This window comes from Arenimonas terrae, assembly GCF_006265115.1.
In the GTDB taxonomy this organism is placed as follows: Bacteria; Pseudomonadota; Gammaproteobacteria; order Xanthomonadales; family Xanthomonadaceae; genus Arenimonas; species Arenimonas terrae.
In genome coordinates this window covers 452,873-565,998 of record NZ_SMDR01000001.1, presented here as the reverse complement: position 1 = coordinate 565,998, position 113,126 = coordinate 452,873, and the positions used below count along the sequence as shown (strand labels likewise).

At 69.5% G+C, this 113,126-nt stretch carries 102 protein-coding genes, 6 tRNA genes and 3 pseudogenes (2 of these 111 running past the window's edge); 66 read left to right on the top strand and 45 right to left on the bottom strand.

Annotation, left to right across the window (positions count from 1 at the left end; genetic code table 11):
• The 7 genes from pgsA to E1B00_RS02615 all read left to right on the top strand — a co-directional run.
• A protein-coding gene (pgsA, locus tag E1B00_RS02645; protein ID WP_139445328.1) for a CDP-diacylglycerol--glycerol-3-phosphate 3-phosphatidyltransferase crosses the window boundary here: on the top strand, positions 1-537 show its 3' portion. Its footprint begins 24 nt before the window's first position; only the last 537 of its 561 coding nucleotides appear in the window; the start codon falls outside the window, past its left edge; its stop codon occupies positions 535-537.
• A gap of 74 nt (positions 538-611) precedes the next feature.
• A tRNA-Gly gene (locus E1B00_RS02640) sits at positions 612-687 on the top strand.
• Positions 688-777: 90 nt separating this feature from the next.
• Positions 778-851 (top strand) — tRNA-Cys (locus E1B00_RS02635).
• 73 nt (positions 852-924) lie between these two features.
• A tRNA-Leu gene (locus E1B00_RS02630) sits at positions 925-1,011 on the top strand.
• A 28-nt stretch (positions 1,012-1,039) separates the two neighbouring features.
• Entirely contained in the window at positions 1,040-1,354 is a 315-nt protein-coding gene (locus E1B00_RS02625; protein ID WP_139445326.1) for a hypothetical protein, read from the top strand.
• A gap of 11 nt (positions 1,355-1,365) precedes the next feature.
• Positions 1,366-2,994, top strand: coding sequence for an FMN-binding glutamate synthase family protein (locus E1B00_RS02620; RefSeq protein ID WP_139445323.1), 1,629 nt, complete (start codon positions 1,366-1,368; stop codon positions 2,992-2,994).
• 53 nt (positions 2,995-3,047) lie between these two features.
• Positions 3,048-3,122, top strand: a tRNA-Val gene (locus E1B00_RS02615).
• Positions 3,123-3,180: 58 nt separating this feature from the next.
• Here E1B00_RS02615 and E1B00_RS02610 read toward each other — a convergent pair.
• Positions 3,181-4,038: a tetratricopeptide repeat protein gene (locus tag E1B00_RS02610; RefSeq protein ID WP_139445321.1), complete on the bottom strand. Its 858-nt coding sequence runs from the start codon at positions 4,036-4,038 to the stop codon at positions 3,181-3,183.
• Between the two features lie 142 nt (positions 4,039-4,180).
• On the opposite strand from E1B00_RS02610, the gene E1B00_RS02605 reads away from it, so the two are divergent.
• A complete protein-coding gene (locus E1B00_RS02605) occupies positions 4,181-4,591 on the top strand; it encodes a hypothetical protein (protein WP_139445319.1) in 411 nt (136 codons plus the stop codon).
• Positions 4,592-4,664: 73 nt separating this feature from the next.
• Here E1B00_RS02605 and E1B00_RS02600 read toward each other — a convergent pair whose 3' ends face one another.
• Positions 4,665-4,961 carry a DUF1244 domain-containing protein gene (locus tag E1B00_RS02600; RefSeq protein ID WP_139445316.1) on the bottom strand — a complete coding sequence of 99 codons (297 nt, stop codon included), beginning with the start codon at positions 4,959-4,961 and terminating at the stop codon, positions 4,665-4,667.
• An 87-nt stretch (positions 4,962-5,048) separates the two neighbouring features.
• Between E1B00_RS02600 and folD the strand changes: the two genes are divergently transcribed.
• From folD to tadA, 9 genes and pseudogenes are all read left to right on the top strand, one after another.
• Positions 5,049-5,924: a bifunctional methylenetetrahydrofolate dehydrogenase/methenyltetrahydrofolate cyclohydrolase FolD gene (gene folD, locus E1B00_RS02595; RefSeq protein WP_139445313.1), complete on the top strand. Its 876-nt coding sequence runs from the start codon at positions 5,049-5,051 to the stop codon at positions 5,922-5,924.
• 24 nt (positions 5,925-5,948) lie between these two features.
• Positions 5,949-6,833 (top strand): TRAP transporter TatT component family protein, encoded by an 885-nt coding sequence (locus E1B00_RS02590; RefSeq protein ID WP_246048452.1) that lies wholly within the window; start codon positions 5,949-5,951, stop codon positions 6,831-6,833.
• A 25-nt stretch (positions 6,834-6,858) separates the two neighbouring features.
• Positions 6,859-7,848 (top strand): TRAP transporter substrate-binding protein DctP, encoded by a 990-nt coding sequence (dctP, locus tag E1B00_RS02585; RefSeq protein WP_139445311.1) that lies wholly within the window; start codon positions 6,859-6,861, stop codon positions 7,846-7,848.
• Positions 7,848-8,342 (top strand): TRAP transporter small permease, encoded by a 495-nt coding sequence (locus tag E1B00_RS02580; RefSeq protein WP_139445309.1) that lies wholly within the window; start codon positions 7,848-7,850, stop codon positions 8,340-8,342. The genes dctP and E1B00_RS02580 overlap by 1 nt, the downstream gene beginning before the upstream one ends.
• Entirely contained in the window at positions 8,339-9,619 is a 1,281-nt protein-coding gene (locus E1B00_RS02575; protein WP_139445307.1) for a TRAP transporter large permease, read from the top strand. The genes E1B00_RS02580 and E1B00_RS02575 overlap by 4 nt, the downstream gene beginning before the upstream one ends.
• Positions 9,620-9,710: 91 nt before the next feature.
• The gene (gene guaB / locus E1B00_RS02570; RefSeq protein WP_139445305.1) at positions 9,711-11,168 is read left to right on the top strand and encodes an IMP dehydrogenase; all 1,458 of its coding nucleotides are present in this window, start codon (positions 9,711-9,713) and stop codon (positions 11,166-11,168) included.
• 54 nt (positions 11,169-11,222) lie between these two features.
• Entirely contained in the window at positions 11,223-12,791 is a 1,569-nt protein-coding gene (gene guaA, locus E1B00_RS02565) for a glutamine-hydrolyzing GMP synthase (protein WP_139445303.1), read from the top strand.
• An 8-nt stretch (positions 12,792-12,799) separates the two neighbouring features.
• Positions 12,800-13,309, top strand: a pseudogene (locus E1B00_RS15740) (2'-5' RNA ligase family protein); the annotation flags it as partial.
• Positions 13,310-13,363: 54 nt separating this feature from the next.
• Positions 13,364-13,906, top strand: a complete 543-nt coding sequence (tadA, locus tag E1B00_RS15735) for a tRNA adenosine(34) deaminase TadA (protein WP_425456466.1) — start codon at positions 13,364-13,366, stop codon at positions 13,904-13,906.
• Here tadA and E1B00_RS02555 read toward each other — a convergent pair whose 3' ends face one another.
• Positions 13,907-14,368 (bottom strand): DUF2721 domain-containing protein, encoded by a 462-nt coding sequence (locus E1B00_RS02555; protein WP_176693095.1) that lies wholly within the window; start codon positions 14,366-14,368, stop codon positions 13,907-13,909.
• 64 nt (positions 14,369-14,432) lie between these two features.
• Between E1B00_RS02555 and orn the strand changes: the two genes are divergently transcribed.
• Genes orn through E1B00_RS02540 form a run of 3 tightly spaced genes read left to right on the top strand, consistent with a single transcriptional unit; the run spans position 14,433 to position 19,539 of the window.
• On the top strand, positions 14,433-14,987 hold the full coding sequence (orn, locus tag E1B00_RS02550; RefSeq protein ID WP_139445297.1) for an oligoribonuclease: 555 nt from the start codon (positions 14,433-14,435) through the stop codon (positions 14,985-14,987).
• Between the two features lie 19 nt (positions 14,988-15,006).
• Positions 15,007-17,946: a ligand-binding sensor domain-containing diguanylate cyclase gene (locus E1B00_RS02545; RefSeq protein WP_139445295.1), complete on the top strand. Its 2,940-nt coding sequence runs from the start codon at positions 15,007-15,009 to the stop codon at positions 17,944-17,946.
• Positions 17,947-17,970: 24 nt separating this feature from the next.
• Positions 17,971-19,539, top strand: coding sequence for an SIR2 family protein (locus E1B00_RS02540; RefSeq protein WP_220396224.1), 1,569 nt, complete (start codon positions 17,971-17,973; stop codon positions 19,537-19,539).
• 24 nt (positions 19,540-19,563) lie between these two features.
• Here E1B00_RS02540 and E1B00_RS02535 read toward each other — a convergent pair whose 3' ends face one another.
• Complete coding sequence (locus E1B00_RS02535) at positions 19,564-20,460, bottom strand: mechanosensitive ion channel family protein (protein WP_139445292.1); 897 nt, start codon at positions 20,458-20,460, stop codon at positions 19,564-19,566.
• Positions 20,460-22,832, bottom strand: coding sequence for a phosphoenolpyruvate synthase (gene ppsA, locus E1B00_RS02530; RefSeq protein ID WP_139445290.1), 2,373 nt, complete (start codon positions 22,830-22,832; stop codon positions 20,460-20,462). The genes E1B00_RS02535 and ppsA overlap by 1 nt, the downstream gene beginning before the upstream one ends.
• Before the next feature lie 164 nt (positions 22,833-22,996).
• Here ppsA and ppsR point away from each other — a divergent pair, with 164 nt between their 5' ends.
• The 24 genes from ppsR to E1B00_RS02410 all read left to right on the top strand — a co-directional run bounded on the left by ppsR (position 22,997) and on the right by E1B00_RS02410 (position 42,055).
• On the top strand, positions 22,997-23,818 hold the full coding sequence (gene ppsR / locus E1B00_RS02525) for a posphoenolpyruvate synthetase regulatory kinase/phosphorylase PpsR (protein ID WP_139445288.1): 822 nt from the start codon (positions 22,997-22,999) through the stop codon (positions 23,816-23,818).
• 38 nt (positions 23,819-23,856) lie between these two features.
• Positions 23,857-24,357 carry a DUF1249 domain-containing protein gene (locus E1B00_RS02520; protein WP_139445287.1) on the top strand — a complete coding sequence of 167 codons (501 nt, stop codon included), beginning with the start codon at positions 23,857-23,859 and terminating at the stop codon, positions 24,355-24,357.
• A 43-nt stretch (positions 24,358-24,400) separates the two neighbouring features.
• Positions 24,401-24,476 (top strand) — tRNA-Ala (locus E1B00_RS02515).
• A 23-nt stretch (positions 24,477-24,499) separates the two neighbouring features.
• Positions 24,500-24,575 (top strand) — tRNA-Glu (locus tag E1B00_RS02510).
• A gap of 63 nt (positions 24,576-24,638) precedes the next feature.
• The gene (locus E1B00_RS02505) at positions 24,639-25,415 is read left to right on the top strand and encodes a beta-ketoacyl synthase chain length factor (RefSeq protein ID WP_220396223.1); all 777 of its coding nucleotides are present in this window, start codon (positions 24,639-24,641) and stop codon (positions 25,413-25,415) included.
• Positions 25,408-26,184 carry a lysophospholipid acyltransferase family protein gene (locus E1B00_RS02500; protein ID WP_139445285.1) on the top strand — a complete coding sequence of 259 codons (777 nt, stop codon included), beginning with the start codon at positions 25,408-25,410 and terminating at the stop codon, positions 26,182-26,184. The genes E1B00_RS02505 and E1B00_RS02500 overlap by 8 nt, the downstream gene beginning before the upstream one ends.
• 25 nt (positions 26,185-26,209) lie before the next feature.
• On the top strand, positions 26,210-26,425 hold the full coding sequence (locus tag E1B00_RS02495; RefSeq protein WP_246048548.1) for a phosphopantetheine-binding protein: 216 nt from the start codon (positions 26,210-26,212) through the stop codon (positions 26,423-26,425).
• 34 nt (positions 26,426-26,459) lie between these two features.
• Positions 26,460-26,729: an acyl carrier protein gene (locus E1B00_RS02490; protein ID WP_139445281.1), complete on the top strand. Its 270-nt coding sequence runs from the start codon at positions 26,460-26,462 to the stop codon at positions 26,727-26,729.
• Positions 26,730-27,263, top strand: coding sequence for a COG4648 family protein (locus tag E1B00_RS02485; RefSeq protein ID WP_139445279.1), 534 nt, complete (start codon positions 26,730-26,732; stop codon positions 27,261-27,263).
• The gene (locus E1B00_RS02480; RefSeq protein WP_139445276.1) at positions 27,253-28,941 is read left to right on the top strand and encodes an ApeI family dehydratase; all 1,689 of its coding nucleotides are present in this window, start codon (positions 27,253-27,255) and stop codon (positions 28,939-28,941) included. Before E1B00_RS02485 ends, E1B00_RS02480 begins: the two co-directional genes overlap by 11 nt.
• On the top strand, positions 28,938-29,690 hold the full coding sequence (locus tag E1B00_RS02475; protein ID WP_139445274.1) for a glycosyltransferase family 2 protein: 753 nt from the start codon (positions 28,938-28,940) through the stop codon (positions 29,688-29,690). The genes E1B00_RS02480 and E1B00_RS02475 overlap by 4 nt, the downstream gene beginning before the upstream one ends.
• Positions 29,687-30,628 (top strand): lysophospholipid acyltransferase family protein, encoded by a 942-nt coding sequence (locus E1B00_RS02470; protein WP_139445272.1) that lies wholly within the window; start codon positions 29,687-29,689, stop codon positions 30,626-30,628. Before E1B00_RS02475 ends, E1B00_RS02470 begins: the two co-directional genes overlap by 4 nt.
• Positions 30,612-32,162 carry an HAL/PAL/TAL family ammonia-lyase gene (locus tag E1B00_RS02465; RefSeq protein ID WP_139445270.1) on the top strand — a complete coding sequence of 517 codons (1,551 nt, stop codon included), beginning with the start codon at positions 30,612-30,614 and terminating at the stop codon, positions 32,160-32,162. The genes E1B00_RS02470 and E1B00_RS02465 overlap by 17 nt, the downstream gene beginning before the upstream one ends.
• Entirely contained in the window at positions 32,152-32,568 is a 417-nt protein-coding gene (locus tag E1B00_RS02460; protein WP_139445268.1) for an acyl-CoA thioesterase, read from the top strand. The genes E1B00_RS02465 and E1B00_RS02460 overlap by 11 nt, the downstream gene beginning before the upstream one ends.
• Entirely contained in the window at positions 32,565-33,215 is a 651-nt protein-coding gene (locus tag E1B00_RS02455) for a LolA family protein (protein ID WP_176693094.1), read from the top strand. Before E1B00_RS02460 ends, E1B00_RS02455 begins: the two co-directional genes overlap by 4 nt.
• Complete coding sequence (locus E1B00_RS02450) at positions 33,208-35,538, top strand: MMPL family transporter (RefSeq protein ID WP_139445264.1); 2,331 nt, start codon at positions 33,208-33,210, stop codon at positions 35,536-35,538. The genes E1B00_RS02455 and E1B00_RS02450 overlap by 8 nt, the downstream gene beginning before the upstream one ends.
• 19 nt (positions 35,539-35,557) lie before the next feature.
• Positions 35,558-36,799 (top strand): NAD(P)/FAD-dependent oxidoreductase, encoded by a 1,242-nt coding sequence (locus E1B00_RS02445; RefSeq protein ID WP_139445262.1) that lies wholly within the window; start codon positions 35,558-35,560, stop codon positions 36,797-36,799.
• A complete protein-coding gene (locus E1B00_RS15515) occupies positions 36,787-37,326 on the top strand; it encodes a DUF3261 domain-containing protein (protein WP_176693093.1) in 540 nt (179 codons plus the stop codon). Before E1B00_RS02445 ends, E1B00_RS15515 begins: the two co-directional genes overlap by 13 nt.
• Positions 37,323-38,507, top strand: a complete 1,185-nt coding sequence (locus E1B00_RS02435; RefSeq protein ID WP_139445258.1) for a beta-ketoacyl-[acyl-carrier-protein] synthase family protein — start codon at positions 37,323-37,325, stop codon at positions 38,505-38,507. Before E1B00_RS15515 ends, E1B00_RS02435 begins: the two co-directional genes overlap by 4 nt.
• Positions 38,504-38,965: a hotdog family protein gene (locus E1B00_RS02430; protein WP_139445256.1), complete on the top strand. Its 462-nt coding sequence runs from the start codon at positions 38,504-38,506 to the stop codon at positions 38,963-38,965. Before E1B00_RS02435 ends, E1B00_RS02430 begins: the two co-directional genes overlap by 4 nt.
• Entirely contained in the window at positions 38,962-39,690 is a 729-nt protein-coding gene (locus E1B00_RS02425) for a 3-ketoacyl-ACP reductase FabG2 (RefSeq protein ID WP_139445254.1), read from the top strand. The genes E1B00_RS02430 and E1B00_RS02425 overlap by 4 nt, the downstream gene beginning before the upstream one ends.
• Positions 39,690-40,919, top strand: coding sequence for a beta-ketoacyl-ACP synthase (locus E1B00_RS02420; protein WP_139445252.1), 1,230 nt, complete (start codon positions 39,690-39,692; stop codon positions 40,917-40,919). Before E1B00_RS02425 ends, E1B00_RS02420 begins: the two co-directional genes overlap by 1 nt.
• 28 nt (positions 40,920-40,947) lie before the next feature.
• A complete protein-coding gene (locus E1B00_RS02415; RefSeq protein ID WP_139445249.1) occupies positions 40,948-41,358 on the top strand; it encodes a hypothetical protein in 411 nt (136 codons plus the stop codon).
• 13 nt (positions 41,359-41,371) lie between these two features.
• Positions 41,372-42,055 (top strand): 4'-phosphopantetheinyl transferase family protein, encoded by a 684-nt coding sequence (locus E1B00_RS02410; protein WP_139445247.1) that lies wholly within the window; start codon positions 41,372-41,374, stop codon positions 42,053-42,055.
• Here E1B00_RS02410 and E1B00_RS02405 read toward each other — a convergent pair.
• The 6 genes from E1B00_RS02405 to E1B00_RS15510 all read right to left on the bottom strand — a co-directional run bounded on the left by E1B00_RS02405 (position 42,037) and on the right by E1B00_RS15510 (position 49,863).
• Positions 42,037-43,395: a cation:proton antiporter gene (locus E1B00_RS02405; RefSeq protein WP_139445245.1), complete on the bottom strand. Its 1,359-nt coding sequence runs from the start codon at positions 43,393-43,395 to the stop codon at positions 42,037-42,039. The genes E1B00_RS02410 and E1B00_RS02405 overlap by 19 nt on opposite strands.
• Before the next feature lie 121 nt (positions 43,396-43,516).
• A complete protein-coding gene (locus E1B00_RS02400) occupies positions 43,517-45,769 on the bottom strand; it encodes a heavy metal translocating P-type ATPase (protein ID WP_246048544.1) in 2,253 nt (750 codons plus the stop codon).
• A gap of 140 nt (positions 45,770-45,909) precedes the next feature.
• Positions 45,910-46,314: a heavy metal-responsive transcriptional regulator gene (locus tag E1B00_RS02395; protein WP_139445241.1), complete on the bottom strand. Its 405-nt coding sequence runs from the start codon at positions 46,312-46,314 to the stop codon at positions 45,910-45,912.
• A gap of 74 nt (positions 46,315-46,388) precedes the next feature.
• A complete protein-coding gene (locus E1B00_RS02390; RefSeq protein WP_139445239.1) occupies positions 46,389-47,699 on the bottom strand; it encodes a multicopper oxidase family protein in 1,311 nt (436 codons plus the stop codon).
• Positions 47,696-49,408: a TolC family protein gene (locus tag E1B00_RS02385; protein WP_176693092.1), complete on the bottom strand. Its 1,713-nt coding sequence runs from the start codon at positions 49,406-49,408 to the stop codon at positions 47,696-47,698. Before E1B00_RS02385 ends, E1B00_RS02390 begins: the two co-directional genes overlap by 4 nt.
• A 98-nt stretch (positions 49,409-49,506) precedes the next feature.
• Positions 49,507-49,863 carry a CopL family metal-binding regulatory protein gene (locus E1B00_RS15510; protein ID WP_176693091.1) on the bottom strand — a complete coding sequence of 119 codons (357 nt, stop codon included), beginning with the start codon at positions 49,861-49,863 and terminating at the stop codon, positions 49,507-49,509.
• 118 nt (positions 49,864-49,981) lie between these two features.
• Here E1B00_RS15510 and E1B00_RS02375 point away from each other — a divergent pair, with 118 nt between their 5' ends.
• The gene (locus tag E1B00_RS02375; protein WP_176693090.1) at positions 49,982-52,426 is read left to right on the top strand and encodes a B12-binding domain-containing radical SAM protein; all 2,445 of its coding nucleotides are present in this window, start codon (positions 49,982-49,984) and stop codon (positions 52,424-52,426) included.
• Between the two features lie 12 nt (positions 52,427-52,438).
• Here E1B00_RS02375 and pdxR read toward each other — a convergent pair whose 3' ends face one another.
• Positions 52,439-53,929, bottom strand: coding sequence for a MocR-like pyridoxine biosynthesis transcription factor PdxR (pdxR, locus tag E1B00_RS02370; RefSeq protein ID WP_176693089.1), 1,491 nt, complete (start codon positions 53,927-53,929; stop codon positions 52,439-52,441).
• Positions 53,930-54,233: 304 nt separating this feature from the next.
• Between pdxR and E1B00_RS02365 the strand changes: the two genes are divergently transcribed.
• Entirely contained in the window at positions 54,234-56,729 is a 2,496-nt protein-coding gene (locus E1B00_RS02365) for a TonB-dependent receptor plug domain-containing protein (protein ID WP_176693088.1), read from the top strand.
• A 346-nt stretch (positions 56,730-57,075) separates the two neighbouring features.
• On the opposite strand, the gene E1B00_RS02360 is transcribed toward E1B00_RS02365, so the two are convergent.
• Complete coding sequence (locus tag E1B00_RS02360) at positions 57,076-57,948, bottom strand: helix-turn-helix domain-containing protein (RefSeq protein ID WP_139445228.1); 873 nt, start codon at positions 57,946-57,948, stop codon at positions 57,076-57,078.
• A 217-nt stretch (positions 57,949-58,165) separates the two neighbouring features.
• Between E1B00_RS02360 and E1B00_RS02355 the strand changes: the two genes are divergently transcribed.
• From E1B00_RS02355 to E1B00_RS02350, 3 genes and pseudogenes are all read left to right on the top strand, one after another.
• Entirely contained in the window at positions 58,166-58,642 is a 477-nt protein-coding gene (locus E1B00_RS02355) for a hypothetical protein (RefSeq protein ID WP_139445226.1), read from the top strand.
• Positions 58,643-58,814: 172 nt separating this feature from the next.
• Positions 58,815-59,048 (top strand): annotated as a pseudogene (locus tag E1B00_RS15920) (efflux transporter periplasmic adaptor subunit); the annotation flags it as partial.
• 54 nt (positions 59,049-59,102) lie between these two features.
• Positions 59,103-59,822, top strand: a pseudogene (locus E1B00_RS02350) (efflux RND transporter permease subunit); the annotation flags it as partial.
• Between the two features lie 45 nt (positions 59,823-59,867).
• Here E1B00_RS02350 and E1B00_RS02345 read toward each other — a convergent pair.
• Positions 59,868-60,761, bottom strand: coding sequence for an AraC family transcriptional regulator (locus E1B00_RS02345; RefSeq protein ID WP_139445222.1), 894 nt, complete (start codon positions 60,759-60,761; stop codon positions 59,868-59,870).
• Positions 60,762-60,999: 238 nt separating this feature from the next.
• On the opposite strand from E1B00_RS02345, the gene E1B00_RS02340 reads away from it, so the two are divergent.
• On the top strand, positions 61,000-61,755 hold the full coding sequence (locus E1B00_RS02340; RefSeq protein ID WP_139445220.1) for an SDR family NAD(P)-dependent oxidoreductase: 756 nt from the start codon (positions 61,000-61,002) through the stop codon (positions 61,753-61,755).
• A gap of 148 nt (positions 61,756-61,903) precedes the next feature.
• Here the strand turns inward: E1B00_RS02340 and E1B00_RS02335 are convergent, their stop codons facing one another.
• The 12 genes from E1B00_RS02335 to ndk form a co-directional block, all read right to left on the bottom strand.
• On the bottom strand, positions 61,904-62,104 hold the full coding sequence (locus E1B00_RS02335) for a hypothetical protein (protein ID WP_139445219.1): 201 nt from the start codon (positions 62,102-62,104) through the stop codon (positions 61,904-61,906).
• Positions 62,105-62,111: 7 nt separating this feature from the next.
• Positions 62,112-62,525, bottom strand: coding sequence for a CBS domain-containing protein (locus E1B00_RS02330; protein ID WP_139445218.1), 414 nt, complete (start codon positions 62,523-62,525; stop codon positions 62,112-62,114).
• 159 nt (positions 62,526-62,684) lie between these two features.
• Positions 62,685-63,821: a molybdopterin-synthase adenylyltransferase MoeB gene (gene moeB, locus E1B00_RS02325; RefSeq protein WP_139445216.1), complete on the bottom strand. Its 1,137-nt coding sequence runs from the start codon at positions 63,819-63,821 to the stop codon at positions 62,685-62,687.
• A gap of 9 nt (positions 63,822-63,830) precedes the next feature.
• Positions 63,831-65,060, bottom strand: coding sequence for a molybdopterin molybdotransferase MoeA (locus E1B00_RS02320; protein ID WP_139445214.1), 1,230 nt, complete (start codon positions 65,058-65,060; stop codon positions 63,831-63,833).
• Positions 65,057-65,632 carry an NTP transferase domain-containing protein gene (locus tag E1B00_RS02315; protein ID WP_139445212.1) on the bottom strand — a complete coding sequence of 192 codons (576 nt, stop codon included), beginning with the start codon at positions 65,630-65,632 and terminating at the stop codon, positions 65,057-65,059. Before E1B00_RS02315 ends, E1B00_RS02320 begins: the two co-directional genes overlap by 4 nt.
• Positions 65,629-67,026 carry a ribosome biogenesis GTPase Der gene (der, locus tag E1B00_RS02310; protein WP_139445211.1) on the bottom strand — a complete coding sequence of 466 codons (1,398 nt, stop codon included), beginning with the start codon at positions 67,024-67,026 and terminating at the stop codon, positions 65,629-65,631. Before der ends, E1B00_RS02315 begins: the two co-directional genes overlap by 4 nt.
• Positions 67,027-67,157: 131 nt before the next feature.
• Entirely contained in the window at positions 67,158-68,378 is a 1,221-nt protein-coding gene (bamB, locus tag E1B00_RS02305) for an outer membrane protein assembly factor BamB (protein ID WP_139445208.1), read from the bottom strand.
• A gap of 4 nt (positions 68,379-68,382) precedes the next feature.
• Positions 68,383-69,033 carry a YfgM family protein gene (locus tag E1B00_RS02300; protein WP_139445207.1) on the bottom strand — a complete coding sequence of 217 codons (651 nt, stop codon included), beginning with the start codon at positions 69,031-69,033 and terminating at the stop codon, positions 68,383-68,385.
• 71 nt (positions 69,034-69,104) lie between these two features.
• Complete coding sequence (locus tag E1B00_RS02295; RefSeq protein ID WP_139445205.1) at positions 69,105-69,965, bottom strand: RodZ domain-containing protein; 861 nt, start codon at positions 69,963-69,965, stop codon at positions 69,105-69,107.
• Positions 69,962-70,735: a type IV pilus biogenesis/stability protein PilW gene (gene pilW, locus E1B00_RS02290; protein ID WP_176693087.1), complete on the bottom strand. Its 774-nt coding sequence runs from the start codon at positions 70,733-70,735 to the stop codon at positions 69,962-69,964. Before pilW ends, E1B00_RS02295 begins: the two co-directional genes overlap by 4 nt.
• A gap of 4 nt (positions 70,736-70,739) precedes the next feature.
• Positions 70,740-71,915 (bottom strand): dual-specificity RNA methyltransferase RlmN, encoded by a 1,176-nt coding sequence (gene rlmN, locus E1B00_RS02285; protein WP_483964199.1) that lies wholly within the window; start codon positions 71,913-71,915, stop codon positions 70,740-70,742.
• A 45-nt stretch (positions 71,916-71,960) separates the two neighbouring features.
• Positions 71,961-72,386: a nucleoside-diphosphate kinase gene (gene ndk / locus E1B00_RS02280; RefSeq protein WP_139445200.1), complete on the bottom strand. Its 426-nt coding sequence runs from the start codon at positions 72,384-72,386 to the stop codon at positions 71,961-71,963.
• A 230-nt stretch (positions 72,387-72,616) separates the two neighbouring features.
• Between ndk and E1B00_RS02275 the strand changes: the two genes are divergently transcribed.
• Genes E1B00_RS02275 through E1B00_RS02265 form a run of 3 tightly spaced genes read left to right on the top strand, consistent with a single transcriptional unit; the run spans position 72,617 to position 76,865 of the window.
• The gene (locus E1B00_RS02275) at positions 72,617-73,240 is read left to right on the top strand and encodes a TetR/AcrR family transcriptional regulator (protein WP_139445198.1); all 624 of its coding nucleotides are present in this window, start codon (positions 72,617-72,619) and stop codon (positions 73,238-73,240) included.
• A 33-nt stretch (positions 73,241-73,273) separates the two neighbouring features.
• Positions 73,274-75,643 (top strand): 3-hydroxyacyl-CoA dehydrogenase/enoyl-CoA hydratase family protein, encoded by a 2,370-nt coding sequence (locus E1B00_RS02270; RefSeq protein ID WP_139445197.1) that lies wholly within the window; start codon positions 73,274-73,276, stop codon positions 75,641-75,643.
• A gap of 22 nt (positions 75,644-75,665) precedes the next feature.
• Positions 75,666-76,865, top strand: coding sequence for an acetyl-CoA C-acyltransferase (locus E1B00_RS02265; protein ID WP_139445194.1), 1,200 nt, complete (start codon positions 75,666-75,668; stop codon positions 76,863-76,865).
• A gap of 77 nt (positions 76,866-76,942) precedes the next feature.
• Here E1B00_RS02265 and E1B00_RS02260 read toward each other — a convergent pair whose 3' ends face one another.
• From E1B00_RS02260 to E1B00_RS02195, 14 genes are all read right to left on the bottom strand, one after another.
• The gene (locus E1B00_RS02260; RefSeq protein ID WP_139445192.1) at positions 76,943-77,290 is read right to left on the bottom strand and encodes a tRNA-binding protein; all 348 of its coding nucleotides are present in this window, start codon (positions 77,288-77,290) and stop codon (positions 76,943-76,945) included.
• A complete protein-coding gene (locus tag E1B00_RS02255) occupies positions 77,287-78,576 on the bottom strand; it encodes an NAD(P)/FAD-dependent oxidoreductase (RefSeq protein ID WP_342774251.1) in 1,290 nt (429 codons plus the stop codon). Before E1B00_RS02255 ends, E1B00_RS02260 begins: the two co-directional genes overlap by 4 nt.
• A 65-nt stretch (positions 78,577-78,641) precedes the next feature.
• Positions 78,642-80,516 carry a nucleoside-diphosphate sugar epimerase/dehydratase gene (locus E1B00_RS02250; protein WP_139445188.1) on the bottom strand — a complete coding sequence of 625 codons (1,875 nt, stop codon included), beginning with the start codon at positions 80,514-80,516 and terminating at the stop codon, positions 78,642-78,644.
• Positions 80,513-81,520, bottom strand: coding sequence for a glycosyltransferase family 4 protein (locus E1B00_RS02245; RefSeq protein ID WP_139445186.1), 1,008 nt, complete (start codon positions 81,518-81,520; stop codon positions 80,513-80,515). The genes E1B00_RS02250 and E1B00_RS02245 overlap by 4 nt, the downstream gene beginning before the upstream one ends.
• On the bottom strand, positions 81,517-82,689 hold the full coding sequence (lapB, locus tag E1B00_RS02240) for a lipopolysaccharide assembly protein LapB (protein ID WP_139445184.1): 1,173 nt from the start codon (positions 82,687-82,689) through the stop codon (positions 81,517-81,519). Before lapB ends, E1B00_RS02245 begins: the two co-directional genes overlap by 4 nt.
• Positions 82,682-82,948, bottom strand: a complete 267-nt coding sequence (locus E1B00_RS02235; RefSeq protein WP_139445182.1) for a lipopolysaccharide assembly protein LapA domain-containing protein — start codon at positions 82,946-82,948, stop codon at positions 82,682-82,684. The genes lapB and E1B00_RS02235 overlap by 8 nt, the downstream gene beginning before the upstream one ends.
• 55 nt (positions 82,949-83,003) lie before the next feature.
• Positions 83,004-83,303: an integration host factor subunit beta gene (locus E1B00_RS02230; protein ID WP_139445180.1), complete on the bottom strand. Its 300-nt coding sequence runs from the start codon at positions 83,301-83,303 to the stop codon at positions 83,004-83,006.
• Positions 83,304-83,381: 78 nt separating this feature from the next.
• A complete protein-coding gene (gene rpsA, locus E1B00_RS02225; RefSeq protein WP_139445178.1) occupies positions 83,382-85,064 on the bottom strand; it encodes a 30S ribosomal protein S1 in 1,683 nt (560 codons plus the stop codon).
• A 160-nt stretch (positions 85,065-85,224) separates the two neighbouring features.
• Positions 85,225-85,917, bottom strand: a complete 693-nt coding sequence (gene cmk, locus E1B00_RS02220) for a (d)CMP kinase (protein ID WP_139445176.1) — start codon at positions 85,915-85,917, stop codon at positions 85,225-85,227.
• Positions 85,918-85,928: 11 nt separating this feature from the next.
• Positions 85,929-87,251 (bottom strand): 3-phosphoshikimate 1-carboxyvinyltransferase, encoded by a 1,323-nt coding sequence (aroA, locus tag E1B00_RS02215; RefSeq protein ID WP_139445174.1) that lies wholly within the window; start codon positions 87,249-87,251, stop codon positions 85,929-85,931.
• Complete coding sequence (hisC, locus tag E1B00_RS02210; RefSeq protein ID WP_139445171.1) at positions 87,248-88,369, bottom strand: histidinol-phosphate transaminase; 1,122 nt, start codon at positions 88,367-88,369, stop codon at positions 87,248-87,250. The genes aroA and hisC overlap by 4 nt, the downstream gene beginning before the upstream one ends.
• 1 nt (position 88,370) lies before the next feature.
• Positions 88,371-89,561 carry a prephenate dehydratase gene (gene pheA / locus E1B00_RS02205; protein WP_139445169.1) on the bottom strand — a complete coding sequence of 397 codons (1,191 nt, stop codon included), beginning with the start codon at positions 89,559-89,561 and terminating at the stop codon, positions 88,371-88,373.
• A gap of 3 nt (positions 89,562-89,564) precedes the next feature.
• On the bottom strand, positions 89,565-90,650 hold the full coding sequence (serC, locus tag E1B00_RS02200; RefSeq protein ID WP_139445167.1) for a 3-phosphoserine/phosphohydroxythreonine transaminase: 1,086 nt from the start codon (positions 90,648-90,650) through the stop codon (positions 89,565-89,567).
• A gap of 65 nt (positions 90,651-90,715) precedes the next feature.
• Positions 90,716-93,907, bottom strand: a complete 3,192-nt coding sequence (locus E1B00_RS02195; RefSeq protein ID WP_176693085.1) for a PAS domain S-box protein — start codon at positions 93,905-93,907, stop codon at positions 90,716-90,718.
• Positions 93,908-93,981: 74 nt separating this feature from the next.
• Here E1B00_RS02195 and msrP point away from each other — a divergent pair, with 74 nt between their 5' ends.
• Complete coding sequence (msrP, locus tag E1B00_RS02190; protein ID WP_139445163.1) at positions 93,982-94,956, top strand: protein-methionine-sulfoxide reductase catalytic subunit MsrP; 975 nt, start codon at positions 93,982-93,984, stop codon at positions 94,954-94,956.
• 8 nt (positions 94,957-94,964) lie between these two features.
• Positions 94,965-95,582 carry a protein-methionine-sulfoxide reductase heme-binding subunit MsrQ gene (locus E1B00_RS02185; protein WP_139445161.1) on the top strand — a complete coding sequence of 206 codons (618 nt, stop codon included), beginning with the start codon at positions 94,965-94,967 and terminating at the stop codon, positions 95,580-95,582.
• Here E1B00_RS02185 and E1B00_RS02180 read toward each other — a convergent pair.
• Positions 95,558-96,433, bottom strand: a complete 876-nt coding sequence (locus E1B00_RS02180) for an FHA domain-containing protein (protein ID WP_139445159.1) — start codon at positions 96,431-96,433, stop codon at positions 95,558-95,560. The genes E1B00_RS02185 and E1B00_RS02180 overlap by 25 nt on opposite strands.
• Before the next feature lie 98 nt (positions 96,434-96,531).
• Here E1B00_RS02180 and E1B00_RS02175 point away from each other — a divergent pair, with 98 nt between their 5' ends.
• Positions 96,532-96,807 (top strand): polyhydroxyalkanoic acid system family protein, encoded by a 276-nt coding sequence (locus E1B00_RS02175; protein WP_139445157.1) that lies wholly within the window; start codon positions 96,532-96,534, stop codon positions 96,805-96,807.
• Here E1B00_RS02175 and E1B00_RS02170 read toward each other — a convergent pair.
• The gene (locus tag E1B00_RS02170) at positions 96,752-97,522 is read right to left on the bottom strand and encodes a DUF8198 family protein (RefSeq protein ID WP_246048451.1); all 771 of its coding nucleotides are present in this window, start codon (positions 97,520-97,522) and stop codon (positions 96,752-96,754) included. The genes E1B00_RS02175 and E1B00_RS02170 overlap by 56 nt on opposite strands.
• A gap of 112 nt (positions 97,523-97,634) precedes the next feature.
• Here E1B00_RS02170 and E1B00_RS02165 point away from each other — a divergent pair, with 112 nt between their 5' ends.
• From E1B00_RS02165 to E1B00_RS02155, 3 genes are all read left to right on the top strand, one after another.
• Positions 97,635-98,897: a patatin-like phospholipase family protein gene (locus tag E1B00_RS02165; RefSeq protein WP_139445156.1), complete on the top strand. Its 1,263-nt coding sequence runs from the start codon at positions 97,635-97,637 to the stop codon at positions 98,895-98,897.
• A 106-nt stretch (positions 98,898-99,003) separates the two neighbouring features.
• Positions 99,004-99,588 carry a phasin family protein gene (locus tag E1B00_RS02160; RefSeq protein WP_139445154.1) on the top strand — a complete coding sequence of 195 codons (585 nt, stop codon included), beginning with the start codon at positions 99,004-99,006 and terminating at the stop codon, positions 99,586-99,588.
• A gap of 184 nt (positions 99,589-99,772) precedes the next feature.
• Positions 99,773-100,855 carry a restriction endonuclease gene (locus E1B00_RS02155; protein ID WP_139445152.1) on the top strand — a complete coding sequence of 361 codons (1,083 nt, stop codon included), beginning with the start codon at positions 99,773-99,775 and terminating at the stop codon, positions 100,853-100,855.
• 75 nt (positions 100,856-100,930) lie between these two features.
• Here E1B00_RS02155 and E1B00_RS02150 read toward each other — a convergent pair whose 3' ends face one another.
• A complete protein-coding gene (locus tag E1B00_RS02150; RefSeq protein ID WP_139445150.1) occupies positions 100,931-102,919 on the bottom strand; it encodes an SDR family oxidoreductase in 1,989 nt (662 codons plus the stop codon).
• A gap of 150 nt (positions 102,920-103,069) precedes the next feature.
• Here E1B00_RS02150 and E1B00_RS02145 point away from each other — a divergent pair, with 150 nt between their 5' ends.
• The 7 genes from E1B00_RS02145 (at position 103,070) to E1B00_RS02115 (ending at position 107,832) form a co-directional block, all read left to right on the top strand.
• Positions 103,070-103,327: an acyl-CoA-binding protein gene (locus tag E1B00_RS02145; protein ID WP_139445148.1), complete on the top strand. Its 258-nt coding sequence runs from the start codon at positions 103,070-103,072 to the stop codon at positions 103,325-103,327.
• A gap of 13 nt (positions 103,328-103,340) precedes the next feature.
• Positions 103,341-103,967, top strand: a complete 627-nt coding sequence (locus E1B00_RS02140) for a TetR/AcrR family transcriptional regulator (RefSeq protein ID WP_139445145.1) — start codon at positions 103,341-103,343, stop codon at positions 103,965-103,967.
• Between the two features lie 120 nt (positions 103,968-104,087).
• Positions 104,088-104,213, top strand: coding sequence for a type B 50S ribosomal protein L36 (ykgO, locus tag E1B00_RS02135; protein WP_005913193.1), 126 nt, complete (start codon positions 104,088-104,090; stop codon positions 104,211-104,213).
• A gap of 159 nt (positions 104,214-104,372) precedes the next feature.
• A complete protein-coding gene (locus E1B00_RS02130; protein ID WP_139445143.1) occupies positions 104,373-104,705 on the top strand; it encodes a hypothetical protein in 333 nt (110 codons plus the stop codon).
• Positions 104,706-104,708: 3 nt separating this feature from the next.
• Positions 104,709-105,740: an agmatine deiminase family protein gene (locus E1B00_RS02125; protein WP_139445141.1), complete on the top strand. Its 1,032-nt coding sequence runs from the start codon at positions 104,709-104,711 to the stop codon at positions 105,738-105,740.
• Complete coding sequence (locus E1B00_RS02120; protein WP_139445139.1) at positions 105,737-106,624, top strand: carbon-nitrogen hydrolase; 888 nt, start codon at positions 105,737-105,739, stop codon at positions 106,622-106,624. The genes E1B00_RS02125 and E1B00_RS02120 overlap by 4 nt, the downstream gene beginning before the upstream one ends.
• Positions 106,621-107,832, top strand: coding sequence for a TraB/GumN family protein (locus tag E1B00_RS02115; protein ID WP_139445138.1), 1,212 nt, complete (start codon positions 106,621-106,623; stop codon positions 107,830-107,832). Before E1B00_RS02120 ends, E1B00_RS02115 begins: the two co-directional genes overlap by 4 nt.
• 51 nt (positions 107,833-107,883) lie before the next feature.
• Here the strand turns inward: E1B00_RS02115 and E1B00_RS02110 are convergent, their stop codons facing one another.
• Positions 107,884-110,982, bottom strand: a complete 3,099-nt coding sequence (locus E1B00_RS02110) for an efflux RND transporter permease subunit (protein WP_139445136.1) — start codon at positions 110,980-110,982, stop codon at positions 107,884-107,886.
• Positions 110,979-113,126 carry the 3' portion of an efflux RND transporter permease subunit gene (locus tag E1B00_RS02105; protein WP_139445134.1) on the bottom strand. The gene runs 1,290 nt beyond the window's last position, so 2,148 of the gene's 3,438 nt are visible here — the last part of the coding sequence; its start codon lies off the right edge, out of view; its stop codon occupies positions 110,979-110,981. Before E1B00_RS02105 ends, E1B00_RS02110 begins: the two co-directional genes overlap by 4 nt.

Here is a 113,126-nt window from a genome sequence, read left to right as displayed (position 1 = left end):
CTGACCCTGTTCCGGATCGTGCTGATCCCGGTCCTGGTCGTCGTGTTCTACCTGCCTTACGGCTGGACCAACATCGCCGCCGCGGCGATCTTCATTTTCGGCGCGATGACCGACTGGCTCGACGGCTGGATCGCGCGGCGCTACGGGATGTACTCCGCGTTCGGCGCCTTCCTCGACCCGGTGGCCGACAAGCTCACCGTCGCCTTCGCGCTGCTGCTGGTGGTCGAACGCCACGATACGCCGTGGATGGCGCTGCTGAGCGCGGTGATCATCGGCCGCGAGATCACCATCTCGGCGCTGCGCGAATGGATGGCGCAGATGGGCGCGCACGGCCTGGTGAAGGTCGCCGGCCTGGGCAAGCTCAAGACCATCGTGCAGATGACCGCGATCAGCTGCCTGCTGTTCGAGGAAAACCTGCTGGGCCTGCCCGTTTTCAGGATCGGCGAATGGCTGCTGGCGATCGCCGCGGCGCTGACCCTGTGGTCGGGTTTCGACTACCTGCATGCGGCCTGGCCGACCATGCGGCGCAAGGGCTGAGACCCGCCGCCTGAATTTTTGCGTGACGGGGTGTTGACACCCCGGGGGCCGTTCCCCCAAAATGCGCGTCTCTTGCGGGAATAGCTCAGTTGGTAGAGCACGACCTTGCCAAGGTCGGGGTCGCGAGTTCGAGTCTCGTTTCCCGCTCCAGTTCCAGACAAAACCCCGCCCGCCGGGGTTTTGTTTTTTCAGGCGGTGGCAACCGCCGCCGGACGCGATAAGCTTCCGGCAACGCTTCCCGGCCGGGTGGCAGAGTGGTCATGCAGCGGACTGCAAATCCGCGTACGCCGGTTCAATTCCGACCTCGGCCTCCAGTTCGAAAGCCCCGCTCCGGCGGGGCTTTTGTTTTCTGGCGGCCGGCGCCGCGATCCGGCACCATGCCCGCAGGCCCGGGTGGCGAAACTGGTAGACGCATGGGACTTAAAATCCTCCGGCCGCAAGGCCATGTGGGTTCGACCCCCACCCCGGGCACCAACCGAACGCGGCACCAGGGGAAAACACGATGGATCTGCTGACGGGCTTCCTGTATTTCGCCTTCGACGCCGCGGCGATCCTGCTGCTGCTCGCGACCTGGCAGCACACGCGCATCAACGGCTTCCTGATCCTGGCCGCGAGCTATGCGCTGGGCATCCTGAGCCGCTGGCTGCTGCCCCTGCTGTCGCAGCTGATCGCCAGCGGCGGACCCGACGCGATCGGCGACATGACCCTGGTCTACCAGGCGACCTTCCTGCTGGTGTCCTTGGTCGGGCTGTACGGCCTCTGGGACGTGTACCAGCAGCTCAAGCGCCGGCCGGCGGTCGCGCCGTCGCTGGACTGACCGGGCCCGCCGTGCTGCCGTCCCGCTACTGGCCGTTCGCGGGCTGCGTCCTGCTGGCGATCGCCTGTGCCGCCGCGCTGCCCTGGTGGCCGCTGGCGGGCTGGGGCCTGGCCGTGTTCGGCACGCTGACCGGAGTGGGCATCTGGGATCTGCTGCAGCGCCGCCAGGCACTGCGGCGCAACTTTCCGGTGACCGCGCATTTCCGCTACGGCCTGGAGTCGATCGGCCCGGAGATCCGCCAGTACTTCATCGAATCGGACACCGTCGAACTGCCGTTCTCGCGCCAGCAGCGTGCCATCGTCTACCAGCGCGCCAAGAACGTGCTCGACAAGCGGCCGTTCGGCACCCAGCGCGACCTCTACAGCGACAAGTACGAGTGGATGAACCATTCGCTGCGGCCGTCCCGGATCGATTCGCACGACTTCCGGGTCGTCATCGGCGAGGGCAGGGCGCAGCCGTATTCGGCCAGCGTCTTCAACATCTCGGCGATGAGCTTCGGCTCGCTGTCGGCCAATGCCATCCGTGCGCTCAACCTGGGCGCGAAACGCGGCGGCTTCTATCACGACACCGGCGAAGGCTCGATCTCGCGCTACCACCGCGAACACGGTGGCGACCTGGTCTGGGAGATCGGCTCGGGCTACTTCGGCTGCCGCGCCGACGACGGCGGCTTCGATGCGGACAAGTTCGCGGCCAACGCCGGCGATCCGCAGGTGAAGATGATCGAGGTGAAGCTGAGCCAGGGCGCCAAGCCGGGGCAGGGCGGCATCCTGCCCGGCGCCAAGGTCAGCGCCGAGATCGCCGAGGCGCGCGGGGTGCCGCAGGGTGTGGAATGCCATTCGCCGGCCGCGCATTCGGCCTTCTCCACGCCGATCGGGCTGCTGCAGTTCGTCGACCGGCTGCGCGAACTTTCCGGCGGCAAGCCCACGGGCTTCAAGCTGGCGATAGGCCATCCCTGGGAATGGTTCGCCATCGCCAAGGCCATGCATCAAACCGGGATCCTGCCGGACTTCATCGTGGTGGACGGCGGCGAGGGTGGCACCGGCGCCGCGCCGCTGGAATTCACCGACCACGTCGGCGCGCCCATGCGCGAGGCGCTGATGCTGGTGCACAACACCCTGGTCGGGCTGGAGCTGCGGTCGAAGGTGCGGATCGGGGCCGCCGGCAAGATCGTCACCGCCTTCGACATCGCCCGCACCCTGGCGCTGGGCGCCGACTGGGTGAACGCCGCGCGCGGCTTCATGTTCTCGCTGGGCTGCATCCAGTCGCAGAGCTGCCACACCGACCGCTGCCCGACCGGCGTCGCCACCCAGGATCCTGGCCGCCAGGCCGCGCTGGATCCGCAGGACAAGGCGACACGGGTCTTCAATTTCCACCGCAACACGCTGGTGGCGCTCAAGGAACTGCTCGCCGCCGCGGGCCTGGAGCACCCCAACCAGCTCGGGCCCGAGCACATCATCCGCCGCGTCTCGTCCACCGAAGTGCGCGCGCTGGCCAAGCTCCATCATTTCGTGCGCCCGGGCGAGCTGCTGGAAACGATCCCGGACCACGCGGTGTTCAAGGTGTTCTGGGAACAGGCGCGCGCCGACACCTTCGCGCCCCCGGCCAAGGCGGGGGAAATGCAGGCCAGCAAGCTGCAGTAGGCCCTGTCCTTGACCGGCCCCGGGGGCTCCGCGTAACATTCGCGTCCTCTTCCGGGCGGTTAGCTCAGCGGTAGAGCATCGCTTTCACACGGCGAGGGTCACAGGTTCAAGCCCTGTACCGCCCACCAGTCACAAAGAAAAAGCCGGGCATTGCCCGGCTTTTTCTTTTCCGGACTCCGGCGCGCCTCACTCGAGCTGCGACTTGGCGAACTCCGCGTCCAGCTTTTCCATCGCGTCCCGGGGTTTGAGCTTGCCGGCCTTCTCGAAGGCCGACGCGGCCGCGTCCTCCTTCTTCTCCCCATGCAGCAGCAGGAGCAGGTTGCCGTGCTCGATGTGGGCGATCGGCGAGTCGGGGGTCAGCTTCAGGGCCGTGGCCAGGTGCTTTTCGGCCTCGGAGGCTTTCGCGCCGTAGGTCATGCCGCCGACCAGGGCGCCGATCTTGCCGATGATCTCGGCGTGGTAGAGGCCCAGCGCGGTATGCGCCTCGGCGTGTTTGGGCGATCGCTCCAGCGTCGCTTCCAGCGCCTTGCGCACCTTGCCCGCTAGGCCCATCTTCAGCGCCTTGGCGATGCTGATGCCCTGGCTGTAGCGCCCCATGCCAAAGGCGAAGCGATAGTGGCTGTTGGCCTCGTCGGGCAGGGCGGCGATGGCGGCTTCGGCGAGTTTGCCGACCTGTTCGTAGCGCTTGAGCTGTTCGGCCTCGTCGTCCACCAGGTAGGTGGCGTGGATGCCGAGAGCCTTGCAGGCCACGGAGGCGCCGACCGGCCCCAGGGCCTCGCCGGCCTGATAGGCCTGCTGGAAATCGCCGCGATGGAAGGCGCGCCAGGCGTCCTGCAGGGCTTCGGCCAGGCCGGCCGCGTCCAGCCCCCTGGGGGCAGCCTTGCCGGCGGCCTTGATCAGGGCCGCGGCGCGCTTGTCGTCGGGGAAGGGTTCGGTGTCGCCGGCGTGCAGGGCCGGCCAGGCCTTCTTGAGCTTGTCGCCGGCGTAATCGAAGGCCTTGGCATCGTGGGGAAACTTGGCCCAGCTGGAATTCTTGGCGGCCATCGCAGCGCTCCTGGAAAGGACGGCCAGAATGTCCCGGCGACACGCGCGCCGCAAGCCTCGGACTTAGTGTGAATGCTCAAGGTGCCGCGCACAGACTCGCTGGCGAGACCGGCCAACCTGGCCACCCGTCACGAGGCTTGCCATGACCCGTACCCGCACCACCCGTCGCAGCGTCCGCAAGACCAAGACCGAACTCACCCCGCGTGCCGTGCTGCTGGCCGGCATCGGCGCCGCTTCGCTCTGCCGCAAGCAGGCCCTGAAGTCCGTCGATGGCCTGGCCTCCGGCGCCGATACGCTGCGCAGCCGCGCCCAGACCGCGGCCCGCGACGCCGGCAGCACCGTCGCCAAGCTCCGCAAGCAGGCCAAGGCCCGCCTGGCCCCGGTGCAGAAGCAGGCGGCCCAGTTCGCCCAGCTCGCCCAGGCCGAGTTCGAGGCGCGCTTCGCGCCGGTGCTGGTCAAGCTCGGCGCCAAGGCCCCGGCGAAAAAGCGCCCGGCCCGCACCGCCAAGCGCGTCGCCCGCCCGGCCGCCAAGCGCAGCCGCAAGCGCGCCTGATCACGATCTCTCTTCCCGTCAGTGGGATTTCAACGCCCCGGCAGCCCCGGGGCGTTTTTTTGTCCGCGTCCGGTCAGGGGGCGTGCCGGCGCTGCGCGGCGTCGAAGGCGGCCAGCTGCTCCGGCGTGGCGTCGGTCTGGTGCAGGCGCTTCCATTGCTCGAAGGGCATGCCGTAGACGATTTCCCGGGCCTGGTCCTTGCCCACCGGCGTGCCGGCGGCCTCGGCGGCCTCCTGGTACCAGTTCGAGAGGCAGTTGCGGCAGAAGCCGGCGAGGATCATCAGGTCGATGTTCTGCACGTCGCTGCGCTGCTGCAGGTGCTGGACCAGGCGGCGGAAAGCGGCGGCTTCGAGGGCAGTGTGATCGGTCATGTGGCGGGGCGGGGAAGGCTTCGGGGATAATCGCGGTTCGCGACCGGCGCATTGTGCGCCAATCCGCCCCCCGCAGCCCGGAGCCCCATGAGCGCCCGCATCCTCGACGGCAAAGGCATCGCCGAAGCCCTGCTCGACGACCTCGCCAAGCGCGTGCAGGCGCGCCTGGCCGCCGGCAAACCGGCCCCCGGGCTGGCCGTGGTGCTGGTCGGCCAGGACCCCGCGTCCACCGTCTACGTGCGCAACAAGCGCCGGGCCGCGAAGAAGGTGGGCATCCGCGCCATCGACTACGACCTGCCGGCCGATACCAGCGACGACGAACTGGCCGCCCTCATCGACCGCCTGAATGCCGACCCGGCCATCCACGGCATCCTGGTGCAGCTGCCGCTGCCCGGGAACCGCGACGCCAACTGGCTGATCCACCGCATCGACCCGCGCAAGGACGTCGACGGCTTCCATCCCGAAAACGTCGGCCACCTGGCCCTGCGCCAGTTCGGCCTGCGGCCCTGCACGCCCCGCGGCGTCACCACGCTGCTGGCCTACACCGACCGCCCCGTACGCGGCGCCAGCGCGACCGTGGTCGGCGTCAGCAACCACGTCGGCCGGCCGATGGTGCTGGAGCTGCTGATCGCGGGCTGCACCACCACCTGCTGCCACAAGTTCACCCCGCGCGAGGTGCTCGAGCGCCACGTGCGCGAGGCCGACATCCTGGTCGTGGCCGTGGGCCGGCCGGGCCTGGTGCCGGGCGAGTGGGTCAAGCCCGGCGCGGTGGTGATCGACGTGGGCATCAACCGCCTGGACGACGGCCGCCTGGTCGGCGACGTCGGCTTCGAGGCTGCGGCGGAGCGCGCGTCCTGGATCACGCCGGTGCCCGGCGGCGTCGGCCCGATGACCGTGGCCACGCTGATGCAGAACACCCTGGAAGCCGCCGACGCCTTCGACACACTCCAGGCGTCACACTGAAACGCGACACTGGAGACTGACGCCATGCCGATGCTCCGACGCCCGATGTCCCGATTCGCCGCCGCGACCCTGCTGGCCCTGGGCCTGACGGGCTGCGCCTCCGTGGTCAGCAGTGCCGGTGACCGCCTGGCTTCGCAGCTGGGCAGTGCCGTACTCAACAGCGACGACCCGGCCACCGTGCGCGACGGCCTGCCGGCCTACCTGCTGCTGATCGACGGCCTGGTCGCCGACGACGGCCAGGGCGACAGGGGCAAGGCCTCGCTGCTGTTCGCCGCCGCCGAACTCAACGGCGCCTATGCCGGCAACTTCACCGGCAGCGACCGCGACCGCGCGCGCCGCCTGGCCGCCAAGGCCCTGGCCTACGCCAAGCGCGGCACCTGCGCCCAGGATGCGGCGCTGTGCCGCGCCCTGGACCAGGACATCGGCGGTTTCGAAGCGGCCGTCGCGGCCGCCCCCGCCAAGGACGTCGCCGGCCTTTACGCGCTGGCCGCCGCCTGGGCCGGCTTCCTGCAGGCCAACAGCGAGGACTGGGGCGCGATCGCCGACCTGCCCAAGGTCGAGGCCCTGCTGGTGCGCGTGACCGCCATCGATCCGGGCCATGCCCGCGGCATGGCCCGCGTGTACCTGGGCGTGCTCAATTCGCTGCGCCCCGAAGCGATCGGCGGCAAGCCCGAACTCGGGCGCCGGCACTTCGAAGCGGCGATCGCCCAGAGCGGCGGCCGCAACCTCTACGCCAAGACCCTGCTCGCCGAGTATTACGCGCGCCTGGTGTTCGACCAGGAACTGCACGACCGCCTGCTGGTCGAAGTGCTGGCCGCCGACCCGCGCGAACCCGGTTTTACGTTGATGAACGTGCTGGCCCAGGAGCGCGCGAAAGCGCTGGTGGAATCCGGCAAGGACTATTTCTGAGGCTGCTCCCGTGAAGGAACACGCGATGAACCGCTGGCTTTCGATGCTGCTGCTCTGCCTTGCGCTGGCCACGCCGGCCGCCGCGCAGACCCTGAAGATCGCCACCCTGGCGCCGGACGGTTCGGCCTGGATGCGCGAACTGCGCGCCGCTTCCGCCGAAGTGAAACAGGGCACCGCCGGCCGGGTCGACGTGAAGTTCTATCCCGGCGGCGTGATGGGCAACGACGCCGTCGTGCTGCGCAAGATGCGCCTGGGCCAGCTGCAGGGCGGCGTGCTGACGGCGAGCGAGCTGTCCCTGGTCTATCCGGACGCGCCGGTCTACAGCCTGCCGTTCCTGTTCGAGGACTGGGCGCAGGTCGACCAGGTGCGGCGCGAGGTGGATCCGCTGCTGGCCAAGGGCTTCGAAGAGCGCGGCCTGCGCATGCTGGGCGTGTCCGGCGTCGGTTTTGCCTACCTGATGGGCAACAAACCGCTGCGCAGCCAGGCCGACATGACCGGCATCAAGCTCTGGGTGCCGCAGAACGACACCATCGCCATCCGCACCTTCAAACTCGGCGGCGTCAGCCCGATCCCGCTGCCGCTGGGCGACGTGTTCACCAGCCTGCAGACCGGCATGGTCGACACCGTCGCCAACACGCCCAGCGGCGCGATCGCGCTGCAGTGGCACGGCAAGCTCAAGGCCATGGTCGACCTGCCCCTGACCTTCGTGGTCGGGTACCTGGTGGTGGACGACAAGGCCTGGAAGCGGCTGTCGCCGGCCGACCAGGCCGTCCTGGCCAAGGCCTTCGCCGACGCCGCCCGGCGCATGGATGCCAACGTCCGCCGCGACGACGTAGCAGCGCTGGCGGCGATGAAGAAGCAGGGCCTGGTGGTCACCACGCTCGACGCCGCCGAAGCCGCCCGCTGGCGCGCGCTGGGCACCCAGGTCACCGCGCAGCTCGAGGCCGAGAAGGCGATCTCGCCCGGCATGCTCGCGGCGGTGCGCCAGGCATTGGCGAACGGCAAGACGCCCTGATGCTCGAACGCTGGCTGCAGCGGCTGCACCGCGCCGAGGACGCGCTGCTGGCGGGCCTGCTGGTCGCGCTGCTGCTGCTGGCGGTGGCCCAGATCCTGCTGCGCCTGCTGTTCGACGGCGGCCTGGACTGGGCCGAACCGGTGAGCCGCACCGGGGTGCTGTGGCTGGCCATGCTCGGCGCGCTGGGCGCCACCCGCAGCCACAAGCACATCGCCATCGACGCGCTGCCGCGGCTGCTGCGCGGGGGCGCGCGACGCGCGGCCTGGTCGGTATCGCAGCTGGCGGCCGCGGGAATCTGTGGGGCGATGGCCTGGTTCGGGGCCGGCATGATCGCGCTTGAACGCGAGGCGCCGGTGCCCTTCGTCGCCGGCGTGCCCAGCTGGGTGCCGATGCTGGTGATCCCGGTGGGCTTCGGACTGATGGCCCTGCGTTTCGTGCTGGCCAGTCTGGTAGCCCCGCCCGCCGATGCCGAGACAGGCGAGGGCATGGCATGAGCCTGACGCTGGGCCTGCTGGCGGTGCTGGCGCTGGCGGCGCTGGGCATGCCGCTGTTCGCGGTGATCCTGGCCGTGGCCCTGCTGGGCTTCCAGCTCGCGGGTTACGACCTGATCGCGGTCGCGGTCGAGTTCTATCGCCTGGCCGATCTGCCGGGACTGATCGCCATTCCGTTCTTCACCCTGGCCGGCTACCTGCTCGGCGAGAGCGGTGCGCCGCGGCGGCTGGTGCGGCTGTCGAACGCGCTGCTGGGGTGGCTGCCCGGCGGCCTGGCGATCGTCGCGCTGGTCGCCTGCGCCTTCTTCACCGCCTTCACCGGCGCGTCGGGCATGACCATCGTGGCGATCGGCGCGCTGCTGTACCCGGCGCTGCGCGAGGCGGGTTACCCGCGCAGCTACAGCCTGGGCCTGGTCACGTCCTCGGGCAGCCTGGGCCTGCTGTTCGCGCCGTCGCTGCCGCTGATCCTTTACGGCTTCGTCGCCGGCCAGCTCGGCACCGACCCGGCGGTGACGATGGAGGCGCTGTTCCTGGCCGGCATCCTGCCGGGCCTGATGATGGTGGGTCTGCTGTCCGTGCATGCCGTGTGGGTCGGGCGGGGCCTGCCGCGGCCGCAGACCCGCCCCGACCTGCGCGAGGTCGGCGCGGCCCTGCGCGAGGCGGGTTGGGAGCTTCCGCTGCCGGTCTTCGTGCTGGGCGGAATCTATTCCGGCCTGTTCACGGCCGGCGAATCGGCAGCTATCACAGCACTTTATGTTCTTGTCGTAAGTGTATTGATTAAAAAAGAAATAAAGTGGTCTAAGCTGCCTGCGGTGATCGCTGAATCGGGCCGCATGGTGGGCGCGGTGCTGGTCATCCTGGGCGCCGCGACAGCGATGTCGAACTGGCTGGTGGACCAGGAGGTGCCCAACCGCCTGTTCGAATACACCCGCGAACACGTGCATTCGGCCTGGGCTTTCCTGCTGATGCTCAACGCGCTGCTGCTGTTTGCCGGCATGCTGATGGACATCTTCTCGGCGATCGTCATCCTGACGCCGCTGCTGCTGCCGGTGGCCGTGGGCTACGGCATCCATCCGGTGCATTTCGGCATCGTGATGCTGGCCAACCTGCAGATCGGTTACTTCACGCCGCCGGTGGGCATGGACCTGTTCATCGCCGCCTACCGGTTCAAGACCGGCATCCTGACCCTGGCCAAGGCCTGCATCCCGTTCTTCCTGCTGGTCGGGCTGGCGGTGGCGATCATCACCTGGTGGCCCGGGCTGTCCCTGGCCCTGCTGTAGCCGGCCCGGCCGCCACAGCGTTGCGTCCGCGGCGACATCGGCCCCCCTTAGACGGCTATAATGTCGCGCTTCCTACACCCGGAGCCGCTCCATGCTGCGTATCCAGGCCGAAGCGCTGACGTTCGACGACGTCTCCCTCGTTCCCGCCCACTCCATCGTCCTGCCCAAGGACGTCAGCCTGAGCACCCAGCTCACGCGCGGCATCACGCTGAACCTTCCGATCGTGTCCGCCGCCATGGACACCGTCACCGAAGCGCGCCTGGCCATCGCCATGGCCCAGCTCGGCGGCATCGGCATCCTGCACAAGAACATGTCGGTGGCACAGCAGGCCGCGCACGTGGCGCAGGTGAAGAACTTCGAGGCCGGCGTCATCCGCGAGCCCTTCACGGTCAGCCCCGACACCACCATCGGCGAGGTGATCAAGCTCACCCGCGCCCGCAACATCTCCGGCGTGCCGGTGGTGGACGGTGGCCAGCTCGTCGGCCTGGTGACCAGCCGCGACATGCGCTTCGAGAAGAAGCTCGACGACCCGGTCCGCAACATCATGACCCGCAAGGACAAGCTGGTCACCGTGCGCGAAGGCGCCAGCGACGACGAAGTGCTGCAGCTGATGCACAAGCACCGCATCGAGAAGGTGCTGGTCGTGGACGACGGCTTCGCGCTCCGCGGCCTGATCACCGTCAAGGACATCCAGAAGGCGCGCGACAACCCCAACGCCGCCAAGGACGCCGACGAGCAGCTGCTGGTCGGCGCCGCGGTCGGCGTCGGCGGCGACACCGAGGCGCGCATCGCGGCCCTGGCCGCGGCCGGCGTGGACGTGGTGGTGGTGGACACCGCCCACGGCCACAGCCAGGGCGTGATCGACCGCGTCGCCTGGGTGAAGAAGCACTTCCCGAACCTGCAGGTGATCGGCGGCAACATCGTCACCGGCGAAGCCGCCCTGGCCCTGATGGACGCGGGCGCGGACGCGGTGAAGGTCGGCGTCGGCCCCGGTTCGATCTGCACCACCCGCATCGTTGCCGGCGTCGGCGTGCCGCAGATCACCGCGGTGGGCATGGTGGCCGAGGCGCTGAAGGGCCGCATCCCGCTGATCGCCGACGGCGGCATCCGCTACTCGGGCGACATCGCCAAGGCGCTGGTCGCCGGCGCCAGCACGATCATGATCGGCGGCCTGTTCGCCGGCACCGAAGAGGCCCCGGGCGAGGTCGAACTGTTCCAGGGCCGCAGCTACAAGAGCTACCGCGGCATGGGCTCGCTGGGCGCGATGGAGCAGGGCAGCAAGGACCGCTATTTCCAGGACGCCTCGGATGCCGACAAGCTGGTGCCGGAAGGCATCGAGGGCCGCGTGCCGTACCGCGGCCTGCTGCGCAACATCGTGCACCAGCTGGCCGGCGGCGTGCGCGCCTCCATGGGTTACGTCGGCTGCTCGACCATCGAGGAGATGCGGACGCGGCCCAAGTTCGTGCGCGTCACCAATGCCGGCACCCGCGAGGCGCATGTGCACGACGTGCAGATCACGAAAGAGCCGCCGAACTATCGGGCAGGCTGAAGCAAACCGAGGGAGGCCACGCGCCTCCCTCTTCACATGGCGAACCGGAACACCATGACCGACATCCACAGCGACAAGATCCTGATCCTCGACTTCGGCGCGCAGTACACGCAGCTGATCGCCCGCCGCATCCGCGAGTTCGGCGTCTACTGCGAGATCTGGGCCTGGGACCACGACCCGGCGGAAATCGCCGCGTATGGCGCCAAGGGCATCATCCTGTCGGGTGGGCCGGAGTCGACCACCGAAGCCGGTTCGCCGCGGGCGCCGCAGCAGGTGTTCGACGCCGGCGTGCCGATCCTGGGCATCTGCTACGGCATGCAGACGATGGCGATGCAGCTTGGCGGCAATGTCGAGGGCGGCCACCACCGCGAGTTCGGCTACGCCGAGGTGGAAGTCACGGCCGAATGCGCCCTGCTCGATGGCCTCAAGGACCACGCCGGCAGCCCGCCGCGCCTGGACGTGTGGATGAGCCACGGCGACCGCGTCACCGACATCCCGGAAGGCTTCGACATCGTCGCCCGCACCGAGTCGGTCGACATCATCGCCATGGCCGACGAGCGCCGGCGCTGGTACGGCGTGCAGTTCCACCCCGAAGTGACCCACACCACCTCGGGCGAGCAGATGCTGCGCCGCTTCGCGGTGGACATCTGCGGCTGCAGCACGCTGTGGACCGCGGCCAACATCATCGACGACCAGATCGCCCGCGTGCGCGCCCAGGTCGGCGAGGACGAGGTGCTGCTGGGCCTGTCGGGCGGCGTGGATTCCTCGGTGGTCGCGGCCCTGCTGCACAAGGCCATCGGCGAGCGCCTGACCTGCGTGTTCGTCGACACCGGCCTGCTGCGCTGGCAGGAAGGCGACCAGGTGATGGCGATGTTCGCGGAGCACATGGGCGTCAAGGTCATCCGCGTGAACGCCGCCGACCGCTATTTCGCCGCGCTCGAGGGCGTGGCCGACCCCGAGGCCAAGCGCAAGATCATCGGCCGCCTGTTCGTCGAGATCTTCGAGGAGGAGTCGGCCAAGCTGCGCAACGTGAAGTGGCTGGCGCAGGGCACGATCTACCCCGACGTGATCGAGTCGGCCGGCAGCAAGACCGGCAAGGCCCACGTCATCAAGAGCCACCACAACGTCGGCGGCCTGCCCGAGCACATGAAGCTGGGCCTGGTGGAGCCGCTGCGCGAGCTGTTCAAGGACGAAGTCCGCCGCATCGGCGTCGAGCTCGGCCTGCCGCACGGCATGGTCTACCGGCATCCCTTCCCGGGCCCGGGCCTGGGCGTGCGCATCCTGGGCGAGGTCAGGCGCGAGTACGCCGAGCTGCTGGCCAGGGCCGACGCCATCTTCATCGACGAACTGCGCAAGAGCGGCTGGTACGACAAGACCTCGCAGGCGTTCGCGGTGTTCCTGCCGGTGAAGTCGGTGGGCGTGGTCGGTGATGCCCGCGCCTACGAGTGGGTGATCGCCCTGCGTGCGGTCGAGACCGTCGACTTCATGACGGCGCACTGGGCGCACCTGCCCTATGACCTTCTCGACGACTGTTCCCGCCGAATTATCAATGAGTTGCGCGGCGTTTCTCGCGTGGTTTATGACATCAGCGGCAAGCCGCCCGCGACCATCGAGTGGGAGTGAGGGGCGGCATGTCGGACCTGTTCGGCCAGACGCCTGACGAGGGCCCGGCGACAGACCGGCTGTTCCTGGCGGTGCTGCCCGACGAGGCGACCGCCCGGGAGATGGAGGCGCTCGCGCACGACCTGCAGCGACGCCATGGACTCAATGGCCGGCCGCAAACGTGGGACCGCCTGCACATCACGCTGCACCACCTGGGCGATTTCCGGACCATTCCACAGAACGTCGTCGACGCCGCGAGCCGTGCCGTGTCGTCGCTGGTCGCGACGCCGACGTTCGACGTCACGCTCGACCGGGTCCTGAGTTTCCGCGGTGGTGAGCACAAGCCACTGGTGCTGGTCGGAGAAGGCAAGGGAACGGCCCCGATCGAAGCCTTCCAGCGGCAGCTCCAGAGGGCGCTGGTGCGCTATTCCATCAAGCCGGACCCGCGCTTCAAGCCCCATGTGACGCTGCTGCGGGACCGAAAGAGCATCGCCGGTGAAGCCGTAGCGCCATTCCGATGGACGGTAGGCGAGGTCGTGCTGGTACACAGCCTGCTTGGCCATACGCGCCACACCCCCTTGGCACGCTGGTCCCTGGGCGTCTCCGTCGGGCCTCCGGAAGCCGCCGATCCCGCCGAGTTCACCGATACCGATGGCCGTTGGATGCAGCGCGCGCTTGCGCTGGCCGCACAGGCCGGAGAGGAACTGGACGAGGTGCCCGTTGGCGCCGTGGTCGTTGGTCCGGATGGCGCCTTGCTGGCGGAAACCAGCAATCTGGCAGGCGACCGCCACGATCCTAGCGCCCACGCCGAACTGCTGGCCGTCGCTGCGGCCGGCAAGGCACTGGGAAACAAGCGCCTGACCGGATGCACGATGTACGTCAGCCTGGAGCCATGCCCCATGTGCGCTTCGGCGCTGGTCCACGCACGCGTGTCCAGGCTGGTGTTCGCTGCGGCCTCGCCGAAGACCGGCGCCGCCGGGAGCCTGTTCGGCGTGCTGGGCGACTACGGTGGCGCCGATCTGGCCGACGACCATCGCCACAACCACCGCGTCGTCGTGAAGGGCGGCCTGATGGCCGACGAGGCCGGCCGGCTGCTCAGCGACTGGTTCCGCCGCAAGCGCGACGCAGCCCGCTGATCAGCGCCGGCGGCGCGCCAGCTCCTGGTCCAGCTCGCGGTCGAAGCTGCGCACCGACAGGCTGACCTCGCGGCCCAGGTACAGGCTGGCGCCCAGCAGGCCCAGCACGCCGACCACGGCCAGGCCGGTCGGCAGGTAGGGCAGGCGGAAGCCGGCCAGGGCATCCACCGCCAGCGCCAGACTGGTGCCGACGAAGGCCGCCAGGCCCAGGTAGAGCATCAGGCAGGCGCGCAGCACCAGATGGGCGCGGCGGCGGTGGCTGACGATCTGCGCCTCGATCTCGGCGCGGCTCTCGGCGTCGCCGGTCTCGAGCTGGTTGATGATGGCCCGAAGCCGGTCCACGACCCGCGCCAGCCGCGCATTGGCCGACACCAGCAGGGAGCCGGTGGCCGCCATCAGCAGGGCGGGGGCCAGCATCGAGGTGAGGATGCGGTAGTGGTCCAGGGCTTCCTGCGGGTTCACGGCGGGCCTCGGCGGGGGCGACGCTGAAGTATGATGCGGCCATCCCCACCGCCGCCAGCCGCGCATGCCCGCCAACGAGCAGAACCTGATCTGGATCGACCTGGAGATGACCGGCCTGGATCCGGACACCGACTCGGTGCTGGAGATCGCGACCCTGGTCACCGACAGCCAGCTCAATGTGCTGGCCGAGGGCCCCGAACTCGCCATCCACCATCCCGTCGAGCGCCTGCATGCGATGGACGAATGGAACCGCGGCACCCACAGCCGCTCCGGCCTGTGGCAGCGCGTGCTCGACAGCCAGGTGAGCATGGCCCAGGCCGAGGCGCTGACCGTGGAGTTCCTCAGCCACTGGGTGCCGGCCGGCAAGTCGCCGATCTGCGGCAATTCGATCTGCCAGGACCGGCGTTTCCTGGTGCGGCACATGCCGCGGCTGGAGCGCTATTTCCACTACCGCAACCTCGACGTCTCCACGCTCAAGGAACTGGCCCGGCGCTGGTCGCCGTCCGTGCTCGAGGGCGTGGCCAAGGTGGGTGCACACACCGCGTTGTCGGACATCCGCGAGTCGGTCAAGGAGCTGGCGCACTATCGCCAGCACATGGGAAAACTGGGCGGCCTCTGAGCCCCAACGAGTCCTCGGCATGAATCTGACGCTCCGCCTGATCCTCGCCCTCGTGACGCTGGCGGCCGCGCTGCCCATGCCTGCGGCGGCGCTGGAGGAAAAGTCGCTGGCCACCTATTCGCGCGAGGTCTGGACCACGCGCGACGGCCTGCCGCACAACCAGGTCAACGGCATCGCCCAGACGCCCGAAGGCTACCTCTGGTTCGCGACCTGGGAAGGCGTGGTGCGCTACAACGGCCAGGAGTTCCGCAGCTTCGGCCGGCAGAACGTGCCGCAGATCCGCGACAACGGCATCCGCTCGGTGCGCGTGGGCCACAGCGGCGCGCTGGTGGTGGCGACGTCGCGCGGCGGCGTCAGTGTGCTGCGCGGCGAGGAATGGACCACTTACGGCATCGCCGAGGGCCTGGGCCAGGACGAACTGGCCGCGGCGCTCGAAGACCACGCCGGCCGGCTCTGGGTGGCCACCGAAAGCCGCGGCGTGACACGCCTGGACAACGGCCAGGCGACCCATTTCCGCACCGAACAGGGCCTGCCCTCCGACGACACCTTCGCGCTGCTGGAAGACGGCGCGGGCGCCGTATGGGTCGCGACCGGCGACGGCGTGGCGCGCATCGAGGGCGACCGCGTGCAGGCGTTCTCGGTGGACGCCGGCCTGCCCACCGGCTCGGCCTTCAGCCTGGCCCTGGCTGATGACGGCGACCTCTACGTCGGCACCGAGAAGGGCGTCTACGTCGGCAAGAGTGGGCGCTTCAACCTGGTGACGCCGGACTTCCCGGCCGAGGCCATCCCCAGCCTGCAGATCGACGCCCAGGGCAGCCTGTGGATCGGCACCGTCAACCGCGGCCTGCTGCGCCTGGGCGAACGCGGCCTGGAGTCCTTCGACGCCGCCGCCGGCCTGCCCAACAACCGCGTGGCCTCGCTCTTCGCCGACCGCGAGGGCAGCGTCTGGGTCGGCACCAATGCCGGCCTGCTGCGCTTCGCCGACACGCCCTTCATCACGCTCGACAGCCACCACGGCCTGTCCGACGACTATGTGCGGGCCCTGCTGCAGGGCAAGGACGGCAGCATCTGGATCGGCACCAGCCGCGGCCTGGACCGCTGGCAGGACGAAAAGGTCGAGCAGACCGAAGCCCTGTCCGGAGACGCCATCCTCAGCCTGGCCGAAGACGGCGACAGCGTCTGGGTCGGCACCTATTCCACCGGCCTGGCGCGCTGGCAGGGCGGGGCGGTGCGCGAACGCCTGAACAGCGAGAGTGGGCTGCCCTCGAACCAGGTGCGGGCCGTGGTTGCCGGCCGCGACGGCACGCTGTGGGTAGGCACCTCGCGCGGCTTGATGCGGCGCAAGGACGGCCAGACCGACGTGCTGCGCGAGGAACACGGCCTGCCACGCAATTTCATCCTGAGCCTGTTCGAGACCCGGCGCGGCGACCTCTGGGTCGGCACCACCAATGGCGCCGCCCGCATCACCAACGGCAAGGCCACGCCCTACGACCTGAGCGCGCTCGAACAGGCGCAGGACGTCTTCGGCATGCACGAGGACGAGGACGGCACCGTCTGGTTCGCCACCGACCGCGGCGTGGTGCGCCTGCGCGGCGAGGAGCTGCGCATCGTCGGTTCGGTGCACGGCCTGCCGGTGGACACCATCTTCCAGGTCGTGGTCGACAGCTACGGCAACTTCTGGCTCAGCTCCAACGCCGGCGTGGTCTACGTGCGCCGCGACGAGATGGAGGCCGTGGCCGACGGCCGCCAGCCGCGCCTGGACTACCAGCAGTTCGCCGAACCCGACGGCATGGGCAGCGCCCAGTGCAACGGCGGCGCCGGTCCCGCCGCGCTGCGCGCTGCGGACGGCAGCATCTGGGTCGCCACCGCCAAGGGCGTGTCCGTGGTCCAGCCCGACCAGCTGCCGCGTTACCAGCTGGCGCCGCCACCGGTGGTGATCGAAGGCCTGCGCGTGGACGACCGCAACGCCAGCGCCAACGGCAACCTGGTGCTGCCGCCGGGCACGCGCAAGCTCGAGCTCGACTACGTCAGCCTGAGCTACCGCACGCCCGAGCAGATCCGCTACCGCTACCGCCTCGAAGGTTTCGACAACGGCTGGGTCGAGCGCAACCAGCGCCGCAACGCCCAGTACACGAACCTCCCGCCGGGCCGCTATCGCTTCCAGGTCAGCGCCGCCCAGCGCGGCAGCGGCTGGAGCCCGGAAACTGCTTCGGTCAACTTCGAGATCCAGCCGCGCCTGTACCAGCGCGCCTGGTTCCTGCCGGTGGCCGGCGCGACGCTGGCATTGTTCCTGTACGGCCTGTACCGGGCCCGGGTCAGCCAGCTCAAATCGCGCGAAGCCCAGCTCAGCCGCGTGGTGGAGGACCGTACGCGGGCGCTGAGCGAGAAGAACACCGAGCTCGAACAGAAGAACGAGACCATCCGCAAACAGAGCGAGATCTTCGAACAGCTCTCGCGCACCGACGCGCTGACCGGCCTGCCGAACCGCCGCAGCATGGACGAGACCCTGGCGGCCGCCTACCAGGACGCCGTGCTCAACGACCAGGCGCTGTGCTTCGGCCTACTCGACATCGACCACTTCAAGCGCATCAACGACGGCTTCTCGCACGACGTCGGCGACGAGGCGCTGCGCCGGGTCGCCAAGGTCATGCAGGCCGAGATGGGCCGCGAGAACGTCGGCCGCTGGCGCGGCGACGAGCGCGTGGCGCGCTGGGGCGGCGAGGAGTTCGCGCTGCTGTTCCCGTTGGCCGGCATGGCCGAGGCGATGGCGCAGGCCGAACGCCTGCGCAAGGCGATCGAGGCGATCGACTGCAGCGACTTCGCGCCGGGCCTCAACATCACCGCCAGCATCGGCCTGGCCGAACGCACCGGCCTGTCGCACCACGAGCGGCTGGTGTCTCGCGCCGACCAGCGCCTGTACGAAGCCAAGAACAACGGACGAAATCGAGTCTCCGGCTAACAGAAGATAAGGATGGATCCTTTGATGAAGGACGATCTTGTCAAGCTCTTAAACAGCCGTCAGGCAGGTCCGTTTCTATTCGTTGGATCTGGCTTTTCGAGGCGTTATGTTGAGCTCGAGGACTGGCATGGCCTCCTTTCACGATTCTGCGTTGGCGGAAAACCATTCGAGTACTACTTGGCTGCTGCAGATGGGAGTTTTCCTGTAGCGGCCGGCCTCCTTGCAAAAGATTTCAACGAGCATTGGTGGTCAAGCCCTGACTACAAAGATTCGGTGGAAAAAGAAAAAGCGCGAATCAAGGACAGCACTTCAGCGTTGCGAATAGAAATTTCGCGCTACCTCTTAACCTTGGATCAAGCGAAAGCAAAGAAGTCGAAGTATTACCAAGAATTTGAGATGCTCGCTGGTCTAAATGTTGATGGAGTCATTACGACCAACTGGGATCAGTTACTGGAGCAGATATTTACCGGTTACAAGGTATTTATTGGTCAGAAGGAACTTCTGTTCTCAAATCCTCAACAAATTGGCGAGATCTACAAGATCCATGGCTGCTCAACCAGACCATCGTCCTTGGTTCTGACCGCAGATGACTATCGGGAATTTAATGATAGGAACGCCTACCTCGCCGCAAAGCTGATTACGATATTTGTCGAGCACCCGATAATTTTTATCGGATACTCCCTGGCAGATGAAAACATCGCATCTTTGCTTCGAGCAATCGCGCTATGCATTGGGCGAGAACAAGTTGAACAACTTCGACGAAACCTGATATTCGTCCAACGCCCGCGGGCAGACGCCCCTGAGGGAGTGTCCGACACATACTTGACGATCGACGGAGTTCAGATTCCGCTGGTACTGGTGAGTACTGACGATTTGCGCCCACTTTTTGAGGCGCTCAGTGAAGTTAAGAGAAAGATTCCAGCTCGTGTCCTTCGGTACTGCAAAGAGCAGCTTTACGCCCTCGTCGCATCTTCTGAGCCTGAAAGCAAGCTTTGCGTCGTCGACTACGATGAAATCGACAACCATGAGGATGTTGAATTTTTAGTTGGAGTAGGCGTCGCCAATCAAACAAACCATAAGTCTGGACCGGATGATCACCACGACGGGGTCGGTGACGTCGGCTATGCAGCAATTGAAGCGAACGACCTCTTCCGCGACGTCCTGCACGAAGAAGGGAACTTTAGGCCAGACCAGATTCTTAAGCACGTCATCAAGCGAGCTGGAAAGAACAGCCGAAATATCCCCGTCTTCAAGTACCTTCATGAGGCTGGCATACGTAATGAAGAAGACTACAAGAAGTCCGGGCTAGACCTAGGGAAATGGGTTAGTCGTGACTACAGGGACTTTCGCGTCAAGGCATACCAGCAGGTTTTCTTCAAGCACAGACATCTGTCTATGAAGGATCTCCTTCAAGTCGCCACAGTTGAGAATGCCTCGGGATTCATCCCGTGCATGACAAAAGAGAAAGTTGATCTTGAGCTTCTTCGAGGGTTTCTCAAGGATAACGAGGAGAAGCTGTACTCCAAAGGCCCGTACGCGAGCAATTTCAGGAAGCTCGCGACGCTCTATGACAAATTGAAGTGGGGCTGGTAAAGATCGAGAAAACCGCGCGGCTGATCAGCCCCGGTCGGGATCCTCGACCGCGGCGGTGAGCTGGGCCAGCGGCCGGCCCTCGGCGTCGTGGTGGTACACGTGCAGGCTGCGCTGCGGGTAGGGAATGGAGACGCCGGCACGGGCGAATTCCCGGGTGACCGCTTCGGTCAGCTCGCTGCGGACCGCCGCGTAGTCCGGGGTGTCCACCCAGGCCCGCAGCACCAGGTCCACGCTGCTTTCGCCAAGGTTGTTCACCAGCACGTCGGCGGCCGGCTCGCGCAGCACCTTCGGATTCGCCTCGGCGAGCCCCAGCAGCACGCGGCGGGCGGTGGCCAGGTCGTCGTCGTAGCCGATGCCGACCGGCAGGTCGATGCGGCGCTGGGGGCGCGCGGTGTAGTTGACGATCGGTGCGGCGGTGATCTGGCTGTTGGGCAGGATCACGTCGTGGTTCTGGTAGGTGCGCAGCACGGTCTGGAAGATCCGCACCTGCTCGACCACGCCTTCCTGGCCCGCCAGCACCACGGCGTCGCCGGCGCGGAACGGGCGCAGCACGATCAGCATCACGCCGGACGCGATATTGGACAGCGAATCCTTCAGCGCCAGGCCGATGGCCAGGCCGGCGGCACCCAGCACCGCCAGCAGCGAGGTGGTCGGCACGCCGAGCGCGTCGAGCGCCGCGACGAACACCACGATCAGGCCGATCGCGTAGGCCAGGTTGCGCAGGAAGTCGCGCAGGATCTGCTCGACGCCGAAGCGGCCCATCACCCGGTCCAGGCCGCGCGACAGCTTGCGCGCCAGCCACATGCCCAGCCCGGCGATCAGCAGGGCCAGGCCGATGCGCAGCAGCCAGTCCGAGGCCATGGCCTGCGACAGCAGGCCCGTGGCGGTGGCGCCGAATTCGTCCGCCGCCGCCGGCCGCATCACGGCGCCTTGAGCTTGGCCAGGCGCAGCCAGGTGTCGACGACGGTGTCGGGGTTGAGCGACACCGACTCGATGCCCTGCTGGAACAGCCACTCGGCCAGGTCCGGGTGGTCGGACGGGCCCTGGCCGCAGATGCCGACGTACTTGCCGGCCTTCTTCGCGGCCGTGATCGCCATCGACAGCATCTTCTTGACCGCCGGGTTCCGCTCGTCGAACAGGTGGGCGACGATGCCGCTGTCGCGATCCAGGCCCAGGGTGAGCTGGGTGAGGTCGTTGGAGCCGATCGAGAAGCCGTCGAAGATCTGCAGGAACTCGTCGGCCAGCAGCGCGTTCGACGGCAGCTCGCACATCATGATGACCTTCAGGCCGTTGACGCCGCGCACCAGGCCGTTGGCCTCGAGCGTGTTGATGACCGCCTGGCCTTCCTCGAGCGTGCGCACGAACGGGATCATGATCCAGCAGTTGGTCAGGCCCATCTCGTCGCGGACCTTGCGCACCGCGCGGCATTCCAGCGCGAAGCAGTCCTTGAACTCCGGGTGCACGTAGCGCGAGGCGCCGCGGAACCCGATCATCGGGTTCTCCTCGTGCGGCTCGTACTCCTTGCCGCCGACCAGGTTGGCGTATTCGTTGGACTTGAAGTCCGACAGGCGCACGATGACCGGGTGCGGCGCGAAGGCCGCGGTCAGCGTGGCGATGCCCTCCGCCAGGCGCTCGACGTAGAAGCTCACCGGGTCGGAGTAGCCGGCGGTGATCTGGTCGATCTGCTTCTTCAGCTCCGGCGACTGCTTCTCGTACTCGAGCAGGGCGCGCGGGTGCACGCCGATCTGGCGGGCGATGATGAACTCCAGGCGCGCCAGGCCGATGCCCTGGTGCGGCAGCTGCGCGAAGTCGAACGCACGCTCCGGGTTGCCCACGTTCATCATGATCTTGAGCGGGGCAGGGGGCATGTTGCCCAGGTCGGTGGTGGTGACCTCGAAGCCGAGCTGGCCTTCGTAGATGTAGCCGGTGTCGCCCTCGGCGCAGCTCACCGTCACCGGCGTGCCGTCCTTGATCACCTGCATCGCGTCGCCGGTGCCGACCACGGCCGGCACGCCCAGCTCGCGGGCGATGATGGCCGCATGGCAGGTGCGGCCGCCGCGGTTGGTGACGATGGCCGCGGCGCGTTTCATGATCGGCTCCCAGTCGGGGTCGGTCATGTCGGCCACCAGCACGTCGCCGGCCTGGAACTTGCTCATCTCGGCCAGGTTGCGCACCACGCGGGCGACGCCGCTGCCGATCTTCTGGCCGATGGCGCGGCCTTCCGACAGCACCGGGCCGCGGGCGGTAAGGTTGTAGCGCTCGATCTGGGTGGTGCGGGCGCGCGACTTCACGGTTTCCGGGCGCGCCTGCACGATGTAGAGCTTGCCGGTGTTGCCGTCCTTGGCCCACTCGATGTCCATCGGTCGGCCGTAGTGTTTTTCGATCGTCAGCGCCTGGCGCGACAGCTCCTCGACGTCGGCGTCGGTGACAGAGAATCGGTTGCGCAGCGCGGCCGGCGTGTCCTCGATCTTCACGCGCTCGCCGGGCGTGGCCGAATAGACCATGCGGATCAGCTTCGAGCCGATGGTCCGGCGCAGGATCGCGGGCTTGCCCTGCTGCAGCGTCGGCTTGTAGACGTAGAACTCGTCCGGGTTCACCGCGCCCTGGACCACCATCTCGCCCAGGCCGTAGCTCGAGGTCACAAACACCACGTCGCGGAAACCGGACTCGGTGTCGAGCGTGAACAGCACGCCCGAGGCGCCGATGTCCGAGCGCACCATCAGCTGCACGCCGGCCGACAGGAACACGTCCTCGTGCTTGAATCCATGGTGCACGCGGTAGGCAATGGCGCGGTCGTTGTAGAGGCTGGCAAAGACCTCCTTCACCTTGCGCACCACGTCGTCCTCGCCGGTGACGTTGAGGAAGGTCTCCTGCTGGCCGGCGAAGCTGGCGTCCGGAAGGTCCTCGGCGGTCGCGGAGGAACGCACGGCCACCGCGATGTCCTGGGCGCCGGCCTCGCTGCACATGCGGCGGTAGCCGTCGCGGATGGCCTGGTCCAGATCCGGCTGCAGCGGCGCCTCGATCACCCAGCCGCGGATCTCGCCACCGGCCTTGACCAGCGCGTCCACATCCTCGACGTCGAGGCCGGCCAGGCGGTCGAAGATGCGCTGGCTGAGGTTGTTGTGCGCGATGAAGCGACGGAAGGCATCCGCCGTGGTCGCGAAGCCGCCGGGCACCGAGACGCCGAGCTGGGCCAGGTTGCCGATCATTTCACCCAGCGAGGAGTTCTTGCCGCCGACCTGGGCCAGGTCGGAAAGTCGCAGTTCATGCAGCCAGAGGACATCGGCGTTCAAGGCAGGCTCCGTTACGCTCGGGGGAGGGGCGCGGCCGGCCGGCGGGCGCCCCCACAAGAGGGGTTTGAAGCTGCGTATGATGCGACCCCGGGGCTACCCCATACAAGCTTGAATTAGCTAGGGAATCATGCGTCGCGGTGCGGCGTGGTCAGGGAGGGCGGGGCATGGCGGGCGCGAGACCGGTTTTTTATGTTTCCGACGGCACCGGCATCACCGCCGAAACCATCGGCCACAGCCTGCTGACCCAGTTCACCGGCGTCGAATTCGACACCCGCCGCATCGCCTTCGTAGACAGTGTCGAGAAAGCCGAAGCGGCCGTGGCCGAGATCCGCCGGGCCGGCCAGGCCGCGGGGTGCCGGCCGGTGGTCGTCAATACCGTGGTCGACCCGGACCTGAACTGGCTGCTGGCCGAGAGCGGAGCCCTGATGCTGGACCTGTTCGCCCCCTTCATCGCGCCGCTCGAGCAGGAGCTGGGGGTGCGCCGGGAGGCCCGGGTCGGCCACGCCCATGGCCTGGTCGACTTCGCCGCCTACGAGCAGCGCATCAACGCCACCAACTACGCGCTGACCCACGACGACGGCATGGACATCCACTACGACGACGCGGACGTGATCCTGGTCGGCGTGTCGCGCTCGGGCAAGACCCCGACCTGCCTCTACATGGCCCTGCACTACGGCGTGAAGGCCGCGAACTACCCGCTGACCGAAGAAGACCTGGAGGGCACCGAGCTGCCCAAGCGCCTGGTCCGGCACCGGCGCAAGCTGTTCGGCCTGACCATCGATCCGGTGCGGCTCCAGCAGATCCGCAGCGAGCGCAAGCCCAACTCCCGCTACGCCACCCTGGAAACCTGCCGCCGGGAGGTCGCCGCGGCCGAGGCGCTGTTCCGCCAGGAAGGCGTGCCGGCGCTGAGCACCACCCACACCTCGATCGAGGAAATCGCCGGCAAGGTGCTGGCCCAGCAGGGCATCCACCGGCACATGTTCTAGCCGCGGGAAGGCCCGAAACGCTGTGCTAGCATCGGGCCATGCCGGCCACCGACACCCACCGCCGAGCCTTGCCCCCGCTGAGCCGGTTCGCCTGGCTCATGGGCCTGTACGGCGAGAACTTCCAGCGCCTGAGCCGCATGTTCCAGCCGCAGTCGCTGCCTGCCGGCGCCTACGTGTCCAGCGTGCCCGGTGGCCTGGACCTGCTGGTCGAGGTGCTCGACCAGCATCCCTATACCGTCGAGCTGCGCCTGAGCTACCGGATGCGCGACGCGGTCACCGGCCAGCCCGACCCCTCCGCCTACGTGCGCCTGTACCGCGACGCGCGCCAGGCCGAGGTCACCCACTGCTACATCGGCCGCCACTGGCAGGACGTGCTGGGCCTGCGCCCCAGCGTGCAGGCGATGCTCAGCCATCGCCTGCGCATGAACAGCTTCCTCAACAAGTGGCTGGACTATCTGGACGGGCAGGGACACGGTCCGCACACCCTGTCGGCGATCGAGCCGGCACCCGCCGATGAAAAAAATGTGGCGTGTGCTTGACGAGTCCGGGGCGCATGTCTAAACTTCCGCTTCTTCCTTCGGTGGGGCTATAGCTCAGCTGGGAGAGCGCTACAATGGCATTGTAGAGGTCATCGGTTCGATCCCGATTAGCTCCACCACCGATTCAAGACACGCTGTCCAAGTCCCCATCGTCTAGAGGCCTAGGACATTACCCTTTCACGGTAGCGACCGGGGTTCGAATCCCCGTGGGGACGCCAGCGCAGTGTGTCCAAGAAGCCCGGCAACGCCGGGCTTTTTCTTTTTCCGGCCACTGGGGGAAGATGGCCACCCGCACCGCGGCGGGCATCGTGATGCAGCAGGGGATGACCGCGATCGTGAACAACCAGTTCAGTGTGCGCGCCTGGTCGGCCTTCGCGCCCGGCCTCGAATCCGCGGAGGACTGGCGGGCCTGGGCCGCCCATCCGCGGCTGCCGCAGGGCGACGACGCGCCCGCGCTGGTCGAGATGCCGGCGATGCAGCGCCGGCGCCTGGAACGACTGGGGCGCATGGCCTTGCAGGTCGCCTGGCGCTGCCAGCCGGACACGGCTGCGGCGCTGCCCCTGGTGTTCGCCTCCCGTCACGGCGACATCTCCCGCACCTTCGAGATGCTTACCGGCCTGGCCCGGGGCGAACCGCTGTCACCGACCCACTTCGGCCTCTCTACCCACAACGCGATCGCCGCGCAGTACTCGATCGCGCGCGGCCTGACCGGCAACTACCTGGCCGTGTCCGCCAGCCCCGAGGCGGCCGAAGCGGCGGTGGTCGAGGCGCTGGCCCTGATCGCGGACGGCGCGCCCGAGGTCCTGGTGGTGGTCTACGACGGCCCGGTTCCGGCCGACTACGCCGAGTACCGCGACGAGCCGGAAGCCTTTTATGCCTGGGCGTGGCGCATCGGTCCGCCGCGCGCGGACCTGCCGACCTATTCGCTGGAACCGGGCGATGGCGTGGCGGCGCCTTCCGGGCTGCCGCATGGCCTGGACGTGCTGCGCTTCTTCCTGTCGGACGAAACGCGGCTGCGCGCGCCGCAGAGCGGACGCTGCTGGCGCCGGCATGCTTGACCGGGCCTGGAGGATCTTCGGCACGGCGATGTCGTTCGCGGCCTTCGGGCTGGGCGGGGTGCTGCTGGGGCTGCTGGTCTTCCCGCTGCTGCGCCTGCTGGTGCGCGATCCGGTGCGGCAGGGGCGCCTGGCGCGCGCGTTGATCCGGCGCATGTTCGCCGGCCACATCGGCCTGATGCACCGGCTGGGCGTGCTGAGCTACGAGATCCTCAACGTCGAGCGGCTGCACCGGCGCGGCCAGCTGGTGCTGGCCAACCATCCGACCCTGATCGACGTCGTGTTCCTGGTATCGCTGATTCCCGAGGCCGACTGCGTCGTGAAGGGCCGGCTCGCGACCAATCCGTTCACGCGCGGACCGGTGAAGGCGACCGGCTACATCTTCAACGACAACGGCGCCGGCCTGATCGAGGACTGCATCGCCTCGGTGCGCGGCGGCAAGAACCTGCTGATCTTCCCCGAAGGCACCCGCACGCCGCGCGGGCAGGCCCTGGGGCCGCTGCAGCGCGGGGCCGCGAACATCGCGGTCCGGGGTGCGCTGGATGTGACGCCCGTCCTGATTACCTGCCGCCCGCGCACGCTGGGGAAAGGGGAGAAATGGTATCTTGTGCCTTCACGGCGATTTCACGTCCGGATCGAGGTCCTGCCCGATATCCCGGTCGCGCCGTACCTGGCCGGGGGAGCGGCCGAAGCCCTGGCGGCGCGTCGTTTGACCGAAGACCTCGGCGAAACCTTCAAGACGGAGTTGGCACGTGTTGGCGCTGGAACCTGAAATCAAGGAACTGATCATCACCACGATGTCGCTCGAGGACATCACCGTGGACGACATCGACTCCGAAGCCCCGCTGTTCAACGAAGGCCTGGGGCTGGACTCGATCGACGCCCTGGAACTCGGCCTGGCGCTGCAGAAGCGCTACGGCGTCACCCTGGCCGCGGACTCGGAAGAAACCCGCCAGCACTTCGCCAGCGTGCGCGCCCTGAGCGCGTTCGTGGCGGCCAACCGCAAGCAGTAAGGCCCCCCGGCCGTCGCAACGCACGAGCAAGACCATGACCAAGGACCAGCTTTTCCAGCGCATCGTCGCCATCCTCCAGGAGACCTTCGGCATCGACCCGGCCAAGGTCAGCCTGGAATCGAAACTCGGCGAGGACCTGGACATCGACAGCATCGACGCCGTGGACCTGATCGTGCAGCTCAAGCCGCTGCTCGGCGGCAACCTCAAGCCGGAGGCTTTTCGCTCCGTGCGCACCGTGCAGGACGTGGTGGACGCACTGCACGGCATGATGCACGCGGGCGCCGAATCGCACGCGGGCGACTGAATGCGCGCCGCAGCAGCGCTGGCCTGGCTGGCGACCCTGCTTTATCCGCTGGCGGTCTGGTTCGGACTGACGCGCTTCGAGCCGCGCTGGGTCGCGCTGTTCCTGCTGTCCCTGGCGCTGTTGCGTGCCATCGCCTCGCGCGAGAAGGTCTGGCTGGTTGCTGCGGCCGGTGCCTGCGGCCTGGTGCTGGCGAGCTGGTTCAGCAACGACGGCCTGCCGCTCAAGCTCTATCCGGTGCTGGTGAACCTGGCCCTGCTGACCGTGTTCGCGGTCAGCCTGCGGCATCCGCCGACCGTCATCGAACGCCTGGCCCGCCTGCAGACGCCGGACCTGCCGGCCGCCGCGATTCCCTACGTGACCCGGGTGACGCGCGCCTGGTGCCTGTTCTTCGTGCTCAACGGCGGCATCGCGCTGTGGACGGCGCTGGCCGCATCCGACGCCACCTGGGCGCTTTACAACGGTCTGATCGCCTATGTGCTGATCGGCGCGATGTTCCTGGGCGAACGCCTGCTGCGGCCGCGCCATGGTTCCTGAAGCGCGCATCCCGCTCGGCGACCTCACGCGCGTCGACGCGACCCCTCCGACGCTGGCCGTCACGCCGGAGCATGATCGTTCGCAGTTCCTGGCCCGCGTCGCCGCATGGCGGCAGGCCTTCGCGGGTCACTCGGGCCGCAACCATGCCCTGCACCTGGACGACAGCTTCGAGTTCGCGGCGGCGCTGTTCGGCGGCTGGCTCGCCGGCAAGGTCCTCTGGTTGCCGGGCGATACGCTGCCGGCCACGCTGGACCGGCTGCGCTCCGAAGTCGATGGCTGGGCGGGCGACCTGCCGGGCGCGCTGAAGGCGCCGGAGGTCCCGGCCGATCCGACGACCGCCGGCGCGCTCGATCCGGACGCTTGCCGGCTGGTGCTGTTCACCTCGGGATCCACCGGAGAACCCGGTGCGATCGGCAAGACGCTGCGCCAGCTCGACCACGAAGTCGGCGCGCTGGAGGCGCAGTTCGGCGCCACGATGGGCGACGCGCTGGTGCAGGGCACGGTATCGCACCAGCACATCTACGGACTGCTGTTCCGCGTGCTCTGGCCGCTGTCGGCGCGGCGCCGGTTCGCACCGCGACGCCTGGCCTACAACGAGGAGCTGACGGTGCTGGGGCCGGCGCCGCTGGTCCTGGTCGCCAGCCCCGCCCACCTCAAGCGGCTTCCGGAAAACCAGGATTGGCGATCGCTGGCCGCCGGCCTGCGGGCGGTGTTTTCGTCCGGAGGTCCGCTGCCGGCCGACGCCGCGCACGACGTGCGGCGGCTCTGGGGCCAGGCGGCGATCGAAGTCTTCGGCAGCACCGAAACCGGCGGCATCGCGTGGCGCCGGTCAGGCGGCGCGGCGCCGCCCTGGCTGCCGCTGCCGGGCGTGTCGTGGCGCCTGGCCGATGGTCTGCTCGAGCTGCAGTCGCCGCACCTGGCCGAGGCCGGCTGGTTCCGCACCCAGGACCGGGCGATCGCCGCAACCGGCGGCGGCTTCGAACTGCGCGGGCGCGCCGACCGCATCGTCAAGCTGGAGGAGCGACGCATTTCGCTGAGCGCGATCGAACGCCGTCTGCAGGCTTCGCCGCTGCTGGACGAAGCGCGCGTGCTGGCGCTGCCGGGACACCGCATCCTGGTCGCGGTCGCCGCCGTGCCCAGCGCCGAGGGACGGACCCGGCTGGACCAGGCGGGAAGGGCAGGGCTGGCCTCGATGCTGCGCGACTGGTTGGCCGGCCACGCCGAAGCGATCGCGCTGCCGCGGCGCTGGCGCTTCGTCGACGCGCTGCCGGTCGACGCCCAGGGCAAGACCAGCGAACGCCGGCTCGCCGACCTGTTCCGTCCGCACCTGCCCGAGCCGCAATGGCATGAACGCGCACCGGGCCACGCGCGCCTCGCACTCGAGGTGACCGCCGACCTGGCCGCCTTCGAAGGCCATTTCCCGCAGGCCGCGGTGCTGCCCGGTGTGGCCCTGATCGACTGGGCGGTGCGGCTGGGCCGCGATGCCTTCGGTGTGCGCGGCGGAATGCAGCGCATGGAGGCTGTGAAGTTCCAGCATCTGGTCCGGCCAGGTGCCCGGCTGCAGGTCGAACTGGACTGGCAACCGGCAACGGCGCAGTTGGGATTCCGATTCACCTCCGGCCAGGGCGTGCACGCCAGCGGCCGCCTGCGCTTTGCACCGCCGGAGGACGAGGCATGACCCGCATGTTCTCGCCGCTGATCGTCATCCCGGTCTACGAACACGAACACGCGATCGGCCCGCTGCTGGCGCGCCTGCGCGGACACGGCGTGCCCTGCCTGCTGGTGGACGACGGTTCCGGCCCGGACTGCGCGGCCACCCTGCGCCGGCTGGCCGCCGCGGAACCGCACTGGCTGTCCCTGCTTCGCCTGGAGCCGAACCAGGGCAAGGGCGCCGCGGTGATGGCGGGCCTGCGCGACGCCGGCCGCCGCGGCCACAGCCACGTCCTGCAGATCGACGCCGACGGCCAGCACGAAGCCGCCGACGTGCCGGCCTTCCTCGCTCAGGCGAGCTCCGAGCCGGATGCGGTGATCAACGGCCGTCCGGTCTACGACGCCTCCGTGCCGCGCGGCCGCCTCTACGGCCGCTACGCGACCCATGTCTGGGTCTGGATCAACACGCTGTCCTTCGACATCGCCGACTCGATGTGCGGTTTCCGGGTCTATCCGCTGGCGCCGACCCTGGCCCTGCTGGACCAGACCCGGATCGGACGGCGCATGGACTTCGACACTGAGATCCTGGTGCGCCTGCATTGGCAGGGCCTGCCGGTGCGCAATCGGCCGACGCGCGTGACCTATCCCAGCGACGGTGTCTCGCATTTCGACCTATGGCGCGACAACCTGCGCATCTCGGCCATGCACACGCGGCTGTTCTTCGGGATGCTGCGGCGCCTGCCGCGTCTGCTTGCGCGCAAGGGGAGCCGGCGATGAGCGGACGGCACTGGGCCGAACTGGGCGAAACCACCTTCGTCGGCGGCACTTGGCTGCTTTACGGCGTCTACCGCGTGCTCGGGCGCTGGCCGTTCCGGCTGTGCCTGTACCCGGTGGTGTTCGTCTACTGGCTCGGCAGTCCGGTCGCGCGCCGCGCCTCGCTGGACTACCTGCAGCGTCTGCACGCGGCCGAACCCGGCCTGTTCGAGCGCCGCCCCGGCATCCGCGAAAGCCTGCGCCACTTCGCCTGCTTCGCCGAGACGCTGCTCGATAAGATGCTGGCCATCGGCGGCCGCTACCCGCGCGCGCGGGTCGACTTCCAGGGCCATGAAAGCATGCTGCGCGCCTCGCAGGCGGGGCAGGGCGGCATCATCGCCACCGCCCACATGGGCTGCCTGGAGCTGATGCAGATGGCGGCCGGCTGGCGCGAGGGGCTGCGCGTGACCATCCTGGTGCACACCGCGCATGCCCAGCGTTTCAATCGCATCCTCGAACGCCTGAACCCCGCCGCGACCGTGCGCCTGATGCAGGTCACCGACTTCTCGCCGACCACGGCGATGATGCTGGCCGACCGCATCGCCGCCGGCGAGTTCATCGCCATCGCCGGCGACCGCGTGCCGGTGTCGGGCGACCGCATTGCCCGCGCGGACTTCCTGGGCGCGCCGGCCGACCTGCCGGCCGGTCCCTACCTGATCGCCGCCGTGCTGCGCTGCCCGGTCTGGCTGCTGTCGTGCCTGCACGCGGGCGATGGCTACCGCGCCCGGATCGTGCCGATGACCGAACGCGTGCTGCTGGACCGCGCCGACCGTCAGGCCGGCCTGGACGCCTGCGCGGAGCAGTTCGCGCGCTGGATGACCGCCAGCCTGCGAGAATCGCCCTACGACTGGTTCAACTTCTACCCCTTCTGGGACACCGCCCGCCATGCCGCTCAGCCCTGACCCGCGCCCCCTCGCCATCGACGGCCGCCCGCTGCGGATCGAGGACGTGGTCGCCACCGCCTCGGGCCGGGCCCGGCCGGCGCTTTCCACGGACGCCGGCTTCCAGGCACGCATCAACCGCGGCGCCGACTTCGTCGACCGGCTGATCGCCGAGGACGGCGTGGTTTACGGCGTCAGCACCGGCTACGGCGATTCCTGCACGGTGGCGATCCCGCCGGCCCTGGTGGACGAACTGCCGCGCCATCTCTACACCTACCACGGCGTCGGCCTCGGCCGGTTCCTGGATCCGGAGGAAACCCGGGCGGTGCTGCTGGCGCGCCTGCAGTCGCTGGCCCAGGGCGTGTCCGGCGTCAGCCTGGCCCTGCTGCAGCAGCTCGAGGCCCTGCTGGCACACGACATCCTGCCGCTGATCCCGGCCGAAGGTTCGGTCGGCGCCAGCGGCGACCTGACGCCGCTGTCCTATGTGGCGGCGGTGCTGTGCGGCGAGCGCGAGGTCTGGCACCAGGGCAAGGTGAAGCCGGCCGCCGACGCGCTGGCCGCGCACGGTCTCAAGCCGCTGAAGCTCCGCCCCAAGGAAGGCCTGGCGATCATGAATGGCACCGCGGTGATGACCGCGTTGGCCTGCCTGGCCTGGCGCCGCGCCGACTACCTGGGCCGTCTGGCCACCCGCATCACCGCCTTCAACGTGGTCGCCAGCGCCGGCAACGCCCACCACTTCGACCAGACCCTGTTCGCGGTGAAGCCGCACGCCGGCCAGCAGCGGGTCGCCGCGCGCCTGCGCGCCGACCTGGCCTCCGATCGCCCGCCGCGCAACGAACAGCGCCTGCAAGACCGTTATTCCCTGCGCTGCGCGCCGCACGTGGTCGGCGTGCTCGAGGACGCGCTGCCCTGGCTGCGCGCACAGATCGAGAACGAGCTCAACAGCGCCAACGACAACCCCATCATCGATGCCGAACAGGAGATGGTGCTGCACGGCGGCCACTTCTACGGCGGCCACATCGCCTTCGCGATGGACTCGATGAAAAACGCCGTCGCCAACCTCGCCGACCTGCTCGACCGGCAGATGGCCCTGGTGGTGGACGCCCGCTACAGCCACGGCCTGCCGGCGAACCTGACCGCGGCCGCCGGCGACCGCGCCGCGCTCAACCACGGCCTCAAGGCCCTGCAGATCAGCGCCTCGGCCTGGACCGCGGAGGCGCTGAAGCTGACCATGCCGGCCTCGGTGTTCTCGCGGTCCACCGAGTGCCACAACCAGGACAAGGTCAGCATGGGCACGATCGCCGCGCGCGACTGCCTGCGCGTGATCGAGCTGACCGAGCAGGTCGTCGCCGCTCTCCTGGTGACCGTCCGGCAGGGCGTCGCCCTGCGCCGCGCGCTCGACGGCGGCGCGCCGATGTCGGCCGCGCCCGAGGCGATGCTGGCCGACCTGGCGTCGCGCCTGCCGCTGATCGTCGAGGACCGCGCGCTTGACGTCGAGCTGCGCCAGCTGCTGGCCGCCATCCGCGGCGAAGCGTGGAGCCTGTATGCGGACTGACCTCGCCGCCGAGATCGAGCTCACGCCGGCCTTCCATGACCTCGATCCGATGGAGGTGGTCTGGCACGGCCACTACATGAAGTACCTGGAGCTGGCGCGCTGCGCGCTGCTGCTGCGATTCGACTACGACTATCCGCAGATGCGCGAATCGGGCTACCTGTGGCCGATCGTGGACCTGCGCACCAAATACGTGCGCTCGGCGCGTTTCGGCCAGCGCCTCAAGGTGCGCGCGCAGATCGTGGAGTGGGAGAACCGACTGAAGATCGACTACCTGATCAGCGACGCCGCCAGCGGCGAGGTGATCACGCGCGCACACAGCATCCAGGTCGCCGTCGACCTGCGCACCGGCGAGATGTGTTTCGCATCGCCCCCGGTGCTGCTGGAGCGGTTGGGGATCGCCCCGTGAGGAGGCTTTCCTGGGTTCTGGCCGTGCTCGCGCTCGCAGCGTTTTCTCCGGTCCCGGCCCCGGCGCATGCGCAGGCATCGGCGCCGGCCGGGCAGGGCGGCAATGCCGGCGTGCGCGAGCGGCTGGCGCAGCCCGCCGTGCTGCGCGGCACGTTCGAACAGCGCAAACAGCTCAAGGGTTTCCGCAATCCGCTGGTTTCGCGCGGCGATTTTCTGCTGCTGCGCGAGCGCGGCGTCGCCTGGGATACGACCGAGCCCTTCGCCTCCAGCACCCTGCTGACGCGCGAACGCCTGCTGACGCGCCTGCCCGACGGCAGCCAGCGCGTCGTGCTCGACGCCGCGACGTCACCGGGCATGGCCGCGGTGAACTCGCTGCTGATGGCCCTGGTTGCCGGCGATGTGGACGCGCTGGCGACGCAGTTCCACACCGAGGAGATCCTGTCGCCGGACGGTCGCTGGATGCTCCGGCTGCAGCCGAAGGAGGCGGCCCTGGCGCGCGTGTTCCGGCGCATCACGCTGCGCGGCGACCGCTTCGTGCGCGAGGTCGAGATCGAGGAAGCCGCGGGTGACCTGACCTCGCTGCGTTTCCTGACCCTCGTCGACCAGCCCGCGGCGCCGACCGCCGCCGAGGCCGCCCGTTTTGACTGAGGCCCGGCGCCCACGTCCGCGGTTCTGGCCGGCGCTCGCGCTGGCCTGGCTGCTCGCCGTCGCGGCCCTGGGCGCGCACCAGATCGGCTTCTGGCGCGAAGCGCGGCTCGACAGCGACGTGATGGCGCTGCTGCCGGGCGAGGGCGACGACGCGCAGCTGCAGGCGGCGAACGAGCGCATCGCCGGTGCGGCCACGCGCCAGGTCGTGGTGCTGCTGGGCAGCGAAGACTGGAAGCGCAGCCGTGCGGCCGCCGAGGCGTTCCTGGCGGCGCTGGCGCCGCAGGATCAACTGCTGCGGCCGATCACCGGCCAGGACGAGGCGCTGGCCGCCGCCGTGGATTTTTACGCGCCGCATCGCCGTGGCCTGCTGACGCCGACCCAGCGCGAGCAACTGCGAGGCACCGCGCCCGAGGCCTGGGTCGAACCGGCACTGGCCCGGCTTTACGGCCCCGGCCCGGGCGGCGGGCTGGGGCAGTGGCAGGATGATCCGCTCGGGCTGTGGCCGGACTGGTGGCAGGCCCGCGCCGGCCGCGGCCTGCAGCCGCGCGACGGCCTGCTGGCGCTGGAGGCCGAAGGCAAACACTGGGCGCTGCTGCGGTTCGAGAGCCGCGCGTCGGCGTTCCGGCTCGATGGCGAACGGCGCCTGCAGGATGCACTCGACCGCGCCGCCGCGGCCGCCGCACGGTCCGGCGGCGCGGACATCGAGCTTCTGCAGGGCGGCGTGCCCCTGCACGCCGAGGCCGCCGCCGTGCAGGCCAGCCGCGAGGTCAACACCATCGGCCTGGGCTCGCTGCTGGCGGTGATCGCGCTGGTCTGGCTGGCCTTCCGCAGCCCGCGGCCGATCCTGCTGGTGTCGGCCTCGCTGCTGATCGGCTGCGCCGCCGGCGTCACCGCCACGGCGCTGGTGTTCGGCAAGGTGCACCTGCTGACCCTGGTGTTCGGCGCCAGCCTGGTCGGCGTGGCCGAGGACTACGGCATCCACTGGTTCGCGACGCGGCAGGGCCAGCCCGGCGTGGCGCCCCGATCGCTGATGCGGCAGCTGCTGCCCGGCCTGTTCCTGGCCCTGGCGACCAGCGTGCTGGCCTACCTGGCGCTGGCGATCGCGCCGTTCCCGGGCCTGCGGCAGATGGCACTGTTCTCGGCGGCCGGCCTGGGCGCCGCCTTCCTGACCGTGGTGCTTTGGTTCCCCTGGCTCGACCGTGCGGCGCCGCGGCCCAGCAGCTTCGCCGCGAAGGTCGGCGCCAGCCTCGCAGGCTGGCCGCGCTGGCGTCCGACGCGCGCGGGCCTGGTGCTGGCGGCGCTGGCCGCCGCGTTCGCGCTGGGCGGACTGCTGCGCCTGCAGGTGAACGACGACCTGCGCAGCCTGCAGAGTTCGCCGCCGGCGCTGGTCGGGCAGGAAATCCGCATCGGCCGGCTGTTGGGGCTGCCGAGTCCCGCCCAGTTCTTCCTGGTCGATGCGCCCGATGCCGAAGCACTGCTGCAGGCCGAAGAGGCGCTGACCGCGCGCCTGCACGCGCTGAAGGCGCAGGGCCGCCTGGGCGGCTGGCGCGCGGTGTCGGACTGGCTGCCTTCGCTGGCGCGGCAGCGGCAGGACCACGCGCTCAGCCAGGCCGCCGAAACCGCCGTGCTCACCCGTCTGGGCGCACTGCTGGGCGAAGCCTCGCCGCCAGCGCCGCCACCGGCCGCACACCTCGCGCCGGACGACTGGCTCGCCCATCCGGTGTCCGAACCCCTGCGGCCACTGTGGCTGGGGCCGGTGCAGTCGCAATGGGGCAGCGTGGTGATGCTCGAAGGCCTGGCCGTCGACGGCCTGGACGAACTCGAGGCCGCCGCCGCGGGCCTGCCCGGCGTGCGCTGGATCGACCGCACCGCGCGGATCTCGGACGTGCTCGGGCACTACCGTCGGATGATGTCGGGCCTGCTGGTCGCCGGTTATGCCGCGGTCGGACTGGCGCTGTTCCTGCGCTTCCGCCGGCAGGCCTGGCGGGCGCTGCTGCCGACCGCGCTCGCGGCCCTGCTCACCCTGGCCGTGCTGGGCTGGGCGGGCGTGCCCCTGCAGTTGTTCGGCGTGCTGGCCCAGCTGCTGTTGCTCGGCTTCGGCGTGGACTACGGCATCTTCCTGCTCGAACATCGCGACGACCCGTCCAGCTGGCTGGCGGTCTCGCTCGGTGCAGCCAGCACCTTGCTCGCCTTCGGCCTGCTGGCGCTGTCGGCCACGCCGGCGCTGCACGGCTTCGGCCTCAGCCTGGGACTGGGCATCGCCCTGGTCTGGATGCTGTCGCCTTGTTTCCGGCCGGCGCCGATCGCGCCCGCTTCCCATTGAACCCTGAGAACCGCACGCCATGAGCCTACGCACCGAACACGTCGAGATCCTGATCATCGGAGCGGGCCCCGCCGGCTCGGTGGCGGCGGGCCTGCTGCGCAAGCAGGGCAGGGAGGTGCTGATGCTGGAGAAGGAGCAGTTCCCCCGCTTCTCGATCGGCGAGAGCCTGCTGCCGCAGAGCATGGAATACATCCAGGAAGCGGGCATGCTGCAGGCCGTGGTCGAGGCCGGTTTCCAGTACAAGAACGGCGCCGCCTTCGCCCGCGGCGGGCACCGCACCCAGTTCGACTTCCGCGACAAGTTCTCCAAGGGCTGGGGCACCACCTACCAGGTGCAGCGCGCCGACTTCGACAAGGTGCTGGCGGACGAGGCCGAGCGTTTGGGCGCCGCCGTCCGCTACCGGCACGAGGTGCTGGCGGTGGACGTGGACGGCGACCAGCCGCGCGTGACGGTGCGTTCGCCCGACGGCGAGACCTACGAGGTGCAGGCGCGGTTCCTGCTCGACGCCAGCGGCTTCGCGCGCATCCTGCCGCGCCTGCTCAAGCTCGAGAGCCCGTCGGGTTTCCCGGCCCGCGGCGCCATCTTCACCCACGTGCGCGACAACATCCCGCCGGGCTCGCCCGCCTTCGACCGCAACAAGATCCTGATCAGCGTGCATCCGCGGCACGACGACGTCTGGTACTGGACGATCCCGTTTTCCAACGGCCGCTGCTCGCTGGGCGTGGTCGCCGAGACGAAATACCTCGAGCAGTACGCCGGCACCGAGACCGAGCGCCTGAAGGCGATCGTCGGCGAAGACCCGGACCTGGCCGGCCTGCTGGCCAAGGCCGACTGGGACACGCCGGCGCGGCAGATCGTCGGCTATTCGGCCAATGTGAAATCGCTGTGGGGCAAGAACTACGCCCTGCTGGGCAATGCCGGCGAGTTCCTCGACCCGGTGTTCTCGTCCGGCGTCACCATCGCCTTCAAGTCGGCCAGCCTCGCCAGCGCCTGCCTGCAGCGCCAGTTCGCTGGCGAGACGGTGGACTGGGAGGCCGACTACGGCCGGCCGCTGCGCGCCGGCGTCGACACCTTCCGCTGTTTCGTGGAGGCCTGGTACGCGGGCGGCTTCCAGAAGATCATCTTCCATCCCAACCCGACCCCGGACATCCGCCGCATGATCTGTTCGATCCTGGCCGGCTACGCCTGGGACACGAGCAATCCCTACGTCGCCGAGAACAAGCGCCGCCTGGCGGTGCTGGAGCAGCTGTGCTCCGCCTGATCGCCCTCGTGCTGCTCGCCGCACTCGCCGGCTGCCTGCCGCCGGCCCGACCCGGCCCGCCGGACGAGGTGCCGCTGCTGCGGCTGGCGCCGTCGGCACTGCCGGGCGGCATGGCCGCGCAGCAGCGCCTGAGTTTCGAGCACGGCGGCCGGCGCCAGGTGGTGGACGCACTGGTCGAGGTGGACGCCGAGGCGGTGCGGGTGGTGATCCACGCCCAGGGCCAGGTCGCGCTGCGCCTGGACTGGGACGGCAGCACCCTGACCCAGACGCGGGCCGACTGGCTGCCTCCGCAGCTTTCGGCCGAACGCGTGTTGTCGGACCTGCAGCTGGTCTACTGGCCCGTCGACGCGGTGGATGCCGCGCTGCCGCCGGCCTGGCACTTCAGCGGACCGGAGCAAAGCCGGAAGCTGATGCACTCCGACGAAATCGTCGCGCACGTGCAGCGAGTTTCCGAGCAGCGCCGCGTGCTGCGCCAGAACCGGCACCGCTACATGCTGCAGATCGATTCCGTACCGGTGATTCCGTGAGCCCGGTCTTTCTCAACCAGCTGGGCCTGACCTGCGCCCTGGGCCGCGACGTCGATGCCGTGGCCGCCGCGCTGTTCGCCGCCGATGCGCCGCGCGGCGTGGCGCTTTCCGAATCGGTCACGCCGGGCCGGGCGCTGGCGCTGGGCCGGGTGCCGGGCGAGCTGCCGGAGCTCGCGGAGCAGCCGGTCGCATTGCGCGGCCGCAACAACGCCCTGGTCGCGCTGGCGCTGGCGCCGATCCGCGCCGCCGTCGAACAGGCCATCGCCCGCTACGGCGCGGACCGGGTCGCCGTGGTGATGGGCACCAGCACCTCCGGCGTGGGCGAAAGCGAAGCCGCCCACCGGAGCTTTCCGCGCGACGGCCATTGGCCCGAGGGTTTCCACTACGCCCAGCAGGAAATGGGTACGCCGGCGCGCTACCTCGCCGCCGAACTGGGCCTGCGTGGGACCGCGCACGTGATCTCCACCGCCTGTTCCTCCAGCGCCAAGGCCCTGGCTTCGGGCGCGCGCCTGCTGCGCGCCGGCCTGGCCGACGCGGTGATCGCCGGCGGCGCCGATTCGCTGTGCGAGTTCACCGTCGCCGGTTTCAGCGCGCTGGGTTCGGTGTCGGCGCAGCGCTGCAACCCGTTCTCGCGCCATCGCAACGGCATCAACATCGGCGAAGGCGCGGCGCTGTTCCTGATGACGCGCGAGCCGGGCCCGGTGCGCCTGGCGGGCTGGGGCGAAAGTTCCGACGCCCACCACATGTCCGCCCCCGAACCCGAAGGCCACGGGCCCGAGCGCGCCATCCGCGAAGCCCTGCAGCGCGCCGGCCTGCGGCCGGCCGACATCGGCTACGTGAACCTGCACGGCACGGCGACGCCGCAGAACGACGCGATGGAAGCCGGCGTGATGGCCCGCGTCTTCGGCACCGGCACGCCCTGCAGTTCGACCAAGCCGCTGACCGGCCACACCCTGGGCGCCGCCGGCGCGATCGAAGCCGCCCTGTGCTGGATCGCCTTGACCCGCCACGGCGGCCGCGCGCTGCCGCCGCACTGGTGGGACGGCGCTGCCGACGAGGCGCTCGCGCCAGTCAGCCTGGTGGCTCCGGGCCAACGCGCCGATGCGCCGCTGCGCCACGTGCTCAGCCAGTCCTTCGCCTTCGGCGGCAGCAATGCCGCCCTCGTGCTGGGGGCCGGATGAACGATCCGCGCGACGCCGCCGTCGAGCGCATGGTGCCGCACCGCGGCGGCATGCTGTGGATCGACCGCGTGCTGCACTGCGACGAGCAGTCGGTATCGGTCGAGGCCGTGGTGCGCGACGACCACCTGCTGGCCGAAGCCGACGGCGTGCCGGCCTGGGCCGGCATCGAATACATGGCCCAGTGCATCGCCGCCTGGGCCGGCGGGCGGGCGCTGACGCGGGGCGAGGGCGTCAAGCCCGGCTTCCTGCTCGGCACCCGCCGCTACCAGGCGCACCGCGAGGTGCTGCCGTTCGGCCTGCGCCTGCGCGTGGAGGCCGTCTGCGAACTGTTCGGCGACAACGGCCTGGGCCTGTTCGCCTGCCGCATCCTCGACGGCGACGAGGAAATCGCCACCGCCAACGTCTCGGTCTACGAACCGCCGGACGCCGACGCCTACCTGGGGAATCCGAACTCATGACCGCCCGTTCCGTACTCGTCACCGGCGCCAGCCGCGGCATCGGCCGCGCGATCGCGCTGCGCCTGGCGCGCGATGGTTTCGACATCGTCGTGCACTGCCGCAGCCGCATCGACGAAGCCGAGGCCGTCGCCGCCGAAGTGGCCGCACTGGGCCGCGCCGCCCGCGTGATCCGCTTCGACGTCGCCGACCGCGCCGGCTGCGCGGCCGCACTGAACGCCGACATCGAAGCCCACGGCGCCTACCACGGCGTGGTCTGCAACGCCGGCATCGCCCGCGACAACGCCTTCCCGGCGATGAGCGGCGAGGAGTGGGACGACGTGATCCACACCAACCTCGACGGGTTCTACAACGTGCTGCAGCCGGTGGTGATGCCGATGGTGCGCCGGCGCCAGCCGGGTCGCATCGTCACGCTGTCCTCGGTATCGGGCATCGCCGGCAACCGCGGCCAGACCAACTACAGCGCCGCCAAGGCCGGCATCATCGGCGCCAGCAAGGCGCTGGCCCTGGAGCTGGCCAAGCGCGAGATCACCGTCAACTGCGTGGCCCCGGGCCTGATCGAGACCGAGATGCTGCCGGCGGAGATCGTCGACGAAGCGCTGAAGTTGATCCCGCTGCGCCGTGTCGGCAAACCCGCGGAGGTCGCGGCCGTGGTGTCCTTCCTGATGTCGGACGAGGCCGCCTACGTCACCCGGCAGGTGATTTCGGTCAACGGGGGCATGGTCTGATGCGCCGCGTCGTGATCACCGGCCGCGGCGCGATCAGCCCGCTGGGCCACGACTGGCCGGCGGTGCTGGCCTGGCTGAAGTCCGGGCGCAACGCCGTCCGCGCCTTCCCGGAGTGGGGCGCCTACAAGGGCCTGAACACCCGCCTGGGCGTGCCATGCGCGCCGTTCGAGCTGCCCGAGCACTACAACCGCAAGACCACGCGCAGCATGGGCCGCGTGGCGCTGCTGGCGACGCGCGCCAGCGAGCTCGCCCTGGCCGATGCCGGCCTGCTCGGCGACCCGGTGCTCAAGTCCGGCCGCGTCGGCATCTCCTACGGCTCCTCCGCCGGCACGCCCTCGTCGATGAGCGACTTCGGCCGCATGCTGGCCGAGATGAATACGCAGTACATCAACGCCACGACCTACATCAAGATGATGAGCCATACGGCGCCGGTGAACATGGGCGTGTTCTTCGGCATCACCGGCCGCATCGTCACCACCTCCAGCGCCTGCACCTCGGGCAGCCAGGGCATCGGCTACGCCTACGAGGCGATCAAGGCCGGGCGGCAGGTGGCGATGCTGGCCGGCGGTTCGGAGGAACTCGACGTCACCGCGGCCACCGTGTTCGACACGCTGTTCGCGACCAGCAACCGCAACGACACGCCGGAGCGGACGCCGCGCCCCTTCGACGCCGCGCGCGACGGCCTGGTGGTGGGCGAGGGCGCCTGCACCCTGGTGCTGGAAGACCTGGAGCATGCGCTCGCGCGCGGCGCCACCATCCATGCCGAGATCGTCGGCTACGGCACCAACAGCGACGGCCAGCACGTCACCCAGCCCAACGCCGCGACCATGGCGGTGGCCATGCGCCAGGCGCTCGACGACGCCGGCCTGGCGCCGGAGGCGATCAGCTACGTCAACGCCCACGGCACCGCCACCGACCACGGCGACATCGCCGAGACCACGGCCACGCATGCGGTGTTCGGCGAACGGATGCCGATCAGCTCGCTCAAGAGCTACACCGGCCACACCCTCGGCGCCTGCGGCGCGCTCGAAGCCTGGGTGACGCTGGAGATGCTGCGCGAGGGCTGGTTCCACCCCACGCTCAACCTCCGGGACGTCGACCCGCGCTGCGGTGCGCTCGATTACCTGACCGGCGACGGCCGCCGCATCGACGGCGAGTTCGCGATGAGCAACAACTTCGCCTTCGGCGGCATCAACACCTCGCTGGTGCTGCGCCGCTGGCCCCACTGATCCCTCCACACGCCTGCGAGAACCGCCGATGAAGCTGCCGATCCTGCTGCTGTCCCTGACCCTGGCCCTGGCCGCGCCGCTGGCCGCCGCCAAGACCGACAAGCTCGAGCCGCCGCAGCGCGTGCTCTTCGTCGGCCCCGCGGGCAGGACGCCGGCCCCGGACACCCTGCGCGGCGCGATCGCCGGCGCGGGCGCCCTGCGCGGCTGGCAGCTGATCGAAGAAGCGCCGGGCCGCATGGTCCTGCGCAACGTCATCCGCGGCAAGCACACGGTCGTCGTCGCCGTCGTCTACGACCCGCAGGGTTTCCAGATCGAGTACGTCTCGAGCGAGAACCTCAACTACAAGGAGCGCCGCGGCCAGGCCTACATCCATCCGAAGTACCACCAGTGGGTCGCGAACCTGGCGCAGGACATCAGCGCCCGCGTCGCGGCGCTCTGAGGCCGGCCAGCCCTTGGCCGAGACCTGCCTGCTCGAAGTCACCACGCTCGCCGCGTCCGCGCTTCCGGACGCGGTCGAAGGCTGGCTGAGCCCGGCCGAACAGACGCGGCTGCTCGGCATCCAGGCATCGCTGCGCCGGCGCCAGTACCTCGCCGGCCACTGGCTGGCGCGCGTGCTGTCGGCGCGGGCCTTCGGCGGCGAGCCGGCGCAGTGGCGCTGGGACGACGAGGCCGGCCCGCGTCCGCAGCTGCTGCGCGGTGGTGTCCGCGCCTGGGCGACGCTGAGCCACAGCGGCGAACACCTGGCTGCCGCCGTGGCGGCGCAGCCGATCGGCCTGGACCTGGAGCTGCCGCGCCGGCCGCGCGACGTGATGGCGCTGGCCCGCTACCTGTTCGCACCCGACGAGATCGCGCGCCTGCTCGAAGTCGAAGCGGGCGCCGAGCGCGAGCGACTGTTCTACGTGTTCTGGGCCCTGAAGGAAGCGCGCGGAAAACGCGGCGGCGAAGGCCTGCAGGCGACGCAGGCCCGCCGCGTCAGTTCGCGACGCAGTGACGCCGCGCTTGCCGAAGCCCGCGTCTGGCCGCTCGGCGACACCGGCGCCCTGGCGCTGGCGGGATGGCCCGGACTGGTGCCGCAGGCGCGCGGGCTTCCCGAAGGCCTGCCCGCCAGCCACTGGACCTACGTCGCGGCCGACTGAGTCCGCCCGGCGCTCCGGTCCAGCCAGCCCAGCAGCGGGCCGGTGAGCACCGTGGTGATGATCGCCACCAGCACGAGGATCGCGTACAGGCGCTGGTCGATCAGGCCCAGCTCGTAGCCCAGCGACAGCACGATCAGCTCCATCAGCCCGCGCGTGTTCATCAGGATGCCGAGCCGCCAGGCGTCGGCCGGCACCACGCCGCACCAGCGCGCGGCCAGCACCGTGCCGCCGAGCTTGCCCAGCGTCGCGACACCGGTAAGGCCCAGGCAGAGCAGCCATTCGCTGCCGCTGAGCAGGTCCACGCGGGTGGCCAGGCCGGTGCTGGCGAAAAACAGCGGCAGCAGCACGACCACGGCGAAGGGTTCGATGCGCTGGGTGACGATGTCGCGCAGGGCCGGCGAACCGGACACCGCGAGCCCGGCGAGGAAAGCGCCGAACAGCAGGTGCAGGCCGATCAGCTCGGTGACCAGGGCGCAGGCCAGCGCCATCAGGATCAGCCCGACCATCGCCGCGGGCGGCGACGCATGCTCGCCCTGGCGCGTCAGGCGCGCGCGCAGCGGTCCCAGCAGCGCCCAGGCCAGTGCGGCGCTCAGGCCCAGGTTCAGGAGCAGGTGGCCGGGGCCCTGGCTCTGCGTCCATGCGACCACGGCGCCGAGGATGGCCCAGGCGCTGGCATCGCTGACCGCTGCGCAGGCGATGGCCAGCGTCGCCACGGGAAGTCCGCGGTAACCGCGCTCCTCGATGATGCGCAGCAGGACGGGGAAGGCGGTGACACTCAACGCCACGCCCAGGAAAAGCGCGAAGGCGATGAAGTCTGTCCCGGCCGGCGCGTAGGCCGCGGCGAGCGGCCAGGCCAGCAGCAGCCCGAGCAGGAAGGGCAGGGCGATGCCGGCATGGCCGACCACCAGGGCCAGGCGCCGCTGGCCGCGCAGACGCGAGAGCTCGAACTCGGCGCCGGCCGCGAACATGAAGACCAGCACGCCGAGCTGGCTGACCAGCTTGAACGCGCCCAGGCCATCCGCCGGGAAAACCGCCGCATGCAGGCCCGGCCAGGCCCAGCCCAGCAGCGAGGGCCCGAGCACGATGCCGGCCAGCATCTCGCCGATCACTGCCGGCTGCCCGATTCGCCGCATCAGCGCACCGGCGAACTTCGCCGCCGCCAGCACCACCAGCAGCTGGAGCAGGAAGCGCGGCAGCGGCTGCGCCAGTGCGGAGGTGGCGTCGGGCACCGGCGGTGCCGCGACTCCCGGCGCGAACCCCACGGGCGCGGCGACCCACAGCAGCCAGGCCAGGCCAAGCGTCAGCGGCAGCCCGACCAGCCAGGCGTAGCGCCGCAGCATTCAGGACACCCGTCGAGGGTGGATGGCGCGGACCATGCGGGATTCCAGAGCAGGAGGCGGCGGCATTATCCCGCATGCACGCGTCAAAACACCGCCGCCCACCCCAACGCCGGGGCAGGCCTCAGCCGATCCGGGCGCGACCCAGCCGCAGCGCGTTGCTCACCACCGACACCGAACTCAGGCTCATCGCCAGCGCCGCGATCATCGGGCTCAGCAGCAGGCCGGTGAACGGATAGAGCAGGCCCGCCGCCACCGGCACGCCGAGCGCGTTGTAGATGAAGGCGAAGACCAGGTTCTGCTTCATGTTCGCGACCGTCGCCTGCGACAGGCGGCGCGCACGCAGGATGCCGCGCAGGTCGCCCTTGACAAGGGTGACCTGGGCGCTGGACATGGCCACGTCGGTGCCCGTGCCCATCGCGATGCCGACGTCGGCGCCGGCCAGGGCCGGTGCGTCGTTGATGCCGTCGCCGGCCATCGCAACCCGGCGGCCTTCGGCCTTGAGCCGCTGGACCAGGGCGATCTTGTCCTGCGGGCGGACTTCGCCGTGCACTTCGTCGATGCCCAGCTCCTGTGCCACCGATCGCGCGGTGGCGATGCCGTCGCCCGTGGCCATGACGATGCGCAGGCCTTCGGCATGCAGGGCGCGGATCGCCTCGGGCGTCGAGGCCTTGACCGGGTCGGCGACGGCGAGCAGTCCGGCGAGGCGGCCGTCCAACGCCACGTACATCACGCTGGCGCCCCGGGCGCGCAGGGTATCGGCGCGATCCGTCAGGTCCGCGACGTCCACCGCCAGTTCCTGCATCAACGCGGTGTTGCCGATCGCGACGCGCCGGCCGTCGACCCGGCCGCGCACGCCGATGCCGGTCGAGGACTCGAAGTCTTCAGCGGCCACCAGGGCCAGCCCTCGCCGCCGCGCCTCGGCGACGATGGCCTCGGCCAGCGGATGTTCGCTGCCCTGGTCCAGGCTGGCGGCCAGGCGCAGCAGCTCCGCCTCGTCCATGCCGGCCACCGGCACCGCTTCGCGGAAGGCAGGACGCCCCTCGGTCAGGGTCCCGGTCTTGTCCACCACCAGGGTGTCGATGCGCCGGAAGTTCTCGATCGCCTCGGCATCGCGGAACAGCACGCCGGCCTGCGCGCCGCGGCCGGTCGCCACCATGATCGACATCGGCGTCGCCAGGCCGAGCGCACAGGGGCAGGCGATGATCAGCACCGACACGGCGTTGAGCACGGCATAGGTCCACGAGGGTTCGGGCCCCAACAGGCCCCAGCCCAGCAGGGTGGCCGCCGCGACCGCCAGCACCGCCAGCACGAACCAGAACGCGACCCGGTCGGCCATACGCTGCATCGGCGCCCGCGAACGCTGCGCCTGCGCCACCAGCTGCACGATCTGCGCCAGCACCGTCGCCGAACCGACCTTGGCGGCGCGGATCACCAGGCTGCCGCTGCCGTTGAGCGTGGCGCCGATCACCTCGTCGCCGGCCGCCTTCGCGACCGGCACCGGTTCGCCGGTGAGCATGGATTCGTCGAGATGCGAGCGTCCTTCCAGCACCACGCCGTCCACCGGCACCTTCTCGCCGGGCCGCACGCGCAGGCGGTCGCCGACGTGCACGTGGGACAGCTCGACATCCTCTTCGCCGCCGTCGTCGCGCAGACGGCGCGCGGTTTTCGGCGCCAGGCCCAGCAGGGCCTTGATCGCCGCCGAGGTCTGCGCGCGGGCGCGCAGCTCCAGCAGCTGGCCCAGCAGGGTGAGCGAGACGATCACCGCCGCCGCCTCGAAATACACACCGACGCGGCCGTGTTCGCGGAAAGAGTCCGGGAACAGCCCCGGCGCCACGGTCGCGACCACGCTGTAGCCGAAGGCCGCGGCAACGCCCAGGCCGATCAGGGTCCACATGTTCGGGCTGCGGTGGCGCACCGACTGCAGGCCGCGCTCGAAGAAAGGGAACCCGGCCCACAGCACCACCGGCGCGCTGAGCGCGAGCTCCAGCCAGCTGCGCGCGGCGTGCGGCAGGCCGGGCAGGCGGTCGCCGAACATCGCCAGCACGAAGACGACGAGGGTCAGCGGCAGGGTCCACCAGAAGCGGCGGCGGAAGTCGCGCAGCTCCGGATTTTCCTGCTCGTCCAGGCTCGGCATCTCCGGCTCCAGCGCCATGCCGCAGGTCGGGCAGGTGCCGGGATGGTCCTGGCGGACGTCCGGATGCATCGGGCAGACGTAGACGGCACCGTCCGGCGCCCCGACTTCGGGCGAGCGCGGCTTCGGCGCGAGGTATTTCTCCGGATCGGCGACGAACTTCGCCCGGCACCCCGCCGAACAGAAGTGGATGTCGTCACCGGCGTGCTGCGCGTGATGCGGGGAATCCGGCGACACCGTCATGCCGCAGACGGGATCGATGGTTGATGCCGGGCTGGACTTCCCGGCGACAGGCGCGGAACAGCAGTGGCCGGCGCCGTGCCCGTGGGTGTGCTTGTCGTGGTCGTGGGCGTGACCATGCTCGTGGCCGTGGTTCGCGGATGTCATGCCGTGTCCTCCTGGGTGAGTGAAAGGAGGATCGGACAGGCGTCGGCGCGGCCATGGCCCGGGCAGGCCGTGATCAGCCGGTCCAGGCCGTCACGGATGCGTTCGAGCTCGGCGATGCGCCGGTCCATGTCGGCACGCTTGGCCTGGGCTGCCTGCCGGACCTTGGCCACGTCCTGCTCCTCGCTGAGCGCGAGCAGTCCGCGGATGTCCTCCAGGCTGAAGCCCAGGACCTTGGCCCGACGGATGAAGCGCAGCCGCTTGAGCTCGGTCTCGCCGTAGCGCCGGTAGCCGGAGGCCAGCCGGCCGGCGGGCTGCAGCAGGTGGTTGCGCTCGTAGTAGCGCACGGTGTCGATGGCGACGTCCGCGCGCCGGGCCAGTTGGCCAATGCTCCAGGTGTCCATGTCCGATCTCCTGTGCCGGCAGTCTGCGGTCTGGACCCGGGTCCAGAGTCAAGCGCTGGTGGAAGGGGCGGGATTCAGCCGCGGCGCCGCGGCGGTGCGCCGAAGGCAGGATCGGTGCTTACGCGGCGCGCCACCGTGCCGGGCGGGTTCACGTACCAGCCCGGGTCGCTGAAGTCTCCCGGGGCCTGGTGGTCGCGCACCTTCATCACGGTGAACATGCCGCCCATTTCGATGTTCCCGAACGGACCCTTGCCGGCCATCATCGCCAGCGTGTTTTCCGGGCCCGGCATGTGGCCGCTGTCGGTGTGTTCCTGGTGTTCGGACATGCCGTGCTGGCCCATGGCCATATAGCCCGGCAGCATCCTGCGGATCTTGTCCTCGACACCCGACTGGTCCACGCCCAGGGTGTTGGGGATCTCGTGGCCCATGGGCCCCATCGTGTGGTGCGACATGTGGCAGTGGAAGGCCCAGTCGCCGGCGATGGCGTCGAACTCGATGTCGCGCATCTGGCCGACGCCGACGATCTCGGTCACCTCCTTGCGCCAGCGCGACGCCGGCCAGCGGCCGCCGTCGGAGCCGGTGACATCGAACTGCACGCCGTGCAGGTGGATCGGATGGTTCCACATGCTCAGATTGCCGACGCGGATGCGCACGCGTTCGCCGGTGCGCGCCACCATCGGCTCGATCGCCGGATAGACCTTGGAGTTGAAGGTCCACAGGTCGAAGTCCTGCATCACCGCCGGATCCGGACGGCGCGTGCCCGGGTGCAGGGCGAAGTTGTGCAGCAGCAGCGCGTAGTCGCGGTCCACGGTGTCGCCGCCGCGCGGGTGGATGATGAACAGGCCCATCATGCCCATCGCCATCTGCACCATCTCGTCGGCGTGCGGGTGGTACATGTGGGTGCCGTGCTGCTTGAGCGTGAACTCGTACGCGAAGGTTTCGCCGGGCTGGATCTTCGGCTGGCTCAGGCCACCGACGCCGTCCATGCCGCTGGGCAGGATCAGACCGTGCCAGTGGATGGTGGTGGCTTCCTTCAGCCGGTTGGTGACGAAGATGCGCACGCGGTCGCCTTCGACCGCCTCGATCGTCGGACCGGGCGTGCCGCCGTTGTAGCCCCAGCAGATGGCCTTCGAACCCGGTGCGAACTCGTGCTCGAACTCTTCGGCGACGAGGTGGAACTCCTTGACACCGCCGTTCATGCGGTGGGGCAGGGACCAGCCGTTGAGGGTGCGGACCTTGCCGGCGCGGTGCCGGGCCGGTTCATCGGTCGTGTCGGGGGCGGGTGGCATCGCGTGGCCCGCATGGCCGCCGGACTGCGCGGCCGCCGTCGTGGTCACGAGGCCGGCGCCGGCGCCGAGCAGCAGGTTGCGTCGGGTGAGTTTCATGGCGTGGCTCCGTGGTGGTGCGAGTGGTCTTCCTTCGCGGGTTCGTCTTCGTCATTGTCTTCGGCGCCGGACTTGGGCGGCATGCCGTCATGTTCGGAAGCGTCGATCGGTTTGGACGCGGGCTCGGGCTTCGGTGCCGGCGGGCCGTGATCCATGCCCTCGTGCCCGGAGTGGTCCATGCCTTCGTGGCCGGTGCTTTCCGTCGGCTTGGGCTTGGCTCCGGCGCCTTCGTGCCCCGAATGATCCATGCCCTGGTGCTGCGAGTGGTCCATGCCGCCGTGACCGGAATGGTCCATCGCCGGTTGGGTACGCAGGATCTCCTGCACCTGCGGCGTGCGTGGCCCGATGTCGGCATCGCTGGGCAGGCGCTGGCCCACCGCGCGCGCCAGTTCGACCCGCGCCAGCCAGTAGTCGCGCACCGCCTCCAGGTAGCTCTGGTAGGCGTCGTATTCCGAGACCTTGGCCTGGATCAGCTCGAACACGCCGATCAGCATGAAGTTCTGCCGCTCCTGCTGGCGCGCGACGATGGCCTCGCGCTGCGGCACCAGGGCCTCGCGGTGCAGCGATACGACCTCGCGCATCGACGCCACCGTTTCGATGCCGGCGCCGACCGCGTGTTCGCTGGCCAGCTCGGCGCGTGAGACCCGGGCCAGCGCGCCGGCCAGCAGCGCTTCCGCGCGCGCCACCCTGGCCTGGCCCTGGTTGAAGACGGGCAGCTCGAGTTCCAGGCTCGGGCCCTTGAGGCGCTGGCCATCGGCTTCGGTTTCGCGCTCGTAGCCGATCTCGGTGCCGCCCAGCCAGCGCAGCGTGCGCGTCAGGCCCAGCGCGTCGGCCAACACTTCGGCTTCCTTGCGGGCGGCCAGCAGGTCGAGATTGCCCTCGCGCGCGAGCCGCACCAGCAGCGCGGGATCGTCTTCGCGCGGCACCGGCAGGGGCAGGGCTTCGCCGCTTTCCCAGCGCGCCTCGTCCCCGCGCAGGCCGAGCAGGGTGTTGAGCGCGAGCCGCTGGCGGCCGGCCTCGGCGCGGGCGTGCAGCGCGGCGATGCGCGCCTCGCTGGCGGCGGCCTGCTCCTGGCGCAGCTGCAGTTCGCTGATGTTGCCGGCGTCGAAGAAACGCTGCGCCAGCTCCGCGCTGGCGGAGGCGCCTTCCGCCACCGCGTCGCGCATCTCCGCGACCTGGCGGGCGGTGACATGCGCGTACCAGGCGGCTTCCACGTCGGCCACGACGCCCAGGACGGACGCGGCCACGTCGAAGCGCGCGCGCTCATGGTCGGTGGCGGCCAGCCGGGCACGGGCCGGAAGCACCAGCAGGTCCACCAGCGGCAGCGACAGGCCGACCGTGCGGTTGTGGCCCCCGCCGTCCAGCGACAGGCGCGAGAACGACAGCCGCGGGTTCTCGACCTGCACGGCCTCGAGCACCTCGGCGCGGGCCAGGCCCAGGCGCGCGTACTCTTCCTGCAGGCGCGGACTGCGCAGCATGGCGACGCGCAGCGCGGCGTCCAGGGTCATCGGCTGGTCCAGCCAGGCGCCGATGGCCTGGCGTTCGGCCGCGGGCGCGCCTACCGACGACCAGTCCACGGCGGGTCCGCCGCGCGATTGCAGCAGGGGGGCGAGATCGTCCGCGCGCGGCTGCGGCGCGAGGCTGGCGCAGCCGCCGAGCGCGGTCGCGATGGCCAGCGCCGACAAGGCGCGGGCGGGAAAACGGTTCATGAGTTGGCTCCGCATGTGATCGTTGTCCGGACGGGCCGGAGCCCGGAGGCCGGGCGGGATCAGGGGTCAGGGAACGGCGGGGTCCGCCGGGCGCGCGCTCAGGCGATCGGCGGGCGCAAGGACGGCAGCAGGGCCGGACCCGGCGCGATGCGCAGGGAAAACAGGGCGGCGGGTCCGTGCGGATGCACGGTGGCGGGCGCCAGCGCCAGGCACAGGGTGGCGGGCGCATGGTGCAGGCAGGTGCAGGTGCAGTCGCCGCCGTCGCAGCAGCCCAGGTCGGCCGGATCCGTCGGCGGCGGCTCGTCGGCGGCCACGTGGCCGGCATCGTCGTGGCAACTGGCGGCCGCGGCGGTTTCCGGTTCGGCCGGGCCCGCAGGCTGCGCCATAGCCGGCAGGCCGCTGGCCACCAGGGCCAGGACCATCAGACAGCGGGCGATCAGGGCGATCAGCGACATGGCCACAGTGTAATCCCAAAGCCGGGACCGGTCGCTCCGGCCCGGGATCGCGGCGCGGGCCTTTTTCGGCCCGGGCAAGTCCCCTATGCTCGGCGTCATTCGGTTTCCTGGCAGCATCATGGCGATTTTCAGGCTCGATCCCGCGCTGCGGATCAGCACACGGCGCGGACAGATCCTGGCCTGGCTTCCCGCGCAGGCGCGGCCGCGGATCCTGTCGGCCCGCACGGTGGAGCGCCTGGCCAGCGTGCTGGCCGGATTGGACCCGTCTGGCCTGCCGCCGGAGGAACTGCGCGACCTGCGCGACGCCGGCCTGCTGGTGTCGCCGTCGGCCGACCAGGCCGCCGCGCCCCCATCCATCGACCTGCCGGCACAGCACCCCTCGATCTCGGAGTTGCCTGCCCTGGTGCGCCAGGTCAGCCAGACCTGCCTCTTCCCTGGCGAGCGCGAGTTCGTCGCATGGAGCCCCTCGCTGCGTGCCTACTGCCGCCTGCCCGGCGCGCTGGCCTTGCGCCTGCTCGCGGCAGGCGAGGGCAAGGCCGTGCCGGACCTGCTCGCCGGGCTGGCGGCAGGAAGCCTGGACGAAGCCCGAGCGCGCGCGGGGCTGGCCCAACTGCTGGCGGCGGGCCTGCTGGTACCTGCGACGGCGACGCGCACCAAGCCGGTCGCGTCCACCTCGCCGATCGAAACCGATGCCGTGCACCTGGGTGAAGGCGATCCCTGGGCGGCACTGCAGCCCGACGGCCGCACGCCGATCTATTTCGTCACCCACCACGCCGACCACCTGCCGCTGGCCCTCGGCATGCTGCGCGCGCACCTGATGGCGCACCGCGGCGGCGAACTGCTCAGGCATTACCAGCCGCTGCCGATCGTCTCGGTCGGCGCGGACCAGATGCAGGCGCTCTATCGCCGCTTCGGTCCCGGCTTGTGGCTGTTCTCGAACTACATGTGGTCGCACGAGTACAACCGCGGCCTGTCCGCCGCCGCCAAGGCGGCCGACCCGCGCAACCTCACCATCCACGGCGGTCCCAGCGCGCCCAAGTACGAAGAGGCCTGCCAGCGGCACATGCAGGCCAATCCGCACGTGGACGTGGTGGTGCGCGGCGAGGGCGAGGCCACGCTGGTGGAGCTGCTGGAAGCCCTGGCGAAAGGCCAGGGCATCGACGCGCTCCGCGAGGTCGCCGGCCTGACCTACCGCTCCGGCCAGGCGCTGGTGCGGACCGCCGAACGGCACCGACTGGCGGCCATGGACGAGCTGCCGTCGCCGTATCTGTCGGGCATGTTCAACCACTACGGCGGCAAGGTGGTCGCGGCCATCCTCGAAAGCAATCGCGGCTGCCCCTACGCTTGCACCTTCTGCGACTGGGGCTCGGCGACACAACAGAAGATCCGCAGCTTCGACCTGGAGCGGGTGAAGGCCGAAATCGACTGGATCGGCCGCCAGCGCATCCGCGTGCTGTGGATCGCCGACGCCAACTTCGGCATCTTCAAGCGCGACGTGGACATCGCCGAACACGTCGCCGCCACCAAGGCCAGATACGGCTACCCGCGCGAGGTCGTGGTCAACTACCCGAAAAACGCCACCGAGAAGATCGCCGAGATCGTCAAGGTCTTCGCCCGCGCCGGCATCTGCAGCCAGGGCATCATCTCCATCCAGACCACCGACCCCGACACGCTGGCGGTGATCCGCCGCGACAACATCAAGACGAAGAAGTACGACGAACTCGGCGACATCTTCCGGCGCGAGAACCTGCCGCTGTCCACCGATCTGATGATTGGCCTGCCCGGCGCGACGGTGAAGAGTTTCAAGGGCGACCTGCAGTATTACTTCGACGACGACGTCGGCGTGAAGGCCTACCGCACCCAGCTGCTGCCCAACGCACCGATGTCGGACCCGGAGTACCTGCGCGAGAACCAGATCCGGGTGGACGCGCAGCAGTACCTGGTCTCGACCTCGAGCTACAGCACGGCCGACCTGGCGGAGATGCTGGAGATCTGGTCGGCCTTCGACATCGCCGACGGTTACGCGGTGCTGCGCTACGTGGCGCGTTTCCTGCAGTGGGAGCACGGCATCGCCGCGACCGAACTGATCCACGCCATCGTGCGAACGGTCCGGACGGCGCCGGCGGCCTATCCGGCCATCACCTGGCTGTTCCGGCATTTCCAGGCCGAACGCCAGGCCCTGGGCGGCTGGGGCCCGTTTTATGCCGAGATCGCCGACTTCGCCAGGCGCGAACTCGGCGTGCCGATGGACCCCGGTTTCCGCACCACGCTGCGGGTGAACGAGCTGATGATGCCGGGCGAGGGCCGCCGCTTCCCGGAAGTACACGCGCTCGAGCACGACTTCGCCGCCTGGTTCGACGCCAACGTGCGGGCTCGGGCGCCGGCGGCGCGCCTTCTGGCCGACTATCCGCCCGGGCGGCTGGAGATCACGGACCCGTACCGCATGTGCGAAACCGACTTCCACCGCATCGAGCAGTACGACAACCACCAGGTGTTCTTCGAGCTCGCGTCGAGTACCTCGCGCCGACGCTCGGTGCCGAACTTCGTCGAACAGCGGGCCTGACCGGCGCGCGGGTCAGGCCGAGTGCGCGAGCACCAGGCCACCCCGGCGGCGCCCGGTTCCCGCGGGCGAGCTGCGGACCAGCATGGCGAAGCGCCGCGTCGCGTCGACCAGTTCGCGCGGTGAAAGCGTGCCGAATCCGAGCAGGAAGCCGGCGCGATCGGGCGGATCGACGTAGCAGGGAGCGACCGTGTGCAGGCCCAGCCCGGCGCGCAGGCCCTGGGTCACCAGCGCCTCGCCCTGCGAGAGGTCGAGCCCCCGCAGCCAGACCATCAGGTGCATGCCGGTGCGCGCACGCAGCACCTCGACCTGGTCGCCCAGCTCGGCGGCGAGCGTGTCCTGCAGCAGCTTGCGGCGTTCGGACAGGCGACGGGTGATCTGGCGCAGGTGACGGTCGTAGCCGCCCTGGGCGATGAAGGACGCGAGCGCGAGCTGCTCCATCGGCGGACAGCCGGCGTCGGTGGCCCACTTGGCGGCGATGAAGTCGTCGCGCAGCGCGCGCGGCATCACCACGTAGCCCAGCCGGGCGGCCGGGAACAGCGTCTTGGAAAAACTGCCGACGTAGACCACGCGGCCGCTGCGGTCGAGCGACTGCAGCGAGAGCAGGGCGCCTTCCTCCTGGCGGAACTCGCCGTCGTAGTCGTCCTCGCAGATCCAGGACTGGTGCCGCTCGGCATAGTCGATCAACGCCTGGCGACGGGGCAGGCTCATCACGGCACCGGTCGGGAACTGGTGCGAGGGTGTCACGCAGACGAGCTTGGCGGTCTCGGCCGGAAGGCGGTTCACGCACAGGCCGTCCTGGTCGACCGGCACGCAGCGCAGGTTGGCGCCGTGCATCTGCAGCACGCGGCGGGCGCCGAAGTAGGCCGGCTCTTCCATGACCACCGCGTCGCCGGGGTCGAGCAGCACGCGCGACACCAGGGCCATCGCCTGCTGCACGCCGCCCACCACCAGGACATCGTCGGCTTCGCAGACCACGCCTCGGGTGCGGCCGATGTGGGTGGCGATGGCCTGGCGTAGCGCCGGCATGCCCTGCGACGGTGGATAGTTCAGCGGCAGGTCGTGTGCGGCGCGGGTGATCTCGCGCGCCCATTGCCGGGCCAGGGACGGATTGACCGTGGCGAAACCGTACTGGAAATCCAGCACCGCACCGGGGCGGCGTTTGCCCGGGATGTTGCCGTGGTCGTGCACCTGCCGGGCCCGTCGGCTGAATGCGCTCTGCGGATCCACGGTTGTGCGGGGCAGGGTGGGGCGCACCGGCAGGGTGGCGGTCGAAGGCGCGCTGACGAAACTGCCGGCGCCGACCCGGCCGGTGATCAGGCCTTCGGTGCGCAGCTGTTCGTAAGCCGCGACCACGGTCGCGCGCGACAGGCCGAGGCTGACCGCCAGGTCGCGGCTGGCCGGCAGGCGCGTGCCCTTGGGCAGGCGGCCGGTGGCCATGCTGGTTTTCAGCGCCCGTACCAATTGCCGGTACAGGCTGCCGTTGCCGTCGAGAAACAAGTCCATGGGCGACCTCCGGGTCGATTTAAGCCCCTGAAAGTACCGGGCGACAAGTCCAATTCCCGCGCCGCCGCCAGGACCAATGTGGTCCGGGTCCGGCGACCGGTCCATCGCATGCACCAGCCGCACGGCGTCGTGTGCCGGCGTTGCGCAGCGGCGCGACCCGCGCAAGCGCCGCACATCGTCAGACCAAGGCACGAGCATCGGGTTGCTGCGCGCTGCACCCATGCAGGCGTTAACGACTTGTAAACATCCTTGCACCGGCCGCGAGGCCTTTTGCCGTGGAGTTTTGCAGATGCAACATGATCGTTTGTCCCTTTCCATCAAGCGCGCGCTGCTCGTGGCCGCCGGATTGGCGCTGGCGCCTTCCGCCTTCGCCCAGGCCGATGCCGCGGCGGACGCTGAGTCTTCCATGCTCGACACCATCGAGGTCACCGGCTCGCGCCTGAAGCGCTCCGAGGTCGAGGGCGCCGTACCCGTGATCGTGATCAACCGCGAGCAGATCGACGTCAGCGGCGACGTGTCCGTGGCCGACGTTCTGCGCGACACCACTTTCGCGTCCTTCGGAAACATCCGCCCGCAGTCGGGCAATACGGCGCAGTCGCTTGCCACCATCAACCTGCGCGGTCTCGGTTCGGGCCGCACCCTGGTGCTGATCGACGGCCGCCGCGCCCCGACCAACCCGATGTTCGCCGCCGGCGGCTCCGACCTCAACGCGATCCCGCTCGCCGCGGTCGACCGCATCGAGATCCTGTCAGACGGCGCCTCGGCGGTGTACGGCTCCGAAGCCATCGGCGGCGTGGTCAACGTGATCCTGCGCAAGGACTTCAACGGCGCCGAGCTGCGCTACGGTTTCGGCCAGACCGAGGTCGAGGGTGCGGACACCGAAGAGATGTCGGGCGTGTTCGGCGCCTCCAACGACACCACCCGGATCATCGGCGGCTTCTCGGCCAACAAGCGCGGCATGCTCTACACGCGCGACCAGATTGGCGGCAACGAGCGCGGCGTCAGCGTCTACGGAAACAACTACGTCACGCCTGCGGGCCTGATCCGGGCGGTTCCGGGCTTCGACTGCACCCAGGGCGCGTTCTACATGACCGCCAATGGCCAGTGCTCGTTCAACTTCAACAGTGTGGCGGCCGACGAGGCCAAAGCCGGCACCAAGTCGGTGTTCACCCGCGGCGACCACCAGATCAACGACAACTGGTCCGTCTACGCGAGTGCGACCGTGACCAAGGTCGACACCTTCGGCCGCTACGCGCCGGTTCCCGGCGTGGTGGTGGTGGACGAGGGCACGCCCAACGACATCGTGGTCGGTGACGGCCAGTCCACCACCTACTACCACCGCTTCGCCGCGGCCGGCAACCGCGACACCTACACCGACTCGACCAACAGCGACTACCTGGTCGGCTTCGAAGGGCGCCTGGGCGACCGCGCCGGCATCGAATTCGGCCTGCGCCGCACCGACTACAAGTTCATCGAACTCGGCCGCGGCTTCATCGTCCGCGACCTGGCCGAGCAGTTCGCCAACGAAGGCCGTTACGACCTGAGCGATCCCTACGGCGCCGATCCGGAAGTGCTGGCCGGCATGACCGCGACGACCAGCCGCGAATCGCGCTTCAAGACCGACGAGGTCTTCGCGGTGATGGACTTCGACCTGTTCGAGATGGGCGGCGGCACGTCCAACGCCGTGGTCGGCGCCGAGTACCGCGACGACTACTTCCAGGACCTGTTCGACTCGCTGTCCGAGGCGGATCAGATCCTGGGCTCCTCGGGCAACTCGGCCTCGGGAACCCGAAAGGCCAAGGCGGCGTTCTTCGAATGGCTGCTGCCCTTCAGCACCGGCTTCGACGTCACGCTGGCCGGGCGCTTCGACGACTACAGCGACTTCGGCAATGCGTTCTCGCCGAAGGTGTCGATGCGCTGGTCGCCGCTGGATTCGCTGACCCTGCGCGCCTCCTACGGCCAGGGTTTCCGCGCCCCGCCGCTGGACATCCTGACCCAGAAGCCGGCCTTCTCGGCCCAGAGCGTCAGCGATCCGCAGTCCTGCATCGCCCTGGGCGAGGACCCCGACTGCGAACTGCAGGTCGACACCACGGTGCTCGGCGCACCCAACCTCGATGCCGAAGAGTCCACCCAGTACAGCGCCGGCTTTGTCTGGTCGCCGCTGGACTGGTTCGACATGAGCCTGGACTACTACAACATCGAGGTCGAGAACACGATCACCGCCGTCACCGCCCAGGACGTGGTGGACAGCGACCTGAACCCGGACCGCTTCGGCCCGATCCCGGCCGGCCTGCGCATCGTCCGCGACCCGGTCACCGGCCGCATCACCCAGATCGATTCGGGAACGGTCAACGCCGGCACGCTCAACACCTCCGGTATCGACGCCCGGTTCAACACCGACTTCGAACTCGGGGACGCCGGCTCGCTGAAAAACTCGCTCGTGGTGTCCTATGTCCAGGACTTCGTGGTCACCAACACCGCCGGCGTCGAGCTCGACCAGCTCGATCTCGATGGTGCGCCGGAGCTGCGCATGGCGCTGCAGAACAGCTACTCCTACGGCGACTGGGCGTTCGCCTGGAACGCCAACTACATTGGCCAGAACGGCGCTTACTCCAGCTACACCACGCACGACGTGCAGATCGCCTGGTCCGCACCGTGGGGCGGCCGCATCGCGGTCGGCGCCACCAACGTGGGCGATCGCTATCCGGAGCTGATCGACTTCGGCGGCCGTCCGTTCAACTTCAACCTCTACGACTCCTACGGCCGCACCACCTACCTGCGCTACACGCAGGCGTTCTGATCGGCTGAGCTGCTGTTCCCCGTTTGGCCCGCGGCGACCCCGCGGGCTTTTTTTTGCCGGGTCCAGCGATCGTCATGCGCGCACACGCCGCGCGCCCGCCACGCAAACGCGAATGACCCGACCGGGTCACGCAGGCACCAGATCGGGAATACCCTCCGAGCCCGGTCCGGGCAGACAATGTTCCTGTCAGCGATGCCACTCTCTCTCCAACGGCGCGCGACCCTGTGGCCCTTCAGAGTGGGGCTCGGACACACAGGGTCGCTCTCGCAGACACGGCCCGGGTCTCCCCGGGCCGTCTGCGTTTCCGGCGATGGAGGACGCGGCAGCCTGAAGGCCGCCACCAAGGTCAGGACGCGACCGCCTGCCGGACTTCCGAGGTGGTGCGCCCGAAGCGGGCCTTGAACGAGCGGCAGAACGCGCTCTTGCTCTCGAAGCCGATGGCCTCGGAGATGTCGCCGATGGTCAGGCGGGTGTCGGTGACCAGGCGCCAGGAATGGTCGACCCGCAGCCGCATCGCGTGTTCGGCCGGCGATTCGCCGAACACCTCGCGGTAGACCCGGATCAGGTGAGTCGGGGAATAGCGCGCGACCTCGGCCAGCGCCTCCAGGCCAACGCGCATGCCGTGGGCGTGTTCGATGGTGTTGTGCACGCGCAGCAGACGGTGCAGGCACTGCTCCTGCCGCAACCGGGTGCGGCCGCTGCAGCGCTGCAGCCGGACGGCCAGGTCGGATTGGGACTCCTGCAGCGCGGCGAGCAGCGCACCAAGCGGCATTGCCGCATCCGATCCGCGCTGGCGGCACCGGCGGAACAGCCGGACGATGAGCCGCCGGACTTCCCGGGGAACCGGCACGGTCCGGGTGTAGAGCGTGCCGGAGCCTGCGCCGTCGACCAGCGCACGGACACGCGATGTCCACAAGGTGGTCGGCGCCGCGATGCCGACGTACCAGGCCGGGGAGTGGGCGGCCAGCCGGAGCGCACCGTCCTGCCATGTCAGCAGGCTGCCCGCCGAAAGTTCCCACGACTGCCGTGCACTGTAGACGTTGACCCGGCCGCGCAGCGCGATCCACGCGGAAGACCAGCCGGCGGGCAGATCCACCTGGGTTCCGCGCTCGCTGGCGCGCACCAGGCTGAAGCGCGGCCGGGGCGAGGCAGCCAGCACCAGCGACTTGCCGAAACCAAGCGCATGCAATTCGGGAACATCGACTTCGTTAAGGGTCATGGCGGGCACTCCTTCCTGCGATTGGAAGACAGGCTAGGCGCAGGCCGCGCGCACGTACCGACCAATCGCCGCAGGCGGATTTCGGACCAATGCGCCGCGTTCATTCCACGTTCGGTTTGCCGGCCGGTGCCGCCCGGCGAAATGCAGGCGCCGGCACACGCTTGCGGGTCCGGTCTCACTTAAGGTCACGCCTGCATTCCAGGGGAGCGCCACCCGCATGACTCGTGCAACGACACGCCTGTTTTTGTTCACCGCGCTGCTGGCCGGCAGCCTCGACCTGGCCTACGCCTGCCTGATCGCGCCGTTCCGCGGTTACTCCGCGACCACGGTGCTGCAGGCCATCGCCAGCGGCGTGCTGGGGCCGGATGCATTCTCGGGCGGCGCGGACGTCATGGCGCTGGGCGTCATGCTGCACTTCATGATCATCGGCCTGATGGCGATGCCGCCCTGGCTGGCGATGGCGGCCTGGCCGCGGCTGGCCGGCCTGGTGGTGCCGCTGGGTCTGGGCTACGGCGCACTGCTGTACGTGGTGATGAACCACCTGGTGGTGCCGCTTTCGGCCGCACCGCTGAGACCGAACACGCAGTGGTCGCGGATCCTGCCGGAGCTCCTGGTGCACATGGTCCTGGTCGGACTGGTGCTGGCGCTGGGCGCGCGGCGGGCATCGTTGGCGCGCCGGTCGCGCGGCAGCTGAGGGCAGGATCGAGCGCCCTCTGGGCGCCTGGGGGGCTGGCCACTGGTCCGGCGGACGCCGGCGCCGGCATTGCTCCGCGTCTCCCCAATTGGAGGGAGGCGGCCGTCCAGCCTCCCGAACACACTGGATCGCAGGAACCCCGGCCCACGAACGACCTCCCCCAGGAGCCGTCATGTCTGCGATCCGTCCCTTCCTTGCGCTGCTCGTGCTCCTGGCGGTCGGCTGCAGCCGCGGCGGCGAACCGGGTGCACCGCCGCCGGCCGGCGTGAACGTCGCCGAGGTCGTGCAGAAAAAGGTGCGCGAATGGGACGATTTCACCGGCCGTCTGGAAGCACCGGAACGGGTGGAGATCCGGCCCCGCGTCTCCGGCTACCTGGCCGAGGTTGCGTTCGAGGAAGGCGCCCTGGTGAAGGCGGGCGACCTTCTCTTCCGGATCGATGACCGCGAGTACCGCGCCGCGGTGTCGCGCGCCGACCCGGCCGTCGTCTCCTCGAGCGAGGCGATTGCCACCGTCGGCCAGTTCGCGCGGGAAATGCTGCCGAACGGCATGAGCTTCGAGTGGACCGGCCTGACCTACCAGCAGGTCGGCCAGGGCAATGCCGGCCTGCTGGTGTTTCCGCTATGCGTGCTGCTGGTGCTGATGGTGCTGGCGGCGCTCTACGAAAGCTGGTCGCTGCCGTTCTCGGTGATCCTGATCGTGCCGATGTGCCTGTTGTTCGCGCTCGGCGGCGTGTGGATCACCGGCGGCGACAACAACGTATTCGTGCAGATCGGCCTGGTCGTGCTGATGGGCCTGGCCTGCAAGAACGCCATCCTGATCGTCGAGTTCGCGCGGGAGCTCGAGGGGCAGGGCAGGACACCGGTGCAGGCGGCGATCGAAGCCTCGCGGCTGCGCCTGCGACCGATCGTGATGACGTCGTTCGCCTTCATTGCCGGTGTGGTGCCGCTGGTGCTGGCTTCGGGCGCCGGCGCCGAGGTCCGCAACGTCATGGGCGTGACCGTGCTCGCCGGCATGCTCGGCGTGACCCTGTTCGGCCTGTACCTGACGCCGGTGTTCTACTCGGCGATCAGGCGCCGCACTCTGCGGGGCGCGACGGCCGACGAACCCCTGTCGACAAGCTCGACGCCGGGCATACACGCGGAGCGGGATCGCATGCCGCCGCATGGCCATCATTCCTGATGCCTGGAGGCCGCCAGCGCACCGGCGGCCGGGCAGGGGATGCCCTCATGCGGCCGTCGACAGCTTCGCTTTCGCCTCCCGGACGTCGCGCACCGGCGGTGCGCCGTAGAGCCGGGCGTACTCGCGCGTGAACTGGGGCACGCTCTCGTAGCCCACGGCATACGCCGCCTGGCTGGCCGAGGCCCCCTCGGAAAGCATCCGGCGCCTCGCCTCGATCAGCCGCAGCTGCTTCTGGAACTGCAGCGGCGACAGCGACGTGACGTCGCGGAAGTGCTGGTGGAAACTCGATGGACTCATGCCCGCCGCCTCGGCGAGTCGCTCAACGCGCAGCGGCTGCGCATATTGGGCGCGGATCAGGGACACCGCGCGGGCCACGCGCTGCGCGCTACCGTCGGCCGCACCCAGATGGCGGATCGCCGGACCGTGCCGGCCGGCGAGCAGCCAGTAGTGCATTTCGCGCAGGAGTTCGGCCCTGAGCACCTGCGCGGCGGCGGGCCGGTCGATCAGGCGCATCAGGCGCAGGGCCGCGTCTGCGACGTCCGTGTCGGTGGGCTCGACCCGCACGGGCCCGCCTAGACCTTCCCGGGCCACATCCATCTCCAGGACGAGGGACTTGATGACCGCCGGGTCGAGATCAAGGACCAGCGAGTAATAGGGTGCCGCGGCGTTCGCGCGGGTGATCTGGCTGACGGTGGGAATGTCGGCGGTGATCAACAGGGAGTCGCCCGCGCCGAAGTCGTAATTCTGGTTGCCCACCATCACGCGCTTGCTGCCCTGGACCACCAGGGCGACCAGGGGCCTCGAGATGGCGTAGAGCAGTTCGCTGGGCCGGGTCGCGCGGATGCAGGTCAGGCCCGGGATGGGGGTGACGGCCACGCCCTGGGCGTCGGCTTGGAAATCGGCGAAGCGCCGGACGGCGTCGAGGAGGGTATCGGCCATGGCGGTACGGTAGGCCGGGGCAGGGGCGGACGCAAGGTCACCTGTACGAAAAGGCAAGAATCATGGGTGATCAGGCAATCGAATTTCCTTTCAGGCTCAAGTTAGAAGCGCATTCTGGGGTAAAGGAGCGATAGTCAGGAGATATAGGCAAGAAAATCAGAGAAACCCACAACCTGGGGAAAGGTCGGCGCCGAAGACTGTGCCCGTGCATTCCGCACACCTCCAAAGGACCCCAGCCATGAGCAAGATTTCCCTCGTCACCGGTGCCAGCCGCGGCCTTGGCCGCAATACCGCGATCAGCATCGCCGCCCGCGGCGGCGACGTCATCCTGACCTACCGCACCGGCGCGGCTGAAGCGCAGGCTGTCGTCGACCAGATCCAGGCCCTTGGCCGGAAGGCCGTGGCGCTGCCGCTGGACGTGGCCAATGTGGCCAGCTTCCCGGCCTTCGTCACCCAGGTGCGCGCGGCGCTGCACCGGACCTGGAACCGCGACAGCTTCGACCATCTGGTCAACAACGCCGGGCACGGCGAAATGGCCGCCTTCACCGACACCAGCGAAACCCAGTTCGACGCGCTGTTCGACGTGCACGTCAAGGGCGTGTTCTTCCTGATCCAGTCGCTGCTGCCGCTGCTGGCAGACGGCGGCCGCATCGTCAACTATTCCTCGGGCCTGACCCGGGTGACGTTCCCGGGCTTTTCGGCCTACACGGCGGCGAAGGGTGCCGTCGAAGTCCTGTCGGTGTGCCTGGCTCGGGAACTGGGCAGCCGCGGCATCACGGTCAATACCGTCGCCCCGGGCGCGATCGAAACCGATTTCCTCGGGGGCGCGGTGCGCGACATGCCCGAGCTCAACAAGCAGTTCGCCGACATGATCGCCCTGGGCCGCGTCGGCGTGCCCGACGATATCGGCCCGATGATCGCGAGCCTTCTGGGCCCGGACAACCGCTGGGTCACCGGCCAGCGCATTGAAGTATCCGGCGGCCAGGTGATCTGACATCCCCGGATGAACCCGCCGCGCCGGCGATCCCGGCGCGGCGGCCGGGGGTGGAAGCGGGAAGGATCAGGCAGACCGATGCTGCCGCGCGGCTCATCGCCAAGCCCTATTCTTGTATTGACATAATATACATTATGCGCATATCAAGTCAGGCATTGGAGCCACCGCTGCCGGCCTTCCGGCGGCCACTGCCGGACTTCTTGCCGCCGCCATCAAGCTTGTTCACGGTCGCCCAGGCCCGCCGTTCCGCTGTGGCCTTGGAGACGCCCCGGTCCCGGTAGCTTTGCTCGATGTGCTCGGCCTGGCGCTTTTGCTTGCCGGTGTAGCTGGACTTGTCGCCGCGCGGCATGGCGTGCTCAGTGCGGTTCGGCCGTGCCGCCGAGCAGCTCGTCCGTGGCCTGGCGGTCGCGCGCGCTGGCGATGTTGGCCAGCGACACGAAGCCGACCAGGCGCTTCTCGCGCGACACCACCGGCAGGCGCCGGACCTGCAGCTCAGCCATGTTCGTCGCGACCTCCTCGACGCTCTGGTCGTCGAAGCAGTACCGGATCCCGTCGGACATCACCGATTCGACGGTCGCCGAGGACTCCATGCCGCCGGCGATCCCCCGGATCACCAGGTCGCGGTCGGTCACCATGCCGATCAGCCGCTCGTTGCGCTGGATGGGCAAGCTGCCGATGTCGCAGTCGCGCATCATCCGGGCGGCATCCCGGAGGCTCATCTCGGGTTCGACCACGTACACCTCGGCGGTCATCACGTCGCGGACGTTCATGCAGTTCTCCTTGCCGGCTTGCCAGAAGACATACAGGAACCGTGCCACTTCGCCCACCCCTGGAAATACCCGTCCCATGGCGTTCGCGCCGGGCTCCCAGCCGAGTTCGGGCGCGGCCGTGGACGGCGGATTTTCAAGTCCGCGAAAAACTTTCCTTGGTTACGGCGTGACGCGGCACGCCGGGGACAGGCTGTCGTGGACGCCGAGGCGACGGCCGGGCGCGCAGGCCGGGCAGCCAGGGTCGGGCGCCAGGCGGGTTTCGCGGAAACGCATGCGCAGCGCATCGAAATGCAGCAGCCGGCCCGCCAGCGAATCGCCCAGGCCCAGGATGAGCTTGAGGACCTCGGTGGCCTGGAGCAGCCCGATCACGCCCGGCAGCACACCCAGCACGCCGGCCTCGGCGCAGTTGGGTGCGTCCTCTGGCGCCGGCGGTTCCGGGAACAGGCAGCGGTAACACGGTGCCTCGCCGCGGCGACGCCCGGCGTCGAACACGCTGACCTGGCCCTCGAACCGGTGCACCGCGCCGTAGACCAGCGGCTTGCCCAGCAGCACGCAGGCATCCGAAAGCAGATAACGCACCGGGAAGTTGTCGGCGCCGTCCAACACCACGTCCACGTCGCGCACCAGCGCCTCGACGTTGTCGGCCGTGACGCGCACCGGCGCCGTCTCGACCGCCAGCCTCGGATTGAGCGCAGACAGCGCGGTCCGGGCCGATTCGACCTTGGCCACCCCGATGCGTGCCTCGGTATGCAGGATCTGCCGCTGCAGGTTCGAGCGGTCCACGACGTCGTCGTCCGCCAGGACCAGCGTACCCACGCCCGCCGCGGCCAGGTAATACGCCGCGGGCGATCCCAGGCCACCGGCGCCGACAACGAGCACCCTCGCCTCCGCCAGTCGCCGCTGTCCGTCGAGCCCGACCTGCGGCAGGCGCAGATGGCGGGAATAGCGCTCCAGAAAATCCGCGTCCTCGCGGGCGCCCGGCATTTCCGGCAGCCCTTCCGCACGCCAGCGCTCGAAGCCGCCGGACACGGAAACCGGCCGCGCGTAGCCCGCGGCGGCCAGCGCCTGAGCCGCCAGCAGCGAACGCTTTCCGCTGCCGCAGATCAGCAGCACTTCGGCCGCCGGATCCGCCGCCCAGCGGCCGGGCTCGGCTTCAAGCGCCGCGCGCGGTACCGCCAGGGCACCTTCGGGCAGGCCCAGTGCGTGTTCGCCGGGCTCGCGCACGTCGATCAGCAGGCGGCCCGCGGCCTGGCGTGCGAGCGCCTGGGCCGGGGTGATTTCCTCGATGTCGCGCATGGGCGAAGTCTAGCCGCCGTAGGCGGCGTAAGGCAGCACGGTCACCCGGTCGCCCACCGCGTACTCCCCTGCCCCCTCGGGCAGCTGGATCAGCGCGTTGGCGTCGGCGGCCGCCCTGAGGCGGTGCGAGGCGACCGCCGGATTCGGCGTGACCTGCAGCTGGCCGCCGGCGTCGCAGGTGAGATTGCCGCGCATGAATTCCAGGCGCGCGTGCGGCTTGCTGATCGCCGTCGTCAGCGCCGCGGTCCAGGAAGGGCGGGATTCGCCACGCCCCTGCAGCGCGTCGAGCAGGGTGCGCCCCAGGGTCAGGAAGGTCGCGAGCACGGACACCGGATTGCCCGGCAAGCCCAGCACCAGGGCCTGGTCCAGCCGGCCGAACAGCACGGGCATGCCCGGCTTCATGCGCACTTTCCAGAAATGCACCTGACCCTGCTCGCGCAGCAGCTGCGGCAGGTGGTCCTTTTCTCCGGCCGACACGCCGCCGCAGGTGATGACCAGGTCGAAGGAAAAGGCCGCATCGCGCAGGGCCGCGGCCATGCGCACCGGATCGTCGGGCAGCACCGGCCAGGCCACCGGCTCCAGGCCTTCGGCCATCAGCAGGGTCTGCAGCAGAACGCGGTTGCTGTCGTGGATCTCGCCCGGCGCCAGCGGCTGGCCAGGCGGGCGCAGCTCGTCGCCGGTGGTGAATACGGCGACGGTCGGCCGGCGGACGATCTCGATTTCGGCCTGGCCCAAGGCGGCGGCCAGGCTCAGGCGCGCGGGCGTGAGCACCTGGCCGGCGCGCAGCACCGTGTCGCCGATCGCCACGTCTTCACCGGCGCAGCGCACGTTGGCGCCGCGGCGCAGCGGCGCGCCCGGAAACACGCGGCCGTCGTGCAGCCTCGCCTCTTCCTTGATCAGCACGGCATCGGCACCGGCGGGCATCGGCGCGCCGGTGGTGATGCGGCTGCACTGCCCTGCCCCGAGCTGCAGCCCGAGGCTGGCGCCGGCGAATTGCTCGCCGGCGAGCGCCAGGCCGGTTTCCGTCGCGGCGTTGGCCTCGTCTGCGCGCACCGCAAAACCGTCCATCGCGGAATTGTCGAAACCCGGCAGCGCCAGCTCTGCGACCAGGTCGCCGGCAAGCACGCCGCCGCGCGCACGCGACAGCGGCACGCGCTCGTTCGACAGCCGCGGCGCAAACGCGTGGATCAGGGCCAGCGCCTCGTCAAAACCGATGCGGGTCGGAACGTCCTGGCTCACGGTGCGTACCCTTCAGGAAAATCGCGGGGGGAGTTGAGATTGCCCAGGCGCAGCGGCGCCAGGTCCAGGCGCGCCACCTGCAGTTGGGCGACCAGACGACGTGCCGCCGATTCCCCGGCGTCGAGCATGGCCGTGGCGCTGGCCGCAAGCGCTTCGGTGCGCCACAGGCCCAGCAGCGGCTGCAGGCCGCCGGCGTCGTGCACGACGATGCCGTCCGCCGCCGCGGCGCCGAGCAGGTGGTCGAGCAGGTCGTCCGGCAGACCGTCGAGATCGACGGGCACGCTCAGCAGCCACGGACTGCGGCATTCACCGGCCAGCGCCTCAAGACCGGCCAGTGGCCCGGCAAAATCATCGCGGCGGTCGAACACCGGCCGCAGACCCAGCGATTCGAAGCGCGGGTCCGGCGCTCGCGTGCTGACCAGGCGCTCGGCGAACTCGCCGGGCATCGCCATCAGCACGTTCTCGATCAGGCAGCGCTGCCGATGACGCACCCAGGCCTTGTCGCGCCCGCCGAGGCGCTGGCCGCGACCGCCGGCGAGGATGCCCAGCGTGATCGCGTCGCGGGGGATCACTTGCCCTTGACGTGCTTCATCAGGCGGCGCTTGGCCTTGACCTGGCGCTCGGTGAGCACGTTTTTCTTGCCTTCGTACGGGTTCTCGCCTTCCTTGAACACGAACTTGATCGGCGTGCCGACCAGCTTGAAGCGCTTGCGGAAGAAGTTCTCGAGGTAGCGGCGGTAGCTCTCGCTCAGCGACTTGAGGCGGTTGCCGTGCACGATGAAGGTCGGCGGGTTGGCGCCGCCAGGATGCGCGAACTTCATCTTGGCCGCGTGCCCGCGCACGACCGGCGGCGGGAAGCTCTCGATGGCGATCGACAGCGCCTTGGTCGTCTCGGCGGTGCTGAACTGGTGCGTGGCCGAGGCATGGGCACGGTGGATGGCCTTGAACAGTTCGCGCATGCCGGTGCCGTGCTTGGCGGAAATGGTGATGCGTTCGGCCCATTCACAGAACGAGAGCTTGCGCTCGAGCATCGACATGGCCTGGTCGCGCGTGTACTTGTCCTGGCCGTCCCACTTGTTGACGGCCACCACGAGGGCGCGGCCGGCGTTGAGCACCAGGCCCAGCACCGTGGCGTCCTGTTCGGTCACGCCCTCGCCCGCATCCAGCAGCACCACGGCCACCTGGCAGGTCTCGATCGCCTGCAGCGTCTTGAAGGCGCTGAACTTCTCCACCGCTTCCTCGACCTTGGCGCGGCGGCGCAGGCCGGCGGTGTCGATCAGGCGGTAATCACGGCCGTCGCGGGTCAGGTCCACCGCGATCGAATCGCGGGTGGTGCCCGGCACGTCGGAGGCGATCATGCGCTCCTCGCCCAGCAGGCGGTTCACCAGCGTGGACTTGCCGACGTTGGGACGGCCGATGAAGGCGACGCGGATGCGGCCCGGATCTTCGGAAAGCACGGCGGCGTCGCCGTCTTCCGGCAGCTCCGGAATGATTTCCTCGAGCAGTTCCGGGATGCCGCGCTGGTGCGCGGCCGCCACCGGGATGACGCGCTCGACGCCGAAGCGCGCGAACTCCGCCACCGCGGCCTGTACGTCGATGCCGTCGGTCTTGTTGACCACCAAGAAGAAGCGCGTGCCGGACTTGCGCAGGAACGCAAGGATGTTCTGGTCCAGGCCCGACGGACCTTCGCGGCCGTCCACCACGAACAACACGAGGTCGGCCTCTTCGACCGCGGCGCGCGCCTGGCGGGCGGTTGCGCCGGCCAGGCCTTCCTCTTCACCGGAAAGGCCGCCGGTGTCGCACAGGCCGAACGGCCGGTCTTCCACCAGGCGGCAGAAGCCGTAGTGGCGATCGCGCGTCACGCCGGGCTCGTCGTGCACGAGGGCGTCGCGGCTGCGCGTCAGCGCATTGAAGATGGTCGACTTGCCGACATTCGGCCGGCCCACGAGTGCAACCAGTGGCAACACGGTGGATCTCTCCTGGAACGCTCAAAATCGTCCGCGCCGAAGCGCGAAACGCCCGGCATGGGCCGGGCGATGCTGCGGTGCGCCCCGGGGCGCACCGCGATCAGCCGGGCCCTTCCGGGCCGCGGCTGCGGTTACTGCGGCTGCGGGTAGGCCGCCAGCTTGCCTTCCGCGGTGATCGCGAAGAGCGTGCCGGACGCCGAAACCTGCGGGGTGCCGAGGATGGCCGAGTTCTCGATCCGGTCGCGGCCGACGATCACGCCGTCGTCCGCGCGGATCCAGTGCAGGTAACCCTCGATGTCGCCCACCACGATGTAGTTGCCCTGGACGGCCGGCGAGGTCAGCCAGCGGCGGGCCAGCGCTTCCTGCTTCCACAGCGCGCTGCCGGTGTTGCGGTCCAGCGCCCAGACGGTGCCGGCCGGGTCGGCCAGCACCACGCGGTCGGCCAGCAGCGCAAGACCGCCGTAGCCGCCGATGTCGCGGTTCCACATCGGCTCGCCGTTGGTGGTCGAAATCGCGACAGTCTGGCCGCGGAAGCTCGTGGCGTAGAGTTCGGACAAGCCCAGCTGCAGCTCGCCGTCGACGTCGGCCATGCGCTCGAGGTCGTTGCGGCCATCGGGCTCGGCCACCAGCTGTTCCCAGGCCAGCAGGCCGTCGGCCAGGCGCAGTGCGATCACGCTGCCGTCGTCGTAACCCAGGTAGACCAGCTCACCGCCAGCGACGGGCGTGCCGTTGCCGCGCACGCTGAGGTTCGGCAGGCCGCGGTCGAACACCCACTTGCGGGTGCCGTCGGCGGCGTCGAAGCCGAAGGTGCGGCCGTCGTTGCTGCGCACTACGACCAGGCCACCGGCGACCAGCGGCGTGGCGATGACTTCCGAGGTGGACGCGGCCTTCCAGCGCTCGGCGCCGGTCTCGGCGTCGAACGCGATCACTTCGCCATTGCGTCCGCCGACCACGACCAGACCGTTGCCGACACCGGGACCTCCGCTGAGGCCGGCCTCGATCGTCTTGCGGCGCCAGAACAGCAGGCGGTTGCCGGTCTTGCCGGTCTTCACGGCCTGGGAGTCCCAGATCACATCGCCGGTGCCGGCGTTGATGGCCAGCACCTGGCCATCGTCGTTGGACACGTACAGGCGTTCGCCCTCGACCGCGACCTTCTGGCGCAGACCCAGCTTCTCGCGGCCGTCGCCCAGGTTGAGGCTCCAGGCGCGGTCCACGGCGATCGGGCTGGCGATATCGGTGAGTTCGGCCGGTTCCAGGGCCTTGCCCTTGCTGTCGCCGAACCAGCCCTTGATGGTGCTGCAGCCGGTGGCGAAGACCAGGATCAGGGCGAGTAGCACGATGCGGAACGACATGCGGTCAGATCTCCGGCTGAGCGGTCGGCGAGCCGCCCGCGTCGGTGAGTTTCATCTCGACCATGGATCGCGTGGGCGAACCAACGTCGAGCGAGGCCAGCGCTTTTTCATAGGCGGCACGGGCGGCGTCGCGACGGCCCAGGGCCATCTCGGCATCGCCGCGGATTTCGGCGGCGACGGCGGCGAAGGCCGGCTCGTCCAAGGTGTCGAGGCGCTTGATGGCGTCTTCGGCCTTGCCGGCCGCGACCTGCAGCCGGGCGGCGCGCAGGCGCGCCAGCTCGACCAGGGCCGGGTCGAGGTGCTCGCCCGCGACCGCATCCAGAACCTTCACCGCTTCTTCGTCCTTACCCTGCGCGTGCAGCGCATCGGCCTGGCGCAGCGCGGCCAGGGCCGGGTACGGCGTGTCCGGATGGTTCTGCCGCAGGGCCGCCGCGTGGGCGGCGACCTTGTCGTCCTGCCTGGCCTCGACGGCCTTGTTGAACGCGGCGTATTCGCTGGCCGCGACCACCAGCTTCTGGTCCTGCTGGCTCTGCCACCACTGCCAGCCAGCCAGGCAGGCCAGGCCGAGGGCGACGCCGCCGATCAGCGAGGAGCCGTTGTTGCGCAGCCAGGTGCGGACGCGTTCGCCCTGTTCGTATTCGTCGATCTGGTCCATTCGATGCTTCTTCGGGCCCGCGCGGGGCGCAGGCGGGTGGAGGTGGCTATGTGGCGCGCGGTGCCGCCGGATCAGTTGCCGGCGGGAGCGGGTTCGCCGCTAGAGGATACCGCAAAGCGGGCGACGTTCGCGGCGCGGTAAGGCGTCAGATCGACCGCCGCACCGGCAAAACTCACCTGCACCGCTTCGGCGTTGCCGAGCGTGATGCGTGCAACCTGACCCGGGGCGTAACGGCGCTCGCTACCCGCCGCGACCAGGCCGCGTTCGACCCGCAGGCCGCGGGCATCGACCACGTCCACCCAGCTCTCGCCGGAGAAGCGCAGCAGCAGGTCGCTCGAGGCTTCGGACTTCTGGAAGGGAGCCATCGACGCCATCACGGGCGCCGGACCGGCCGCCTCGGTCGTCGCGGACTCGGCGGTGGCTGCCAGCGCCGGCACGTCGGTCACGGACGGCGGCGACGGTTCGGCGGCGAGTGGAGCTGCCGTAACCAGGGTCGCCTGCGGCTCGAGCGTGAGTTCTTCGGCCGGCCGCGCCGACTGGTAATGACGCACGACCAGGACCACCGGCAGCACCAGCACCGCGGTCATGACCAGATAGACGACGTTGCGCATCGAATGGTTGAGCGCATGGCGCACCCGCGAGCTGCCGCCCAGGCTGACCAACTGCGGCGTCGGCTTGTCCTGCGCGACCTGCTCGGCCAGCGCCGCCGGCAGCCCGACCAGGCGCAGGTAGCTGCCGAGGTAGCTGCGCACGTAGATCGGCGCGCCCAGCCGCTGCCAGTCGTCGCGCTCCATGGCTTCGACGATGGCGACCGGCAGCTTCAGCTGCTGGCCGGCCTGCTCGAGGCTGAGACCCGCCTTTTCGCGGCCCTGCCGCAGGCGAATACCGATCGGGTCCTGGAACAGGACCTCCTGCGTACCTTCACTGCTCATGGCTGACGCGTCCCCTCCGCGGCGGGCGGCGTGTAGTTCGGAAACTGTTCGTTGAGGCGGCGACGATAGCGGTCCGCGGCGACGGTATCGCCGGCACCCTGTTCGATGCGCACTGCGAGGTCGAGCAACTCGGCGCTGGGCGCGCCCAGCGATTCGCGCCGCTGGAAGAAGGCCCGCGCCGCCATGAAATCCCCCTGGCGGAACTTCACCTCGGCCAGCTGGGCGAGCAGCAGCGGGTCCTGCGGCGCCAACTCGACGCCCTGGCGCAGATACTGTTCGGCCCGCTCCAGCCGCCCGCCCTGCAGCGCGCATTTGCCGGCATTGAAATACGCCTGCTGCTTGGCCTTGTAGAACGGATCCCTGACTGCGCGGCTGAACAGCGCGTCGGACTCCTCCACCGCTCCCTGGCGGCAAAGCCAGACCGCATTCACGTTGAGCACGTGGCCGGCTTCCGGCGCCTGCTTCACCGCCTGGGCGTAGTGCTGGCCGGCGCGCTCGTTGTCGCCCAGCTTCTCGCGGATCAGGCCCATCACGATCTGCACGTCGGGCGAATTCGGGTCGCTGCGCAGGGCACGGTTCGCGCGGTCCATGGCGTAGTCGAGCTTGCCCGAGTTCATGTAGTTGTGGGCCAGGTTGAGGTTGGCCAGACCCTTGTTGCTCATCGTCGTGTGGGTGCCGCCGGCGCTGCCCGTCGACTGCGTCGTGCCGCCACCGCTGGTGCTGGCACAGCCCGCGATCGCGACCAGCGCGACGAAGGCAAGAAGACGCATGGGCTCATGCCGCATCGGAAACTCCCTGTTGTTCGAGCTTGCGCTTGAATTCGGACTGGCGGCGGGTGCGGTCCATCACCTGCCCCTTGAGCTGGCCGCAGGCGGCGTCGATGTCGTCGCCGCGGGTGCGGCGCACCATCGTCAGCACGCCGGCGTCGAGCAGGATCTTCTGGAACGCGCGGATCTCGGTCTCGCCGCTGCGCTCGAAGCGCGTACCGGGGAACGGGTTGAACGGGATCAGGTTCACCTTGGCGGCGTCGGAATACTGCAGCTGGTTGCTGAACTGCTTCATCAGCCGCACCAGCTGCCGGGCGATTTCCGGCGTGTCGTTGACGCCCTTCATCAGGGTGTACTCGAAGGTGATGGACTCGCCCTTGCGGCGGCGCTGCAGGTAGCGCACGCAGGCGCCCATCAGTTCTTCGATCGGGTATTTCTTGTTGAGCGGCACCAGCTGGGTGCGCAGCTCGTCGTTCGGGGCGTGCAGCGAGACCGCCAGCGACACGTCGCTCGCCTCGCCCAGCCTGTCGATCATCGGCACCAGGCCGGCGGTCGAGAGCGTCACGCGCTTGTTCGCGAGACCGAAGCCCAGGTCGTCGCGCATCAGGCTCATGGCGCGCACGACGTTGTCGAAATTCAGCAGCGGCTCGCCCATGCCCATCATCACCACGTTGGTGAGCTTGCGGTGCAGGTGGGTCTTGTTGCCCAGGTGCTTGGACGCCACCCACACCTGGCCGATGATCTCGGCGGTGCTGAGGTTGCGGTTGAAGCCCTGGGTGGCGGTGGAACAGAACTGGCAGTTCAGGCCGCAGCCGACCTGGCTGGACACGCACAGCGTGCCGCGGCCCTTGTCGGGGATGAACACGGTCTCGATGGCATTGCCGGAGTCCATGCCCAGCAGCCACTTGTGGGTCCCGTCCGTGGACGGCTTGTCGAACTGCACCAGCGGCGGCCGGACTTCGGCATGGGCCTCGAGCTTGGCGCGCAGCGCCTTGCCCACGTCGGTCATCTGGCCGAAGTCGGTGACGTGCTGGTGGTAGATCCACTTCATCACCTGGTGGGCGCGGAAGCGCTTCTCGCCGAGGGTTTCGGCGAAGAAGCGCTCCATGCCCTCGCGATCGAGGTCGAGCAGGTTCACCCGCACCGGCGTTGCCGGCGCGGTTTCCGGTGCCGGGTTGACCAGCAGCGGGATGGACTTGTCCGAGGTCTCGTTCACGACGTCATCCGCTCAGCGCGGGCACAGCTCGGTGGCGGCGAAGAAATACGCGGTTTCGATCGCGGCATTCTCGAGGCTGTCGGAACCGTGCACGGCGTTGGCGTCGATCGACTGCGCGAAATCGGCGCGGATCGTGCCGGCGGCGGCTTCCTTCGGGTTGGTGGCGCCCATCAGGTCGCGGTTCTTCTGCACCGCGTTCTCGCCTTCCAGCACCTGGATCATCACCGGGCCGGAGATCATGAACTCGACCAGCGCGTTGAAGAACGGACGCTCGCGGTGCACGGCGTAGAAACCTTCGGCTTCCTTGCGCGAGAGGTGCTTCATCTTGGCGGCGACGACCTTCAGGCCGGCCTTCTCGAAGCGGGCGTAGATCTCGCCGATGACGTTCTTGGCGACCGCGTCGGGTTTGATGATGGAAATGGTGCGCTCCAGCGCCATGGTCTAACTCCGTGGTTTAGGGGTTTCGGAAGCCCGTAAATCTAGCACAAAACCCCGCACGAACGAGGGTTTAGCGCATTTCCCTGAATATTTCCAGCAGCATGCTCCACCCTGCCCTGGGCCCGGTGCCGGGACGAAGGGTTCCGTCAGCCGTTTGAATTGGCCATTTGACGGCCGGCCCGGCCGGAGTACACTCGCCAACACCCGTTTGAATCGAACGCTGGCAGGCCATGACGACGACCCACTTCAACACCAAGGAACGCATCCTCGGCGCGGCCGAGGAGCTCTTCGCCCAGCACGGGTTCGCCGGCACCTCGTTGCGCCAGGTGACCAGCCGGGCCGACGTCAACATCGCGGCGGTGAACTACCACTTCGGCAGCAAGGAGAACCTGGTCAACGAGGTCTTCCGCCGCCGCATGGACGAGATGAGCGAGCGCCGCCTGGCCCAGCTGCGCAAGGCCCAGGAAGAGCGCCCCGGCGACCTCGAGGCCATCCTGGCCGCCTTCATCGAACCGCCCCTGGCCCTGACCATCGACCGCCACGGCGGCTCGGCCTTCGTGCGCGTGCTGGCCCGCGCCTTCGCCGAGAAGAACGACCGCCTGCGCAAGTTCCTGTCCGACAACTATGGCCACGTGCTGCGCGAGTTCGCCAAGGCCATCGGCGCCGCGGTGCCGGCCCTGGCCAAGGAAGACCTGTACTGGCGCCTGGACTTCACCGCCGGCGCCCTGACCTACGCCATGGCCGATTTCGGCCTGATCAAGCGGCCCACCGGCGTGTCCGAGAAGGCCCACTGCGAGAAGGCCGCCCAGACCCTGATCCGCTTCGCCGCCGCCGGCCTGCGCGCCGACGGCTGACCCACCCCCTCCTCCTCCCACGGAGCTTTTCCCATGCCGCAACTCCGCATCCGCAAGGTGGCCGTGCTCGGCGCCGGCGTGATGGGCGCGCAGATCGCCGCCCACCTCGTCAACGCCGACGTCGACACCGTCCTGTTCGACCTTCCCGCCAAGGAAGGCCCGCCCAACGGCATCGTCGACAAGGCGATCGCCAACCTGGGCAAGCTCTCGCCGGCACCCTTCGCCAGCAAGTCCAAGGCGGCCGCGATCACCGCGGCCAACTACGACCAGCACCTGGACCTGCTCAAGGACTGCGACCTGATCATCGAGGCCATCGCCGAGCGCATGGACTGGAAGAAGGCGCTGTACGACCGCATCGAGGCCTATGTGGCCCCGCATGCGATCCTGGCGTCCAACACTTCCGGCTTGTCGATCAATGGCTTGGCGGAGGTTCTTCCGGAATCGCTTCACCACCGGTTCTGCGGCGTGCATTTCTTCAACCCGCCGCGCTACATGCACCTGGCCGAGTTGATCCCCTGCGTGAAGACTGACCGGGAAGTCCTTGAAGGACTTGAGACTTTCCTGGTCACGACCCTGGGCAAGGGGGTGGTCTACGCCAAGGACACGCCGAACTTCATCGGCAACCGCATCGGCGTCTTCTCCATCCTCTCGACCCTGCACCACACCGGCCAGTTCGGCCTGGGTTTCGACGAGGTGGACGCGCTCACCGGCCCCCTGCTCGGCCGCCCGAAATCGGCGACCTACCGCACCTCCGACGTGGTCGGCCTCGACACCATGGCCCACGTCATCAAGACCATGGCCGACACCCTGCCGGACGATCCCTGGCACAAGTACTTCAAGGCCCCGGACTGGCTGCAGGCGCTGATCGCCAAGGGCGCGCTTGGCCAGAAGACCGGCGCCGGCATCTTCATGAAGAAGGGCAAGGACATCGTGGTGCTGGACCTCAAGGCCCAGGACTACCGTCCCGCCAGCGGCGAGGCGGCGGCCGAGGTGGTCGCGATCCTGAAGAACAAGAACCCGGCCGAGAAGTTCGCCCAGCTGCGCGCCAGCGCGCACCCGCAGGCGCAGTTCCTGTGGTCGGTGTTCCGCGACCTGTTCCACTACAGCGCCTACCACCTGGCCTCGATCGCCGAGACCGCGCGCGACGTCGACCTGGCCATCCGCTGGGGCTACGGCTGGAGCCTGGGCCCGTTCGAGACCTGGCAGGCCGCCGGCTGGAAGCAGGTGGCCGAGTGGATCGCCGAGGACATCGTGGCCGGCAAGGCCATGTCCAGCGCGCCGCTGCCGGACTGGGTGTTCGACGGCCGCGAGGGCGTGCACGCCGCCGAGGGCAGCTTCAGCCCGGTGCGCAACGACAAGCTGCCGCGCTCGAACCTGGCCGTGTACAACCGCCAGCGTTTCCCCGACCCGGTGCTGGGCGAACGCGCCGCCCCGGGCGACACCGTGTTCGAGACCGACGCGGTGCGCATGTGGCACGACGGCGACGGCATCGCCGTGTTGAGCTTCAAGACCAAGATGAACACCGTCGGCGACGGCGTGCTGGCCGGCGTGCAGCAGGCCATCGACGTCGCCGAGAAGGACTTCCGCGGCCTGGTGATCTGGCAGCCGAAGGAACCCTTCTCGGCCGGTGCCGACCTGTCGGGCGCCATGGCTTCGCTGCAGGCCGGCAAGCTCGCCGAGTTCGAGGCGATGGTGGCGACCTTCCAGGCCACCAGCCAGCGCATCAAGTACGCCCTGGTGCCCGTGGTCGCCGCCGTGCGCGGCCTGGCCCTGGGCGGCGGCTGCGAGTTCCAGATGCATTCTGCCCGCACCGTGTTCGGCCTGGAGAGCTACATCGGCCTGGTCGAGGCCGGCGTCGGCCTGCTGCCGGCCGGTGGCGGCCTGAAGGAGATCGCCGTGCGCGCCTCCGCCGCCGCCGGTCCGGGCGGCGACGTGTTCGCCGCGCTCAAGCCCTACTTCGAGACGATCGCGATGGGCAAGGTGTCGGCGTCCGCGCTCGAGGCCAAGGAAATGAAGCTGGCCCGCGACAGCGACGTGGTGGTGTTCAACCAGTACGAGCTACTTTACGTGGCCAAGGCCCAGGCCCGGGCCCTGGCCGAGTCGGGCTACCGCCCGCCCCTGCCCGCCCGCCAGGTGCAGGTCGCCGGCGACGTCGGCATCGCCACCTTCCGGATGATGCTGGAGAACATGCTCGAGGGCCGCTTCATCTCCGCCCACGACTACGAGGTCAGCAAGCGCATCGCCACCGTGATGTGCGGCGGCGAAGTGGACCGCGGCGCGATCGTCGACGAGGACTGGCTGCTCAAGCTCGAGCGCGAACATTTCGTCGCCCTGGCCCAGATGCCCAAGACCCAGGAACGCATCGCCTACATGCTCAAGAACGGCAAGCCGCTTCGCAACTGACCCGGCGCCCAAGGACAATCCCATGACCAAGCAGATCCAGGACGCCTACATCGTCGCCGCCACCCGCACCCCGGTGGGCAAGGCCCCGCGCGGCGTCTTCCGCAACACCCGACCCGACGAGATGCTCGCCCACGTGCTGCGCGAAGTGGTCGCGCAGACCCCGGGCATCGACCCGACCCGCATCGACGACGCGATCATCGGCTGCGCCATGCCCGAGGGCGAGCAAGGCATGAACGTCGCGCGCATCGGCCTGCTGCTGGCCGGCCTGCCGAACGTGATCGCCGCCCAGACCATCAACCGCTTCTGCTCTTCCGGCCTTCAGGCCGTGGCCATGGCGGCCGACCAGATCCGCCTGGGCAACGCCGACCTGATGCTGGCCGGCGGCACCGAGTCCATGTCCATGGTGCCGATGATGGGCAACAAGGTGGCCATGAGCCCACAGGTGTTCGCGAAGGACGAAAACGTCGCGATCGCCTACGGCATGGGCATCACCGCCGAGAAGGTCGCCGAAGAGTGGAAGGTTTCCCGCGAGGACCAGGACGCCTTCGCCGTCGCCTCGCACCAGAAGGCGCTGGCCGCCCAGGCCGCCGGCGAGTTCAAACGCGAGATCTCGCCCTACCAGGTGATCTCGCGCCAGCCGGTGCTCGGCGGCAACACCGTCAAGCTGCGCGAGCTGCTGGTCGAGAACGACGAAGGCCCGCGCGCCGATACCAGCCTGGAAGGCCTCGCCAAGCTGCGCCCGGTGTTCCGCAACGGCGGCAGCGTCACGGCCGGCACCTCGTCGCAGATGTCCGACGGCGCCGCCGCGGTGATGCTGGCGTCGGAAAAGGCGATCAAGGAATACGGTCTGACCCCGCTGGCCCGCTTCGTCGGCTTCTCGGTCGCCGGCGTGCGTCCGGAAGTGATGGGCATCGGCCCGATCGCCGCGATCCCGAAGGTGCTCAAGCAGGCCGGCCTGACCCAGGACCAGATCGACTGGATCGAGCTCAACGAGGCCTTCGCGGCCCAGGCGCTCGCGGTCATCCGCACCTGCGGCCTGGACCCGTCGAAGGTGAACCCGCTGGGCGGCGCGATCGCGCTCGGCCACCCGCTCGGCGCGACCGGTGCGATCCGCACCGCGACCATCGTGCACGGCATGCAGCGCCGCAAGCAGAAGTACGGCATGGTGACCATGTGCATCGGCACCGGCATGGGCGCGGCGGGCATCTTCGAATCGCTCTGACGCGGCCTGCGGAAGCAGGAAAAACGGGCCCTTCGGGGCCCGTTTTTTTTGTGCCGGATTCCCGCCCCGGCGCCGCCTCAGGCCATCCGGGTGCCGTCCGGCACGGGGCGTTCGAGCGTGGTGATCACCACGCCCTGGTCGGTCGGAAAGCCGGTGAGCAGGAACTCGGAGCGGAACGGCCCGACCTGCTTGGGCGGGAAGTTCAGCACGCCGACGATCTGCCGGCCGATCAGGTCGTCCGCGGCGTAGAGCGCCTTCACCTGCGCGCTGGTCTTGCGCACGCCGTGCGGCCCGAAGTCCACCCAGAGTTTCCACGCCGGCTTGCGCGCCTCGGGGAATTCCTCGACCCGCAGCACGGTGCCGGCGCAGAGCTGCACCTTCTCGAAGTCGGCCCAGCTGATCTCGCCGCCTGCTGGCGCACTCATGCCTTCCACCGCTCCCGTCGGTCCTTCCACGCGTCCTGCGCCTGGTACCACCAGTAGCTGAGCTGGGCGCCGAGGAATCCCGCAGGCTTGAGCGCCGACACCAGGCCGTAGTGGCCGAACTCGCGCCAGCGCGGGTCGTCCCCGGCGATGGCGGCGGCCAGCAACTCGCCGGCCATCGTCGTCGGCGCCACGCCGTGACCCCCAAAGGCCTGGGCGAGCCACAGGCCCTCGTCCACGCGGCCGATCTGCGGCATCTGGTGCCGCGCATAGCTCATCAGGCCCGACCAGGCGTAGTCGACGCCGACGCCTTCGAGCTGCGGGAAAACCTTCATCATGTCGCGATAGAGCAGCCGCTTCACCGCCTGCGGCGAGCGGTCCCGCACCGAGATGCGCCCACCCCAGAGGATGCGGCCGTCCGGCAGCGGCCGGTAATAGTCGAAGGCGAAGCGGCTGTCGTAGACCGCTGCGCGGGTGCGGATCGCCTCGTCCAGGCGCGCGCCCAGCGGTTCGGTCACCATCACGTAGGTGGCGATCGGCAGCACGCCGGCATCCACGTCGCGGCGCAGGCCCGCCAGGTAACCACCGCAGGCGAGCACCACCTGCCGCGCCCGCACCTCGCCCTCGGGCGTGCGTACGCGCCAGCCGGCGCCGTCGCGCTCCAGCGCCACGGCCGGCGACTGCTCATGCACCGCCGCGCCCAGGCCCGAAGCCAGGGTCGCCAGGCCGCGGGCGTAATCCAGAGGGTTGAAGTGCAGTGCATTGCGCTCGAACAGCCCGTCTCCATAGCGGCGGGTGCGGACCCGTTCGGCGAGCTCGGCGGCAGGGATCCAGTCCCACTGCACGCCGAAGTGCTGCGCCAGCAGGCGCTGGCGGGCGCGCAGCGGCGCGGGATCGCGGAACCAGTTCGCCCAGAGCACGCCGACGTCCGTGTGCTGGCAGCGGATGCCATGGCGAGAGATGCGGCGGCGGATCAGTTCCACCGCGTCCTGGGTGCCCTGATAGAGCGCACGCGCGCGCTCCGGACCCAGCTCGGCCAGCAGCGCTTCCTCGCCGCGCGAGAACCCACCGAAGACGAAGCCACCGTTGCGCCCGGACGCGCCGTGCCCGACCGTGTCGGCATCGAGCAGCACCACGTCGCGAAGGCCGCGCTCGGCCAGGCCCAGGGCGGTATTGAGGCCCGCAAACCCGGCGCCGACGACGCAGACCGCCGCCTCCCGGCACCCGGACAGGGGCGCGAAGCGGGCGTCCGACTGCGCCGATGCGCGGTAGAAGCTGGGGACATCCATGACCATCACCGGTATCGCCTGGCGCCAAGGATGTCAGCAATTCCCGCCGCCGGGAATGTGCCCGCTCAAGCCGGCGGGACCGGCCTCGATCGGGACGAAGGCGCGGCGGCTTCGTGCGGCGCGTAATCGGGCACCGCGCGATGCATCAGGTCGAACAGCGCGTCTTCGGCGTCCGGGCGCTGCAGCAGCGAATTGAGATCGGCGAGCATCTGCCGGACCTCCTCGGCCCGCACCTCGCGCAGTTCCGCCTGCAGGATGCGCGGATGGCGCGTGCGCTGGTAGCGCTCCTGCGGATGGAACAGGATCTCGTGCAGCTTCTCGCCCTGGCGCAGGCCGATGTAGCTGACGTCGATGTCGATGCCGGGCCGCTTGCCGCTGAGGCGGATCATCTGCTCGGCCAGCTCGCGGATCGCGACCGGGCGGCCCATGTCGAGCGCATAGACGGCGCAGCGTTCGTTCACCAGGTTAACCGAGTGCAGGATCAGCTGGCAGGCTTCGGGAATCGTCATGAAGTAGCGCGTCACCTCGGGGTGGGTGACCGTCACCGGCCCACCCTCGGCGATCTGACGGCGGAACAGCGGCACCACGCTGCCGGCCGAATCGAGCACGTTGCCGAAACGCACCACCGCCAGCCGCACCGGGCTGTCGGCCAGCTCGGCCTGGCAGGCGATCTCGGCGAACCGTTTGCTGGCGCCCAGCACGTTGACCGGGCAGATGGCCTTGTCGGTCGAGATCAGCAGGAAATTGGCGACATTCGCCTCGCGGCAGGCGCGAGCCAGGGTGACCGTGGCGGCGACGTTGTTGCGCAGCGCCTCCCGCACCTGGGCCTCCAGCATCGGCACTTGCTTGCAGGCGGCGGCGTGGAAGACGAAGTCAATGCCGTCGGCCAGCGCGATCCGGCAAGCCGTCGGGTCGCCGCAGTCGGCCAGCATCGCCTTGACCTTGACGCCGGGATGGTCGCGCTCGAGTTCGGCGGAAATCTGGTCCAGCGGCAGTTCGGCGCGCTCGAACAGCAGCACCGAGGCGGCGCCCGCGGCGGCGCACTGGCGCGCCAGCTCCGAACCGATCGAGCCGCCGGCGCCGGTGACCAGCACGCGCTTGCCGGTCACCGAACCGAAGGCGGCATCGAACTCGACAGGCTTGCGGCCCAGCAGGTCCTCGATGCGCACCTCGCTCAGCTCCAGCCGCTGCGGCTTGCCCGACAGCATGTCCGAGAGCCGGGGCACGGTGCGGAACGGCACCCCCGCCTCGTCGCACAGCGACACCACCCGCTGCATCTCGGCCGCATTGGCCGAGGGCATGGCGATCACGAGCAGCTTTGGCGCGGTTTCCTGGGCGATGTAGGGCAACTCGTCCAGCGTGCCCAGCACCGGTACGCCCTGGACCTTGACGCCCTTGAGCGCACGCTGGTCATCGAGCAGGCCGACCGGCTGGTAGCGGCCATCGCTGCGCAGATCGCGCAGCAGGGTTTCGGCGGTACGCCCGGCGCCCAGCACCAGGACGCGGATCGCATCCTGCCGGTGCGCGGATTGCCGGTAGTCCTTCCACAGGCGGTACAGCAGGCGCGGCAGGCCCAGGGCCACCACCAGCGCGACGGGATAGGGGAACAGCACCCTTCGCGGCACTTCGTCCAGCATGCCCAGCAGGAACAGCACGGCGACGATCAGCAGCACGCCCAGCAGCGCCGCACGCACCAGATTGGCCAGGTCCGGCAGGCTCGCGAAGCGCCACAGGCCCTGGTAAAGGCCGACCAGGCGCAGCACCCCGCCCTGGATACCCACCGCCACGATCAACTCCGCGGCCAGCGCCGGCGCCGGCGGCGCGCCCGCGACGCTGGCGAGCCAGCGCAGGGCGATCCAGACCATGGCGATCATCGCCAGGTCATGCAAGACGATCAGCAGGCGCGGAAGCACGGACGACGCGCCGGGGGTGAGCTTCATCCAACAGACTCCATCAGGTTCTCGCGACGGGGCCAGAAGCGGCCCGCCCAGAAATAAAGCGCCGCACCGGCGACCAGCCAGGCGAGCGTCGCCACCGCCTGGGTCGCTTCGGAGGCCGGCGCCAGGCAACAGGCAAGCAGCAACGCCAGACCGCTCCACGCGAAGTAGACGGCGCAGATGCGCGAATGGCTCCATCCATGCGCCACGGCGCGCTGGTAAAGGTGTTCGCGGTGCGCCTGCCAGACCTTCTGGCGGCGCAGGAGGCGCCCCAGCAGGGTCAAGCCGGCATCGAGCAGCATCGTCGATGGCAGCAGCAGCAGCGGCCAGAAGCCGGCGTCGGAACGCGACAGCGCATGCAGCGACAGCCCCGCGACCGCGAAGCCGAGCGCATGGCTGCCCACGTCCCCCAGGAACAGTCGCGCCTTCGGCAGGTTGTGCGGCAGAAAGCCCAGGCAGGCCGCCGCCAGCATCAGGCCCAGCCAGCCCGCCGGGCTAGCCAGTCCGGTCAGTCCGGCCAGGCCCACGCCAACCAGCAGAGCCTGGCTGGCCGCCAGGCCGTTGCTGCCATCCATGAAGTTCCAGAAGTTCACCAGCACCAGCACCAGCAGCAGCGCCGCCGCGAAACCGCCACCCGTCCCCAACAGCTCCGGTGCCAACGGCCAGGCCCAGGCCAGCGGCAGCGCGCCCAGCCCTTGCAGCAGAAGTTTGGGAAGCGCGGACAGATTGCGCAGGTCATCCACCAGGCCGGCACCGGCGGTCACCACCAGGCCGACGAAAAACGCCGCCACGCCCTGCCCCAGCCAGGCCGCCGCCGCCAGCAGCACGAGTGCGATGGCGATGCCGCCGCCCCGTGGCGTCGGCTGCTGGTGCAGGCGGCGCGGTCCCGGCGCATCCAGCAGCTGACGATGCAGCGCGAAGCGGCGCCAGGCGTCGGCGGCCACGAAGGACACGCCAGCCGCCAGGACCGCCGGCAGCCAGGGCGAGGGAACGACCGCCAGCGTCATTCGTTCACCGCGCCGTGCACGGGCTTGATGCTGCCCCAGGACTTGCAGCCCGGGCACTGCCAATGGTGCGCGCGGGCGCCGAAGCCGCAGCGCTGGCACCGGTAGCCGGGCGTGCGCACGACCAGTTGGTCGGTGATCTGCTTGAGCGTCTTGAGGGTGGCGCCGGCGTCGTTCCCGCCCTCCTTCAGGCTCAGGTCGATGAAGGCGGCCTCGCCGCGCACCGACGGGCGCTGCTGCAGCTGCGCCGACAGGAAGGCGAGGGCCGGCTGCCCGCCCTGCTCCTGTTCGATCATGCGCGTGAGCGCCAGCACCGGGGATACGCCCGGGTAGTGCTCGATCATCTCGAGCAGGAAGCCGCGGGCACGCGCGTTCTCGCCGCGGCGCTCGTAGCAGCGCAGCAGCGGATCGAGGATCTCGGGCAGGAACTCGATGTCCTGGCGCGCGACCCGTTCGAAGGCGCGGATGGCGGCGGCATCGTTGCCGTCGCTGAGTTCGATCTGGCCTTCGGCCAGGCCGGCACGCACCGAATGGCTGTCGGCGGCGTAGGCCTCGGCGATGTGGTGCCGGGCTTCGGCGAGCTTGCCGGCCAGACGCGCCTTCTCGGCCAGCTCGCAGTGGAACTGGGCGATCAGCTTGCCCATCGGTTCGCCGCTGGCGTTCTCGAACTGGCGCGCGTGCTCGATCGCCTTGCCCCAGTCGCGTTCGGCCTGGTAGATCGAGATCAGGTGTCGCAGCGCCTGCGGCGCCAGCACGCCCATGCGCACCAGGTCGGTGAACAGGGTCTCGGCCCGGTCGAGCAGGCCGGCACGCATGTAGTCCTCGCCCAGGGCAAGCACGGCGCGCGTCTTCTGCTCGTCGCTCAGTCCGTTGCGCGCGACCAGGCTCTGGTGCAGGCGGATCGCGCGGTCGACCTCGCCGCGGCGGCGGAACAGGTGGCCCAGCGCGAACTGCGTCTCCACCGTGTCCTTGTCGACTGCGGCGATCTGCAGGAACACCTCGATCGCCTTGTCCTGCTGTTCGTTGAGCAGGTAGTTCAGGCCGCGGAAATAGGTGTTGGACAGGCGCGACACGCGCGCGCCGCCCTTGCGCTCGCCGCCGCGGCGTCCGGCCAGCCATCCGCCGCCGGCCGCCACGGGCAGCAGCAGGAGCAGCCAGGCCAGTTCATTCATGGGTGTCGCTGCCCTTGGGCTCGATCGCGCCCTGGGCGCGCCGCAGGCGATGCTGCAGGGGCCAGATCACGCTCGCGGTCAGCACCAGGCCGGCCAGCAGAGCGCCAGCCAGCACCGCCAGCAGCAGACTGAAGCCGAGGCTGAAGGCCTCGAGGGTGACGAATCCGAGATCGATGCTCACCGGATCGCGGTTGAGCGCGCCGAACAGCACGCCCAGTGCGACAAAAAGCAGGGCGAGAAGGGCTTTGATCAGTCGCATCCGCGGAAGTCCAGAACCGGGTCGCGGCAAGCTTAGCCGATGCCGGGCCGGAAGCTCAGCCTTCCGGGGTCGCCAGGCTGGCGTTGACGCGGTCGCGCAGCTCCTTGCCGGGCTTGAAATGCGGGACGTACTTACCGGGCAGGGCCACGGAGTCGCCGGTCTTGGGGTTGCGGCCCAGGCGCGGCGGACGGAAATGCAGGGAGAAACTGCCGAAGCCGCGGATCTCGATACGCTCGCCCTGGGTCAGCGCGCCGCTCATCATCTCGAGCAGGGTCTTGACGGCCAGGTCCACGTCGTCGGCCTTCAGATGGGCCTGGCGACGCGAAAGCACCTCGATCAATTCGGACTTGGTCATTCCGGGCAGTCCCTCGGAGTTCTTGAAGGGTGGCGGCGTGGCCCGGGGTTCGCCCGGGCCACGCGGCCGGTAGTGCGCTTACTCGCCCTTGTTCAGCTGCTCACGCAGCAGGGCGCCCAGCTTGGTGGTGCCGGAAGACGCGTCGAAGGACTTGTTGACCTCCGCCATCGTCTCCTGCAGCTCGGCCTCGTCCTTGGCGCGGATCGAGAGCTGCATGACGCGGCCCTTGCGGTCCATGCCGGTGAACTTGGCTTCGACCTTGTCGCCGACCTTGAGGTACTGCGTCGCGTCCTCGACCCGCTCCTTGGCGATGTCGTTGGCGCGGATGTAGCCCTCGATGCCGCCATCGAGCTCGATGGTGGCGCCCTTGGCGTCCACTTCCTTCACGGTACCGGTGACGATGGTGCCCTTCTGGGTGGTGGCCATGTACTGGCCGACCGGATCCTGCTCGAGCTGCTTGACGCCCAGCGAGATGCGCTCGCGCTCCGGGTCCACGGCCAGCACGACGGCTTCCAGGTTGTCGCCCTTCTTGAAGTTGCGGACGACGTCTTCGCCGGTGGTGTTCCAGGAGATGTCGGACAGGTGCACCAGGCCGTCGATGCCGCCGTCCAGGCCGATGAAGATGCCGAAGTCGGTGATCGACTTGATCTGGCCGGACACCTTGTCGCCCTTCTTGAACAGGGCCGAGAAGGCTTCCCACGGGTTCGGGGTGCACTGCTTGATGCCCAGCGAGATGCGGCGACGCTCGCCGTCCACGTCCAGCACCATCACCTCGAGCTCGTCGCCCAGCTGGACGACCTTCGACGGGTTGACGTTCTTGTTGGTCCAGTCCATCTCGGACACGTGCACCAGGCCTTCGACGCCCGGCTCGATCTCGACGAACGCGCCGTAATCGGTGACGTTGGAGACCTTGCCGAACAGGCGCGAACCGGTCGGGTAACGGCGGGCGATGTTGTCCCACGGATCGTCGCCCAGCTGCTTGAGGCCCAGCGAAACGCGGTTGCGCTCGCGGTCGAACTTCAGCACGCGCACGTCGAGCTCTTCGCCCACGTTCACGACTTCGGACGGGTGGCGCACGCGCTTCCAGGCCATGTCGGTGATGTGCAGCAGGCCGTCGATGCCGCCCAGGTCCACGAACGCGCCGTAGTCGGTCAGGTTCTTGACGACACCCTTGATCACGGCACCTTCCTGCAGGCGCTCCATCAGCTGCTCGCGCTCGACGCTCGACTCGGACTCGACCACCGCACGGCGGGAGACCACGACGTTGTTGCGCTTGCGGTCGAGCTTGATGATCTTGAACTCGAGTTCCTTGCCCTCGAGGTAGCCCGGGTCGCGGACCGGGCGCACGTCGACCAGCGAACCCGGCAGGAACGCGCGGACGTCGCGGATGTCGACGGTGAAACCGCCCTTGACCTTGCCGGAGATGCGGCCGGTGACGATCTCGCCGGCTTCCATGGAAGCCTCGAGTTCGTCCCACACCATGGCGCGCTTGGCCTTCTCGCGCGAAAGCACGGTCTCGCCGAAGCCGTTCTCGAGGTACTCGAGGGCCACCTTGACGGTGTCGCCCACGCCGACTTCGAGCTCGCCGGCTTCGTTACGGAACTGTTCGATCGGGATGATGCCCTCGGACTTCAGGCCGGCATTGATGACGACCACGTCGGAGCGGATCTCGACCACGGTGCCGGAGACGATCGCGCCCGGCTTGAGCTTGTTGAGCGCGGTCTGGCTCTGTTCGAACAGTTCAGCGAAAGATTCAGTCATTGTTGGATACTCGGTTGGACACACGGGACGCAGCTCGGCTGCGGCCCACCTGTAAGCGCTTGCGCGCGTGGATGGAAACTCCGCGCCTTCATGGCGCGGGACCTTGGGTTTCCTGCTTCGGAAGCCGCGCCCTGTCGGAGCGGATGCACCGGGGCGGTGATTACGCCTGGCGGGGCGGACGGAGTTTTTCCGGCAGCACCGCCAGCACGCGCTCGATCACCTCGGTGATGGGCGTACCGGTGGAGTCCACGATCACCGCGTCTTCGGCGGGTTTCAGGGGCGCCACGGCACGTCCGGCATCGCGCTCGTCGCGAGCGGCGATTTCGTGCAGCAGGCCGGCGAGATTAACCGAAACTCCTTTTTCCTTCAACTGCTTATAGCGCCTTTGCGCCCTTTCCTCGGCACTGGCGGTCAGGAACACCTTGTACGGGGCGTCCGGGAAGATGACCGTACCCATGTCCCGGCCGTCGGCCACCAGGCCCGGAGAACGGCGAAAACGGTGCTGCAGATCCACCAGGGCGGCCCGGACCGGGGGGTGGGCGGCGATGGCGGAGGCCGCGGCGCCGGCGGTTTCGGTCCGCAGCTGGCGGGTGGCGTCCTTGCCGTTCACGATCACGTGCGGCTCCCCTGCCCCCTGGGTCTCGAAGCGGATGTCGGTCCGGGCGGCGCATTGGGCCACGGCCTCCGGATCGCTCAGGTCCAGGCTCTCCCAGGCAGCCGCCAGGCCCACGGCCCGGTACAGGGCGCCCGAATCGAGGTAATGCCAGCCCAGGCGCTCCGCCACGGCCCGGCTGATGGTGCCCTTGCCGGAGCCGGAAGGGCCATCGATGGTCAGGACGGGAATGCGGGGCATGGGCGGGGATTCTAGACGATCGCCTGCGCCGGCCGCAGGCCGAAGCCGACGGACTGCGCCAGGGCCAGGAAGCCCGGGAACGAGGTGGCGACATTGGCGCAGTCGCCGATCCGGACTTCGCCCGCCGCGCACTGGCCGGCGATGGCCAGGCTCATCGCGATACGGTGGTCACCCTGGCTGTCAGCCTCGCCGCCGGTCAGGCGCCCCCCTTCGATCACGGCGCCGTCGGGGGTTTCGGCGATGCGTGCGCCAAGGGCACGGAGGCCCGCCGCCATCACCGCGATCCGGTCCGATTCCTTGACCCGCAGTTCGGCGGCGCCGCTCACCACCGTCCTGCCCTCGGCCAGGGCGGCGGCGGCAAACAGCGCCGGGAACTCGTCGATCATGTCCGGCACCAGCGCCTCGGGCACGGCGATGCCGCGCAGCCGGGCGTGACGGACCCGGAGATCGGCCACCGGCTCCCCGCCCTGCTCGCCCGCGGCCTCTTCGCTGATGTCGGCGCCCATCAGGCGCAGCGCGGCCAGCAGGCCGGTGCGGCGCGGGTTCATGCCGATCCGGCGGAGCCGCAGGTCGGAGCCCGGCACGACCGAAGCGGCCACCAGGAAAAACGCCGCCGACGAAAAATCGGCGGGCACGTCCACGTCCGTTGCCCGCAGCCGGTGGCCACCGCCGAGCCGCGCCCAGCCGGGGCCAAAGGCGATGGGCCAGCCGAAGGCGGCGAGCATGCGTTCGGTGTAGTCACGGGTCGGGTGCGGCTCGCGCACAAAGGTTTCGCCGCTGGCGTACAGGCTCGCCAGCAGGACCGCGGACTTTACTTGGGCACTGGCCACGGGTGTTTCAAAATCAATGGCCTGAAGGCTATTGTTCGTGTGAATTCTCAACGGCGGAAGGCCGCCAGGCGCCGACTCGATGCTCGCACCCATGCGGCGCAGCGGTTCGATAACCCGCCCCATCGGCCGTCGCGACAGCGACGCGTCGCCGACCAGCTCGCTGGCGAAGCGCTGGCCCGCGAGCAGCCCGGCGAGCAGGCGCATGCCGGTTCCCGCATTGCCGCAGTCCAGCGGCCCGGAGGCCGCCCGCAGCCCATGCAGGCCGACACCCCGCACGATGCGCTCGGCGCCATCGGCCTCGATGCCGACGCCCAGTCGCTGGAAGATCGCCGCGGTCGCCCGGGTGTCCTCGCCCTCCAGGAATCCGGTGATGCGGCTGGAGCCCTCGGCCAGGGCTGCCAGCATGATCGCGCGGTGCGACACCGACTTGTCGCCCGGCACGACGATCTCGCCGCGCAGCGGCGCACCCGCGCCGGCCAGCCAGTCCTCGCGCCCCGCGCTCATGCCAGCACCTCGTCCAGCGCCTGCAGCAGCCGGCGGTTCTCGTCCCGGCTGCCGACGGTCAGGCGCAGGCAGGTCGCCAGGCCGTAACCGCCCATGGGTCGCGGCACGACTCCGCGCGCCACCAGGCCAGCTTCGACCGGGCCCGCCTCGCGGCCAAAATCCACCAGCAGGAAGTTCGTCTGCGAGGGCGCGACCGCCAGCTCGCGCGCCTGCAGTGCGTCGGCCAGGGCCTCGCGTTCGCCGGCGTTTTCGCGCCGCACCCGGGCCAGGTGCGGCGCGTCGCCCAGTGCGGCCTCGCAGGCCGCCAGGCCGGGCCCGTTGACGTTGAAGGATTCGCGCACCCGCTCCATCACGGCCACCAGTCCCGGTGCCGCCATCAGGTAGCCCACCCGCAGTCCCGCCAGCGCGTACGCCTTCGAAAAAGTGCGGGTGACCACCAGGTTCGGATGCCGGTCCAGCAGGCCAGCCGCCGACACCAGGTACGGATCGGTGACGTATTCCAGGTAGGCCTCGTCCACGACGACCAGCACGTCGGCCGGAATCCGCGCCAGGAAGGCGGCCAGGTCGGCGGTGGGGAACCAGGTGCCGGTGGGGTTGTTGGGATTCGCCAGGTAGACCAGGCGCGTTGCCGGGCCGACCGCCGCGGCCAGCGCCACCAGGTCGTGGCCCCGCGGCATTGCATGCCCGGCCGGGTTCGGCTCGGCGAGCCGCAGCGTCGCCCCCGCCGCCTGGGCAGCCAGCGCGTATACCGCGAACCCGTAGCGCGAAGCCAGCACCTCCAGCCCCGGCCCCGCGAACACCTGGGCCAGCATCATCAGCAGCTCGTGCGAGCCGTTGCCGAGCAGGAAGCGCTCGACGCCCAGCCCATGGTGCGCGGCCAGGGCGCGCTTGAGGTCACCGCCCAGCGGATCCGGATAGCGGTGCAGGCTGTCGAGGCAGGCGATCAGCGCCGCGCGCGCGGCCGGACTGGGCCCGAGGCCGTTTTCGTTCGAACCCAGCTCGACCAGGCCACCGGCGCCGGCAGCCCGGCGCAGCGCCACCAAGTCCAGGCCGGGATCGTAGGCCCGCAGGCCGCGGATGCCCGGCTGCGCCAGCGCGGCGAAGGCCTGCTCGTCCATGTCAGAGCAGGGCGACCGGGTAGGAACCCAGCACCTTCACGTCGGCGGCGTAGTCACCCAGTTCGGACAGTGCGCGCGCCACGGGAGCGTCCTGCACGTGGCCGCTGACGTCGATGAAGAAGGCGTACTGCCAGCGGCCCGTGTGCGAGGGCCGGGATTCGATGCGGTTCATGCTGACGCCGTGCCGGGCGAACGGGCTGAGCACGTTGTAGAGCGCGCCAGGCTGGTCGCGCACGTAGACCAGCAGCGATGTGCGGTCGTGGCCGCTGGGCGAGAACAGCTCGCGGCCCAGCACCAGGAAGCGCGTGGTGTTGTCGGGGCGGTCCTCGATCGGGCCGGCGACCACCTTCAGGCCATACACGTGGCCGGCGCTCTCGCCGGCGATCGCGGCGGCATCGTCGGCGGTGCGCGCGCGTCGTGCAGCCTCGGCATTGCTGGCGACCGGGATTTTCTCGGCCTTGGGCAGGTGCTGGCGCAGCCAGGCCTTGCACTGGGCCAGGGACATCGGGTGCGAATACACGCGCTCGATGTCCTCCAGCCGGCCGGTGCGGGACAGCAGGTGCTGGTGCACAGCCAGCTCGACCTCGCCGCAGATCTTCAGCGGCGAGGTCAGGAACATGTCCAGCGTGGACTGGATGGTGCCCTGCCCCGAGTTCTCGACCGGCACAACGCCGAAATCGGCATGCCCGGCCTCGACCTCCTGGAACACCTCCTCGATGCTGGCCAGCGGCAGGCCCTTGGCCGAATGGCCGAAGTGCTTGTGCAGCGCCTGCTGCGAGAACGTGCCCTCCGGCCCCAGGAAGCCGACCTTCAGCGGCTCCTGCTGGGCCAGGCAGGCCGACATGATTTCCCGGAACAGGCGCAGCAGCACCTCGTCGCTGAGCGGGCCGTCGTTGCGGTCCAGCACCTGGCGCAGCACCTGCGACTCGCGCTCGGGCCGGTAATAGTCGACGGCGGCCTTCAGCGGCCCCTTGGCCTTGCCGACCTGCTGGGCCCAGCGCGCGCGCTCGGCGATCAGGCCCTGGATCTGGCGGTCGATGCCGTCGATGCGCTCACGCACTTCCGACAGCACCAACGGCGCGGCCGGAACCGCCGCCGCGGGCTTCCTGGCGGCAGGCTTCCTGGCGGCAGGCTTCCCGGCCGCCGCCTTCCTTGCGGCGGGCTTGCCGCCAACGGGCTTGCGCGTGGCCATCGTTCAGCCGTTCCGCCGGGCGAAATCCGCCATGAAATCGACCAGGGCCTGCACGCCGACCTCGGGCATGGCGTTGTAGATCGACGCGCGCATGCCGCCGACGGCGCGGTGGCCCTTGAGGCCCAGCAGGCCGGCGGCCTCGGCTTCCTTGAGGAAGGGCTTGTCGAGCGCGGCGTCGGGCAGGAAGAAAGGAACGTTCATCTGCGAACGCGCGGCCGGCGCCACGGCGTTGCGGTAATACCCGCCCGAGCCGTCGATGGCCGCGTACAGGTTTGCCGCCTTGCGGGCGTTGCGGGCACCGATCGCGGCGGCACCGCCTTCCGCCTTGAGCCAGCGCAGCACCAGGCCCAGCACGTACCAGGCGAAGGTCGGCGGCGTGTTGAACATCGAATCGTTCTTGGCCTGGTTCTGCAGCTCGAAGATCGGCGGCAGGTCGCGGCCGTGTTTGCCCAGCAGGTCCTTGCGCACGATGGCGATGGCCAGGCCCGAAGGACCGAGATTCTTCTGGGCGCCGCCGTAGAGCACGCCGAAGCGGCTCACGTCCAGCGGGCGGGACAGGAAGTTGGAGGAGATGTCGGCCACCAGCGGCACGCCGCCGACGTCCGGGATGTCGTGGAATTCGACGCCATGGATGGTCTCGTTCGGCGTGTAGTGCACGAAGGCCGCGCCCGGGGTGAGCTGCCAGCCGGCGCGGTCGGGGATGGACGTGTAATTGCCGTCCTTGCCGCTGGCGGCGACGTGCACCTTCATCGAGGGCCGGGTGTTCTCCAGCGCCTTTTCGCCCCAGTGGCCGGTCAGCACGAAGTCGGCGGTCTGCTGCGGGCCGGCCAGGTTCAGCGCCAGCAGGGCCGACAGCGTGGTCGCGCCGCCCTGCAGGAACAGCACGTGGTAGTCGTCGGGAATGGCCATCAGCTCGCGCAGGTCGCGCTCGGCGGCGGCGGCGCAGTCGACGAAGGCCTGGCCGCGGTGGCTGACCTCCATCACCGAGGCGCGTTCACCCTGCCACTCCAGCAGTTCGGCCTGGACCTGGCGCAAAACGGGCTCGGGCAGCGCGGCCGGGCCGGCGCTGAAATTGAAGGCTCGCGACATCGGAAAACCTCGGGGGAAGTGCGCGTTGGCAGGCTAGCACGGCGGAACCGCGCCTCGGAAGTTGCTCAGCCGACGATGCGCGAACCTGCCAAGAGCATTTGCTCGAACTCGTCCGGCGGCAGCGCGCGCGCGAACAGATACCCCTGCCCGTATTGGCAGCCCACCGACTTGAGCAGCGCGAGCTGGCCCTCGGTTTCGATGCCCTCGGCGGTCAGCGCCAGGCCCAGGTCCTCGGCGAAACCGGTGATGGTGCGCACGATGGCGCGGTGCCGCGGGTTGGTCTCGATGTCGCGGATGAACAGCTGGTCCATCTTCAGCGCATCGAAGGGCGAGGCCGCGAAGGACTCGAGCGAGGAGTAGCCGGTGCCGAAATCGTCCACCACCAGGCCCACGCCCAGCGCCTTGAGCGACAGCAGGCGCTGTTCGGCCTGCCCCCTGCCCGCGCGGAACGCGGTCTCGGTCACCTCCAGGCGCAGGCTGGCCGGCGGCAGGCGGTGCCGCTGCAGCAGGCTGAAGACTTCCTCGACGATCTCGGCCGACACCATCTGCCGCTCGTCGACATTGACGTTCATGCTCAGTCCGGCGAACTCCGGATAGGCGTCGCGCCAGGCGGCGAGCTGCCGGCAGGCCTCGCGCAGGGCCCAGGCATCCATTTCGACGATCAGGCCGGTTTCCTCCGCCACCGCCAGGAAATCGCCGGGCGGCAGCAGGCCGCGCAGCGGGTGCCGCCAGCGCACCAGGGCCTCGGCGCCGACCAGGCGGCCGGTGGCCAGCTCCATGATCGGCTGGTAGTGCAGGCGGAATTCGGAGCGCTCGAAGGCCAGGCGGAAGTCGGTCTCCAGCTGAAGGCGGCTCAGCGCCTCCTGATGCATGGCCTCGTCGAAGATCACGAAGCCCGACTTGCCGGCGGCCTTGGCCCGGTACATCGCGGTGTCGGCGTCGCGCAGCACCTGGTCGGGCGACTCGTATTCGCGCGAGCCGATCACGATGCCCAGGCTGGCCGACGAGAACACCTGCTGGCCACCGAGCTCGAAGGGCTGCTCGAACAGCTTCAGCACCCGCCGCGCGATCTCCACCGCGCGGTCGTGGCCGCAGTCGCCGTCCGGCAGCAGGGTGAACTCGTCGCCGCCGTAGCGGGCGATCAGCACGTCGCGCAGCAGGTTGTCCTCGAGCCGGCGGGCGATCTCGACCAGCAGCCGGTCGCCGGCGCCGTGGCCGAGGCTGTCGTTGACCCACTTGAAGCCGTCCAGGTCCAGGAACAGCACCGCGTAATGCCGACGACGCCGGTCCGAGGCCTGCGCCGACTGCAGCATGGCCTCGGCCAGCTTCTGGTTGAACAGCATGCGGTTGGGCAGGCCGGTCAGCGGGTCGTGGGTGGCGTGGAAGCGCAGGCGCTCTTCGGCCTCGCGCTGCCGGGTGATGTCGAGCACGGTGCCGGTGAGGTGCTCGACGCCGTCCAGCCGCATCGGCCCGATGCTGACGCGCACATAGATGCGGCGGCCGTCGCGGTGCAGCAGGCAGGTACCGAAATCGGACGGGACCGGCTCGCCGGCCTGGCGCTGGCGGTCGCGCTGCTCGGACTGCGGAATGGCTTCGGGTGCCATGATCTCGCGGTAGTCGCGCCCCTCCAGCTCCGACTCCCCGTAACCCAGCAGGTGCGCGAACGCCCGGTTGGCATAGGTGTAATGGTCTCCGCGCATCACGAACACGCCGACCTGGCTGTGTTCGACCAGGGCGCGGTACTTGTTCTCGGAACGTTGCAGCGCCAGCTGCATCTCGTGGCGCTCGTCGATGTCGAGCACCGAGCCGGTGAAGTGGGCCGGCTGCCCGTGCTCGTCGCGGATAAGCAGCACGCTGGCGCTGACCCATTTCAGGCGCCCGCCGCGGGTGCGGACCCGGGTCTCGTAGTGGCTGAAGGAGCCCTCGCGCAGCGCACGCTCGACCAGCAGGCGGCGCTCGCCCGGTTCGGCGTACAGGTCCATCATGTCGGCGACCTCGGCCTTGAGCTGGTCGACGCTGTCGTAGCCCAGGATGCCGGCCAGCACCCGGTTCACTTCCATGATCTGCCCGTCCAGGCCGGTGCGGAACAGCCCGGCCGGCGAATGTTCGAACAGCTCGCGGTAGCGCTGCTCGGCCTCGGCGATCGCGCGCTGGCGCTGGCGCTCCTCGGTGACGTCGCGCAGGGTGCCGGTCGAGGCGACATCGTCCTGGTACTGGACGGCGTCGGCGCGGACTTCGCAAAGGATGCGGCGCCCATCCTTGCGGCGCAGGTGGATCTCGTAGACCTGCGGCTCGCGGGAGCCGGCCTCGCGTTCGGCGCGGCGCCCGGCCTGCGCGGCGCGGTCCTTTTCGTCCACCAGGCGCATGTACTCCATGCCGGTGACCTCGCCGGGCTCGTAGCCCAGGATGCGGGCCATCGCCTCGTTGGCGAACAGCACCCGGCCGTGCTGGATCAGGAAAACGCCGTCGCGGCTGTTCTCGACCAGCACCTGGTAGAGGGCCTGCGACTGGCGCAGCGCCTGTTCCGCTTCGACCTGGGCGGTGATGTCGACCAGCGATCCCTCGAAGAACAGCACCTCGCCGCGCTCGTCGCGGATAGCGCGGGCGTTCTCGCTGATCCAGATGATGCTGCCGTCGCGACGCCGGATCTGGGCGCGCTCGCGCTCCAGGCGACCACCGGCCCGCAGGCGCTGGTGAAGTCGCGCGGCCTGATCCGGATCGACATAGACGCGGCTGGCGTCGCGCGAGAGCTCCAGCAGCAGTTGCTGCGGCGTGTCGTAACCGAAGATCCGCGCGAGGGCCGGGTTGACGTCGAGGAAGCCACCGCCGGGCAGGCTGCGGTAGATGCCCTCGGAGGCGGCGAGATACAGCGAACGGTAGAGCGCATGGTCGGGTTCGGGGTCCGGCACCACGACCTGATCCGGCAGGAAATGCAGCAGGCAGAAGACGACCGTCTCGCCCTGGTCGAGGGCGAACTCGACGCTCAGGTGACCCGGGCGCACGCGCCCGTCGGCGCAGGCCAGGCGCATCGGCATTTCCGCGACCCGCCGTTCGGCGCGCAGCACGCTCCAGATGCGGGCGCGGAACTCCGGGTCTGGCCACAGGCCGATCTCCACCGGGATGCGGCCGATCACCTGGTCGCGACGGTAGCCGGTGCTACGCTCGAAGGCGGCGTTCACGCCCAGGAACACGCCATCGCCGACCCGCAGGACGGCCACGACGCTTTCCGAAGCTTCGAACGCCTCGACCAGGCGCATCCTTTTTCCCCCTGGCTCACTCTGGCCGAGTATAGCCATCGAATCCCCCCCGCAAGGGACCCCGGAGCCCGCCCGTGACCGACCGCACAGACCCCGCCATCCCCTCTTCACAGATCACCCCCGAGGCGGTCTACCGCGCCCGCCGCCAGCTGATGGGACTGGGACTGGCCAGCCCGCTGCTGGCCCTGGCCGGCTGTGCCGATGCCGGCGAGGGCGGCGCGCCGGCCGCGGCGGCGACCGCGCCGACCGGCGACAGCGGCGACGGCTTCCGCGCCGGCGACGAACTCACGCGGGAACAGGACGTCACCAGCTACAACAACTTCTATGAGTTCGGCACCGGCAAGGCCGACCCGGCCAAGTACGCCCACAGCCTCCGCCCCGCGCCCTGGTCGGTCGTCGTCGGCGGCGAGGCGGAACTGACCGGCACCTTCCCGCTCGAGGATTTCCTCAAGCCGCAGGTGGCGCAGGACCGCATCTACCGGCTGCGCTGCGTCGAAGGCTGGTCCATGGTCATCCCCTGGCAGGGGGTACCCCTGGGCGACCTGCTCAAGCGCTTCAAGCCGACGTCGCGCGCCAAGTACGTGGCCTTCACCACCCTGGCCGACCCCGAACAGATGCCGGGCCTGCGCTACCCGGCGCTGGAGTGGCCCTACCGGGAAGGCCTGCGCATCGACGAGGCCATGCATCCGCTGACCCTGCTCGCAACGGGCCTTTACGGCAAGCCGCTGCCGAACCAGAACGGCGCGCCGCTGCGGCTGGTGGTGCCCTGGAAATACGGCTTCAAGTCGATCAAGTCGATCGTGCGCATCGACTTCACCGAACAGATGCCGGTCACCAGCTGGAACCAGGCGCAGCCCTCGGAATACGGCTTCTATTCCAACGTGAACCCCGACGTGGACCACCCGCGCTGGAGCCAGCGCAGCGAACGGCGCATCGCCGGCAGCGCCAGCAAGCTCTTCGCCGAACGCATCGCCACCCTGCCCTTCAACGGCTACGCGGCCCAGGTGGCCTCGCTCTACTCCGGCATGGACCTGCGCAAGTGGTTCTAGGCGGGCGGGTGGACTGGCGCTGGGTCGGGCTGAAGGCGGCCGCGCACGTGCTGGCGCTGTGGCCACTCGCTGCGCTGGTGCGGGGCGCCGTCAACGACAGCCTGGGAGCCGACCCCGTCGCGGCGCTAACCCACGGCACCGGCGACTGGGCCCTGGGCCTGCTGCTGCTGAGCCTGGCGATGACGCCGCTGCGGCGACTGCTGGGCCAGCCCTGGCCGATCCGGTTCCGGCGCCTGGTCGGGCTGTACGCCTTCTTCTATGCCTGCCTGCACCTGTCGATCTACCTGGTGCTGGATCTGGGCGGCTTCTGGACGCAGATCTTCGAGGACATCGCCAAGCGGCCCTACATCACGGTCGGCTTCAGCGCCTGGTTGCTGCTGTTGCCGCTGGCGCTGACGTCCACCCGCGGCTGGATCCGCCGCCTGGGACGGCGCTGGGGCCAGCTGCACCGGCTGGTCTACGTCGCCGGCGTGCTGGCCGTGCTGCATTACCTGTGGCTGGTGAAGTCGGACCTGCGCGAACCGCTGATCTACGCGGCCGTGCTTGCCCTGCTGCTCGGCCTCCGGCTCTGGTGGCGGCTGCGCCGCCCGGCAGCGCCGGTTCAGCCGCCGATGCGCGGGGCGTAGACCAGCAGGGCGGTAAGCGCCGCCGCCAGCACGGTCGCTGCGGCGATCAGCCACCACAGCGAGCCGGGATCCCGCGGCGCCGGCCCACGCGGCGCGGGAGTCGGCTGCGGCGCCGGCGCCGGATCGGCAGCCACCGGCACACGCACCGCCTTCATGGTCTGGGTGTGGGTCGCGACGGCGGGCTTGGCGGCGTTGAGCTGGCCGCGCAGCGGCAGGCCCGGCGCTTCGAGCACGAAGCGGTGCTGGTCGATCGCCAGCTGGTCGCCGGGTGAAAGCACCGCGTCGCGCACCGGCACGCCGTTGACCAGGCTGCTGTCGTTGCCCAGGGCGCGCAGCACGACGCGGTCGGTGTGCAGCTCGATCATGGCATGGCGCTCGGCCACCGCCGCGTCGTCGAGCCGGATGTCGGCCGAGCCGGCCCGACCGAGCAGCCGCGGTTCGGTCAGCGTATAGGTGCGGCCGAAATGCTGGCCCGACAGCCCACGCAGCACGACCCGGGCCGCGGAAACCCGCTGCGCCTCGTTCATGGCGGCCGGCTGGCCGGTCGGGATGCGGCGGTCGATTGCCGGCTCCTCGTCGGCCCGCACCACCAGCCGCAGCTTGTCCAGGCAAACCAGATCGCCCGGCCGCAACTGCGCCAGGCGGCGCACCGGCCGCGCATTCAAGTGCACGCCATGGGCGTCGGCGGGCACCCGCAGCCACAGGCCGCGGCGATCCTGCAGGAAACTGGCGTGGTGCGGCGCCAGGCCGCTGCCAGCCAGGCACACCCGGTTGCCGCCGCGGCTGCCCACGGTGACCTCGCCCTGCAGGGCCACATTGGCGTGTTCGCCGTTGGGAAACGTCAGCTGCATCCAGGAACCTCCGGCGGCGAATCTAACATGGCCGGTCACCGGCGCACCCTTGGTGGATACGGCAAAGCAACGCAGAATAGGCCGCCGAGGAGGGCGCCATGTCCAACATCGATATTCGCCGCAAGCACACGCGGCCGCTCAAGGAAGCCCGCGCCGCCGTCGAGCGCGTGGCCGAGCACATCGCCGAGAAGTTCGACGTCGAATACGGCTGGAACGGCAACACGATGGAGTTCTCCCGCGGCGGCGTCGACGGCCACATCGCCGTCAGCGGCAAGGAGATCCACGTCACCGCGACCCTGGGTTTCCTGCTGATGGCGATCAAGGGCCCGATCGAGCGCGAGATCCACCGCTTCCTCGACCAGGAGTTCGGCTAGGCCCGGCCCCGAAGGGATCGGGCTCACCGGCGAACAGCCGCCGCGAGACTTCGCGCTCGCGCCGGCCGATCGCTTCCAGGAAGTCGCCGGCGCCGCCCAGCGCCTCGAAGGCCGCAAAGCCGCGCTCCAGGAAGCCCTGCAGCTCCGACAGCCCGGCCAGACGCGCCGGCAGCCGCGAGCTGCGCAGCAGTTTGAAGACACCGTGCTTGCGTACCGCCGCGTCCAGCGTCCAGCCCACGCCCAGGATCAGCTCGATCTGGTGCCGCCGCAGCCGCGGGCAGCCGACCGCCCGGTAGGCTTGGCCATAGTGTTCGACGGTGATCGCCGCGGCGGGGCTGCGGCGCTCCGCCAGCGCCGCGGCCATGCGCAGATCGAAGGCGTGGCTGAGCACGGCCAGCTCGATCGCATCCGTCGCGGCCACCAGCAGGCTGTCGGGCAGCAGCCGCGACATCAGCGGCATGATCCGCGCGACATCGCGGTCGCGGGCCGAGAAGTCGCGCTCGCCGTACAGGTCGGTCAGGAAGAACTCCGCGGCCGGGCGCATGCGCGGATCGGCCAGGAAGTCCCGGAAGCTGTCGGCCAGGCGGCGGGTCTGCCAGGCGCGCAGCATCGGCAGGGTCGCCAGCCGGTTGCGCGGTTCACGTTCAGGATCGTGCAGGGCCTGCTGCCAGGCCAGCCGCTGCGCCAGCCGGTGGCGCTGGAAGGCGTGGCTCACCGGGCGCTCCGGCAACGGCAGTGACGGGTTTGGGGAATACGCGGCTTCACGCTTGTCCGGACGGGTGGGCGGGCTACAATCGCCGCGCCTTCGATGGAGTGTCCCCGACAATATGCTAGTTCTGCAGCCCGCCCGGAAGCGCCGGGAAGCCAGCCAGGGCCGGATCGGCCTGGCCATCGCCGGCGGCGGCCCGATCGGCGGCATGTACGAGCTCGGCGCCCTGCGCGCCCTGGATGTGGCGATCGAGGGCCTGGACCTGACCCGGCTCGAGGTCTACGTCGGCGTCAGCTCGGGCGCCTTCCTGGCGGCCGGCCTGGCCAACCGGCTCGACACCGCCGAGATGTGCCGCATCTTCATCACCGGCGACAGCGACCAGGTGAAGTTCCGTCCGGAGATCTTCCTGCGCCCGGCCTTCCTCGAGTACTTCCGCCGCGCCTCGGCCCTGCCCCGCCTCGCCTTCGACTGGTGGAAGGGCGTGCTGACCGATCCGACCGGCTCGCACCTGAGCGAGCTGATCAGCCGCTTCGGCGGCGCCATCCCGACCGGGCTGTTCGACAACCGCGGCATCGAGCATTTCCTCCGCCAGGTCTTCACCATCCGCGGTCGCAGCAACGATTTCCGTGAGCTTGCCTCCAAGCTCTACGTGGTCGCCGTGGACCTCGACAGCGGCCAGCCGGTCCGCTTCGGGAGCAAGGACTGGGACGACGTGCCGATCTCGCGCGCGGTGCAGGCCAGCTCGGCCCTGCCGGGCCTGTACCCGCCGGTGGACATCCGCGGCCACCACTTCGTCGACGGCGCCCTGCGCCGGACCATGCACGCCTCGGTCATCCTCGACCACGGCATCGACCTGATGCTGGGCATCAACCCCTTCGTGCCCTTCAACGCCAGCCGCGGCGGCCAGCCGCCCGAAGGCATGGACAAGCTGTCCGAGGGCGGCCTGCCGGTGGTGCTGTCGCAGACCTTCCGCACCCTGCTGCAGTCGCGCATGCAGGTCGGGCTGGAGAAGTACGCGCAGCAGTACCCGGACACCGACCAGGTGGTGTTCGAGCCGAACGAGGACGACGGCGAGATGTTCTTCACCAACGTCTTCAGCTATTCGTCGCGCCAGCGCGTCTGCGAGCACGCCTTCCGCTCGACCCTGGGCGACCTGCGCAAGCGTCGCGCCGAACTGGCGCCGGTGCTGGCCAAACACGGCCTGCGCCTGCGCGACGAAGTCCTCGACGACCCGTCGGCTTCGATCATGGACGGCCTGGGCATTCCGCCGCGCGCCACCGAGACCACGGCCCGACTGCGGCGCGCGCTGGACGATGTCGACGCACTCGTTCGCGACCGCCACCCGAACCGCCGCCGCCGCGCCGCCGCGCGTCGCCGCTGAACCCGCCAACCCGCATCGGGGTTGGTGTGAATGCTCTAGACAACCGCCGCAGATTGGCGCCACTCGGGCCCTTGCCCAACCATCCTTGAACCGGAGTTACGTTCCAATGGCCAAACTCAAGAAGAGCGTCCGCGCCAAGTCGTCGGCCGGCAAGCCGAATGCCGACCTGCAGGCCAAGGCCGAGCAGATGTCGCGTTCGATCGTCGATTCCGCCCAGCAGATCTGGATGGCCGGCGTCGGCGCCTTCACCCGCGCCCAGGGCGAAGGCTCGAAGCTGTTCGAAGCCCTGGTCAAGGAAGGCATGAACATCGAGCAGACCACCCGCAAGATCGCCACCGGCAAGGTCGACGCCGTGCGCGACGCCGTCGAGGACCGCGTGGGCGTGGTGCGCGAGCGCGCCGTCGACACCTGGGACCGCCTCGAGACCGTGTTCGAGACCCGCGTGCAGCGCGCCCTCAACCGTCTGGGCGTGCCCAGCCGCGAGGACCTGGCCGACCTGACCAGCCGCGTCAACGAACTCAACGGCGAACTGCGCAAGCTCTCGGGCTCGGCGCCGTCCCGCAGGAAGGCCGCCAAGGCGCCGGCCTCGCGCAAGCCGGCCCCGGCCCGCAAGCCCGCCGCCAAGAAGGCCAAGGCCGTGCGCAAGCCGGCGCTGCCCAAGGCGCCGAAGCCGGTCGCTCCGAACAACTGATCCACGGTTCATGTCCGCCAGCCAGTAACAGAAGTCCGTTCGCTCCCTCCCCTTGCGGCTTCCGGCTGGCGGACATCTTCTCCAGGCAAGGCCCGGCTAACGCCGGGCCTTCGCTTTTTGGGACCTGGGCCCACCCCATTCCGCGTTATCCTGAGCCAGTCGCCTGTCCTGTCGGAGTTGCTTGATGTTCGGTCTGAGTCCCCTGGTGGCCGCGGTCGTGGCCGCCCTCGGCGCGTTCCTTCTGAGCCATTGGTGGTTCGGCGTGCACCGGCGCCGCAAGGCCGAAACCAGCGCCGGCATCGCCGCGCTCGCAGGCATGAAGTGGCGCGAGTGCGCCGGGCTGGTGCTCCAGGCCATGGGCGAGAAGGGCTATGTGGAAGCCCCCTCGAGCCGGCAGCCCGGCGACGGCGGCACCGAGTTCCTGCTGGTCAAGGGCGACGAACGCTGCCTGCTCAGCTACAAGCACGGCACCGCCTACCGCCTGGGCGAAGCCAACGTGCGCGACTTCGCCAACGCAGTCCAGCTGCAGGGCGCCACCAGCGGCGTCCTGGTGACATTGGGCAGCGCGGAAGGCTTCGCGCGCGACCTGGCCCGCCGCTATGACGTGGACCTGATCGACGGCCGCAGTCTCTGGCCCCAGGTCGAGCCGTTCGCACCTGCCGCGCTGATCGAGGACATCCGGGCGCACGCGGCGCGCCAGATCAGCCACGGCCAGCGTATCGGCGGCATCCTCAGCCTGGCCTTGGGCCTGGTCGTGTTCGGCCTGGGCAGCGCCCTGCAGCCGGCCGGAGCGCCGGAGCCGCCCGTCGTGGCGGCGCCTGCCGCGCCGACCCCCGCCGCACCGACGGCGTCCGTGCCGGCAGCCGGCGCGGAAGCTCCGGCGACCGCGACCGCACCCGCGCCACCGGTCGAAGCCCCCGCCCCGGCGGCCCCGGCCTCGCCGCAGTTCCAGGACGAAGCCTCGCGCGCCGCCAACGCTGCGCTGGAGGAGCTGGCCGAAGTCGCCAAGCTTACCGACCAGGAGCGCACCCAGCGCCGTCTGGTCGCCGCCTCGCGGGTGGCCGACCTGGAGACCGCCAACAACGCCATCTGGTCCACGCAATCGACCCTGGTCATCAGCATGGTCAGCGGCGACGGCATCGACAAGGGCATCGTCAACGACGCCTGCGCGATCCTGACCGAATACGAGGAGCTGCGTTATTCGCGGCTGCAGCTCGAGCCGCCGGCCGGCGAGAACGTGCCGGTGCGCTGGCGGCAATGCCAGTGAGCTGACCGGAGGGTCGGCCGCGCAAAAAAGGAAGGGCCGGCGAATCGCCGGCCCTTCTCGTTTCGCCCCGCCGGCTTACCAGTGCACGCCGCGCATCAGCGCCGCGAAGGCGACCTGCTCGTTGGTCGGGGTCTCGTCCTTGAGCGCCTTGCGGTCGCCCTTGGCGGCGGCCGAGTCCGGGAACATCTCGAAGGCGGTGTTCATGATCACCTCATAGGCCTTGGGCACCAGCGCGTTGAGCGTGGCGGCGAAGATGCCCATGCGGGTGGCGACGCGGCTGGGCCGCTCGATGATCGCCTTGACCACGAGGTCGGCGGCCTCTTCCGGCGTCAGCGTCGGCACCGAGTCGTACATCTTGGTCGGCGCGATCATCGGCGTTTTCACCAGCGGCATGTTGATCGTGGTGAAAGCGATGTTCTTGCCGCTGAACTCGGCCTGGGCGCAGCGGCTGAAGGCATCCAGCGCGGCCTTGGACGCCACATAGGCGGAGAATCGCGGCGAACTCGCCAGCACGCCGATCGAGCTGATGTTGATGATGTGGCCGCGGCGGCGCTGGGTCATGGCCGGCAGGAAGCCCATGATCAGTCGCAGGCAGCCGAAGTAGTTCAGCTGCATGGTGCGCTCGTAGTCGTGGAAGCGGTCGTAGCTGGCCTCCACCGAGCGGCGGATCGAGCGGCCGGCGTTGTTGACCAGGATGTCCACCGCCTTGTGTTCGGCCAGCACGGTCTTGACCAGGCCGTCGCAGCTGGCCATGTCGGTCAGGTCGCAGGTATAGGCCCAGCACTTGCCGCCGGCGGCGAGGATTTCGTCGCGGGTCTCGTGCAGCTCCTTCTCGCCACGGGCGACGATGATGACCTTGGCCCCGGCTTCGGCGACCTTGATCGCCGAGGCCTTGCCGATGCCCGAGGAGCCGCCGGTGATGACGACCACCTTGTTCTCGACCTTGCCGCGCAGCGAACGGTCGACGAACAGGTCCGGGTCGAGCTGGCGCTCCCAGTAGTCCCAGATGCGCCAGGCGTAGCTTTCCAGCTCCGGCACGGCGATCTTGCTGCCCTTGAGCGCACGCTCGACCCCGCGGGTGTCGAAGCGGGTCGGATAGGTGATGAAGGCCAGCGTCGCCGGCGGGATCTTCAGGTCGCGCAGCACCATGTTGGTGAAACGCTTGACCGGCGGCAGGTTGCTGACCGCGCTGCGCACCGCGCCCGGCACCACGGCCAGCATGCGGGCGTCCAGGCGCATGGTCATCTCGGGCGCGTGGGCGGCGCGGCAGAAGGTGTTCATCAGCTCGCCGAAGCGCATCGGCTCCGGGTCCACCAGGTGGAAACACTGCCCGTCCAGGCCCTTCTTGTGGGCGATGTGGTCCATCGCGTCGGCCACGAAGTCCACCGGCACCACGTTCAGCCGGCCGCCCTCGATGCCCAGGGTGGGCACCCACTGCGGCAGGGTCTCGCGCATCTTCTTGATCAGCGTGAAGAGGTAATAAGGTCCGTCGATCTTGTCCATCTCGCCGGTCTTGGAATGGCCGATGACCATGGACGGGCGGTAGATGCGGAACGGGACCTTGCACTCCTTGCGCACGATGCCCTCGGACTCGTGCTTGGTGCGCAGGTAGGGGTCCTTCAGGCCCTCGGCTTCCTCGAACATGTCCTCGCGGAACACGCCCGGGTAGAGCCCGGCGGCGGCGATGGAGCTGGTGTGGTGGAAGCAGCCGGCCTTGAGGGCCGCCGCCAGCTCGATCGCGTGCCGGGTCCCGTCGATGTTGGCGACCTGCTGCGAGGCGGCGTCGGCCGACATGTCGTAGATGGCCGCCAGGTGGAAGAAGTGCTGGACCTTGCCCGACAGCGCCTTGATCTGCGCCGGACTCAGGCCGAGCTTGGGCTTGGACAGGTCGCCGGCGACCGGGACGATGCGCTTGCGGTCCCAGCCCATCCGGGCGGCGATGGCGTCGAGCTTCTTCTCGGAGCCCTTGCGGACCAGCACGTGCACCGCGCCCTTGCGCTTGAGCAGGTTGCTGACCAGATAACGCCCGATGAAGCCGGTGGCGCCGGTGACGAAATAGCTCATGACCTCTCCCCTGCCCTGTACCCTTGAACGGCCGCGATGGCCGCCCGCTTGCGGCTAACTTGCCAGACCGCAATCGCCCTGACAAACCCCGCGTTGACCGTCCCCGGGGGGCGTGATATCACCCTCGCTTCAACCCGGGGATCCAAGAAGATGGCCGACCTGAAAGACCAGTTCCAGAAAGCCGCCCAGGACGTGATGAACCTGGCCGACCGGCCCGACAACGACACCATGCTGCGCCTCTATGCCCTGTACAAGCAGGGCTCCGAGGGCGACGTCAGCGGCCCCAAGCCGGGCTTCTTCGACTTCGTCGGCACCGCCAAGTACGAGGCCTGGGAGAAGCTGGCCGGCACCAAGCCCGAGGACGCCATGAAGAAGTACGTGGACCTCGTGAAGAAACTGCGCGGCTGACGCCGCCTCCCCGATGGCCAGGCAGACCCGCCAGCGCATCCTCGATGCCTCGCTCGCCATGTTCAACGAACAGGGCGAGCCCAATGTCACGACCAACCACATCGCGGACGAGCTGGAGATCAGCCCGGGCAACCTGTACTACCACTTCCGCAACAAGGACGACATCATCGAGCAGCTGTTCCAGCGCTATGAAGAGCGCATGGACACGGCCCTGGTGTCGCCCGAGGGCCGGCTGCGGGACCTGGAGGACATCTGGCTACAGCTGCACCTGGTGTTCGAATGCATCTGGGAATACCGGTTCCTGTACCGGGACCTGGTGGACATCCTCAGCCGCAACCGGCGCCTGCGCCTGCGTTTCGCCCGGATCCTGAAGCGGGCCGCCGACGGCGCCTCCAGCGGCATGCGCGGCCTGGTCCAGGCCGGGGTGATGCGGGCCTCGGCCGCCGAGGTCGACGCCACCGCCACCAACATCCTGGTCGTGGCCACGTTCTGGATGAATTACGCCAGCGTGCGCGGCGACAAGGACGAAAACGAGGCGATCCGGCTGGGCATCGTCCAGGTGATGATGCTGCTCTCACCCCTGCTGCGCGACGCCGAACGGGTGCACCTGAACACCCTGACCCAGGCCTACCTGCGCTGAGGCGGCCCCCGCCCCTGGGCCCCGCGTCCCGGCCGGAACCCAAACGCTTGTATTGCAAGCCGTTTTGGACTCGTCTATACTCCCGCCTCTTTATCGCCCCAACCCCTTTAAGGAACTGCCATGAAAGTGCTCTCGTCCCTGAAGTCGGCGAAGACCCGCCATCGCGACTGCAAGGTCGTGCGCCGTCGTGGCAAGGTCTTCGTGATCTGCAAGTCCAACCCGCGTTTCAAGGCCCGCCAGCGCTGAGCGCAGGCCGTCCGCGTGGTGGTGAAAACGCCGGCCTTGGCCGGCGTTTTCCGTTTCCGGGCCCGGACTTGCCGGAATCGGGACGGCATGGCGCATCCCGGCGCGTTTTGCGATGATCCCCGGCCTACCCGTCATCCCGACGACCTGTGGAGGTGGACCATGAAGGCCCTGACCCTTTCCCTCGCCCTGACCGCCGGCCTGCTGCTGCAGGCGCCCGCCCAGGCCGACACCCTGCTGGTCGAGCGCGTCCAGTCCGAACAGGGCCAGGCCCTGCCGGCCCGCGGCCAGTCCATGCGCCAGGTCGAAGCCACGTTCGGCGCCCCGCAGCACAAACACGCGCCGGTCGCCGGTCCGAACGACACCAAGCACAACCCGCCGATCACCCGCTGGGTGTACCCGAACTTCTCGGTCTATTTCGAGCACAGCCACGTCATCGACGCCGTGGCCAACAAGGCCAGCCCGGAAGAGATCGGCCCCAAGCCCGTCCAGTAAGCGATGCCGAACAACCAGCGCTTCCCGGCGGAATGGGAGCCCCAATCCGCCGTCCTGCTCGCTTGGCCGCATGAAGGCACCGACTGGGCCGAGCGCCTCGCCGGTGTCGAGCGGACCTATGTCGCCCTGGTGGCGGCGATCACCCGGTTCCAGCCCGCGCTGGTCTGCGTCGCCGACGCCGGCCTGCGCGAGCGAGCCGCCGGCCTGCTGAAAGCCGTCGGCGTGGACCTGGGCCGGGTGCGTTTTTTCGAGGTCGACTACGACGATACCTGGCTGCGCGATTCCGGCCCGATCACCCTGCGCGAGGGCGGCGGTTTCCGCCTGCTCGACTTCCACTTCACCGCCTGGGGCGGCAAGTTCGAAGCCGGGCTGGACGACCAGATCGTCGGCAAGCTGCACGCTTCCGGCCTGCTGAAGCCCTGCGCGCACCAGCGCATCGACTTCGCGCTCGAGGGCGGCGGCATCGAAACCGACGGCGCCGGCACCCTGCTCAGCACCTGGACCTGCCTGCACGAACGGCACCCGGACAAGTCGCGCGAAGAGATCACCGCGACGCTGGAAAAATCGCTGGTGCAGTCGCGCACGCTCTGGCTCGACCACGGCTACCTCGAGGGCGACGACACCGACGCCCACATCGACACGCTGGCCCGTTTCGCCGCGCCCGATGCCATCGTCTTCCAGGCCTGCGACGACCCGGCCGACGGCCACTACGCCGAACTGCAGGCCATGGCCGCCGAAATCGCCGCGCTGCGCCAGGCCAACGGCCAGCCCTACCGGCTGTTCCCGCTGCCCTGGGCCCGCCCGATCCTGGACGAAGGCAGGCGCCTGGCGGCGTCCTACGCCAACTTCCTGATCGTCAACGGCGCCGTGCTGATGCCGGCCTACGGTGACGTCGCCGATGGTGCGGCCGCCGCCGTGCTCGCGCAGGCCTTCCCGGGCCGCGAGATCGTCCAGATCGACTGCCGCCCGCTGATCTGGCAGAACGGCAGCCTGCACTGCGTCACCATGCAACTACCCGAAGGCCTGCTGGCATGAACAAGCGCACCCTCACCGTCGCCCTGGTCCAGGACCGCGACCACGGCAGCGTCGAAGCCAACCTCGCCAACATCGAGGCCCGCGTCGCCGAGGCCGCCGCCCGCGGCGCGAAACTCGTGCTGCTGCAGGAACTGCACAACGGCGCCTACTTCTGCCAGCACGAAAGCACCGCCGAGTTCGACCGGGCCGAGGCCATCCCCGGCCCCAGCACCCAGCGCCTGGGCGCGCTGGCGAAAAAACACGGCGTGGTGCTGGTGTCGTCGCTGTTCGAGCGCCGCGCGGCCGGGCTGTACCACAACACCGCGGTGGTCTTCGAAACCGACGGCACCATCGCCGGCCGGTATCGCAAGATGCACATCCCGGACGACCCCGGTTTCTACGAAAAGTTCTACTTCACGCCGGGCGACCTGGGCTTCGAGCCGATCAACACCAGCGTCGGCCGCCTCGGCGTGCTGATCTGCTGGGACCAGTGGTATCCCGAGGGCGCACGCCTGATGGCGCTGGCCGGCGCCGAACTGCTGCTCTACCCGACCGCGATCGGCTGGGACCCGGACGACGCCCAGGACGAAAAGGACCGCCAGCGCGGCGCCTGGATCCTGAGCCACCGCGGCCACGCGGTCGCCAACGGCCTGCCGGTGCTCAGCTGCAACCGCGTCGGCCACGAGCCCTCACCGCTGGGCGCGTCGGGCATCCGCTTCTGGGGCAGCAGCCACGTGCTCGGCCCTCAGGGCGAGTTCCTGGCCGAAGCCAACACCGATCAACCCGAAGTCCTCGTCGTGGACGTCGACCTGGCCCGCAGCGAACAGGTGCGCCGCATCTGGCCCTTCCTGCGCGATCGCCGCATCGACGCCTACCAGGACCTGCTGCGGCGGTACCGCGATTGAACACCTCCCACGAGGCCGGCTACGACGGCCTGCACGACCAGCCGCACCTGATCGTCGAACGCGACGGCGTGCGCTACACCCTGCTCGGCACCGCACATGTCTCGCGCGCCAGCGTCGAAGCCGTCGAGGCCGCGGTGGCCACGGGCCGCTACGACACCATTGCGGTCGAACTCGACGCCCAGCGCCACCGGGCCATGACCGACCCGGACGCGCTGTCGAAGCTCGACTTGTTCCAGATCCTGCGCGAAGGCAAGACCGGCCTGGTCGCCGCCAACCTCGCGCTGGCCGCCTACCAGCGCCGCCTCGCCGAACAGCTGGGCGTCGAACCCGGCGCCGAGCTCCGGGCCGCCGCCGTGGGCGCGAACGAAGGTGGCCTGCGTCTGTCGCTGATCGACCGCGACGTCGGCATCACGCTCAAGCGCGCCTTCCGCGGCCTGGGCTTTTGGGGCCGCACCCAGCTGATCGCGGGCCTGGCCGCCAGCCTGTTCGCCGACGAGAAGGTCGAGAGCGACGAGATCGAGAAGCTCAAGCAGGGCGATTTCCTGGAATCGAGCTTCGGCGAATTCGCCGCGGGCAGCCCGCCGCTGTACCAGGCGGTGATCGCCGAGCGCGACCGCTACATGGCCGCGCGACTGCGCCAGGTCGGCGCCGAAGGCGGCCGCGAAGTGCTGGCCGTGGTCGGCGCCGGACACCTCAAGGGCCTGGCCGAACACCTGCGCGAAGACACCTCGCCGCCGGCACCGCAGCTGGCCGAGCTCGACAGCCTGCCGGCGAGCAGCCAGGTCCCCTGGTTCACGCTGTTCCTGGTGGCCTTCCTGCTCGGCGGTTTCGCCTGGGGCGTGTGGCAGGGCGGCTTCGAAGTCGGCGGCCAGATGCTGATGCACTGGGCGCTGATCACCGCGGTCGGCGGCGCGATCGGCTGCCTGGTCGCGGGCGGCCATCCGCTGAGCATCCTGGCAGCCTTCGTGTCGTCGCCGCTGACGCCGCTGCACCCTGCCCTGGCCTCGGGCACCGTCAGCGCGGCCGTGGAGGCCTGGATCCGCAAGCCGACCTATGCCGACTTCCTGCGCCTGCGCGACGACACCGGCCACTGGAAGGGCTGGTGGCGGAACCGGGTGGCAAGGGTGCTGGTGAACTTCTTCCTGACCAGCCTGGGCACCGCGGCCGGCGTCTGGATCGCCGGCGCCAAGCTCATCAGCCAGCTCTGATCGTGTCCGGTGAGGGCCGGCCCCGGCGCAAGACCGGGGCCCGGCCGGGACTCATTCGGCCTGCGCCGCTGCGTCGGCAGAGGGCGCCAGCGGCGCAAGCTCGCGGGCCCGGCCGAACTTCGACGAGACGAAAGCGCTCATGTCGTCCAGGATCGCGTAGATCGTCGGCAGGAAAAGCAGGCTGACCAGGGTCGAGAACGCCAGGCCACCGGCGATGGCGCGCGCCATCGGGTAGTACGGCGGGCCGTCGCCGGCCATCTGGGTGCTGCTGAGCGCGATCGGCACCATGCCCAGGATCGCCGTGCCCATCGTCATCAGGATCGGACGCAGGCGGTCGCGGCTGCCCTGCACCAGGGCCGCCGTCCGGTCCATTCCCGACCGGCGCAGGATGTTGATGTGCTCGACCATCACGATACCGTTGTTCACCACCACGCCCATCAGCACCAGGATGCCGATGAAGGCCATGATCGTGAACACCGTCCCGGTCATCCAGAACAGCCAGAACACGCCGAAGATCGAGAACACGATGCTGCTCATGATCGCCGCCGGGAACAGCAGCGATTCGAACACCGCCGCCATCACCACGTAGATCATCACCAGCGCCAGCACCAGGTTGATCATCATCTGCGCCCCGGCCTCGTCGTTCTGGCGGAAGGCGCCGTCGAAGGCGTAGCGATAGCCCGGCGGCAGCGTGGCGGCGGCAAGGACCTCCTCCATCGCCTTGCGGGCATCCGGCAGCGTCGTGCCATCGGCCAGATTGGCCTGGATGTTGAGCATCGTCTGCCGGTTCTGGCGGTACACCTGCGTTGCCGCCGACTGGACGTTGACACGGACCACGGACAGCAGCGGGATGTTCTCGCCCGAGGGGGTGCGCAGGCTCAGCGCCGACAGGTCCTCGATGCCGAAATCCTCGGAACCGTCGAAGCGGACCCACACCGGCACTTCGGTCTCGCCGCGGCGGAACTCACGCAGCGGCGTGCCGCGCAGGGCGATGCCGACGTAACGGGCGACCTCGTCGGCGCTGAAGCCGAAGCCGAGCGCGCGCTCGCGGTCGACGCTGATCGCCAGTTCTGAGTTGACGTCGCCGGTGTCCACGCGCACGTCGCGCAGCGCCTTCTGCCTTGCCAGCTGTGGAATCAGGCTTTCGGCCAGCACCTTGAGCTGTTCCGAAGAATCGCCGACAAGCGACACCTGGATCTGGTCCTCGCCACCACCCTGCTGTTGACCGCCTCCGCGGAAGCCGACGGTGGCGCGTGCGGAACGCGGCATGCCCTTGCGGATCTCTTCCTGCACTTCGGAAGGATCCTTCAGCTTGCTTCCCTCACTGATCAGGGTGATCCGGGTGCCTGCCCAGCCCTGTTCGCTGAACCAGGAATAGATCTGCTGGATCTGCAGCCGTTCGCGGTTCGCATCCAGCCACTGCTCGACCCTCAGCACCTCGTCCGAGACCTGCTCGAGCGAATAGGCGCCGTTCCACTGGTAGTACATCTCCAACTCGCGGGTCGGTTCCTGATAGAACATGTCCTTCTGGGTCCAGCCGATGGGCAGCAGGCTGACCGCCGAGATCAGGATGATGCCCAGCACGCTGGCGCCGCGATGGCGCAGGGTCCAGGCCAGGAAGGTCGCGTAACGATCCTGCATCCGGGCAATGACGCCACTGCGGGCCGTGGCGGCAGGCGGCGTCTTCATCCGGGCTGAAAGCATCGGAATCAGGCTGATCGCCACCAGCCAGGAAGCCAGCAGCGACACCGTGATGGTGACCGCGATCTGCAGCATGAAGATCGAGATCTGGTTGGTCTCGCCGAAGATATTGGGCACGAACACGATGCAATGGCAGAGCGTGCCGGCCGACAGGGCGATGGCGACGTTCTTGGTGCCGAAGATGGAGGCCGCCGCCGGGTTGCCGGGGTTGCGTTCGCGCTCCTGGTAGATGCTTTCCACTACCACCACCGCATTGTCCACCAGCATGCCGACCGCCAGCAGCAGCCCCATCATGGTCAGCACGTTCAGGGTGACGCCCAGGAAGTGCATGAAGCCAAGGGTCATCACGAAGCAGATCGGAATCGCCAGGCTGACCATCAGCGTCGACGGCCAATGCCGCAGGAAGAAGAACAGCACCGCCACCGACAGCACCAGGCCGATGATGCCGGCCTCGGTCAGTTCCCAGAGCGAGTTGGTGACGTTCTTTCCCTGGTCGCTGATCAGGATGATCTCGATGCCATCGAAATCGGGCTCTTCGACGATCCGGTAGATCTCCTCCATGGTCGACTTGGCGGCCTCGACCAGGTTGGCGTTGCGCTCGCGGAAAATATCCAGGCCGACGGCGGGCTGGCCTTCGAGCCTTCGGCCGAAGTCCACACGTGCCGCCTTCAGCCGCACGTCGGCGATCTGCTCGAGCCGCAGGCCGTTGGCGCCGACCACGAGTTCGCGCAGTTCGCGCAGGTCCCGCAGCTCGCCGATCGGCTGCACGCGCAGGCGACGGTCGCCATCGTCGACCATGCCGGCCGACACCGAGAAGTTGACCGCCTGCAGGCGGCTCGCCAGTTCGTTGAGGCTCAGGCCATGCGCCGATAGCCGGTCCGGATCGATCGCGATTTCGATTTCGCTGGGCGGTGCGCCGGAGATGTCAACCCGGGCGACGCCGGGGACGCGTTCGAGCCGGCGCGCCAGCTTCGATTCGATCAGGTCGTAGGCGCCGGTCAGGTCGCGGTTGCCGCCGAGGCGGACCCGCAGCATCGGCTCGTCGGCCGTCGAGAACTTCAGGACCTGGTAGCGCTGGAAATCATCCGGCAGGTCGCTGCGGACTGCATCGATACGCTCCCGCGCCTCGGACGCCAGCACTTCGACATCGCGGCCCCAGTCGGAGAACTCGATGAACACGCCGCCGCCGTCGGCGCGGGCGTTGGCCTCGAGGCGCTTGATGCCTTCCAGGGTGGACAGGGCCTCTTCCACCGGCCGGACGATGCTGCGTTCGACCTCCTGCGGCGTCGACCCCGGGTACGGCAGGTCGACGTAGATGCCGGGGAAGTTCAAGGCCGGAAACTGCTCGAGGGGCAGCCGGAACGAAGCGATCAGGCCGATGACGATCATGGACACGAAGAACATGATCACCGACACCGGCCGGCGCAGGCTGAGTTCGACGATGCTCATGCGTGCGAACCCTCCGCCTCGCCCTGCCCGAGGTCCAGCGGCCGGGTACGCGCCACGTAGCTTTCGTCGCTGCGGCGGTCCATCAGGTTGTAGACGACCGGGATCACCAGCAGCGTCAGCAGCGTCGAGACCGCCAGGCCGCCGATAACCGTGATCGCCATCGGCGAACGGACCTCGGCGCCGGCGCCGGTGGCGAGTGCCAGCGGCAGGAAGCCCAGCAGCGCCGTCAGCGTGGTCATGACGATGGGCCGCAGGCGCGATTCGGCGCCGCGGATGATCGCCTCGCGCTTGCCGACGCCCTGCTCACGCAGTTGATTCACCTTGTCGATCAGGATGATCGCGTTCTTGACCACGATACCCACCAGCAGGATCAGGCCGATGAACACGACGACCGACAGGCTCGAGCCCGACAGCACCAGGGCCAGCACGGCACCGACCACCGCCAGCGGAATCGTGAACAAGATGACGAACGGGTGCAGCAGCGACTCGAACTGCGAGGCCATCACCAGGTACACCAGGAAGATGGCCAGTCCGAACGCGAACAGCAGGGACATCACCGACGCGCGCAGCTCCTCGCCCTGGCCGCCGACGTGCATGCTGACGCCCGGGCCGAGCGGATTCTCCGCCACAAGCGCCTGGATCTCGGCCACCGCGCTGCCCAGGTCGCCCTGCGCCAGGTCGGCGGACACCACGGCGACGCGGGTCTGGTTGGCGTGGTGGATCTCGCTGGGGCCGGTGGTCGCGACCACGTCGGCCACCGCCGCCAAGGTCACGGGCGCGGCGCTCTCGGGATTGACGATCAGGCGCTTGATGTCCTCGATCGAGGCCCGGTCGGACTCCTGCGAGCGCACCAGCACGTCGATCTTGCGATCGCGGAAACTGTAGCGGGTCGCCACCTCGCCGCGCACCTTGCGCACGACCTGGTCGGCGATCTGGCGCGTGGTCAGGCCCAGGGCCGCGGCGCGCTCCTGGTCGAAGCGGATCTGGATCTCCGGGAAGCCTTCCTCGACCGTGGACTTGATGTCGACGAACCGGCCCGAGGTCTCCATCAACGACACCAGCTTGGCGCCGGCGGCCTCCAGGTCGCCCAGGTCGGCGCCCTGCAGTTCGATTTCCAGCGGCGTGGAGAAGCTGAAGATCTCCGGTCGTCCGAACTTGATCTCGGCGCCGGGGAAACGCTGCTCCATCGTCTGGCGCAGGCTGGCCGTCTGGGCCGCCTCGGTCGCGGCGGCGCCTTCGGGCACCATCACCACGGTGATCTTGCCGATGTTCTCGCCCGACTCGGTCGGATTGGCGTCAAGGCGGGTACCGCTGCCGCTGACCGCATACAGGGCGTTCACTCCAGGGGCCCCGGCATGCTGTTCCTGCACGGCCCGGACCACCGAATCGGTGTCGCGCAGCTGCGTGCCGGGCGGGAGCTTCACCGTCATCTCGAAGCGGTCCTGCGCCAGCTGGGGAATCAGGTCCAGGCCCAGCGTCGGCACCAGGGCCAGCGATGCGGCGAAGGCCAGCGCCGCCGCACCCAGCACCATACCCGGGCGGTCCAGCGCCTTGGGCAGGGTGCGGTGGTAGACCGTCGCCGCCCAATCGTAAGGTTTCATCACGCGAACGGCGATCCACACCATCGCGCCGCCGACATAGCGGCGCAGGAAGCGGAAGATCGACACCATGGCGTAGGACAGGCCCACCAGCACGCCGCCGGTCGCCTTCTCCGTGCCGCGCCGCACCGCCGCCAGCGGCTTGAGCACACGCGACTCCGGACGCCAGTCCGGATGCGGCGGCTCGGCCGGGAACGCCATCGGCGCCTTCGCCTTCAGCGAGGACAGCATCGGAATCAGGGTCATGGCGACCACCAGCGACATCATGATCGCGATCGAGATGGTCAGCGCCTGGTCCTTGAAAAGCTGGCCGGCCACACCCTCGACAAACACCAGCGGCAGGAACACGGCGACGATGGTCAGCGTGGACGCCACCACCGCCATGCTCACTTCCTTGGTGCCCGTGAGCGCGGCTTCCAGAACGCCGAGGCCGCGTTCACGCGCCTTGGCGATGCTCTCGAGAACCACGATCGAGTCGTCGACCACCAGGCCGGTGGCCAGCGCCAGGCCGCCGAGCGACATCACGTTCAGGCTCAGCGAGAACTG

Excerpts from the sequence above, each read along its gene's own strand:
- E1B00_RS02625 (WP_139445326.1), top strand. The coding sequence starts at position 1,040 with ATGGATCTGCTGACGGGCTTCCTGTATTTCGCCTTCGACGCCGCGGCG.
- E1B00_RS02610 (WP_139445321.1), bottom strand. The coding sequence starts at position 4,038 with ATGGCCGCCAAGAATTCCAGCTGGGCCAAGTTTCCCCACGATGCCAAG.
- E1B00_RS02605 (WP_139445319.1), top strand. The coding sequence starts at position 4,181 with ATGACCCGTACCCGCACCACCCGTCGCAGCGTCCGCAAGACCAAGACC.
- E1B00_RS02600 (WP_139445316.1), bottom strand. The coding sequence starts at position 4,961 with ATGACCGATCACACTGCCCTCGAAGCCGCCGCTTTCCGCCGCCTGGTC.
- folD (WP_139445313.1), top strand. The coding sequence starts at position 5,049 with ATGAGCGCCCGCATCCTCGACGGCAAAGGCATCGCCGAAGCCCTGCTC.
- E1B00_RS02590 (WP_246048452.1), top strand. The coding sequence starts at position 5,949 with ATGCCGATGCTCCGACGCCCGATGTCCCGATTCGCCGCCGCGACCCTG.
- dctP (WP_139445311.1), top strand. The coding sequence starts at position 6,859 with ATGAACCGCTGGCTTTCGATGCTGCTGCTCTGCCTTGCGCTGGCCACG.
- E1B00_RS02580 (WP_139445309.1), top strand. The coding sequence starts at position 7,848 with ATGCTCGAACGCTGGCTGCAGCGGCTGCACCGCGCCGAGGACGCGCTG.
- E1B00_RS02575 (WP_139445307.1), top strand. The coding sequence starts at position 8,339 with ATGAGCCTGACGCTGGGCCTGCTGGCGGTGCTGGCGCTGGCGGCGCTG.
- guaB (WP_139445305.1), top strand. The coding sequence starts at position 9,711 with ATGCTGCGTATCCAGGCCGAAGCGCTGACGTTCGACGACGTCTCCCTC.
- guaA (WP_139445303.1), top strand. The coding sequence starts at position 11,223 with ATGACCGACATCCACAGCGACAAGATCCTGATCCTCGACTTCGGCGCG.
- orn (WP_139445297.1), top strand. The coding sequence starts at position 14,433 with ATGCCCGCCAACGAGCAGAACCTGATCTGGATCGACCTGGAGATGACC.
- E1B00_RS02545 (WP_139445295.1), top strand. The coding sequence starts at position 15,007 with ATGAATCTGACGCTCCGCCTGATCCTCGCCCTCGTGACGCTGGCGGCC.
- E1B00_RS02540 (WP_220396224.1), top strand. The coding sequence starts at position 17,971 with ATGAAGGACGATCTTGTCAAGCTCTTAAACAGCCGTCAGGCAGGTCCG.
- E1B00_RS02535 (WP_139445292.1), bottom strand. The coding sequence starts at position 20,460 with ATGCGGCCGGCGGCGGCGGACGAATTCGGCGCCACCGCCACGGGCCTG.
- ppsR (WP_139445288.1), top strand. The coding sequence starts at position 22,997 with ATGGCGGGCGCGAGACCGGTTTTTTATGTTTCCGACGGCACCGGCATC.
- E1B00_RS02520 (WP_139445287.1), top strand. The coding sequence starts at position 23,857 with ATGCCGGCCACCGACACCCACCGCCGAGCCTTGCCCCCGCTGAGCCGG.
- E1B00_RS02505 (WP_220396223.1), top strand. The coding sequence starts at position 24,639 with ATGGCCACCCGCACCGCGGCGGGCATCGTGATGCAGCAGGGGATGACC.
- E1B00_RS02500 (WP_139445285.1), top strand. The coding sequence starts at position 25,408 with ATGCTTGACCGGGCCTGGAGGATCTTCGGCACGGCGATGTCGTTCGCG.
- E1B00_RS02495 (WP_246048548.1), top strand. The coding sequence starts at position 26,210 with ATGTCGCTCGAGGACATCACCGTGGACGACATCGACTCCGAAGCCCCG.
- E1B00_RS02490 (WP_139445281.1), top strand. The coding sequence starts at position 26,460 with ATGACCAAGGACCAGCTTTTCCAGCGCATCGTCGCCATCCTCCAGGAG.
- E1B00_RS02485 (WP_139445279.1), top strand. The coding sequence starts at position 26,730 with ATGCGCGCCGCAGCAGCGCTGGCCTGGCTGGCGACCCTGCTTTATCCG.
- E1B00_RS02480 (WP_139445276.1), top strand. The coding sequence starts at position 27,253 with ATGGTTCCTGAAGCGCGCATCCCGCTCGGCGACCTCACGCGCGTCGAC.
- E1B00_RS02475 (WP_139445274.1), top strand. The coding sequence starts at position 28,938 with ATGACCCGCATGTTCTCGCCGCTGATCGTCATCCCGGTCTACGAACAC.
- E1B00_RS02470 (WP_139445272.1), top strand. The coding sequence starts at position 29,687 with ATGAGCGGACGGCACTGGGCCGAACTGGGCGAAACCACCTTCGTCGGC.
- E1B00_RS02465 (WP_139445270.1), top strand. The coding sequence starts at position 30,612 with ATGCCGCTCAGCCCTGACCCGCGCCCCCTCGCCATCGACGGCCGCCCG.
- E1B00_RS02460 (WP_139445268.1), top strand. The coding sequence starts at position 32,152 with ATGCGGACTGACCTCGCCGCCGAGATCGAGCTCACGCCGGCCTTCCAT.
- E1B00_RS02445 (WP_139445262.1), top strand. The coding sequence starts at position 35,558 with ATGAGCCTACGCACCGAACACGTCGAGATCCTGATCATCGGAGCGGGC.
- E1B00_RS02430 (WP_139445256.1), top strand. The coding sequence starts at position 38,504 with ATGAACGATCCGCGCGACGCCGCCGTCGAGCGCATGGTGCCGCACCGC.
- E1B00_RS02425 (WP_139445254.1), top strand. The coding sequence starts at position 38,962 with ATGACCGCCCGTTCCGTACTCGTCACCGGCGCCAGCCGCGGCATCGGC.
- E1B00_RS02420 (WP_139445252.1), top strand. The coding sequence starts at position 39,690 with ATGCGCCGCGTCGTGATCACCGGCCGCGGCGCGATCAGCCCGCTGGGC.
- E1B00_RS02415 (WP_139445249.1), top strand. The coding sequence starts at position 40,948 with ATGAAGCTGCCGATCCTGCTGCTGTCCCTGACCCTGGCCCTGGCCGCG.
- E1B00_RS02405 (WP_139445245.1), bottom strand. The coding sequence starts at position 43,395 with ATGCTGCGGCGCTACGCCTGGCTGGTCGGGCTGCCGCTGACGCTTGGC.
- E1B00_RS02400 (WP_246048544.1), bottom strand. The coding sequence starts at position 45,769 with ATGACGGTGTCGCCGGATTCCCCGCATCACGCGCAGCACGCCGGTGAC.
- E1B00_RS02395 (WP_139445241.1), bottom strand. The coding sequence starts at position 46,314 with ATGGACACCTGGAGCATTGGCCAACTGGCCCGGCGCGCGGACGTCGCC.
- E1B00_RS02390 (WP_139445239.1), bottom strand. The coding sequence starts at position 47,699 with ATGAAACTCACCCGACGCAACCTGCTGCTCGGCGCCGGCGCCGGCCTC.
- E1B00_RS02385 (WP_176693092.1), bottom strand. The coding sequence starts at position 49,408 with ATGAACCGTTTTCCCGCCCGCGCCTTGTCGGCGCTGGCCATCGCGACC.
- E1B00_RS15510 (WP_176693091.1), bottom strand. The coding sequence starts at position 49,863 with ATGTCGCTGATCGCCCTGATCGCCCGCTGTCTGATGGTCCTGGCCCTG.
- E1B00_RS02375 (WP_176693090.1), top strand. The coding sequence starts at position 49,982 with ATGGCGATTTTCAGGCTCGATCCCGCGCTGCGGATCAGCACACGGCGC.
- pdxR (WP_176693089.1), bottom strand. The coding sequence starts at position 53,929 with ATGGACTTGTTTCTCGACGGCAACGGCAGCCTGTACCGGCAATTGGTA.
- E1B00_RS02360 (WP_139445228.1), bottom strand. The coding sequence starts at position 57,948 with ATGACCCTTAACGAAGTCGATGTTCCCGAATTGCATGCGCTTGGTTTC.
- E1B00_RS02355 (WP_139445226.1), top strand. The coding sequence starts at position 58,166 with ATGACTCGTGCAACGACACGCCTGTTTTTGTTCACCGCGCTGCTGGCC.
- E1B00_RS02345 (WP_139445222.1), bottom strand. The coding sequence starts at position 60,761 with ATGGCCGATACCCTCCTCGACGCCGTCCGGCGCTTCGCCGATTTCCAA.
- E1B00_RS02340 (WP_139445220.1), top strand. The coding sequence starts at position 61,000 with ATGAGCAAGATTTCCCTCGTCACCGGTGCCAGCCGCGGCCTTGGCCGC.
- E1B00_RS02335 (WP_139445219.1), bottom strand. The coding sequence starts at position 62,104 with ATGCCGCGCGGCGACAAGTCCAGCTACACCGGCAAGCAAAAGCGCCAG.
- E1B00_RS02330 (WP_139445218.1), bottom strand. The coding sequence starts at position 62,525 with ATGAACGTCCGCGACGTGATGACCGCCGAGGTGTACGTGGTCGAACCC.
- moeB (WP_139445216.1), bottom strand. The coding sequence starts at position 63,821 with ATGCGCGACATCGAGGAAATCACCCCGGCCCAGGCGCTCGCACGCCAG.
- bamB (WP_139445208.1), bottom strand. The coding sequence starts at position 68,378 with ATGTCGTTCCGCATCGTGCTACTCGCCCTGATCCTGGTCTTCGCCACC.
- E1B00_RS02300 (WP_139445207.1), bottom strand. The coding sequence starts at position 69,033 with ATGGACCAGATCGACGAATACGAACAGGGCGAACGCGTCCGCACCTGG.
- E1B00_RS02295 (WP_139445205.1), bottom strand. The coding sequence starts at position 69,965 with ATGAGCAGTGAAGGTACGCAGGAGGTCCTGTTCCAGGACCCGATCGGT.
- pilW (WP_176693087.1), bottom strand. The coding sequence starts at position 70,735 with ATGCGTCTTCTTGCCTTCGTCGCGCTGGTCGCGATCGCGGGCTGTGCC.
- ndk (WP_139445200.1), bottom strand. The coding sequence starts at position 72,386 with ATGGCGCTGGAGCGCACCATTTCCATCATCAAACCCGACGCGGTCGCC.
- E1B00_RS02275 (WP_139445198.1), top strand. The coding sequence starts at position 72,617 with ATGACGACGACCCACTTCAACACCAAGGAACGCATCCTCGGCGCGGCC.
- E1B00_RS02270 (WP_139445197.1), top strand. The coding sequence starts at position 73,274 with ATGCCGCAACTCCGCATCCGCAAGGTGGCCGTGCTCGGCGCCGGCGTG.
- E1B00_RS02265 (WP_139445194.1), top strand. The coding sequence starts at position 75,666 with ATGACCAAGCAGATCCAGGACGCCTACATCGTCGCCGCCACCCGCACC.
- E1B00_RS02260 (WP_139445192.1), bottom strand. The coding sequence starts at position 77,290 with ATGAGTGCGCCAGCAGGCGGCGAGATCAGCTGGGCCGACTTCGAGAAG.
- E1B00_RS02255 (WP_342774251.1), bottom strand. The coding sequence starts at position 78,576 with ATGGATGTCCCCAGCTTCTACCGCGCATCGGCGCAGTCGGACGCCCGC.
- E1B00_RS02250 (WP_139445188.1), bottom strand. The coding sequence starts at position 80,516 with ATGAAGCTCACCCCCGGCGCGTCGTCCGTGCTTCCGCGCCTGCTGATC.
- E1B00_RS02245 (WP_139445186.1), bottom strand. The coding sequence starts at position 81,520 with ATGACGCTGGCGGTCGTTCCCTCGCCCTGGCTGCCGGCGGTCCTGGCG.
- lapB (WP_139445184.1), bottom strand. The coding sequence starts at position 82,689 with ATGAATGAACTGGCCTGGCTGCTCCTGCTGCTGCCCGTGGCGGCCGGC.
- E1B00_RS02235 (WP_139445182.1), bottom strand. The coding sequence starts at position 82,948 with ATGCGACTGATCAAAGCCCTTCTCGCCCTGCTTTTTGTCGCACTGGGC.
- E1B00_RS02230 (WP_139445180.1), bottom strand. The coding sequence starts at position 83,303 with ATGACCAAGTCCGAATTGATCGAGGTGCTTTCGCGTCGCCAGGCCCAT.
- rpsA (WP_139445178.1), bottom strand. The coding sequence starts at position 85,064 with ATGACTGAATCTTTCGCTGAACTGTTCGAACAGAGCCAGACCGCGCTC.
- cmk (WP_139445176.1), bottom strand. The coding sequence starts at position 85,917 with ATGCCCCGCATTCCCGTCCTGACCATCGATGGCCCTTCCGGCTCCGGC.
- aroA (WP_139445174.1), bottom strand. The coding sequence starts at position 87,251 with ATGAGCGCGGGGCGCGAGGACTGGCTGGCCGGCGCGGGTGCGCCGCTG.
- hisC (WP_139445171.1), bottom strand. The coding sequence starts at position 88,369 with ATGGACGAGCAGGCCTTCGCCGCGCTGGCGCAGCCGGGCATCCGCGGC.
- pheA (WP_139445169.1), bottom strand. The coding sequence starts at position 89,561 with ATGGCCACGCGCAAGCCCGTTGGCGGCAAGCCCGCCGCAAGGAAGGCG.
- serC (WP_139445167.1), bottom strand. The coding sequence starts at position 90,650 with ATGTCGCGAGCCTTCAATTTCAGCGCCGGCCCGGCCGCGCTGCCCGAG.
- E1B00_RS02195 (WP_176693085.1), bottom strand. The coding sequence starts at position 93,907 with ATGCGCCTGGTCGAGGCGTTCGAAGCTTCGGAAAGCGTCGTGGCCGTC.
- E1B00_RS02180 (WP_139445159.1), bottom strand. The coding sequence starts at position 96,433 with ATGCAGCTGACGTTTCCCAACGGCGAACACGCCAATGTGGCCCTGCAG.
- E1B00_RS02175 (WP_139445157.1), top strand. The coding sequence starts at position 96,532 with ATGTCCAACATCGATATTCGCCGCAAGCACACGCGGCCGCTCAAGGAA.
- E1B00_RS02165 (WP_139445156.1), top strand. The coding sequence starts at position 97,635 with ATGCTAGTTCTGCAGCCCGCCCGGAAGCGCCGGGAAGCCAGCCAGGGC.
- E1B00_RS02160 (WP_139445154.1), top strand. The coding sequence starts at position 99,004 with ATGGCCAAACTCAAGAAGAGCGTCCGCGCCAAGTCGTCGGCCGGCAAG.
- E1B00_RS02155 (WP_139445152.1), top strand. The coding sequence starts at position 99,773 with ATGTTCGGTCTGAGTCCCCTGGTGGCCGCGGTCGTGGCCGCCCTCGGC.
- E1B00_RS02150 (WP_139445150.1), bottom strand. The coding sequence starts at position 102,919 with ATGAGCTATTTCGTCACCGGCGCCACCGGCTTCATCGGGCGTTATCTG.
- E1B00_RS02145 (WP_139445148.1), top strand. The coding sequence starts at position 103,070 with ATGGCCGACCTGAAAGACCAGTTCCAGAAAGCCGCCCAGGACGTGATG.
- E1B00_RS02140 (WP_139445145.1), top strand. The coding sequence starts at position 103,341 with ATGGCCAGGCAGACCCGCCAGCGCATCCTCGATGCCTCGCTCGCCATG.
- ykgO (WP_005913193.1), top strand. The coding sequence starts at position 104,088 with ATGAAAGTGCTCTCGTCCCTGAAGTCGGCGAAGACCCGCCATCGCGAC.
- E1B00_RS02130 (WP_139445143.1), top strand. The coding sequence starts at position 104,373 with ATGAAGGCCCTGACCCTTTCCCTCGCCCTGACCGCCGGCCTGCTGCTG.
- E1B00_RS02125 (WP_139445141.1), top strand. The coding sequence starts at position 104,709 with ATGCCGAACAACCAGCGCTTCCCGGCGGAATGGGAGCCCCAATCCGCC.
- E1B00_RS02120 (WP_139445139.1), top strand. The coding sequence starts at position 105,737 with ATGAACAAGCGCACCCTCACCGTCGCCCTGGTCCAGGACCGCGACCAC.
- E1B00_RS02110 (WP_139445136.1), bottom strand. The coding sequence starts at position 110,982 with ATGAGCATCGTCGAACTCAGCCTGCGCCGGCCGGTGTCGGTGATCATG.